Genomic DNA, 115343 nt, shown 5'->3' with positions numbered 1-115343 from the left:
CTGCGCTCGCATCCTTTGACACGCTGGAGGAATTCGAGAACAAGCTGGCCATGCTGGCAGGCGAAGTTTGTAGGCAGGCCAACCATCAGACGGAAACCAGCCAGCCCTCATTGATTGATGATTTGGTTGCCTACGTGGACCAGAACTATGCTGATTATACGCTGAGCCTAGAGCACATTGCCCTGCGTTTTTCCGTATCCACCTCTTATCTTAGCCGCAGCTTCAAAGAAAAAACGGGTATTAATTTTACCCACTATATTTGGCTGCTGCGCATGAACGAAGTGAAAAGGCTGCTTATCGCTACTAACGATCCGCTTCAAATTATTATCGAGCAGGTAGGCTATCTGGATGCCCCCAACTTTATCCGCAAGTTCAAGAAGGACAGCGGGTTAACCCCGGGGCAATTCCGCAAGCAGCATTGCCAGAGCAATACTCCTTCCTATTAACAGCCGAAACAGACCAGGGGCAAGTGAATGGCCAAAGCCGGATCACTTGCCCCTACTTTTCTGTTATTGCGCCGGCTCGTTCAAAATATAGTCTACCAATTCATCCAGCGGCACGGTGGCCAGTGCAATCGCCGTATCGGTCACGCCGTAATAAATGTATAGAAGCCCATCCTTGACGACATTGCCTGTCGGAAATATGACATTAGGAATTTGAAAGCCGAACTTCTCATAATAAGCCTCCGGCTCCATAATGTAATGACGGGTACGCGCGATCACCTTCTCCGGGTTTTCCAGGTCAAGCAAAACTGCGCCAACACGGTACACAATCTCCTCGTCCACGCCATGATACAGCACAAGCCAGCCCTTGTCGGTCTTAATCGGAGGCGTGGAGCCGCCGATTTTGCGAGATTCCCACTCCGGATTTTCCCCTTTGATAAGGAGCTTTGGCTCTTCCCAATGGATCAGATCCTCGGAATAGGTAATCCACATAGCCGCTTTTTCAGTCCCGTACTGCTCGCCTACGTATTCCTCCGGCCGGCGAAGCAGAACGAACTTGCCGTTAATTTTCTCAGGGAACAAAATATTGTCTCGATCGTTGATATCCAGCGGCGTAGTATCGGCAACAAACTCCCAATCCAGCAGGTTTTTCGATTTCAAAATGGAGGAGCGAGTCAGCCAATGCCCCTCCTGCTCCCCCCAGCCATCCGGGTATTCGGGAATGGATCTGGCAGGCACACCAGCGCCTGTCGGATAATAGCTCATCGCACACGGACGCAGCGCATAATTCAGATAGAAGGTACCGTCTATCTTGACCAGACGAGGGTCCTGTACGCTGCCATAAGGAAAACCGAGCATATCCGGCGTTACGATCGGCTCGTCCTTCACATGGGTGAAGTTCACGCCATCCTCGCTTTCCAGCAAGCCCAAAAAGTTTTTGCACGGCGTCAGTGACTCCGCAGTTCTTTCGATCATATAAAATTTATCATTATCAATGATAACCGCCGGGTTAAAAACCGTTACCTTCCGCCAGTCATAGCCTCCCGGCACAACAATCGGGTTGTTTGGATGTCTCGTAATTTGCATGATTGTTCTCCTCCTGCCAAGCGCTCTCCCCTCGGTAGCCCATAAGGACCAACGCTTTTTTGGGGAAGGTCGCCACGTTATAATGTTGTCGTTATTTTAATTGTTTTGATTTCAAAAGGCTTGAAGCTTAAGCAGAGTCTGTCATCGCTCATCGTCAAGTCCGCGAGTCGGTCTTCCAAAATATTGACTTCAGTGACAGCGAACCGTTCACCGGGGACAAGCAGCTTTCCGCTCAAGCCGATAACCGCATCCGAGCGGCCGCCAGCTCCTTCATATAGCCGCAATACGATTCCCGTGCCGTCCTCCGCAGGCTTCACCGTATCCAGAATGATTTGTTCGCTTGCCAAATCAATCCAGGAATGCTCAAAGCCCAGGCTTTCCTTGGCGGTAACGGAAACAGAATCAGCCTTGATCGTCCGCAATGGCTCATTGAGCGCGGCTGCGACACGAACGGTCTGGGCCTGTTGCCAGCTGCCTTCATGCGGATATAGCGCATAAGTGAACACCTGCTCGCCCCGATCGGCGCCCGCATCCGGCCAGCCCGGAGCGCGCAGCAGCGAAAGCCGCAGGACAGCGTCCTTAATGTCATAGCCGTATTTGCAATCATTCAGCAGGCTTACGCCATACCCATGCTCGGACAAATCGGCCCAGCGGTGGCCGCATACCTCGTATTGCGCTTGCTCCCAGCTGGTGTTGCGATGGGTTGTGCGTTCCAATGCGCCAAACGGAATTTCATAAGTCGCTTTGGCGCTTACCAGCCCGAGCGGGAAAGCAGCTTTAAGCAGCTTATGGTTCTCCTGCCAATCGACGTAAGTGCGGAATTCGATGCAGCGATCATGAATAGGGATGATCATCTGCTGCCTGATCCGCGACTGGCTTAGCTGCCAATTCAGCTCGATTACGATTCGTTCGGCACTATGCTCCAATATGCTCCAGCCCGTCAACTGCTGCTCGTCAGCGCGTTTGCTCTCGTAGTCATGCGCAATGTCCCATGCATCCCACAGCAGCGGCGTATCATGGAATAGCTGTAATTCGTTGCCGCGCCGCCCTTGCTGCAGCAACTCGCGATCGCAAGGCTTGTCGTACAAGCGGCTAATAAGCCCTTGCTCGTCCAGTTCAATCGTATAATAATCGGTTTCAAATACGCCGATGCCGGTAGATTTATCAGCTTCCGCAGCTTGTCCCGCAGAGTGTTGCTCTTCCTCACCAGAGCGCATATCCTGAGGAGCGCTATTCACCGGGCGCAGCCAGAACGTTTTGGAGCCGAATGCAGGAATCGTCCCCGTCCGTACAGCCAGTTGCGTGGCTTCTCCCGGCTGCAATGGAGCTTCTATACGACACGGTAGCTCTCCTGCCGTATCATATGCCGCCAGTTGTTCCATGCCTGGCTGAATCGGAAGATAAACCCATCCATCCCTTGCCCATCCAAGGCTATTAAACGCCACGTAGGCAGCTCCCTCGTTCTCTGTCTGCATACGGCCGGCCAGCATCCCCATCGCTTCCTCTAGGGCAGCATTGCCCAGCCTCATTATCTCCTCATACTGCTTAGATGAGGTTTCGTATACCTCCGGTATGGATGTGCCAGGGATGATATCGTGAAACTGATTGAGCAGCAGCAGCTTCCAGCCCTCTTCCAGCCGCTTTCCCGCTTGGCTTTGGCGCTGCGGGTCAAGCAGGCCGGAGAGGCTTAGCCATATTTCGGCAGCGCGATACAACTGCTCGGCCTGACGGTTGCTTCGCTTGTTCTTCGCATGTGTCGTGTAGGTGCCGCGATGCAGCTCCAAATACAAGTCGCCATGCCAATCGGGCAGCTTAACCCCGCTGCTGCTTATGCCGTCAAAAAACTGCCGAGCAGTCGAGTATTTCGCCTGAGGCTGGCCGGAGATACAGGCAGAGCGCTCGATGTACTCCAACATTTCATGCGTGACTCCGCCGCCGCCATCACCATGGCCATACAAAAGCATCAGCTCATCGTGCCGGTCCTTCTCTTTATAAGCTTGCCAATGCTCTTGCACATCCTGCGGACGAGTATGCTCGTTCAAACCGTGATTCTGATAAGCCACAATGCTGGTGCCGTCAATGCCAACCCAGTTAAACAGCGTATGCGGGAATTCATTCGTATCATTCCAGCCAAGCTTGGTCGTCATGAAATAATCGATCCCGGCCTGCTTAAGCAGCTGCGGCAGCGAGGCGCAGTAGCCGAAAGTATCGGGAAGCCACTCAATTCCGGAGCGCCGGCCGAACTCCTCCTCGTAGAACCTTTGGCCAATCAAAATTTGGCGAACAAGCGACTCTCCGCTTGGTAGATTAAGATCCGGCTCCACCCACATGCCGCCTACAAGCTCCCAGCGTCCTTCAGCAATCCGCCTCTTGATGTTTTCATATAGCTCCGGGTAGTTTTGCTTAACGAACGCATACAGAATGGGCTGGCTTTGCGAATAATAAAAATCAGGATAACGATCCATCAGCGCACAGACGGTTGAGAAGGTGCGGCTAGCCTTGCGGACGGTTTCCTTAATCGGCCATAACCAAGCAATATCAATATGGGATTGTCCAACCATATGCATCAGGCCGTTATTGCCGCTTGCTTGCTGAGCAGCCTCCGCTGCCATTCTCAGCCCAGCGTCCGCCTGCTGGCAAGCAGGTAGATCAATGGAAGCATCTCCACTAGGCTCATATAGACTTGTGATTGCTTCCTCCAGCGCCAAGATTAGCTGGGCTTGCTGCAGGTTTCCTTCTGGAAGCAATTCAGCCGATTCCTGCACCACACGTACGGTATGAAGCAGCTGGTAGACCGGCCAATTCACCCGTACCAGCGAGACCGAAACGCCGTTGATCGGCGGCTTTTGTTTGGATTGCCGGTTAAGTGGATCTACCGGCTCAGGGATTGGGTCATACAATTCAATCTCCAGGTCAAGCACGTCTCCCGCTTGATAAGATTGCGGCAACGGCACAAACCAATGATTGTTGTCCAGACCGTGATAGGGCGCTCCGCCCAGTCGCAGCAAACCTTCGCCGCCGCCATGATACAGAAGGGCGGCGTCTCCCGCCTGCCAACTCTCAGGCCATGCCGCCTGATGATGTAGCATATAGGTTGTGCCATGCCCTTCATTAAGCTGGGCAAGATCTGTTAGCTCCCAGCCTTCCGAAATAGGCTCATAAACGCCGGGCTCGATATAGCGCAGCTTATTCAAATGCCAATGGGTTAGCTGAAGCTGCTCCACCCATTGCCGCTGCTCCAGCCAGCGGACAAAACGATGAACGGATTTCAAGATAATCTTCCCTCCAAGCTAACGCGCAGCGGCGCCTCCAGATACTGCAGGCTGCTTGCCCCTACTCTAATGGTGAAATCTCCATCCTCTACGATTCGCTGCAGCTGCTGGCCGACAAACTCCAGCTGTTCTCTTCCAATGACGAAGCGCACCTGCTTGCTCTCTCCCGGCTCCAGCCAGATTTTACGGAAGCCCTTGAGCAATTTTTGCGGACGCGTAACCGTGGCGGCATGATCTGTAACATATAGCTGCACAACCTCATGCCCAGCCATATGGCCGCTATTGCGGACCATTACAACCGCCGCCGCATAACCATCTTCGTCCTCGGCGGCATCCTCGATTTGCAGCTCCGAATATTCAAAGCTTGTATAGCTAAGCCCGTAGCCAAACGGATATTGAGCTTCAAAGTCCATTTCCAGATAACGTTTGCCCCGTGTACGGCGCTTGTAATAGTAGACAGGCAATTGTCCGACATGTCTAGGAATGCTCACGGTTAGTTTGCCGGATGGATTCACGTCACCAAGCAGAATATCGGCGAGCGCATGCCCGCCCTCCTGTCCCGGGTACCAAGCCTCCACAATCGCATCGGCATGCTCCACTATCCACGGCTCGACAATCGGACGTCCATTGATATAAACAACAATAAGCGGCTTATCCAGCTTGCGTAATTCTCGCACCAGCTCCAGCTGTGAGCCGAGCAGGTTTAACGTCATTCTGTCAATGCCTTCCCCGCACTCCATTTCGCTTAGGGCGTTGTCGGTCACTACAGCCGCTCCCGTCACCAGATCGATGGTTCCCTCGCCAAAGTCTCGGGCGCTTGAGCCGCCGATTGCCACGATAATGGCATCAGCCTGACGTGCGCATTCAATCGCAGTCGCTAAGCCTTCCCGCGCTTCTTCCTTAATGCGGCAGCCGGGAGCATACAGAACCCGTTCCCCACCTAACGCAGCTCGCACACCGTCCAGAAGAGTTGTGATTTGACCTTCCTCCTGAGGCGAGGTGTAATCTCCCAATTGATTATATGGAGCATTCGCATTGGGGCCAATCACAGCAACCTTGCCAATATTTTTGTTCAGCGGCAAGGTCTTCCGCTCATTCTTGAGCAGTACAATTCCTTCAGCTGCTATTTGGCGAGCTAGCTGCTTGTGCTCCGGGCTGCCGATGACCTGCGCTGCCTTGGCGGGATCGACCGTGGGACGATCAAACAATCCCAGCTCAAACTTCAAGCTTAGCACTCTCAGAACCGCTTTGTTCAGCGTCTCCTCGCTCAATAGCCCCTGTTCAATCGCGGCCAGCAGATGCTTGCTGAACATCTCCCCCGACATTTCCATATCCGTTCCGGACTCCAGCGCCAGCTTAACCGCTTCCTCGCCGCTTGCTGCGACATTATGCCCGTTCACAAGCATTCCCAGCGCACCACAATCCGTAATGACAAAGCCGTCAAATCCCCACTCCTGCCGCAGCACCTCGTTAAGCAAATAAGGATTGCTCGTGCATGGAATGCCGTCAATTTCATTGTAAGCCGTCATAATGGAACGCGCGCCGGCCTCAACCGCTTTACGGAAAGGCAGAAAATCGACCTCACGCAGCTCGCGCAGCCCCATGTGCGCGGGCTGTGCGTTGCGTCCGCCTTCTGTGCTGCCATAACCTGCAAAATGCTTGAGCGTTGCAAGCAGGCTGTTCTCGTCAGCAAGATCCTCGCCTTGCAATCCTTCAACTGCCGCAACCGCAAACTCAGAGATGAGATAAGGGTCCTCGCCAAAGCATTCCTCTGTTCGGCCCCATCGTGGATCACGGACAACATCAAGCACCGGCGAGTAAGTCACGGCGCCTCCCTGACTGCGTGTTTCAAGGGCAACCGCACGGCACATCTCTTTGTACAGTTTTACGTTCCAGGAGCTTCCAAGCAAAATCGGTACAGGGAATACCGTCGCTCCAATCGCCATATGTCCATGTGAGCATTCCTCGCCGAACAGCACCGGAATCCCGAGGCGGGAATGCTGCATCGCATATTCCTGAATTTCATTGATAGCCTTGGCCCCCTGCTCGGGAGACAGTCCTGTGGCAAGCGTAACTTCTGTCCAGGGGTCTGCCCGCAGTACGCCGTACAGCGACCCAACCGCTCCTTGCCGCAGCTGCTCTTTGAACTCGTCTGTCAGGCGAGTGCTTCCATCCTCCTGCTTCTCATAGCATTTCCAGCCAAAGGGCTGTATCAATTGTCCGATTTTTTCGGGAATCGTCATGAGAGCAAGCAGATCCTGTGCCTTCCTCCCCGCTTCAGCCTGCTTGTTAACTTTGTCCACCCGGAAGCACACCTCTCCTAAATGATCAGATTTCATGCCATATGCCGGCTGCGGATGATGCCGCAGCCGGCGAATGCACTCCATCTGGATCGTCTGTTAATCTGATCGCTTTGGCTTGCTTAGAATAGCGGTTTATGCTCTAATCGTTAGCTTTGCTTCCATCTGTCATAAGCGGCTTGATAGATTTGGCTCATACGGTCTCCGCCCATTTTGGTTACCGTAGTAATATATTTATCCCAGTTGTCGAACGTATCAGCTCCTGTAATAAATTTGGCTTCCATTTGACGTACATACGTTGTCAGATCCGAGGTCAGTGTCGTTACCTCTGCTTGCTCTTCTGCTGTGAGGAACAAAGTCGGGTATGGGATCCGTGAACCGTTATCCAATAGCTTGGTCTTGGATTCATTCATCACCCACTCATCAAATTCGGTAGTCAGTCCCAGTTGAATTTCAGGAATCGAAATCGTCGGTGCTGGAATACCGTAGTTCGGCGTCAGCGTTGCGCGATAATCTTCACGGTCTCCACCGCCTGGAACCGGCAAATATTTCTTGGTCAAGCTATCGCGGTCCGTGTATTCCCACAAAACGCCCTCAGGCCCTTTGTTGAATAACATGGCACCTTCATATCCATAAATGTAGTCCACCCAACGCATCGAAGCTTCGGGATAAGAGTTAGTTTTGGAAATGGCAAAAGCTCCTGTCGTTACGCCCTTGCTTTTGGCGATGACGGCCTTGTCCACCATCTCGCTCTTGACTGGCAGGAACATGGGATCATCCGTGCTCGGCTCGCCGCCCAAGGTCATGTAGGCATTCCAATCGGAGAACAGCGCGACCTGATTGTTTTGGGCTTTGGCTTTTTTCTGCTCAGCCGTTTGCGAAAACGTTTCATGATCCAGCAGATCCTCTGTCCATAGACGGTTCAGAAAGATCAAATACTCTTTATAGCCATCCTCAACTGGCGTGTAATGAACGACATCGCTATCGTCGACATAGATTTCTTCCTCGTAAATACCGTAGGCGCCAAGCAGCCAGGTGCGAATATCACGCAGATTGACGGATGACAACGGCACCTCGTCCGCAGCTCCGTTTTTGTTCGGGTCCTCTTCCTTTACGCGCTTAAGGTACGTATATAGCTCCTCCGTTGTTTCCGGCAGCTTGTCATAGCCAAGCGCCTTCAGAAAATCACCGTTATACCACATCGGATTGCGGTACCATGGCTGATTGAACTCAATAACCGGCAAGGAGTAAATATGACCGTCCGGCGCAGTAATGGACTTGCGCACCTCTGGATTATCCTCTAGTACCTTTTTGACGTTTGGAGCGTAGTTTTCAATCAAATCCTCTAGCGGGATGAGAATTCCCTGCTCGCCATAATTCATTTGCTCTGCTGTGGTCAGACCCGCTGCATAGAATACATCCGGATATTCACCGCTGGAGAAAATAAGGTTTTTCTTCGTATCAAAACTTTCCTTCGGTGCATTGTTAAAAATCATCTTAATGTTCGTCAATTTCTCCATTTCCTTCAGGACATCCATGTCCTTCCAGTTCTGAATGCCGACATCAGGTGCTGTCAGCGTTAACGAAATCTGCTCGTTTACAATGGGTAAGCCTTCCTTGGCTACCACTACCTCAACCTCTGCCTTTTCCTTGTCATTCGACGTTCCGCAGCCCGCCAGCAAGCCTGCCACTAGAGCGGCAGACAACAGCACTGCCGCGCCTTTTTTCTTGTTCTGCATTTTAAATCCTCCCTTTTATCTAATCATAACGCTATAACAAATGATTGCGAAATCATTGGCCTCACCAAGGTGAAACCGGTACCCGCATGCATCTATTACCACTTTGTAGCGGTGATTCTAGCCTTTGACCGAACCGATCATGACCCCTTGCACAAAATACCGCTGCAAAAACGGATATAAAGCGACAACCGGTAGGGTGGATACGATGATAACGGCATATTTGACCAATGAGGCAATCTCAGCTTTGTTGTTCATGGCCTGGGCAATATCGCCGCTGATCGCCGCTCCCGTCGTTTCTGCCGACATCTCCTGCAGCACCAATATTTGGCGCAGCACCATTTGCAGAGGATATTTCATTTCATCATTCAGGTAGATAAGGGCCGGAAAGTAGCTGTTCCAGTGGCTAACGCCATAGAACAAGGCCATAACGGCAATAATCGGAGCGGACAACGGCAGCACGATTTGGAAGAACAGCCTTAAATTCGTACAGCCATCCATATGCGCAGCCTCCTGCAGCTCCTTCGGAATCGTGGAGTGGAAGAAGGTTCTCGCCACTATAATATTCCATACGGATGCCGCAACAGGGAGAATCAATGCTCCCATTGAATTGATCAGCCCCAGATTTTTGACTGTCAGGTAGAGAGGGATCAAGCCGCCATTAAAAAACATCGTGACGAGAAACATCGCCATAAAAAAGTTGCGTCCTACAAAATCGGAGCGGCTGAGGGCATAGGCTGCCGGCAAAGTGACTGCCAGGTTCAGCAAGGTTCCTACTACGGTATAAAGAAGCGTGTTGCCATAGCCGTTCCATATTTTAGGATTCGCAAAAACAAGCTTATAGCCATCCAATGTCAGGCCCTTGGGCAGCAGCCACATTTCCCCTGAATTGACGAACTTTGGCGTACTGATTGAAGCGCTGACGATATAAATAAGCGGATAGAGCACAACAATGAGCGCAAGGGCCAAATAAATATAGTTTACTGCCAGAAACAGCTTGTCCGAGGTGGATTCCCTCATCGACTTCACCATCTTAAACCTCTCCTTTCCTTTACCATAAGCTTGTTGCACTTGTACGTTTGGCAATTTGGTTCACCGTAATCAGCATGAGAGCATTGACAACCGAATTGAATAACCCAACGGCAGTCGAGAAGCTGTATTGCGCGCTTACGAGACCTGATCGGTAAACGAAGGTTGAAATGACATCTGAGCTTTTCAGATTCAACGAATTTTGCAGCAGTAAAATTTTCTCGTAACCAACACCCAAAATATTGCCTGTGTTCAAAATCAACAGGATCGTAATGGTCGGTATAATGGTTGGCAGGTTAATATGAAGCATCCGTTTAAATCGACTTGCACCATCCACAATGGCTGCTTCGTGCAGCTGCGGATCAACCGCTGATAGCGCTGCCAAATAAATGATCGTTCCCCACCCTGTATTTTGCCATACGCCGGAAATGACATAGACCGTCTTAAACCAAGCAGGATCGTTAAGAAACTGTGGCGCATCGATGCCAAGTGCCTCAAGTCCGCGGATCAGCATCCCGCTTGACGGAGAAAGGAATGAAATAATCATCCCGGTCATGACCACAATAGAAATGAAATGCGGTGCGTAAGTAATCGTTTGCACGCTTTTCTTGAAATAGCCGTTGCGGATTTCATTAAATGCCAATGCCAAAATGATTGGCAGCGGGAATCCGAGAGCCAGCTCATAGAAGCTGATACTCAGCGTATTCCAGAGCAAATCCCAAAAATAATGCGAATTAAAAAAACGTTCAAAGTGTTGAAAGCCGACCCATTCACTGCCAAAAATACCTTTGGACGGAATGAAATTTTTGAATGCAATTTGAATTCCATACATCGGTGCATAGTGGAATACCGCAAAATATACAACCGCGGGAAGCATAAATAAGTACAATTCCCAGTTTTGCATCATTCGCTTGGCGATCCCGCTTGACGCTCGCAGCGGAGGCGTTTGCAGTGCCTGCTGTCCTTTACCGTTCATTTTCTGATGCCCCTTTCCTGTTCCTGTACCACTCTGCTCCAAATTATAGGCGTCTATCTGGGAAGGATAAATATGTCGTATTTGAAGCAAACGAAAAAAAAGGCCAAACCCTTGATGTAACTGGGTTTGACCGCTTTACCAAAGCAAATTTGACACGCCTGCAGCAATGCGTTGTAGGCGCTTTTGTGTTGTTTTTGAACCTAGATTCCGCACTGCATATTATACATATTGCCGATCTGACGGCCTTGTGACATCCTGTTGGGTAGATCAAGTTAGGACATGACCAACTTTCAGGAGGCCCATACCATGACATTGCCAAAATCGATTACAACTTATCTAGAGGAAGCCGACAAGCGTCTGGGCCATCGTCCCAAGCTGCAGCAATTATTTCGTAATACGTTTCCTAACACACTAGAAACAACAACCAAATTATTGGATGACGGTACAACGTTTGTATTCACTGGAGACATACCAGCCATGTGGCTGCGTGATTCTACCGAGCAGGTTCGCCATTACATACCGTTTGCCAAAAACGACGAGCAGCTGCAGCGCATCATCGGCGGCCTGATCGCCAGACAAATCTTCTATATTAATATTGACCCGTACACCAATGCTTTTAATGAAACGGCCAATGACCGCCATTATCGCGACACCGACGACTGCCATTTGAATCCTTGGATGTGGGAGCGCAAATACGAGCTGGACTCGCTTTGTTTTCCTGTTCAGCTCCTATACTCCTATTGGAAGGAAGCGGGACAAACGGATATATTCACCCATGAATGTTATCAGGCCCTCACCTCCATCGTTGAAGTCATGATCACGGAGCAACATCATCAAGAGCGTTCCAATTACCATTTTAATAGACAGACCAAACAAGAAACAGAAACGCTGCCAAACGATGGACGCGGTATGCCTGCTAACTACACAGGCATGACATGGTCTGGCTTTCGCCCAAGTGATGATGCCAATGTGTTTGGCTATAACATCCCTTCAAATATGTTCGCTGTCGTTGTGCTAGGCTATATTATTGAAATCGCAACCGAGATTTATAAGGATGAGCGCCTTGCAGAGCGGGCAGAAAAGCTGCGTAGAGAGATTGATTTTGGCATCCGCCATTACGGTATCGTGAATCACCCGACCCATGGTCCAATCTATGCTTATGAAACAGATGGCTTCGGCAATTATTGCCTAATGGATGACGCGGGGACACCAGGGCTTATCTCCATCCCTTATATTGGTTATGTCGGCACGGATGATCCGATTTATCAGAATACGCGTAGCTTTGCCCTTAGCTTCGATAATCCGTTCTACTTTGAGGGCAAGCATGCTAAAGGCATTGGCAGCCCCCATACCCCTGGCGGCTATGTATGGCATATGGCACTCTCGATGCAGGCATTAACCTCGGATAATGACGCGGAGATCAAAGAGCTGATTCAAGTGCTGATCGATACGGACGCCGATACGGGCTTTATGCACGAGGGCTTCCACCCGGATAATCCGGCAGACTTCTCCCGTGAATGGTTCGCCTGGTCCAACAGCTTATTTGCGACCTTGATCGTTAAGGCGATGGACAAAAATATCATTTAATTCTCAAGGACAAGCGCAGCCTCTTGGGTAAGCGACCCGCTGCATTTTATGAAGGACTTATATCACCTCATAAAATGCAGCAAGTCCAAAAATCACAGACTATTCATGCATTGAATCCGCTTGTCGTGGCTTTTGAGTTTTTTCCCATGTGCACAAAAAAGTGCTAAACCTTTCATGAATGAAATTGCGGCAGCAAATCGGCATGAACCAATAACATCCTGTCAAGGGCAATATGGGCTGCCTGCTTGTCAGTAATAGCGGGATCAAGCTCTAACGCCTGATGCGCAAGAGCTGCATCTCCTTTGACAGCCGCTTCAGCGACCAATTCGTGTACGTCGGAAATTTTTCTGCAAAGCTCTACTAGGGCAGGCGGTAATGAGGGCAACGCAATCGTTTTCCATGCGCCTTCCGAAATGGAGACAGACACCTCGACGATTCGTTCATCCAACAGCTCCGGTATTGCGCCGTTGTTTCGAACATTCAAAATATCGACTTTCGCGGTTACACCTCTCGTTAGCGCAAGCGCTACGTCTACCGGATGCTCCCAGCTCCCATGATGGAACAGGTCATTCCAGTCACGCTCACCAGCAGAAATGGCCTGCAGCTCACTCAGCCTTTGTCTCCGTTCAACTTCTGTTCCATGATACGGGGGCGTCACCGTGTAGCTAATATCGTCCTGCACAGGCAAATATTCGGCATGATGATCAACCGCGCCAGCCGCAATGGCTCCGTATTCCTCTAACCAGCGGCGCATAACAGTAAGCTCCCGGCATTTATTCTCATTTTGCGACGACCAGTCTCCTTCCCGGATATAGGTTGAAATAGCCGGCAGCAAGTCTTCTCCCGTATGCTTGTCTTTCATAGCAAGCAGCCAAGCAAAATGGTTAAGCCCACCCGTTACAATCTCTACATCCTCGGGCTCTCGCCCAATTAATCTGGGCAGTACGGCGTAGCCGTCAGGCCCTTGATAGGCAATATTGCAGAAGCCGGCGGCACGGATCGAAGTGTACCTGTCGATTGCCGTTACGACTCGTGGCATCGGGTTGGTCACATCAAGCAAAATCGCATTAGGGCATAAATTCTCCATGTCCCTGCATACCGCCATTAACAGCGTGATGGAACGGAAAGCGTTCATAAGACCGCCTACACCGCCGCACTCCCGGGCTTGATCTGCCATACCTAGCTCCGACAAAATTTCATAATCCATGCTCCAGCGCTGCGCTCCTTGCGGAGAAGCCGATACAATGACATAATTCGCGCCGCTTAGAGCTTCGCTGCGTTCCGTAACAGAGCTAATCCGTACGGAAACCCCAAGCTCTTTAGCTATTCTCCGTCCCGCTCCCGCCATTGCCTCAACGGCTTCAGCGTTCGGATCGACGAGCACCAATTCATCGTCCGACAACCGATGTTTGACAATGATATCTTCCAGAACCGTGGGCGCAAACACAAAGCTGCCTCCACCAATCAATACAAATTTCATTTTTCTCCCTCCACTTCTCTCTGTTATTGGTTAGCCGCTTCTAATTAAAGCCACCAATGATTATCGTTCAAAGACAAGGTTTCAAGTGATTTCCGATTCCAATTGAAAGATCGTTCCGCTCCGTTCAATAACCAACGGCTTGGGCAGGTTGTTTCCATCCAATCGAGCGGCTCGCCTAGTGGCAATTCCCTTGCTGCAAGCTCAAATGCTGCTCGAAGCGCCAGCTCCTGCTCCTTGGTTACGATAGCCGGATCAACGGATACGAACAGCGGCGTCCCGCTGCCGGCGAGCAAGTCAAGCCACTCCTTGTTTAATTCCCAAGGAACATGCTCCGTGATGCCAACGCAGTCGGCGTCATGGCTGTAGAACGTGCCGTGCTGAGCCATACGGAAGGCAAGCGTGTTAACGCCCATATAACGTGTCCGCTCCCACGACTTGCCGCTTGTGTCGTCTCCCGTACGCTGTATTTCAAACAATCCGGCAGCAAGATGGCTAATCGTATTGCATCCTATCACAATGCTGCTTCCGGATGCTTTTGCAATCGTTCTATATAAATCAAGCGTAATTTCAGCCGTCGTTCTGCTGCGGTCACGAAAGGCATGCGGTTGTCCGTTCATATCTGATTTCATTTGGAAGCCCCACTTGCCTAGCAGGTCATACGTCGAGAAATCATGCTTGATTAGCTCATAGCCCCAATTCGACATTTGTTCAATGGATTTCGAAATGTAGGCAAGCGCACCGGGAACGCTGGGGTCGAGCACTTTATCGTTATCGTCCGTTACGAAACGCACCCACTCATCCGGCACGTCACCGGATACCATTAACGGTCGGCACCATATGCCTGGCCGAACGCCGAATTGTTTCATATCACTAGCAAGGCCGGCCATGTCCGGGAATAAGGGACTGCCTGTCCAAGGACCGCCTTTGCAAGCTCCGCCGCCGCTTGCCAATTGCCAACCGTCATCAATAACCATGAAGGGGCGATTTTTCGCGTTCGAGGCAAGGGATGAGATAAATCTTGAATCACTCAAAATTTGCTCATGAGAGCTGTTTCCATAAGCATAATACCAATTATTCCCTCCATACACCGGATCGGAGGGCATGATAGGCTGTGCACACATTTGCTTGCAGAAGCGCCTTGCCTCATTAAAGGACGATTCCCCGCTGCCTCCCTGATACTCGACGATCGTCGCCACATTAAGCCGTCTGCCTTCTAGCCTAACGCCAGCATTGCCATTCCGAACATCAGCCGTTAACGTCACGCTCTCCTTATCCATTTGCCAGTAGCAGAAAGCATTCGAACCTGTGAGAACACCATAACCATTTGTTACGCTGCCATCGTGAGTAAGAAAATACCAAGGCATAATTCTTTCAGGCACGATGCCCCGCCATTCCAAGTCTCCATATGAGCGCTCCCAGTGGTCTCCCAGCACCTGAAGCTGGCCCTCTGAGCGAATATACCAGCTTATCTTAACAGTTTTTACTGCTTCGTTAACCGCCTCCAACGTTATGGGCAGCCCTTGCATGTTCGCAACAGCTTGCACTTCCAAGTTATTGCCGCTCCACCGCCCCTTCTTGTCTCCCTGTAAGCAATGCCAACCCTGCTCGGTCTCAACGAAAACATCGTTGGGTTTCTCTAAAAAATGAATCGCCATTCTCATTCTGCCCCTTTCATTTTTTTTTCGAAGAATGCTCCTTTACACCTGAAAAAGTCATCTCCACCGGTCGAATGGTGCCGTCCTGTTCAAAGTAAAGACGGTCGATACAAGTGACACGATTCTCCGCCGCTGACTCCGTCAAAGGTCTGCGATGATATACGATATACCATTCGTCCGTACTCGGTACTTGAATCATGCCATGATGGCCTGCACCAGTAGCTACGACAGGGTTTTGCTGCAATATCTTCCCGACACGCATGAAAGGCCCAATAGGTGACGAGGATATCGCGTAAGCGACCGAATAGCCCGGGCCTCCCCATCCGCCCTCCGCCCACATGAAATAGGTGAAGGAGCCCAAAGCGCGCGCCTAGCCCAAGAAATGTCCTTCATTTCCAAAATGCGCTCCACCTTCGTCCATTCCACCAAATCCTCGGAGTGAAAAGCATCAAAGTGAGCTTGATCGTCATAGGGCGCGGAAAACGTAGGGTAAACCCAGTATCTCCCTTCAAAAATTCTTGCCTCCGGGTCGGCGTACCAGCCAGGAAATATCGGATTTCCCGAATAAATGCTGCTGTTCCCACTCATCATTACAAGCTCCTTCCTTGTAAGTAGTAAAAGGGAAATCCGCAGCTGCAACCGCGGATTTCTCTTTTGAAGCTATTTTTTTTGGGCTGCTTGAAATTCAGCGAACTGATTCTTGTATTCATCAATCACTTTATCAAGTCCTGCAGCCTTCAAGCTTTCAAGCGCAGCCGGGAAAAATTTATCATACGGCTGAACACCCATCTTGATCGGAATAATCTTCGACTTCACTTCCGACAGCACGTTTGCGTATTCAACCGCGATCGGCTCCGTATTCAGGCGGAAGCCAAGCACCGGCGAGAATTCAACTGGATTCGTCGGCTCAGTCGTTTGCATCTTTAAATAATCCTCCGGCGTTTTCACGTCAAAGAGCATGTAGTTGATGTTGCCGATCATCCATGAATCGAAGTAATACGATTGGTCGTTCGCGTCGCGGATGAAATCTGCCGTACGCTCTCCCACAGCTTTATAATGAGTGCCTTCTTCGCCATAAAGGAACAGGTTGTGATTATCCTTGTTGCTGTACAGCCAGTTCAAAAACTTGATTGCCGCTTCGGGGTGCTCGGCAGTTGCCGGAACGGCGTTTGTATTACCGAAAGCCAAGTATTGCAGAAGTGGTTTTTCTGCAGACAGGTAATCCTCGGCAATTTTAGCGGTCGGGTTGTTCTTCGCAATCGCAATCGATGAGTACAAAGCGCCATTTGTGCTATAAATAAAATCGCCAAGCGTCATCGCTTTGTCGCGTTCTTCTTTTTTATAGGTGAGAATATCCGGGTTAATCAGCTTTTTCTCATACAATTGACGGAAGAAATCCGCATCTTTTTTGAATTCTTCGCTCTCGAGCCATGAGGAAACATTACCTTGTTGATCTACTTTAATGATCTGGTCTCTGTAGTCGACATAGAACGGCCAAGCTTCATAGGTACGGTGCAAGAAGACCGGCGAGCCGTCTGTCTCCGTTTGAATGTAGAGCTTCTTGCCAGCAGCCTGCTGCATTTTTTCAGCTGTTGCAATCATCTCTTCTGCTGTGTTAGGGAAAGGAAGTCCCACCTTCTCTAGCAAATCCTTGCGGTAGCCAAGCGTACCCATCTCACCGCTACCTGATGTTTCATAACGCCATACGGCAGGGACGGAATAGATTTTTCCATTGATTTTTGCTGCTTCCCAGGCGTAGTCTGGAATGATTTTTTTCAGCTCGGGACCGTATTGGTCAATAAGCTCGTCAAGCGGCTGGAGCGCTCCCCGCCCGACATAGGAGCCCGTAGGAACGGAGCCATTCTCCATCACGTGGATCATTTCGAATTCCTCGCCGGTGCTGAGCATGAGATTCGTCTTTTGATCCCAAGCATCCCAAGGGATATATTTTAACTCCAGCTTTACGTTAACGCCGTCAGCCTGCAGCTTTTCGTTTACTTTGCTCACAACTTCATCCGAATGAGGCTTTGCCGTGCCTGGAATGACATAGCGAAGGGGCAGTACAGCTTCAGCATTTCCTTGTTCCCCCGCAGCATTGCCGTTTGAACCCTCTTTGCTGCCGGAATTACTACATGCCATCATAAGAACGACCATCATAACAATAACCAGGCTTGCAGGAATAAAGCGCAATTTCTTCTTGTTCATCATTCTGAACCCCTCTCTCAATCTTGATTTATATAAAGCTTTGCAGCGATATATCTAGCCTTTGACTGCTCCGACGATCAGACCTTTAATAATGAAGCGCTGCAGGAACGGATAGAGCAGCACAATCGGGCCGATCGTAATAATCGCGATTGCCATTTTGAACGATTCCGCCGGAACCGTTATGTTGGAGGAAGCTACCCCCTGCATCTGGTTGACCATATTGATCTCGGATTGCAGCTTGTACAATAAATACTGCAGCGGATACAAACTCTCTTTATCGACTAGCATAATCGCGTTAAACCAGTTGTTCCAATACCCAAGCCCATAAAACAATGCTACCGTGGCAAGCACGGGCAAGGATAGCGGGAAAACGATACGAAATGCGATGTACGCATCGCTCGCCCCATCGATTCTAGCCGATTCCAGCAAGGCCTCAGGCAGCTCCTGCATAAAATTTCGGACAAGAAACAAATTAAATGGGCTGAATATAAGCGTCGGGATGATAAGCGCCATCAAATTGTTTTTGAAGCCAAGCAAATCATTCATCATATACCACGGAACCAATCCAGCATTAAACAGCATCGTAATGAAGAAAAATAAAGCAATTGGATTGCGGTAGCGAACCAGCCTGTTTGCAAGCATATAGCCGGCCATCCCTGTTATAATGACCGCGGCCAGCGTCCCGATTACGGTAACTCCGATGGAAACCGCATAGCTTTGAAACAGCTGTTCATTGCTTGAAAAAACCGATTTATAGGCGCTCAGCGAGAAATTGTCCGGGAAGAAGCTGTATCCTTTTCTTAGTATCGAATTTTCATCAGAGAAGGATACGATCAAAACGAGCAAAATTGGAAGCGTGCAAAACATTGCAAACAAGAAAATAAAAATCGTATTGGCTATTTGAAATTTATCAGCTTTTTTCACTTGAATTCACCTCTCTCTAGAACATCGCGCTATCTTTATTAAATTTTTTCACGATCCAATTCGCCGATAGAACGAGCACGAAACCTACCACGGATTGATAAAGCCCGATTGCCATGGCAATTGCCGGATTCCCCGATGTTCTTAGCGTGCGGAAAGTATAGGTATCAATTACATCTGTTGTCGAATAGAGCATGCCATTGTCTCCGATAATGGCATATATCATGCTGAAGTCAGAATAGAATATTTTACCAATTGCGAGAAGCGTAAGAATGGAAAGCGTAGGCATCAGCATTGGTATCGTAATAGATTTGATCTGCTGCCAGCGGTTGGCTCCATCAATCTTCGCTGCTTCATACAAGGAATCATCAATAGCCGTAATAGCTGCCAAATAAATGACTGCGGACATCCCTGTTTCCTTCCAGACGCTAAGCCCGACTAAAATCCATGTCCACGGCTTCGGATCAGAATACCAGTTGTACGGATCGAAACCAAACGTCTGCAGTAGATTGTTGATCAAGCCGTGCTCGGTGGAAAAGAAGCTGTAAACGATATAGCTGACAATGATCCACGATAGAAAGTGTGGGAATAATAAGGTTGATTGCGATACTCTTTTAAATAAGCGCGAGCGAATCTCATTTAATAAGATTGAGAATAATAGCGCGACAACCGTTCCGAATAGTATAGAAAGAAAGTTTAGTTTAATCGTATTCCAAGTGACCATCGTCGCTGCTGTTGAATGGAAGAAGAACTCGAAGTTTTTCCAGCCTACCCATTCACTATTGAAAATTCCCTTCGTATAATTGAACTTTTGAAAGGCGATAACCATATAAGGCAGCGTCATATATCCGTATACAAATGTGTAAAGCAACGCCGGCAGAACCAGCAAATAAGAAATCGGATTTTTTCGGATGTCGGTAAAAAAGGTATATCGTTTAGCAAATTGCAGCTTTGCCTTGCCCATAGTTGTTTTCCCCTCCGTGCTCATTTCGTGTTCGCTTTCGCTGTTTTCAGTATGCGCGGGGGGCTGCTGGGCTGTGTAGTCAAAATCTTTAAAAAGCGTTTAAAATCAAAGGATTTAGACACTTTAATTATTAGATATACCTTTAATTTTTTCGAAAGAAAGCCACTATCATGGCAAAATAGAGACATCTATTTTAAAGTTTGAACATCGATCATTGTAAGCGATTTAGCAAGCAAGAGAATATGGGGGATAAGCAAGATGAATGGAAATCGATTATTCCGCTACTCCGTTTACCGTAAAATGTTGATAAACTTTGTTCTGCTCGTCGCTTTAGCCGTTTTGACCGTCAGCAGTACACTGTACTTTTTCTTTGCATCCAAAACGGAAGAAACGATCAGCCGCAATGTGATATCCATGCTTATGCAGACAAGCTATACATCGAGCATAGTACATGAGCAGATCGAGACGATCGGCAATCATCTGTTAAACAATAACCGTATCATTTCCGTATTAATGAACAATAAACTAGATTATGTGCAAGAGCGCGACGCCATGGATATCTTGATCGACATTCAATCGACCTATCCTTTCATTAAATACATGGGCATCTATAACGATAATACGAAGCGGTATTTGAATACAGCAGGCTCTCCTTACGAATTAAACGACTTGGAGAAGGAGCGTATAACGGATAGCGTAGATTTGTCGTACATGACTTTTTTTACGCAAAAGCTGCCACCGTCGTTCTCCTCCTCCTCCAAAATGCCGGAGCATGTTCTTACGTTTATCCTGCGCCCAAATTACGCGCTCACCTCGGCTTATAAAGGGGCAATCGTCATACATGTAGACGAGAAGTATATTTTGAACACGATCAAATCGATCAGCAGCGCCAGCGACGACGTATTTGTCATGGACTCAGAGGGACTTATTCTGTCTCATACCGATCCGAAGCAGTTCATGCAAAATTTTGCGGCTATGCCCCATATTCAACGCATTCTGGAAGTGTCTGATCAATCGCATCATTTTAAAGCGAAAGTGGACGGACGCAGCCAGCTTGTAACCTTTGTCAAATCCAGTCAGCTCAACTGGTATTTCGTCAGCATTAAGCCGTATAATACGTTAATTTCCGACATTGCTGCCCTTAGAGGCTTCACTTCGCTCATTGCGCTCGCCATCATCATTCTTGGTGTATGGATGGTTTATTTTGCGACAAACAAGCTTTATAATCCGCTTGGACTCTTGATTAGCAAGGTACATGGAATTACCGGCAGCAAAGCGTCAAGCGAGGAGCAAAACCAGAATGAGTTTGCCCTTCTCTCTGAGGCTTTCTCCAATGTCATTGATCAAGCTACCACCAGTGAGATGGAGAAGCAGCAGTCTATGCCGGTGCTCAAAAAAACCTATCTCCAGTATTTATTAAGAGGTACGCTGCATGATCTGTCTGCGACCCATGTTATTCAACCCGCCATAGATGAGCATTTTAAAAGTCCGTATTATGCGGTTATTGTCGCTCAAATTGATCGTTATGCCGAGTTCGAGCTGCTGCATACGCAAACGAAACAAGGGCTGTTCCGCTTCTCCGTCAGCAACATCAGCAACGAGCTGCTGCAAAAGCATACCAAAAACGAAACGATCGTAGTCGATGAGCAGACGCTAGCTATTTTACTCTTATTGGAGTCACCAGCCATTCCTGCGCATATGCTGCTGACGCTCGCTGAAATTCAAGAGGTCGTTGAAAGCTACTTCCATTTCACCGTCACCTTTAGCATCGGAGACATGGTTAATGAAAGAACGGAAATCCATCATTCCTTTGAATCTGCGCAGGAGTATGTAAACTATCGGTTTTTCTACGGATATCAGTCCATCATTCATGCGGATATGGTACGTGGACAGCAAGACGAAGCAAATGCTTATCCGGTAGCGGCTGAGAAGAAGCTGTGCGAGGCGCTCCGTTTAAACCATGCCGATAAAGTGGAGCAGGCTCTCGACCACTTCGCCAAGGAAATGGGCCAAATGAGTTATTATCAGGCTTTATCGACTGCCAACCAACTGCTTAATGCGCTGCTGCGCGATTTTGACGGTACGCTGCCTATTACGCAAGATTATTCGAAGGAGTATTACGATACCGTTAATCTCCTGCAACAACAGGAAACGTTACCGGAGGTGCAATTGCTTTTGCGCAATTTCTGCCGCCTCATACGCGTACTGACCGATAAGAAACAAACGACCAAGACGGACACTTTAATCGATTCGGTTTGCGCTTATATGCAGGAGCATTACCATGAATCTGATTTGGGCATCGAAAGCATAGCGAATAACGTCCAATTGTCGCCTGGCTACCTCGGCAAGCTGTTCCGCAGCCATACCCAGCAATCGTTTAATGATTATTTGAAAAACATCCGTCTGGAGGAGGCGAAAAAGCTTCTTCTGACGACTAATGAACCCATCGCCGTCATTAGCGAGAAAGTGGGCGTATTGAATACGACCTACTTCTTTACTTTATTCAAAAAAACATACGGCCTCTCGCCAGCCCAATATCGGGAGGAAAACAAATAACCCTCCAATATCCTACTGGAAGGTTATTTGTTTTCAGTGGCCACTGTTTTCATCAGCAGTTTTTTATAATAACTGTTCGTTTCTCTATCATTTTAGGAACAAAAGCCATGTGGTTTTGTTGCGGCATCATCGCAGCAGATTAAAAAATCATCGAGTTTCAAATTGATAAAAATTTCATAAAAGATTCTTGCTGGATAACCACCTTCGGTTTTCTAAAGACGGGAATGTGTTGCCAAATCGTAAGAGCGCTAATTTTTCACAGAGCAGATTTTAAATAGTTCTGTTAAACTCGATATCGTGTACGTGCTTTGAACGGCAGGTGGACTTTTTTGCTGCGTTCTATTAATCCAACAGGTATCAATACTCGACAACTGACCACCTTTGATATCCGTATTTAATGAATCTCCAATGATAAGCGTATCTTGTTTATTAGAATTGGGAATTTGGTTCATAACATAATCGAAAAACTCGATGGAAGGTTTTTGATAACCAATACTTTGTGAGTCAAAGATTTCTTCAAAAAAATCATAAAGGCCGGATTGCTTCAATCTCTTAATCTGTGTGCGGGTAATTCCATTCGTGATTACAAATAGCCGATGAGATTCAGATAATTGTCGACAGACATCTAAAGCGCCTTCGATCAGAATCTGTGCTCCATCACCTAATAGTTTCCTATAAAAATCTTCCCATTCAACGCCGTTTACGACCTTACCAAGCTTCAACATCGTTTCCGAGAATCTCGAATTCAGCACAATATCGAGTGTTATAGATCCGTTCTCATATTGGCCCCATAATTGTTTGTTGACGGAATTATATAAATGGAACAACTCATCCGAAAACGTATAGCCGTACTGCTGAAATAACTTCTTTAACGAATCCGACTCATTTGCTCTAAAATCCAGTAACGTATCATCGAGATCAAATAGAAGTATCTTGTAACTCATTGTTCCTCCTAAGTATGATAATTTGGAACACAGCAAATCCCTGCCCATCATCGATGTACAGGGATTGCGCATCTAATATTACTTACGGACAGCCGGCTGATATCCGCCAGGCACCATTGCTGTGGAAATGGCCATACGGTTCCAACTATTAATCGCATTAATTGCCATAATCAAATTGACATATTGACCCTCGTCAAAATGTTGACGAACTTGCTCATATAACTCCTGTGGTACGCCAGCATCCGAAATTTTCGTTACGGCTTCCGTTAAGGCCAGCGCAGCTCGCTCTGCTTCCGTATAAAAGGGAGCTTCCCGCCATGCGTTAAGCAGGAACAAGCGATGCGTTGTCTCACCCATTGCTAAAGCATCTTTCGTATGCATATCAAGACAGAAGGCACAACCATTAATCTGAGAAGCACGAATTTTAATCAGCTCCAACAAATTATGGTCAAGACCACTCTTTTTCACATATCCTTCTAATTTAAACAGCGTCTGGAAAGACTCCGGTTGTACCTTCATATAATCTAATCTCATTTCCATTGTTCAAACACTCCTTCGATTGTTATTGAATACAATTTACCTTTTGGAAAATACGTGCTCTGATACTATGACCATAAATATTCTGCTTGATTCCAAGATTAAACCAGTCGTTAAACCTTGCGCTTCATAAGCTCAGGAAGGGCAATTGCGAGCATCGTAATACGAAAGTGTACTACCTCTTAGTTAGAATCCACCTTATCATAATCTCCTCCAATTTAATTTATTCTCGATACTTCAAAATGTCGACAACATTAATCGCCGATTAACATTGTCAACAATATAACTTTTATCTTCATGGCTGTCAATCGTAATTCACAGACATTTTTTTGGAAATCCAAATAAAGCCGTCTTTAATTGACAAGGTTTTTAAATAGACCTAAGATGATTATTAATAACTTTTTTAACAGAGAGTAGGTCTTTGCATTGCAATATAGTATTGGCGTTGAATATGGCCTCCATTGCTTGGTATATTTAATTGATATTCCGCCGGATGCTATTATTGGCATTAAAGAGCTTGCTGCATTTCAAGGTATTTCGGAGACTTATCTTTCTAAGGTTTTTGGTAAACTTGCCAAGGCCGGTATCGTAAGTTCTGTACCAGGTGTTAAGGGTGGTTATAAATTGGCCAAGCCTCCTGGAGATATTACATTCTGGGATGTAGTTGAAGCTGTTGAGGGTGTCAGTCCAGTCTTCCAATGTAAAAACATTAAAGATAACACATATTTATGTCGTGATGAAGACTATCGAGCATGCTCTGCCGCATCTCCCTGTGTCATTAATATGACCATGATTGAAGCTGAAGAAAGCATGCGTAGTGTTCTGCGTAACAGGACTCTTACTTGGCTAAACGAAGAGCTTGACCGCGTACTAACTCCACAGTCGCGCAAAGAGACGCGTGAATATTTCGAAAGCATCAACAAATCTTAATGGCCAAAGCAAGTAAATTGCCACCTGTCATTAAATGTTATTTTCAAAAAATAATCTATCTATGTTTGGATTTTGTCGCTCTCATACAATGTACTTCTAGTTCTCAACTAGCTGTTGTCTGAGTTAGTCATTTAAGGGAACTTGAACATATGATAATCAGATCAAACATTAAATCAATTATCTTGTCTTTTTGTTATGAAAACGTCTGCCGGCCACTTTGACCGGCAGACGCACTTTCTTTATTCTCCGGTAGCTTCATTTTCGTTTTTGAAAAAAATATGAAGCTAGGACCAACTTAATGATCGTTATACTAAAAAAGGTTGAATTCGTCCTATAAGATCAGGCGAATTCAACCTTTTTTTACGATTTATCTTCATTAATAAGCTGAGCTTGGGCCTGGCGGATCATTTCCCGAACCATGGAACCGCCAATTTTACCGCCAATATGGCCAGCCGATTCCGTACTTAAATCACCATTATCGCCAGGCTGCAGAGGTATGCCAAGCTCCTTGGCCACTTCATATTTCACGTCATCCGGACGATTCGGGTCAACAGCATAACCTTCACGCCTCATGACATCCGCTTTAAAAGTTCGCATCTCCTGTTCAATCCCCGGCACTGCATACCGTCGTCTTCTTGCCATTATGATACACCCCCTTGATGCTTTTCCTCTAAGATGTGCTAAAGCTTCTTTTTTCATCCGTATCTTTGACGATTCTATTTCTTCCACTCTGTAACAAACGTCGCTATTTCTTTGTTTTCATCATAATCGATAAACAAAAAAGTGCTAACCCGAAGGTTAACACTTTCTTAAGCAAAACAGTTAATTATCAAAAGCCTGTTAATTGATGAAATGAGCATACTGCATTAGTCGTTTCAGCATGACTGCAGCTTGTGCTCTTGTCGCATTCGCTGCAGGGTCAAACGTATCCTTCGTGATCCCTGTTATAATGTTTGCTTTAACAGCTTTCGCAACGGACGCTTGTGACCAACTGCCAATAGATGATTTATCTTGAAAATTAGCTAAGAGCTCATTTTCTGCACCTGAAACATTGATGCTCATACCTGCGGCTGAGGCAGCTCTGGCTGCCATAACCGCCATCTGTTCACGCGTAATGGACTCGTTGGGTCTAAAGGTTCCATCTGTAAAGCCGGCAATCAAGCCTGCTTTAACCGCTGCCCCAATTGCACCGGCATACCAGCTACCTTCTTTAACGTCTGTGAACGGTACTGAAGCCGTCTCTACCGTTAACCCTAGAGCACGTATTAGCATAGCCGCAAATTCTGCTCTTGTAATCGAGCGTTCAGGAGCAAAGCTGCTCTCGTTCACCCCGCCAATAACCATCTTAGAAGCGAGAAGTTCGATATCCGCTTTTGCCCAATGCTTGCTTACATCATTGAATGTTTTTGTTGAAGAAAGAACGGTGTAGATACTGTTGCCGTTCCGCTTGAAGGTAACTTTAGTCGTCCCATCAGCTTGTTCTTCAAATAAGGCTGGCACAAAAGAATATTTCCCCGTTGTCCGATCGTATAGCGCAACTGTCGTATGATCTGCGTCAACTATTGTCGCTAATTGAACACTGCGTTCAACATACGTCGATCCAAAATTGTTTAGCTCAATGGTTTGTCCATTGCCAGTTGCAGTAATCGAGAATTCAATTGCGCTTCCTAGCATCACAACATGATCGCCAAGCTCACTGCTTAATTCCATTTCAACCAGCGATATGTTCACTTGGATGCTAATATTCGTATCCGTTGTGCCCAAGCTTTCGGCAATGGCAGTAAAATCAAGGATACTAAGCGGCAAGGAATAAGTACCATCATTGGATTCGATATCAATAGTTGCATTTCCCGTCTTAGCCGCAGCATCCGCCAGAACCGATAGCGGAAGCTTTACTGTGGTAGCTGTACCAGCAGGGTTATTGACTAATAGGCTAACTTTTGGCACTTCACCGTTATTGGTCGCTTCACTTGCCAATTGCTTAAATGCATCTGCAAGCTTCCCCGCATCTTGTGTCACAACAGTTGTTACATGCCCATCTGCACCTGTAGCTGTTGTTACAGCGTTAGCGCTTGAATCTACATGGACGGCTGCATGCGGCGCAGCAGTTGGCGTAACACCTGGTGTGCTGCTTGGCTTAGGACTTGGTGTTGATACTGGCACTGGCGATGCAGGCGGCGTTGTTGGTGTTGTTACTGGCAATGGCGATGTAGGCGGCGTTGTTGGTGGTGTTGTTACTGGTGTTGGTGGTGGCGTACTTGCCGCTGCCCGTGTTACCGTCACCGTATAACTCCTTGTTGTCTTGTCATCCTGCGCTGTTACAACTACAGTAAACACATTTGAACCAACATTCAGACTTACTGGCTCGCTAGCCGCTAATCCATTGACCAAGACCGTCGCTGTTTCGTCCGCAACAGTCGGCACAATTGTTAAGCTCGTAACGGCATGGCTCACATTTGCTGTATAGCTTGCCGTCTCCGCTGCAAAGGTCTCATTTAGCTCTTCATCGCCGCTTAAGGCCAAGCCGCTCAAACTTGCATTAGATGACTGCGCACGCGTCACCACTACCGTATAGGTCTTTGTGGTCGTTTGGTCTTGCGCCGTTACGACAATCGTAATCTCATTAGAACCAACATTCAAACTGACTGGCTCGCTTGCCGCCGATTCGTTCACCGTGATCGTTGCCGCTTCATCTGCTGAAGTAGGCACTACCGTTAAACTCGTCACTTCGTATCCCACATTGGACGTGTAATGATCAGTCTCCGCATCAAACGCCGAGTTTAAGGCTTGTCCATTGCTTAAATCCAAATCGCTTAAAGCTGCATTTGACGAAACGGGAGTAACCGTAACCGGCTCGCTTTGATCTGATTCCAAGCCGCTTGTATTATTGGCAGTTACCGTAAAGGCAGTGCTGATGCCGTTAGGCAGCTCCAGCGCTGCAAACGAAGTGGTGTTCTTATCCACTACTCCCACTTCAATTCCATCGCGGTATATTTTATACTCGACCAGATCACTTTCCGTATTTGCTGTCCATGAGATCAATGCTTGATGATCCCCAGACATACCCGTTACAGCTGCCGGAGCAGCAGGCGCTTCAGGGTTAAGCGGAGTTTTTAAAATACTCTCACTCTTCTCGGACTCCATATTCGAGCCATTCGCTGCCGATACCTGGAAGCTGTATTCCACTCCATTGATAAGACCAGTCACTAGGTAAAAGGTGTCCGTTATTGTCGCCAAGTTACTCTTAACCCCGTTAACATATACGACATACCCTTGCAGATTCGCATCTGCGTTGGCAGCCCATGTCAATTTCGCTGTTCCGGAAGCAACGCCAACTTCAACGTTTATTCCCTTAACCGTAGAAGGAGCGACTGTATCATAAGGAACGATGCTTATCGTATCCGACTTGGCTGATACAATGCCCGAATCATTTAACGCCTCTACTTGGAAGTCATATGAAATACCATTGGTTAAACTTTCGATGTAGTAGCTTTCTTCTACAAGTGGAACTGCATTAAGCTTTTCACCGTTCTTGTAGACGTTATAGCCTTCAAGGTCATCCTCGTCATTAGCCGTCCACTTCAAAGCGATAGCCCCATCCTCCGAAGTTCCTGTTAAATCTGCAGGAGCAGATGGCGCTACCGCGTTGATTGGTGTCACGGAAACCCTTTCGCTTTTGGTAGACTCGTTGTTCGTCGAATCATAAGCGGTTACTTCGAAATTGTAGCTCACCAAATTCGATAAGCCTTCTACCGTATAGCTCGTCGTAGCGCTGTTCACGCTCGTCAAGTATTGGCCGTCTTTATAAATCCGATAGCCCGATAGGAATCCTTCATTGTCTGTAGATGCCGTCCACTCCAGGTTCACTTTCCGCTTGCCCGGTACAGATGAAACCATCTCAGGTATCGAGGGTGAGATTCGATCAATCTCATAGGCTTCAAAGCTAAAGAGTTTCAGCGCCGTTACAGGAGATAACCCTGAGTTTGGACCAAAGTTTATTCTGGTTACTCCACGAAGATTCACATATTTTGTGAAATCATTGGACCTAATATCCGTGTTCACCATCAAGTCATAATATTGATTATTTTCGTAGAAGATCCGAATGGCTACGCCCCAAAATTTATGATAATCATCAACAAGCACTCTAATTTTACCAATGTCTTTTGCCCCATTAGCAAAAACAAAATTACAGTTGCCGTATAAATCATAAGCTCCCAAAGCGGTTGAATCATCCCCATCTGTTGCATACGTGGGATTGATGGTTGAACAATAAGAAGGTGACATGCCTCTCAGTAAATTCGGCTTTTGATAGACTAGATTTAGCTTAGTCGATTTGGCCGATGCCAATCCAGAAGTGTTTACCGCCTCCACTTCAAATCCATAGGAAGTTCCAACTGTTACGTCGCTAACCGAATAGCTTACATCGACAATCGGCGTCGCATTAACTTTCACTCCGTTGTTGTAGACGTTATAGCCTGCAAGATCGTTTTCCGGGTTAGCTGCCCATCTGAGAAGAATAGCCCCTTCTTCAAACGTGCCCGCAACATTGACAGGAGCGGTCGGCACTACTGTATTGACAGGGGTTAATGAAACCGCTGTGCTCTTGGCTGACTCATTGTTTGAAGCGTCAAAAGCCGATACCTGAAAACTATAGCTTTTCGTATTAGCTAACCCTGTCGCGGTATAACTCGCTGTATTGCTATCCACTTTCGCCAGGAGACTGCCATCTTTATAGATGTTATAGCCCGCCAATTCATTTTCGTTATCCATCGATGCGGACCAGTTTAAGCTGACTTCGCCGTTCCCCGCTTCCGTCGTAGTAAACTCCGGTACGGTTGGCGGAACCAAATTCATTTCATAAACCTCGAACGTAAATAACTTGAATGGATCATCTGAGCTAACCACCTGCACCAATGGAATTTGGATCATCGTTACATTACTGATATTCCAAATATCCGTAGTCGTATTCTGCGTCAGGTAACGGTCCGTGTAGGAGCCGTCCTGGTGCCACATACGGATCATTTTATAGTAGAGCTTGGAATAATCGTTAACGACGATTCGCACTTTCCCGATATTGGTCGGCGAAGGGAACGTTAGCGAATATGAATTATAATAACCTGCTCCCATATTCGTTGAGGTCGTATCGTCACCGTCCGTCGCATAATTGGCATTGGCCAAATAAGGAGCAGACACATTCTGGATATAATTTACTAATAATCCTGACAATAAATCAGGCCTGTAGTACGGAGTAATACGAATCGTGTCCGATTCTGCCGATACGAGTCCCGAAGTATTTACGGCTTCCACATAAAAGTCATAGGGAACTCCGTAGGTTTGGCTTTTAATGGAATAACTTTCGCCAATGATTGGCGTGGTATTAAGCTTCGCTCCATCTTGGTAGACGTTGTAGCCAGCCAAGTCATTCTCGGGATTAGCCTTCCATTTCAACGTGATGAAACCATTCTGGACGGTTCCCCTAAATTCAGTTGGAGCAGTTGGCGCTACCTCATTCGTAGGCGTCAATGATACGGCTGCGCTTTTGGCAGATTCATTATTCACTGAATCATAGGCGGACACCTCGAAATTGTAGCTAACCTTATTGGACAAGCCTGTTACCGTGTAGGTTGTCGTGTTTCTGTCCAGGCTCGTCAAGTATTGACCGTCTTTGTAAATCTTATAGCCTGCCAGGAAGTCTTCATTATCTGTAGATGCAGACCATGTTAAATCGACGTGACCATTGCCCACAGCAGAAGACACAATAGCAGGTACGGAAGGCGGTACATCATCGATAGCGTAAGCTTCAAAGCTAAATAGCTTTAGCGCCGTTTCAGGGGTCAAACCTGAGTTTGGACCAAAATTTATTCTTGTTACTCCACGCAAGTTCACATATTTGGTGAAATCATTAGACCTAATATCCGTGTTCACCATCAAATCATAATATTGATTATTGGCATAGAAAATCCGAATGGCTACCCCCCAGAACTTACGGTAATCATCCACAAGCACTCTGATCTTGCCAATATCTTTTGCACCGTTCGTAAAAACAAAATTACAGTTGCCGTACAGATCATGGGCTCCTAAAGCGGTTGTATCATCTCCATCTGTTGCATAGGTTGGATCTGCGGGCGAACAATAGGAAGGAGAAATGCCTTTAAGCAAATCTTTCTTTTGATATACCATTTTCCAAAGATCAGATTTCGCTGAAACGAGTCCCGAAGTATTAACCGCTTCTACTTGAAACCCGTAGGAAACGCCTGCGATCACGTCACTGAAAGAATAGCTAGAGCCGACCACCAATGACGTATTTACCTTCATACCATCTCTATAGACATTATAGCCCGCAATATCGTTCTCCGGATTAGCTGCCCAATGGAGCAGCAAAGCACCTTCTTCAGGTGTTCCCTTCAGAGCAGTAGGGGTTGACGGCACATCAGCATTGATAGGCATCAACGAAACCTGCGTGCTCTTGGCTGACTCATTGTTCGAGGCGTCAACAGCTGACACTTGAAACGTATGGCTGACATTATTAGCTAAACCTGTTACGGTATAACCCGTCGTATCGCCGTCCACTTTCGCCAGATAGCTGCCATCTTTGTAGATGTTATAGCCTGCCAATTCATTCTCATTGTCCTCAGATGCGGTCCAGTTCAAGCTCACTTGTCCATTGCCCGCTGCCGTCGTCGTAAACTCCGGTACGGTTGGCGGAACCAGATTCATTTCATAAACCTCGAACGTAAATAATTTGAACGGATCATCTGAGCTAACTACCTGCACCAATGGAATTTGGATCATCGTTACATTACTGATATTCCAAATATCCGTATACGTATTCTGCGTCAAATAACGGTCCGTGTAGGAACCGTCCTGGTGCCACATACGGATCATTTTATAGTAAAGCTTGGAATAATCGTTGACGACGATTCGAACTCTCCCGATATTAGTCGGCGAGGGGAACGTTAACGAATACGAATTATAATAACCCGCACCCATATCCGTTGAGGTCGTATCATCTCCGTCCGTCGCGTAATTGGCATTAGCCAAATAAGGAGCAGCCATGTTCTGAATAGAATTGACCGGTATCCCTGACAATAAGTCTGGCTTTCCATTCGCAACGGGCTCTGCCTTCGCTACGTAGGGATAAGGAAATAATGTGAACAGCAATGCAAACAACGTTAATCTGATAATAAAGCTTCGAAACCTTTTCTTTCTTGGTACAAGTACGTAACTACCTGGCATCGCATACACTCCTACATGTATAAATTACTATTTTCGTCATAGCTACGATAACTATATCAACTCTCAATGACAGTAAAATGACAAACTTCGACAAGAACTACACCTAAAGGCTCGGCTTGGAAAGCGATAGACTATTCTTTATTTTAAATCCGAAAAAAATGCCAGGTAAGCATCCTTATGAAAAGGGAAGCTTACCTGGCAGCAATGCATTTGGTATGAATTGAAAATTACATTTACGTTCATAAAAAAAGGAAGACCGCTTGAGTTGTTGAGAAAATTGTGCGTATACCCGTTTTAACGATTCAATAAAATGAATCTCTAACTGCCTTTATCCTAGCAGGATAATCCGTTATAACGCCCGATACCTTTGCTTGAAACAAAGGAATTCCATCCGTTTCACTATTTATCGTATACGGATAAACCCTTACTCCCTGCTGAATCGCATCCTCAATGTCCTCAGCACCCAACCACTCAAAGTGGGGATGCAAAGAATATACCTCCACTCCTGATGATGCAGCCATAAGCGAATGACTTTGGAAGTTTGCAGAGTACAATAGACCGATTCGTATTTTAGGTATCCGCTTCTTGAGCTTAACCAATGTTTTATGCTCGAACGAAGAGACAACTACTTGCTCCAGCCGGCCGTATTGAAGCACAAGCTCCATTAAACGCTCCTCCAGAAGCTGGCTGTATGAACATTTCACTTCAATATTAAGGAACGTCTCCGGCTTCAGAACGGAGAATACTTCTTCTAATAGAGGAAGCTTTTCTGCTTGAAATTTAGAATGGAACCAACTGCCCGCATCCAGCTGTTTCAATTCAGTAACGGTCAGATTTTCAATCCTGCCTGTCCCATTAGTCGTTCGATCCACAGTCGCATCATGGCACACGATGATTTCCCCATCCGCTGATAGGTGAATATCCAGTTCCATCCCTTCGGCACCTTGCTCCTCGGCTAATTGAAAGGCGGCCATCGTGTTTTCCGGCGCTTCTCCAGATGCGCCTCGATGCGCGATAATGATTGTTTTGGGGCTCATGCCTGACCTATTTCATACATACGCGGCGGATAATGAGTCATAATGCCATCGACGCCGAGCTCGATCAGCTTCTGAATGCCTGTTTCTTCATCCGTTTCACCTACGGACCATGCAATGATTTCAATCCCATCACTATGGCAAGCTTGAACCAGCTCTTTGGTAACCGCACTTGAATAAGGATGAATTTGTTTGGCATGGAGCTGATTAAGATACTTAGCCGGTTTATATAGCTGATCTACTGTCGTTACAGCAGCAAACGAAACATCCGGATATTGCTGGCTCAATTCATAAATATAATGATGGCTGAAGCTTGAAATGCTGCATTGACGCTCCAATCCGTGCTCAATGATCAGCTCAGCAATCGCTTCACCCATGCCCGGATATAATGCCGCCGTTCCCTTCATCTCCACGATAATCGTGCATCCCGTTTCTTTCACCAATTCCAGAAGCTCTACCAGCTTAGGAATCGACTGGAAGCCTATTTCTTCCGCCTTTTCTGTCTGTCTTGGCTGGGATACAAACAACTGTACAACAGCAGAAGCTTCAGGATTCATGTACGAATGGGAAGCATTGTATTGGCATAATTCTTCATACGTTAGTTCCCTTATCTTGCCTGTTCCGTCTGTTGTACGGTCGATATATTCATCATGACAGAGGACAATGACATTATCCTTGGTAAGATGGGCATCTACTTCAATTCCGTCTGCACCTGCTTCGAGTGCTTTCCGATAAGCCAGCATTGTGTTTTCTGGATAAATTCCGCTATAGCCCATCGCTGCAATATTTTTAGTTCGAAACATTGTGAGCCTCCCTATCTCTTATTTACCCATGCTTGTATTATAATCTTTTAGTGATTTACCAACCTGAGCTGAGAATTTATCTACCGCTTGTTGTGGTGTCTGAACACCAGCAATGACTGCATCCATATTTTCCTCGAAGCTGAGACGAGCCTCAGGCATTACCCCAAATACAGCACCCTGCGTATAGAAATTGTTTGGATAAGCAGACTCCTGCTCCAATGCAACTTGAATCGCCGGATTGCCTTCCAGATATGCTTTAACTTCCGCCAGCTCGTACGATTTTTTGTTAATAGCGATATCCCCTGTTTTCAACGTCCATTTCGCTTGTACCTCAGGTGAAGCCATGTACTGCATGAAGTCCCATGAAGCTTGTTTCTTAGCCTCATCTTTATGATCGATTAACCAGAATGATGCACCTGCTAGTAAAGAACCGCCTTTTTCGGTTTTCTCAAGCATAGGGAAGTAGCCTACGCCCAGCTCGAAAGCACCGTTAATCGCTTGTTTGGCATAATTGTAATAGCCTGAAACAAAGGGAAGCATTGCAACCTTTCCTGCTGTAAAGGATTGATAGCCTGAAGATAAGTTTTTACCAAAGTCAACGACGCTTTCTTTTTCAGTAAATGATTTCCAGTTTGTGAACACGTTCAGCAATGCCTCATTCGCATCCGCATCAAGTCCCGTTGCTCTACCGGAACGACCATTATCGCTGTCTACATAGAATTTGCCTTGTCCAGCAATAAGCTGTTCCATAAACCAACCATACACCGCAATCGTCGCGCCATAGCGGGTAACCTTGCCGCCGTCCTTAATCATCAGTTTATCTGCATATTCCGCAAACTCTTTGTACGTGCGGGGAGGCGCATTCGGATCAAGACCAGCTTCTTCAAACGCCGTTTTGTTGTAGAACAATAGAGCTTGTCCATAGTTGAACGGCATGGACCATAATTTGTTATCAATCGTATAGTAGGATCTAGCCATATCGTTTAGTTGATTCAGGTCGAAGTTTGTTTCTTTAGCAAAATCCTCAACCGGCAATGCGTAGCCGCTGTCAATCATATAGCGTGTTCCCGCTTCATACATATGCAACACATCGGGACCCGAGCCACTTGCCATAGAAGATTTGAACTTCGTCAGCGTTTCATCATATGTTCCTTGGAACTGGCTTGTCACATGAACTTTATCCTGAGAATTGTTATAGTCAGCAATAATCTCTTCAAGTGACTTGTAAATTTCGCCGGTAAACGAATTCCAAAAAACAATTTCAGTCGGTTTTCCATTACTCTCCGGTGCAGCCGTATTTGTGACTGAATTTGAGCCTCCATTTGACTGGTTCGCTACATTCGCGCTATTACCCGAGCAAGCAGCAATCATCAACAACAAACCTACCGTTATTATTAGTGCAAATCCTTTTTTCATCTCTTTTATGCTCCTGTCTCATGTGGGGGATTATAAATATAAACTAGTAGTTGTCCATTGCCTCATTAACTTCTAATTGTGCGCTTGATTCATGAGTACCGTGCTCAACAATTCGGGATTATGCGTAATAATCCCTTGAACACCATAATCTAATAGCTGCTCATTGTATGCTCGTGTATCCGTTCGCCCCATCGACCACACAAATAGCTCAATGCCATTTGCTCTGCAGGACTTAGCTGTTACGACTGTATCCTCGGCGCTTATAAAACAATTTTGCAGGGCCGATGCTCCAAGCTCCTTCGCATATTTCCCAGCTTCGAACAGCTGTCCTACAAACATAATGGAATAAGAAATGCTAGGCTCTTTAACACTTAGCTCGTGAATATAAGCATGATTGAATGAGGAGATAAAGCATCGTTTCTCTAATCCATGCTGCTTAATGAGATCGCAAATATGCTCGCCGATTCCGGCATTTGCGCCTTCGTGGCTTTTTACTTCGATAATTAAAGAGGCTTTCTCCGTTTGCAGCAGCGCAAGTACATCCACCAGCCTAGGAATCGGTTGAAACGTTATGGTCGTCAGCATTTTCGCATCCACAGTTGGAGTAAAGGATAAATGCTCGAAACCTTTGGAGCGATAGCCAATGGATTGAAACTCGTTGCCGCCCATAAAGCGCGAAGCTGCATTAAAGCGGCTTAGCTGCTCGTATGTGTAATCGCTGATCGCGCCTACGCCGTCAGTCATCCGATCGATTTGATGATCATGGCTTAACACAACTACGCCGTCTTTGGTTAGCTGGACATCTACTTCCAATGTGTCTGCACCTGCTTTGAGCGCTTGTACAACGGCCAGCATCGTATTCTCAGGATATGAGGTGCTGAAGCCCATCGTTGCAATATTTTTAATGGCTGTCATCTGGTCCATCTCCTCTCTCGTCATTCCTTTAATCTATAGAGTAAAGCGGAAATCCCATTAGTCATCACTCTGCCCTCAAGCCTCACCTCCCTTCCTCACCTAAGTAACCGAGATCGCTACCCTTTAACTGCACCCGATGAAAGACCGGATATGAGCTGCTTCTGCCCTAAATAAACCGTAATGACCGTCGGTAGAAATGTTATCGATACTGCTGCCATAATAGGGCCATAGGTTGTGGAGAAAGTGTCACTCATCATCGATATTCCAATTTGAACCGTACGTTTACTAATGTCATTCGTAACTAGTAGCGGCCATAAATAGTCATTCCATGAAAAGATAAAGCCAATAATCGCACAAGAGCTGATCATCGGGCGATTGATAGGCACAACTACCTGACACATAAATCTAAAGTCGGAGCAGCCGTCCATATGAGCAGCCTCTCTCAGCTCAGAAGGCTGGCGCATAAAGCTTTGCCTTAAATTAAATACGGTGAAGGCCGAGGCGGCCGAAGGAATAATTAATGCCGTATACGTATCCATCAGATTCAATTGGCTGATGATCGTGAAGTTAGAAAGCACAATCGATTGTGCAGGAATCATCATCGTAGATAGAACCAAGTAAAACAAAACACTTTTTCCTTTGAAGTCAAAAAAGGTAAATGCGAATGCTGCTAATATCCCGACAGCGAGCTGCAACAGGGTTATCATCAACGATACATACACAGAATTCGAGAAAAACCGGAGCAGCGGCACCATAGAGAAAGCATCAGCATAATTCGCAAGATGAATCGGATTCGCGATTAATTGAATGCCTTCCTCGTACATTTGTGATGGCGACATGAGACTGATTAAAAAGGCATAAATAATCGGGAAGGCTACAATGAGACTGACAGCGATATGAATCAAAATCCACATGGATGAACGAAGTTGTTTTCTCATATCAATACGTTACCTTCTTCTCAAAATAAAATTGAATGCGTGTAATAACCATAATAACGAGGAATAAGAAAACAGATTGCGCGTAAGCGAGCCCGTATTGGCTTTTCCTTAAACCATCCATATAAATGCTGTAGCTTAAAATCGTCGTACTGTTATAAGGCCCGCCAGAAGTTAACACATGAATTTGCGCAAACGCCTGAAAGGAGACGATCGCATTAATGATAATGAGAAAAAACAAGGTCGGAGATATGCTTGGCATCGTCACGATGAGCTGTTTTTTCCAATACCCCGCCCCATCGACGTTCGCTGCTTCATACAGACTGTGATCTACCCCTTTAATCGCGGCTAAAATAATAATGTAGTTCATCGAGGCATTCTGCCATACGGTAATCACGATGACCGCTGTCATAGACCAGCCTGAGGAATTAAGCCAATTAATATCGGTCCCGAGCAGTTGATTCAATACCCCGTTCATCGGATGCAGAATGAAATTGAATACTATAGCAACAGCTGCGGAGGAAACAGCCATCGGCAGTGTATATAAAGTTTTGAAGATCGAGCCGCCTCTGACATCCGATTGAGCAAGCAGGGCAAGCAATAATCCGACAATCAGCGAGACGAACATAACTGCCGCAGAAAACTTAAACGTGACCAGAAGCATCGAGTAGAATGGAGGAGACGTGAAAATAGAATAATAGTTCTCCAATCCCACCCATTTCACAAGCTGACCAGCAGGTGAAGTTAAACTGAAGCTGAGCAAAATGGTTTTGATAAAGGGATAATAAACAAATAGCAGCAGAAGCCCTAAGGTGGGAGCAAGATATAGATAAGGTTTCAAATACCCGCTATAGCGTCCGATTTTTTGTGTGAGCATGGGTTATATACCTCTCATTTCTGGAATGGTCTGTTATTGCCAAAACCTTGCATCTCCGATCGATACATAGTCAGCTCCGCTACCCAGCATCTCCCGGATCTCTTCCTCACTGCGAATTAATCCGCCTACGATTAGAGGTTGCTTGATTCTTGCCTTCACCTCTCTAATTACACGGGGCATTAGCCCCGGCATAATTTCCACTTCATCCGGATGCGACTGTCCCACTATCTTAATAGCAGAATCAACGGCAGCGGTATCAATAGCGAATATGCGCTGAATGGAGCGGATCCCCGCTTTTCTTGCAGCAGCAATCGCATTTGTCTTCGTTGATATAATGCCATCAATCAAGAAGGTATCCGCCAAATATTGAATCGCTGAATTGTCCCTGCCAATGCCATTAACCATTTCGATATGGACGTAGACCTTTTTGCCTGCTTGATGCAAATCACGAACGATTCCAGCTAGCTTGAGGATGTCGCCAGTCATCAAATTTACTCGTTGCACACGGCTTTTCAATACCGCACCAATTTGCTCTGATTTTGTGATGGATGCGATAATTGGAAGTTGATTAATCGTAAGTTGCGCCATGTTGTCTCCTCCTCAATCTTGATGCTTACCACTGTAAACCTCTTTTGTTCGCGATATGTCACGCCCATGTTAAAAATCTGCAAGCATTTCGAAGGGCATAACAAAAAAACCCAACACAGATTCCTGCCAATTGACAGAAATTTGTGTTTGGGTTTTCTCGTGGTCTCTACCCTAAATATGCTGTTTAGATGACTATAACGGTAAAGTGTTTTCGCAATGTTAGTGTAGTATGAAGTATATGTGAAGCTGCCCTGTATAAAAGAAACCGGCAAGACCACTCTTATGGTCTTGCCGGCCTTCTAAATATGCTCCCTATAAAGGATAAATGTGAGCGGTACTATTTGCATTCCTACAATACCTTCGAAAAGCTTCAAAAAGATATTGATGCTTATATCCACTTTTACAATAACGAACGATTACAAGCAAAATTAAAGTCCCAAAAAATTCAAGACAAAGGCCGCGTAATCAGGATAAAGTGAAGATTTCACTTCGCTATCTTTCTTTTAGATTTTTATATATTTAATGATTAAGTTATATCAATAATATAATGAGATGTGCAGGTTAAAGCTCAACTCACTTTCTTTACACAATAAGCAATATTCATTTATAATACATATAACAATAAAGAATTTAATAAAAAAGTAAAAGGAATATGACCATGACAATCGAGCAACCGATTTATCTCCAAAAAATCAAACAGGATAATATGTCTGTGCTCTTGCAGCAAATTTGGGAACATGAAGGTATTTCCAGAGTTGAGTTGGTTACCTTGAGCAAGTTAACCTCTGGAACCGTAACCAATCTTACACAGGTGCTTATTCAATTAGGATTAATACGGGAGTACGCTACTTCTTCTAGTGCAATTGGACGCAAACGCGTCATGCTAAAGTATAATACCGACAACTTCATGATTATCGGCATCGATATCAGTAGAACTTCATACGAGCTTATTCTCACAGACTTGGCTGGACAAGTAATTAAATCTGTAGAAGGTAATACGGTAGGCATCCATCAACCTGCGAAAATTCTAGACTTAATTGTTCCACTTATCCAAAATATGATTAATCACGCCTCCACAAAGGGAATGACGGTAATCGGGTTAGGCGTCAGCATTCCTGGGCCAATCGATCGTAAAGTAGGCAAGCTGCGCACCCCTCCCAATTTTCCAGGCTGGGAGAACTTCCCGATTATTTCCACTCTAGAGAAGAAATTCGGCCTGCGCGTCTTTGTCGAGGACGATGCCCGAGCATCCGCCTTGGCCGAACGGTGGTACGGTCTTGGACGTAATGTGCAGAATTCGCTATTTATTACTATGGGCATGGGCATCGGAGGCGGCGTCATCACGAAAGGCGAGCTGGTTGAAGGGGCGAACGGACTATATGGACAGGTTGGCCATATTTCGCTCATCCCCAATGGCCTATTGTGCGATTGCGGCAATAGAGGCTGTTGGGAGACGGTCGGATCCATTCCCGGCATCTTGCGACGCTGGTCGGTCGGGGATTCCATTGATGATTTCTTCCATGCCGTTCACCAAGAAGACCCACATGCAGTGCAATGTCTTAAGGATACAATTAGCGACCTCGAATCCGCATTAACGACTTTGTTTAATGTATATGACCCTGAGATCATCGTTCTGGGCGGAAGGCTATATCCCTATCTCGCTATGTATATGGATGAGATAAGAGTCCGCGTCAGGGAGCGTATTTATCCTTTTGTTAGGAATCAACTGAGAATTGAACACGCAACATTCGGCTCTTCCCAGAATGCCAAAGGGGCCGTTGCACTCGTATTCGAACAACTTCTAACTTCACCCTTACAGATGTTATCTTTGGAAAATGTTAAAGAGGAATAAGCTTACTCCCTCTTTGCGAAAGTTCCCGATTCATTGTTAGGTTCTTCCATTGCGCCCAGCCGTTCTGCCGAGCGGCGAGAGTCTCTATTCATTCGACGGATTGGGAGAGCGCGGCGGCAATGGATACAAATCTTGATAACCTCTTTTTGCTGCTTCATACACCCTTTTCAATGGGATAGCATGCGCTTTCGCCGCTGCTTCGCAATCTGCATATTCGGGAGCAAATTGTACGGTTTTCCCACCCATGACGCCAACCTTGACACTGATTTCACCCCAAGCCGTCTCTACCTCTACCGTATGACGTTCGAGGCGTTTGCATTCTGTCCAAACGTACCGCATGCCGAGTGTAGTCGTTTCTTCAAAGATGATCGTCTCCATTACATCCAGATATTTAGTATGCGTTAGTACATTCAGCAAGAAGCCCGGACGTCCTTTCTTCATTAGAATGGGAATCCAGAATACATCATGAGCGCCTGCCGAGAGCAGCCGCTCGCTCACATAGGGACAGAACTCAGGGTTCATGTCGTCAATATTCGTCTGCAGCATAACCATTCCGGATTCTTTATGCTCCAGCTTATGCTCTTCAAACATAACCTTCCCCCTCAGATATTTCTACTTCCGCCAATCCCTTTTGATCGTCGAAAAATTCCTGTTCAACCATCATACACAAGGTGTGATAGATGGGAAGATGACGCTCTTGAATGTCAGGAGTCCTATCCCAAGGCACTCGGATGATAACCGTGCACAGATCGGCCAAGCGCCCTCCGCCGTTTCCTGTCAGTCCAATGGTCGGTACCCCAAGCGCATGGGCAACCTGAACGGCGCGAATGACATTGCCGGAATTCCCCGACGTACTGATAGCCATTAGAACGTCATCCGGCTTCGCAAGTCCATAAACCTGTTGGGCAAACACCATGTCTGCCGCGACATCATTGGAATAAGCCGTCATGAGAGCGGAATGGCTGACGAGTGAGATTGCAGGCAGCCCTCCCTGCAGATGATCAGCAAGATAGGAACCATCTTCCTGGAATACAGATTCAAGCAAGCCTCGCCGATCCGCAGATAACGGTCTTCTTGACATAAAGCCCTTCATTAATTCCCCTACAATATGATCGCTGTCAGCTGCGCTCCCACCGTTCCCGCAAACCAACAGTTTACCCTCAGTGCGAAAGGCCCTCGAAAGACAATGGTAAGCTGCTACGATATCGTCCTTGCAACTCGACAAATCGGGGTACTTGGTTGTTAACTCTAGCATCCAACGATCAATCCATAGATTAGAGAGCATCTCTAACTCCCCTCTCTTTAGCAAGTTGGGTTATACGGCTAGACATTGCCTCCCTAATTTCTTCTGGAGAGGCCGTACCTGTCGTTCCAATCTTACGAATAACGACGGAGGATGCATAATTTGCCAGAGTAGCCGCCTCACTTCCTGACCCACCGGCACCAAGTGTACTTAGTGTCGCCGCTGCGAACGCATCTCCAGCTCCAACAATATCAAGTGGAGGCTCAACCTTACGTGTAGGAACGTATACGCACTTCTCCCCCTCCACCCAGATCGCTCCTTCGGAGCCAAGCGTCATACAGCATGCGCCTTGCACTTCTCCAGACAAACGCTGAGCCATAGCGGCCCATTCTCCAGGAGTCTTGGACATCGGGTCTTCGTTAAACCAATAGCTTGCTTCGACTTCATTCGGCTTCACAATAACTCCGCGATACTTTCCTATTCGTTCACGGCTATCCACCATAATAATTTTGCCTTTCGAAGCCCAGTAGGTCAGCTTGCTGCGAATTCCATCTCCAATAACACCAAACGGCAGCTGGTCGGTGACGGCTATAATATCGCACTGTGCGGCCAGTAGGTCCAGTTTTTCGCCAAGCTTCTCTGCAAGCGCTTCAGGCAGCGGCATGAAATTCTGAAAATCCAGCCTGGCGTCCTCTTGCTGCACATCCTGCAAGCCTGTTCGAATTGTTTTACAGAAAGCGGTTGTATTCCAGTTCAAATCTGACAGCAAATAAGAGGTATCGATGCCTTGAGTCTGCAACAGCTCCCCCAACAATCCACCTCGCCAGTCATTTCCAATAACCGAGCAGATCATCACTTTGCCACAGCCCAAAGCAACTAAGTTCGCCGCTACGTTGCCACCTGCGCCAAGCGAGTACCGTTCTTCAACAATCGGCAATGTATAATGAGGTGTTTCACGCGACAATGTGCTGCGAGTGAGGTCCGCCACCCAATAAGCGTCAAGACCGACATCACCAATTACACCAGCGCGCAGTGAGCCAAATCCACTTAGTAACTGCTCAAGTCGCGCTTCGGTCATTTCTTCAGCACGATGCATAAATATTTGCTCTGAATGTTTATATGGTTTATTCACGAATTCCATGTTCTGATCTCCCTCTGTCCTCACCATTTTCCAAAGCATATCGAATAGCCGGAATGGTCTGCTCATGCAAACCTTCGAAATGAAACCCCTCTCCGCCAAGACTAGTTGGACGATGAATAATATTTTTACGGGGGCGATAGTAATAATCCCAATCCTCATAACCCACCTTCCGGTGATAGTCGCCCAGTTTAACAATATCGAAGTTAGCCGTTGTGATTCGGCTTACCGTGTGTCCTAAGTTGCGAGCAATAGACAAAGCTTTGAGAAGCACCTCAGGTCCTGTGACCGTTGAACCGAAGTTGGCGTATACGCCTCCTTCTAATTGGGTAACCGTGCTCGCGTATATTTGAAAGTCTCGGCCGCTTGCGCCGCCTTGTATGGAGAAATTGACATCCGGATGCTGATGAATGTTATCCGTACCCAGTGTAATGTGAACGGTACAAGGAATCCCTTTCCGACCACAGGCATTCAGCAAGCTAAATGTGGAGAATGGATACAGCTCAGGATGGCGGTTCATATGATCGATCAAGCTTTCCCCATAGCCCAGCCCTTTGTGATATCCTTCTTCCAACGCCAGGTGAAGAAGCTCTCCAGGTTCTTTCCACATACCGAGCCTGCCGTTTGCCAAAGCTCCAGAATCAAGCTCCTCTGTCTGACCGAAAGCTGCCAATTCCAAATCTTGAAAAGCCCCAGCTCCATTAAGTGCCAAATGAGTAATGAACCCTTGCTCGATCAATGCGATTAGATCAGGTGACACGCCGCTTCCAATTACGTTACCGCCCAGCGATAGGATGACGTGGCCTCCGCTATTGCGGGCTGCCTGGATACGAGAGATGAGCCTATCAAATTCCCCCTCCCGGCTGCCGAGCCAGTTGAACTCCCTGTACGGTAATTGTTTCTTCAACATTTCAACAGTTAGGGCACCAAGCCGCTCCGCTATCGGATACAGTGTCCGGTTGCCGTGCGACAAACGTTCCATACGCTTGTAAGGAGGAAATACGGCACCCAGCTCCCGCTTGCGCTCAAGAATCCGATGGAATAATTGAGGAATCGTTACTTGATGTAAGCCATGGAACAAATAGCCCTTGCCACCAATTTGACCGAGACGATCGATGAAATTACGACGCGGACGGTAATAATATTCGGAGACGGTTGTCTCCGGCACATGATCCGCGTAGACCGGAACGATATCGAAGTTGGCTGCTACGATCGATGACATGGGTAGCCCTTCATTCCGGCAGATACTGGCTGCCTTAAGGAAAATCTCCGGACCTGATATGGCTGAACCAAAGTTCAAGAAGACACCTCCATTTGCCATCTCCGCTACCGATTGGCACATCGTGTCAAAGTCCTTACCACTGGTCTGACCTAGCGCTTTGAAATCGACGATTGGATGCTGATGAATAATATCCGTGCCGATGGAGATATGGCAGGTGTACGGAACGCCAAAACGTTGGCATTGCGCAAATACACAATCCTCATAGTGAGGAAATCGCTCCGGATTGCGATTCAAGTAATGGTACAAACTTTCCCCATACCCTAAATTCTCAATTACCCCTTGTTGGATTGCTTCATTCATATAACGCCCGGTCTCTTCCCACATCCCAAACGAACCATCTTCAATAGCAGTAGCGACGTCTTCAGACGTCTCGCCCAAAAAAGCCAATTCAAAGTCGTGAATACTCGTTGCTCCGTTACCCGAAACATGAGTGATAATGCCGTGTCGCACCATTTCGATTACATAGCGAGACATGCCGTTTTTAATCACATGTGCGCCCATGGACCATATGACGGGTTTGCCCGCCAATCTCGCCTCGATAATGTTATCTATTAATTGACCAAATGCCTCTTGTTCTGTTGGCATTTGCGGCCATGCCTCTGGAGTGTCCGCATGAGGCTGCGCCATATTGCGGATCGTAACCAAATTCCGTCGCCCAAACACAGAACTCGTTTTTATCCCATCGAAAGACAGCTGTCCATGACGTTTCATTATCCTACACCTTCCATCATTTCAAATGACTTCAATCGTTAGCCAAGCAGATAAGCTTCCGTAGGGATCAAGCCTCAAGGCCGCTCCTCGGGCGGCCGCTTCAGCCAAAGTCCACTTCTGGGGTACATTGAACGGTTCCAGCCCAATATTATACTCGCATCCGAAGAAAGGAGCGTCGGAGTCGGCCGCAAAGTTCTGCCAATACCAGGTGTATGGCCATATCGCCGCATCCCAGCTAACGGATAGCGCTAATCCCTCCGAGCTACCGTTCAGGCGATAGTTTCCCGTTGTGCATTCAACCGCAAGCAGCGGTCTTGAGGTTCCAGGTGCTGCCAAGAAAGAGAGATCAATGTTGCCATAATGCCCGGGCATTCTCGGCCACTCGCTTCTCTCACCCGTCTCCATATTGACTACCGTTGAACCGTGCTCGAACTCAACCGTCGAATGCTCATTGAGGAAAGGTGCGCCAAAAGCCAGATGATGCCCCCAATTGAATTCCAACGGTTTCGGCGACTCGTTAATCACCGTTTCTTCCAAACGTACGATTGTTTCACCACGCCTCAGAATGAATGTTTTTTCCACCTTAAGGGGTAAAGAACGGAGACGATTGCTCAGACGTACCCGAATTTCCTCCTCATCCTCCCGAATCAACTCGTAATCCCACGGTGTAATGGCAGATTCCCCCCTGTGTACCATTGCACCTCGATAGACATGTGTCTGGCTCACTTCCGGAAGCATCTCCTGCCAACCACCCATGTAAGTCATTTGATAGTCGGGATAAAGGGCGTGCTGTGGAAGCAGTCCCATTCTTGTGTGCCAGATAAAATCAGTATCCGTTGGCTTATGAAGCCAACGGACGGGTTCTCCACCTCTATCCAACAACAATATAATTTGTATCAAGTCATTTTCCAATAGAATGCTGCGATACCCCTTGTATTGCAGATCATCCATCACACGGCAGCCATGATTGCGATAACGTTTGTAATAGGAAGACATGGTCATAGTCCCAATTGCGCAAGCCATTCGTCCCGATTAGTGAAATCTCCTGAGATCCAATCGGCTCCAGCCGCTTCTAGCCGCTTCTGTTTCACCGTGTTCAGCCCCTCTCTTCTTTCCTCGTCACTCGCCAGTCCTAGTGAGATGCCTCCCGCTTCTTTTCCAAGGGTAATCTCTACCTTGCCGTCACCGATTACCGCCAATTCCTGACCCGAGAATCCTTTTTCCCGAATAAGCTCCTGCAGTACCTTCTCCTTAGAGCACTCTGCCTTTCCTACTGGAGCGCCGACTATCTCGGTTATATAAGGAGCGATGCCAAGCACCTTAGCTTCACGAACGACATCGGGATGATCCGTTCCGCTCGCCACATACATTTTAATATCACGAGTGTGCAGCTCCTGAATAAAAGCGACAGCCCCTTTGATCAGATAGTTTTCCGCATTTAAATTCCCTTCGCTTAGATGTTTAATCCGATGTTCAACTCGCTCCAGCAATCGTTCGTTATAGATCGCTTTATATTCCCACTCGTCCAAGCTACGGTTATTCCACCCCTTTTCCTTAACCGTAGCTGTAAGCCAGCGCATCTGATAAACCGTTTGAATGCCTGTCGACTGATCAATATACTCATCGATCTCCCGAACCAATGCCTCTACTTGTTCTTCACTCAGCTTGCTATCACCAACAATGGACTCAAACATGAAAGGTCGCATGATCTCTTCCCAACCCGCACGAAGAGTGGATACAGTTCCATCGAAATCGAATACTACTGCTTTAATTTCCGCCATGTAAATTCCACCTTTTCTTAATGAATAAGATTTATAATTAATATGATGCTTTCATACGCATATACTAACAGCATAGAAGGAAGAATAAAAGACTTTTCTTATTTAATAAGTTATTTACATATAACAAGGTATAACTTATACTCTGAGTAAGTCGGATGATGTACTGCCTAAGCGATTCATCATTAATTCATAAATTTATTCATTAGTTTATTCATTAAAATTTCACTTACACATTCGTGTTATGACTGGGAGGATTGTTATGACTAACCACATTGCAACGTTATCTTTAGCGGAAAAAGACGCCGCACTCGGCTCATTGCTTCGTTCTCTTGGCAGTGCTTTGATCGCCTTCTCTGGGGGCGTTGATAGCACTTTTTTATTAAGACGGGCTCAGCAAGAGCTAGGCGTCCACGCGACCGCCGTTACAGCTGCTTCCGAAACTTTCCCGAGCCGTGAATTCGACGCTGCCGTGAAATTAGCTTCCGATATGAACGTTCCCCATCTGTTGACTGAAATCTCCGAACTCGATAACGAACAGTTTGTGGCCAACGCACCCGACCGCTGCTACCATTGTAAAAAAGGCTTATACGCACACCTGAGGCGACTTGCTGCGGAGCATGCTCTGCCTTATATTCTTGACGGTACCAACATAGACGATCTCGGTGACTACCGACCGGGCTTAGCGGCCAAATCAGAAGAAGGGGTCCGCAGCCTGCTTGTAGAAGCCGGCATGACAAAAAACGACATTCGCACCTTGTCCAAAGAGTTGGATTTACCTACATGGAACAAGCCCTCCTTCGCCTGTCTATCATCACGAATTCCATACGGTACTCCAATCGAACTCGAAATGATTAACCAGTTAGACAAGTCGGAGCAATACTTGCTCGATCTCGGCTTCTACCAAGTAAGGGTCAGGCATCACGGGGAGATTGCCCGCCTTGAATTGATGCCACAGGACATGATAAAAGCCATAGACCATCATGATTCAATCACCGCTGCTTTGCGCAGTTATGGATTCAAGTACGTAACCTTAGACCTGCAAGGCTATCGGACTGGGAGCATGAATGAAACCCTCCCCCTCTCCTTGAGGAAAACATGATGGCTGACAAAAGTCTCGAAGACGTTCTGGTTGCGAAGTATGCCAACTTAGATATCGATAGAGAACGGCGCCTAGGATTTCCTGAAGTTATTTACGGAGAGAACAAATCTGCCGAACAACTAATTGGAATTGCCGAAATGATGAGGGAACATACCTCAAGACTGCTAATTACTCGGGTAGACTCTGAGAAAGCAGAGCTTGTGACCTCCCGCGTGCCGGGACTTATTCACCATGTGGAGGCTCATGTGCTAAGTGGGTTTGGCGATGTACCACCTGCGGGTCGCGACGGTTATATTGCAGTCGTCTGCGCAGGCACCTCAGATCTGCGCGTAGCCGAAGAAGCAGCTATTACACTTGAAATGATGGGCAGCCGCGTGGAGAGAATCACCGATGTTGGTGTCGCAGGCATACACCGCCTCTTCGCCCGACTACATGTGATTCAGGATGCCGATGTCGTTATCGCCATTGCCGGCATGGAAGGTGCGCTGCCAAGTGTCCTGGGCGGATTGGTGGCAAAGCCATTGATCGCTGTCCCTACAAGCGTGGGCTACGGCACCGGCCTGAACGGGTTGATTGCGATGGGAGCAATGTTGAATGGCTGCGCCCCTGGCGTCACAGTCGTCAATATCGATAACGGATTTGGCGCAGCTTACGCCGCCGCATCCATTCACAAGCAGATACGAAGGGAGAACTAACCTCATGAAAATCATTTATTTAGACTGCATATCTGGGATTAGCGGTGATATGACGCTAGGAGCTCTTGTCGACGCGGGCGCCGATTCCAATTACATTGAGACTGAACTTGCAAAGCTTTCCGTCTCACCTTTCTCGCTATCATGGAATCGCGTCAACAAAAAGGGAATCTCCTCCATCAAAGCCGATGTCCAGGTTGATCCCGATTCTCCACCTGCACATCATACGCATTACAGCGACATCATACAGATGATTCGTGATGCCAGCCTTCCTGAACGTGTCACAGCCAGAAGTCTGGCCATATTTGAACGAATCGCAATTGCAGAAGGGAAAATTCACGGCCTTCCCTTAGAAAAGGTCCATTTCCACGAAGTAGGCGCCGTCGATTCCATTGTAGATACAGTTGGTGTCGCATTAGCACTGGAGTCGCTCCAGATAGACTCTATTTGGTGCTCCCCCATACCTCTTGGCTATGGGACTGTTGTCTGCGCACATGGCATTTATCCCATTCCCGCCCCTGCGACACTAGAGATATTGAAGGGCATACCACTGGCATCCTTACCGATTCAGAAGGAGCTCACGACACCAACGGGAGCTGGCATCGTCAGTGCACTCGTGGATGAGTTCCATGTATCGCTTCCTAGCATGACGGTTACGTCCATTGGTTATGGCGCAGGTACTAGAGACTTGTCAGAACGGCCTAATGTTCTGCGTGTCATTGTCGGGATCTGGGAACCCTCTTTCGCAGCCACTCCTCATTCACATCAACATTCTCATGAAAACCATAATCATCATGAACACAGCCATTCTCATTCTCATTCTGAGTCTCATTCCCACCCCCAGGATCATCACCATGATTCCGAATTCAAGTAAATTACGCACTTCAATCCTAAAGCAAACATTAATGAAACAAACAAATAGGGAGTCTTCAGACGGATTAACTCGTCTAAAGACTCCCTATTTGCCTTTGGAAAAGGATTAACCTCTTCACCGGCTTCTTCATTAGCTTCCCGGTCAGCTCTTCAAAATAATCATAAACCTAGTTTGAAAGGCCCCTTTTTCATTTGGTTGTCCTTTTTGCCAATAATAATAATGTTAAGTTAAAATTCTTGTTTTGCACCAAATTACCATACTCTTAATATGGCTTTACCAGAACTTACGATCAGCCAAATCCTGTTCACCGGTAGGGATGAGCTTCATATGGAAGCTATACCTGTCGGTCATAAGCAAGAATGTCCCTGCTTCAAGTCGGATCAAGCGGTCATTCGCAAAGGATACAATGACATGCGTAAGATCCGGCATCTTGCTGTATTTGATAAGAAAGCCTACTTGTGCGTACCGAGCATCCGCATGTACTGCGTAAATTGTAAACTCGGCTTTGGTTGGGCGTATGATTTTGTTGGCCCTAAACAGCGTTACAGCCATTTGTTTCGTTCACGCGTCGTGGCACAGGCGCTCGGCTTGCTTTAAAATATCGTTCTCCATCTTCAATCGCTGGTTTTCCTTACGTAAAGCTAGGAGTTCTTTATCTTCTGACTTTCTCGAAAAATGAGCCTGACTGCTCGCTTTGTTGAATCCAGCAGTCAAGAGCAGATGCTGTTAAGTCGTATTCCCGAACTACGTCGCCTCGTGCTTTACCGCCCTCGTAAAGTTGAACCATCTGACTCTTAGATTCAGCTGTAAACGTACGCCTTCCTTACGACATTGTAGTTTCACTCCTTGTCTGTTTTACTCATTCTACTGCCCTCAATTTATCTGTCCAACTTACTGTAGCCGATTCAGTTTATTAATTTCGACTAATCCATGCCACGCGATGATATCGTTCTCTTCTCCCCAAAAAAAGTACAAAAGGGCAACCCTCGCATATGCGATTGGGCAGCCCCTTTATAAGACCTGTCAAAACTCTAATGTTGTTTTGAATAATGACTATTTGCAACTTACCCTTATGCTGCTAAACGATGAGACTTTTTTTATTCTCAAGTTCCTGATTAGGAAGATTATCCTGATGCTTTGCTTCTAACAGCTTTGATATAGACTCACCTTCTATATCAATATTTGGAAGAATTCGATCTAGCCATTTGGGTAAATACCATGCAGATTTCCCCATAAGCGTCATAATTGCTGGAACAATGGCCAAGCGTACGATAAAAGCATCGAAGAGCACACCGAATGTCAAAGCCAATCCCATAGATTTAATAATGGGATCGTGGGCAAAAATGAAGCCTGCGAATACAGCAACCATAATCAATCCAGCGGCGGTTACGACTGAACCACTATGTCCCATTCCTGCCAAAACCGATTGACGAGCATCTCCCGTATGCGAGAATTCCTCGCGCATGCGGCTCACTAAGAACACTTCGTAATCCATCGCTAAACCAAATAGTATCCCAACGACGATGACGGGCAAGAAATTCAATACAGGACCTGCTTCTGGAATTCCAAATAATCCAAGTAAATGACCATCTTGCAGAACGAATACGACAAAACCAAGTGTAGCTGCTAACGATAGTAAAAAACCTGCAACAGCTTTAATCGGAATCAACAAAGAGCGGAATACGATGGTCAATAATACAATAGCGAGTCCTACGATAACAAGCGCAAACTTGGGCAAAGCTTTATTCAACATTTGAGATATGTCAATATTAACGGCGGTCGCTCCAGTTACCATTAAGGTGACGCCCATTTGATCTTGAATCGTCTCTGCTTGTGTTCTAATCTGATTGACTAGTTCCTTTGTCTCCGTATCATTAGGTCCGGTCTTGGGTGTAATTGTAATCATTGCCGCTTGTCCGCCAGGACTTGGGTACGCTGGTGACATGCTTTCAATTTGAGGCAAATCCTTAATAGATTCAACTGCTTTGTTGATAGATTCTTGTGGGTCTGCTTCACCTTGTGCTTGCGCTACAATTACAAGCGGCGCATGATAGCCAGGACCGTACGCCTCTTTTAACAGATCATACGCTTGACGTTCAATCGTTTCTTGTGATTTTGATCCGTTATCAGGAAGCCCAAGTTCCATATGAAAGAATGGGATGGAAATTACAGCTAACAATGCAATTCCTGCAAGTGCAATTGGAACCGGACGTTTAACTACGAGTTTACCCCAACGATTTTTGGCTTTAAACTTAGTCTTAGAAACTTTTTGTTTTGATGGTGCTATCCGATGTCCGACAAAGCCCAGAACGGCTGGTACTATGATGACGGCTACAACAATAGCGATGATGACGCAAAGTGCCGAGGCAATACCCATCATTGTCAAGAAAGGTACTTTTGCTATCGCAAGTCCGACAAGCGCTATAACAACGGTTAAGCCAGCAAATACGACTGCACTTCCTGCAGTTGCTGTAGCGATTGCAATGGCTTCAGGAACAGTACGTCCTTTCCCAACTTCCTGCCTAAAGCGGGTCATAATAAATAGGGCATAATCTATTCCTACAGCTAAGGAAAGCATTGCAGCGAGTGATAGTGAAACAGAAGGAATATCAAGGAAGTTTGTTCCTACCATAATGGTTAGGAGACCCAAACCTAGTCCCGCAACTGCTGTCAAGATCGGCATTCCTGCTGCTAAAAAAGAAGCAAATGTAACCACAAGCACAAGATAGGCTACCACTACTCCGATTGCTTCGCCAATACCTCCAATCTCCATTTCAGAAAATGCGATTGTACCAGATAATTCAGTTTGAACACCAGACTCGGTCAGTTGTTCAGCTACCTTAATGATTTTCTCCTTATCCTTGTCGTTGACCTCACCAGCTGGTGTACGATAGGTAACTGTAGCATAACCGTATTGTTTATTCTCTGTAAGGGAACCATTATTATTTGGGCTTACGACAGATGCTACCTCAGGATAAGCCGAAACTTCATTTAATTTTTGATCTACTATTGTTTTTATTCCTTTCGATTCCAGTGTCAATCCTTCCGGCGCTTTTAAAATAAGCAATACCTCTCCGCCCGGTTTAACAGAATCAGAAGATGGAAACTCCTCTTTCAATACTGAAGCAGCCATTTCAGAACGTGTTCCTGGTATGGACATATCGCTGCTAAACTTTACCCCCATGGTTAATACAAGTATTGCAGTTATAACTATTAGGGCTAATCCACCAAACAGTACCATTCCTTTCTTCCTAACAGCCCAACCTCCGAGTCGATATAATATCTTTGCCATTACATTCTTCCTTTCTAAATCTAATGATTGTGCATGACATGATGTTGAAAAATGAAATACTAGTAGTATTAGCTGCTTTGTAATCATTCCTTCTTCATACATTTATCTTAAAAGATATAAGAATCAAAAAAAACGTACAAAAGGGCAATGTCCTCATGTACGTTCGGGCAATACAGTCCTTGATCGTTCATCTAATCTCTTGTCTAAAACGCAAATGAAAGCTATTAATCACTTCTTAAAAGTGATTACAGCTTTCACGTTTTCATTGTATCTTATATACAGAAATTTGTTGCTGGAGGAGAGCAGCCTCTTTATTCATTTCAGTTGTAAATTACATATGATCTACCGTTCGTTGCTTCTGTTCTTCTGCTTCATGCAGATCGACACCTTCAACCTTCACGTTTACTGCTGAAACCATCAATCCTGTCATGTTCTCAACAGCCTTTTGTACATTTTGCTGAAGCATGCGGCAAACTTCTTGAATCTTACATCCATATTTAACAATGACCTTAAGATCAATGCCAACCTCCATTTGATCTACTTGAACGGATACTCCTCGGGCGATATATTTTCCACTCAGACGCTTCACTATACCCTCTGAAATCCCCCCAGACATTGCTGTAATTTGGGGTGTAGACATCGCTGCTTTACCAGCAATTTTCGAGATAACATCATTTGATATGCGAATAAATCCTGTATGCAATTGATCAATCATAGGTTTGGCTCCTTCCATCAAATCTTAGATTCTAAGAAAACCGCGCTCAGAGGCTATGGCAACTGCTTGTGATCTGGAATCCACACCTAGCTTGTTATAAATATTTGTCAGATATGCCTTTACAGTCCTCTCTCCAATACCTAGATGACTAGCGATTTCTTTACTCCGGAATCCGCGCGCAACATATTGCAATACAGCCTGTTCTTTATCAGAAAGAAGATTCTGCTCGTTACGCATAACAGGGAGGGTATCTCTTGCAGCAAATACCCGTGCCGATATCTCCGGTTGTAATACAGTCTCTCCTCTCAACGCAGAATCAATTGTTCTAAAGAGATTATTTCCGCTAGTATCTTTTAATAAATATCCTTTTGCCCCTAAGCTTAACCCGCGTATCATCATCTCATCTTCATTGTACGTCGTAAGAATGATTACAGGCGTCTCATCTTGTTTTACTTTCATCGCTTTCATAGTCTCTAATCCACTCATGATAGGCATGTTCAGATCCATTAGTATAACATCAGGTTTAAGCTCCTCAATGAGACGCAGAGCTACCTCTCCGTTTTCCGCTTCCCCAATAACTTGATAGACATCATTCGTTTCCAAAATGAGTTTCAATCCTTCTCTAACAACCCAGTGGTCATCAACAATTAATATCTTACAAATCATAATTATTCTCCTTTTAATAAAGGAACTTCTATTTCAATCAATGTTCCTTCAGCTAGTATGCTTCTGATCTTAATCTCGCCTCTAATTAAACGAACACGTTCCAATATGCCGATTAAGCCGTAATGGCCTGACTGCTTACCAATGAGATCAGTATGAAAACCTATACCGTTATCCTTGACTTCAATATAAACCTTATTCGGTTTATCATATATCGTTACCCAAACATTTTGTGCATGGGCATGTCTAGCTACATTAGTAAGACATTCGCTAACGATATGCAAACTGTGTTCAACCAGCATTTTGGGCATATCTTCTTTAATAACCATGAGCAAAGAAACATGAATTCCGGTAGCAGCAGTGAATCTTGTCGTTTCCTCTTTTACGGATTCTGTGAAATTTATTTCTGAAATGGAAGTTGAACGAAGATCATCAATTGCTCCACGAGCATCTGCAAGTGTTTTACGAGCTTGCTGCATAGAATGTGTTACGATCTCTTTCACTCTATTTACATTATCCTTACTCAAATGAATATTGATTGCCTCAAGTTGCATGATAAGACCTGCAAGCCCTTGTGCCAGCGTATCATGCAGATCACGGGCCATACGTTGACGTTCATTCGCTAAAGTAAGCTCTTCGACTTTCTTATGGGCAAGCTCTAAATCACGAAGAAAGGTTTGTGTACGTATTCTTGCGCGCACTTGTTGAAAGAAAAGCATCGCATATGCAATGACTACGATCATCATAAGGAGCAGGAGGGGAATATATAAGGCTAAATTCTCAAGCTTACTTACACTTATAATAGCTAAACAGAATAAAGTATAAAGTAGCAATGATACAAAGAAGATCTTAGTCTTTTGATAATAAATACCTACACTTTGACCAATCAAAACAGGGATTAATCCAAGAAGGGCTGCTGGAAACCCGCTCGGCATCAGAAATGCGCTAAAAAAGATTAAAATACCTTGAACTAAAAAGTATAGCCATGGACGAAAACTTACAATCGAATGAGTATACCAATGCAGTGTCGCGTGCAACGATATCAGTCCTGTAAAAATAAGACTCTGAATTAATAATGGTTCAGATATCGTTTGTAAGATGATAGTAGCTGCATAAACCAATGTCACCCAGAGTATGATTGGAATTCTTGCATCAGATAACTCATTAGTTTGACTGTAATGATTTAAGTGTTTTTTGATAAGATTCTTCTCAGTCAAGATATCACCTCTTTGTACATACATTATAATAGGAGTTTTAGCTAATTGTTTGTACTTTAGTACAATTCATAATTGCCCTTTCGTACGTGGCCTTATATACATAAGGAGCATGGCGTACATGAATAAGTTATCTGTACGTCATTTCTTGGAGGCCTTCAAAGATCGAATTTGGTTTTCTACGCAAAAAACAGCAGATCGGCATCATCGCTCTGCTGTTTACTTTGGAAATATTCTTTATTCCAATATATTGAATCCCTGATGAGTCAACTCTAGCGGCAAGAGCTCTGGCTTTTTACAGACGCTGTTCAGCTGATAATGTTGCCCGCTATCTGAAGCGATGTAAAAACCATGCATAACTTCTAATACATGATATCCAAGTTCGCCGCTGGCACGCTGTTCCCTACCCTCTCTGATGGCAAAAGCCATATCCATTAAACCTATACCCCTATTATTGGTTGTGAAGCCATGCGTCAGCGGCATTTCGACGAAATCGGTATAATCTTGCCGCTTGACTAGCACTTTCCCTCCGAACTCATTTGGATCGCTGAGGATCATTGAACCAGTGGTCCCATGAATTTCAATAAAAGGAAGTCTTGTCCCCCAAACATCAAAACTCATGACCATCGTCGCAATTGCACCGTTCTGAAAATCAAGCACACCAGCTACATGAGTAGGCGTTTCAACTGGAAACTTCCGTCCGTAATTAATCTCACTCGTGACCATCCGTTCCTTGGCAAAAGACGCTGCCGAGCCTGTAACTCGCTTGACCGGTCCCATAAGATGAATGAGCGCCGTCAAATAATACGGTCCCATGTCAAAGAGCGGACCAGCTCCCTTCTGGTAAAGAAAGTCCGGATTAGGGTGGAAACTCTCCGGCCCATGACACATGAGGAAAGCATTGGCAGCGATAGGTTTGCCGATCCAACCATCCTCTATCAGCTTACGTCCCGTCTGTAGCACGCCACCTAGGAAAGTATCTGGAGCTGTTCCGACGAGCAGCCCTTTCTCCGCGGCCAAATCCAGTATCTGTTTCGATTCTTTCAGCTCGATAGCAAGCGGTTTCTCACCATAGGTATGTTTTCCTGCGTCTAAAGCCTTTAAATGAATTTCAGCATGGCTTGAAGGGATAGTCAAATTTAAAACTAATTCGATATCCGGTTTTGCTAAAAGCTCTTCCACGCTACAGGCATGCGGAATTCCGTATTTTTCTGCCTGCGCCCGTGCTCGCTCAATATCCAAATCGGCACATGCAACGATATCCAGTATGGGAAACTTTGATCCTGCCTCGAAGTAGATGGAACTTATATTTCCACAACCAATAATGCCTATACGAACTGCTTTCATTATTTGTCTTTCTCCTCTCGATGTTCCATAGATTTTAAGCATAATGAGATGTCTATTCCTTCAGTTTATAGCTTACAAAAGCCAGCTTTTTGCTATCTGAAGAACAGGAATTGACGTTAATGGTACCTGCCCCCCGAACAGCTTGACTGTGACCCCTAGAAATACGCTATGTCCACAGCTCAAAAACTTCTTAGTCAAGCAGGAGCCTAACCATCTCGATACTCCTGAAATTAAAATGTTCATTGTCTTCAATCTGTTAACTTTCAATTCATAAATTAAATTATTTACTTCGTATCATTCGAAAGCTTTATTATTATCATGACGGATAAACAGCGCAAATTTAACCAGACAGAATTGTACTTTAGCCAAATATATTGTACAGCCAATATCTAAATTCTGTCCTCCTATGCACGGTTAAGGGAATAAAAACCGATCAAGCTAAGCTTGACCGGTTTCATTCATAGTTCCTCTTTCGTCTACTCATCAAGTTATTGCTTGACTACTTCAAATTGAGCCTATCCATACATGTATCCTGAAGCCTTCGTTAAGAACTCCGTTTACTTCAATTTCAACAGGAAGTTAACAGCAGGAATTGTACCGTCCAGTCCGAAGATTACACCATCATTAACGGGTGTTCCTTCGATGTGGCTGATAGGCGTGCCTACCGTATCCAAAGCAGTAAGCGTTGCGGATTTACTTCGTACGAAAAGGGAGCCTTCAGGGGTATCCGCATACAACTTACCCTGATGATCGACTGTCGTAATAAAGCCATCCGTAGTAAAGATCGTTTCGTCCATGCCAGTAGGGCCAATCAATGTAAGCGTGTAAGATTCGGAAACCCCATTCAAAGGGAGCAAAGCCGCAGAGATACGCTCGTTGCTGAGATTCAAGGTGATATCCTTCGTTAATGTGATACCGCCATCTGGATTACCGCTGAAGTAGGAACATTCTTCGGTGTTGATACGGAAGGTTCCCGCGATTGGATCAAAGGACAATTCGCCGGTATCAGAGACAAGGGCATTACCGACAAGACCACGGTCGTTAGGCAGTAGACCCCATCGCTTGAATGCAGCATCCATGGTGGTCGCAAAAGCGGTATAATCACCATGTCCTGCCAAAGATGCGATGTCATTAAACACTAGGAGCTTGTCTCCTAACTTCGCATCCGACAATTCTTCATCAGTCTGCTCGGCAAGTCTCTCCAATCGTCCTTCTCCGCTTGCATGCCTCATCGCATCCCGGTAAGGTGACCAAGCAAAGTAAACGGCGTGTTTTGCCTGAGATAGATCACCATTATTCACAAAGCCCGCGGTAACAGCGACGTCCGCATCGCCAGTATAGGTATCCCCTTGCTCCAGGAATACGTTGCGCATACTGGTGATGTAAGGCAGGAAAGTGTTCGGCATGCTAAACGAAGATGGCAGCGTCTTAAGATCGTTCTTCGTGAAGACCAGATCCACCTGATGCTCAGCGGGGCGTACCAGACTACCAAGAAATAATGCAGCCATAAAACCGAACTGACATATAAGAGATGGATCATTATACGCGTCAAATATATCAGTAATAACATCGTCGGGCTGGTCGTTCCAGCTTTCTGACGTATGGTAGCAATAAAGCATAAGACCGTCCCAATCGTTTAGGCAAGCATAAGCCGCCATAGATATAAACGCTGTAGAGTGGAAAGGATTAACACCATATTCATTCCATTCGCTCAGGATGAATGGTTTACCCGCAACCACTGCCGTAGTGGCCATTTGCAACATCTCGGTGCGAAGGAATATACCATCCTTGTGCACAGTCAATGGGTTAGACGTGACATATTCCCGCATCCCCGGCACAACTAGCGTTTCCTGATGGAAAGGTGGCATCGGGTGGTTGAAATACGTATTGTTCATCATAATATCGCCGTCCGTATGGGAATATACGTCTGCAGCACCATTTAAGAGATTGCTGGTATTAATAGGTACTTTCGCCCCTAAGGAACGAACATGGTCGATCATTGTACCGTAGTATCTACGATTTACACTAATACCGAAATCCATGAAGTCAGCATAGCGAGCGGGGCTTACACCGCCCATCCATTCCCCCATCGGATTATTGTTAACCTGGTAGAAACTGCCTTCTGGAAAATGAACGGTTCCCGCCTCTGGATCCTCCTCTTCACCAAGAGCACAGACACCGTTGAACGTCCAAGCTCCAGCCAAATGCTTTCTGGTATCGTACTTGGCAAGCAGGAATCGGTTGAAGCGGCGTTGCAACTCCTGCCGATACGGCTCCACGCCCTTCTCATTTTTAATGTCTTCTGTACCGCGAAAAACAGAATCCTCGTTATTAATCTGAATGGTCATGACCGCCGGATCGTCAATTAATGCCAGTCCAGTATAGGGATTCACGCGGCAGAGAAGCTTAGTTGCGAATTCCTGCTGAAGTTGAATCAATCTTTCATTAAAGTGGGAAAACGTTTTATAGAAGCCTGTCGGCGCATCGGGATATTCCAGATCATCCCCGTCTTGGAAGACACGAGCCACCAGTAGATCTATTTGTAGATAAATGCCTTTCTCCTTCAGTTTCGCAACCAAATAGTCAAAGCGATCAAGACCCTTCTCATTGAAGAATCGACTCGAACCGCTGTCATAATCGATTAATGGGTTTTCGAGGCTTGAACTCCACCCAGAAGCACCGAGGGGGGCATCAGCAGCATGAAGACGGATGACGTTGACACCTAGAGACGCAAAGCGCTCAGCCAATAGCTCCGCGGTATGGTGGTCAGGTGTATTGGACCGAGTGGGTAAGTTGAAGCCGATGAACTTCGCGCGGGTGCCATCCGCAAAGTACAAATGACCGTCTCTAACCTCTGTGAAACCATGCTTGCCCGCAGGGGCATCCAACAGATAGGAAAAGTCCAGTACTCCTTTATTCGGAGCAGTCTTATCGATTTTAATTCTCTGTTTCATATAAATTCCTCCTTGTTTATCAAGAAATTAAAACTTATGGATATCGTTACCTCGTTCTTCTAGCTTCAGTTAACTGCCTCTTACAAGGTCAAGCCGCCGTCTACAGTGATGATCGAACCTGTAACGTAGCTGGATTTCTCTGTCGCCAAGAACACGACCATTTCTGCGATCTCTGTAGGTTCAGCAAAACGCCCAATCCTCATGTTTGGAAACTCTTCTGGTGTATAACCAGACTCTTGCATCATCATAGGAACTGCCTGAGTAAGCGCCGTATCGACTCCACCTGGACAAATCGCATTCACTCGGATCCCCTTACGTACGTATTCAATCGCCGCCGCCTTCGTTAGGCCTATGACGGCATGCTTACTTGCTGTATAAGCAGCCATACTATGCTCGGCGCGAAGCCCTGCGGTGGACGCCGTATTAATGATTGAGCCGTACCCTTGGGCGTTCATTACTTTAAGCACTTTTTTTAAGCCTAGGAACACGCCGCGAACGTTTACATTCATAATACGATCGAATTCTGATGCATCGAGGTCCTCAAGCAAAGAGAACTTTTGCAAAATACCGGCGTTATTGAAAAAGACATCGATTCGGCCGTAAGTATCAATGGCAGATTTCGTGAACCGTTCAACGTCTTCTTCCTTGGATACATCGGCTTGAATAAACAGTCCTTTCCCACCTTGTGCGCGGATCATATTAACAGTCTCTTCTCCCGTCACCGTATTGAAATCAACAGCGACGATTTTGAATCCAGCCTGTGATAGCTTAAGCGAGGAAGCACGACCGATACCACCACCTGCTCCAGTCACGATCGCCACCGAATCATTTATCGTGAGAGGCTCTTGCGGGCTCTCGTTTTGGATGTTCTGTTGCGGACTCGTTGGATCACCATCAGCTGTTGTGATGTTTAATAAATCTGATACGATCGCGGAGAGGATCTCTGCAGAAATATTCGCCTGAGGGATAGCGCTCAGTTGCTTCAACGTGAAGCTCTTCCCCATGCTTGCCATCGGATTCGTCGAGATGCCCGGCAGATGTTTCTCCATAATCTTTACGGTCGTTTCGTTTGAGAGCAGTTCACCTAAAGTTGAGTTTTCTGTAAATGTCATTTTCATTACCTCCATATCAAATATGTTATTAATTTTAATACTCATAATTCATCTTTTATGGTACGATTATTATTAAAACAGTATGTTTTTATGAAATAATAGGGTGTGAATTTTTATGAGAGCAGACGACCTTAACGAATTTCTCCATTCATCATGCAAACTACTTCTAGAAAGCTTACAGCTACCCGTGTTTTACACGTTGATGAACGGTGATGACGGAATCCATTCTTTTTCTATGAATGAGATACAGAGCAATCCATTATTTGATAACCAATCGGAGCTTGTTCAGTTTTTGAAGCCACAAGTTCTGCATTCGAATGTACCAAATATTCATACCACCAATTTCGGAGAGTCCTTCATTATCGTTCCTCTACTTCAAGAAGGAGCTGAGATGGCGATTGTTGTTATAGGTCCTGCCGTAACACTACGAATGACCGACGAAATCATCCAAGACATGCTAAGAGATTTTAATATCACCGAGACACTGGAATGGACTTCCTATCTTCTGCAATTACCACTCTTATCGTCAAAAAGACTTTATCATATTGGTATTTTGTCATATCACTTATTGAACGGAGTCATGCTCGATGTAACAGACATCACCGAAACAAAATTCCAATTTGAGCAACCGACCAATTTAAAAAAGCATGCTGAAATCGTTATTTCCGACCGACGGGAATCATTAGAATTCCGAGATCTCTTTGAGATTGAAAAACAACTGCTCAGATCTATTCGGAATGGGGACAAAACCGCCTTTTACAATATGACGTTATCTACTAATTTTGATGGCCCTGGCATCCTTTCGAACTACAGCCAGTTGCGAAACATCAAAAATCTCGGCATATATGTGATTGCGCTTGCAACCCGAGCGGGGATTGAAGGCGGTTTATACCCTGAGATCGGATATACCCTCAGTGATCTCCATATTCAATATATTGAAGAACTTCGTGACTATCGCGCAGTGGTAAATGCCATCGGTGATGCCTTGATAGACTTTGTGGATCGAGTCTCTGAGTGTAAAAGAAAACATCTTTCCAAATCTATTGCGACATGCCAAGAATACATATTCAATCATTTGTATGAAAACATTCCCTTGTCCCATTTAGCGGACAAAGTCGGTTTACAGGAAAATTATTTATCGCAGCTATTTAAAAAAGAAACCGGTGTTACCATTACGCAATTTATTCAACAAGAAAAAGTAGAAGAGGCAAAGAAATTGTTAGAATTAACTTCAGATCCTATTGCTACTATTGCTGCAAAGTTGAATTTTTATGATCAGAACCATTTCATTAAGATCTTTAAGCGGTATATCGGCTTAACACCGAAGAGATACAGGAACAAGAACAAATTTGATATTTAGGTCAACCTTTAACCGCGCCAATTGCCAACCCTTTTACGAAATATTTTTGAAGAAATGGATAAGCAATCATGATCGGAGCGATGCTGATCACGGCAATCGCCATGCGGAAGGCTTCGCTCGGCAACTCTTGCATTGAACCGCTTGCCAATGAGCCTACGGTGCTATTGTTGGCCAAAAACTGAATATTGCTCATTAGTTGGTTCATCACGGTTTGTAAGCTGTAGAGTTTAGGATTCGTAAGGTAAATCAATCCATTGAACCAATCATTCCAATACATAAGTCCCTGTAACAAGCCGACCACCGCCAAAATCGGCAAAGAGAGTGGCATTACGATTTTACGGTAAATCGTAAACTCGGAGGCACCGTCTATACTCGCCGATTCCAGAACAGAGGGCGGTACGGTCGTCATAAAAAAGCCTCTCATCATCAAAACGCTAAACCCATTCATTAATAGTCCGGGTATAATAAGAGCCGCCAGTGTATTTTTAAGCTCAAACAGCTGGGTATAGATAATATAAGTCGGAGCCAGTCCGCCGTTGAACAACAAAGCAAAGAATAGAAGAAAAGCAAAGAACTTTCCACCAGGCAAATCTTGGCGCGATAGCGGATAAGCCAGCATTGAGGTTATGATCAAGCTGCTTGCTGTTCCGAATACGGTGACAATAATAGTGATTCCGTAGGCATTAAATATTAATGATGATTGCTCCCAGATATATTTATAAGCTGCCAAGCTTAGCTCTTTCGGAAAAAAGGAGTAGCCGTTTTGAATGATGGATTGTTCATCAGTTAAAGATGCTGTGAAAAGAAGCAAAAATGGAGCTATACAGGCAAGAGATAACAGCAGCAACATGATATGAGAACCCCATTGCCATACACGATTTTCCCGAAACATAATAATTCCCTCCTAGAATAAAGCATTATCCTTGCTAAACTTTCGAACGGCATAATTCGAAAGGATGACAAGAATAAAACCAACTACGGATTGATACAAACCTGCCGCAGCCGACATCCCTATATCCCCGAGCTGCATGAGTGCCCGGAACACGTACGTATCAATGACATTAGTTGTACTAAATAGTGCTCCCGAGTTCATAGGCACCTGATAGAATAATCCAAAGTCCGAGTAAAAGATGCGCCCTATACTAAGCATCATCATCATGATGACGATGGGAGTTATCAACGGTATCGTAATCTTTCGTATTTGCTGCCACTTGCTCGCCCCGTCCAGCATAGCCGCTTCATAATACTCCTTATTAATACCAATAATGGCTGCCAGAAAAACCACACAGGAGAAGCCAATTCCTTTCCACAAATTAACAAAAACTAGAATGAATGGCCAATACTTAGGCTCATTGTACCAGGAGATGGGGTCTATCCCGAGTGCTGGCAGTATCGTCTTATTCATAAAGCCAACATTAACGCTTAATAACGAATACACCAAATAGCTAACCAGTACCATTGAAATCAAATACGGAAGCAGTAAAGCACTTTGATAGAACTTGACTGCCAGTTTATTCTTTATTTCATTCAAGAGAATAGCAGTTCCAACACCAACGGTCATACCTATCACAATAAAAGCTGCATTATATAGAATCGTGTTACGAGTAATGAGATAGGCATCAGATGATGAAAATAAGAACTTGAAGTTTTGCATACCGTTCCAGTCGCTTCCCCATATACCCTTTGCAAAATTAATATCTTTAAACGCAATTGTGATACCATACATAGGCAGATAGTTGTTTATGAGCAAATATGCAAGCCCCGGCAGCATCATAAAATAGAGGGGACTAAATTTCCATATCTTCTTTCTCACATTTTCCAGCCTGACACTCATCGTTTTAAATGCACTCCCTTCGATCTCAACCGTTTAAACTAACGTTTAAAGCACAGGCAGGAAGTAGAAACGGTCATGTAGTCCCATGACCGTTTCTACCATTAAGAAAACCTAGTTATTGCTTTGCTTTTGTCCATTCATCAAGTTGCTTTTGCTTTTCAGCGATGACCTTGTCTATACCTGCTGCTTTCAAGTTTTCTATAAACTTCGGCAGGACTTTATCTGGATCAACGCTCCCCGTTTCAAGAGGGAGGCGATATTGGGTGATCACATTTCCGATGGCAGCAGCCTCTGTCTTAACCGGTGTCGGGTCGAACGTGAAACCCAATGCTTTCGATTTAGTAGCCGACGCATTAAACGCTTTCACTTTCTCCCACAAATCGGGGTCTGTCCCATTCCAGACGTAGGAAAGGAATTGATTACCGAATAGCCATCCAGCATTTAAGTAATAACCCGAATTCGATGCATCCACACCTTCGGGAAAATCAATGACATTCCCGGATTGGACTACATAATGTTTCCCCTCAATTCCCCAAATCAACACGTTTGCAATATCTTTATCTGAGTACATCAGATTAAGAAATTCCATCGCTTTTTCCGGAGCTTTAGAGTTTACAGTAATCCCCCACATCGTATTTGTTATTTGAGACGTCGTGGATACGGCTGGTTGCGAGAATGCTACGGTTTTCATAGGTACACCGCCAGCGGCACCTTCACTAAGTGCTGCAGGATGTGCACTTAGCAAGAATGCAAAACCCCTATTTGATTTCACCAGATCGAGCGGGTTGGTTTGGTTGGTCGAAGCATCCTGAAGAATCAAACCTTCTTCGTACCACTTTCTCATCAGTTTAAGCTGCTCTGCATATTCTTCTGTCTCAAAATGATTGACCACTTTTAGATCATTATCAAAACTAGGAAGAACACCTAGAAAATTACTGAGTTCGTCAAATGTTTTATAGTCATTTAGTATAGATGCGCCTATAGTCGACGGTAGTAAAGGAGCCATATTGGGTTCGCCCGCTTTAACTGTTTTTAATACATCCTCCAGATCTTCAATTGTTTGAAGTTTACTAGTATCTATTTGATACTTTTCAACAATCTCCTTTTTCATCGTAATGCCATTAACAGATGCCATTTCGTGCAAGGTTGGAACGCCATATATAGTGCCTTTCACTCTTGCTGCATCTAGAAAAGCAGGATCTAATGCTGAGGTAATTCCTTGTCCATGTTTTTCTAGAAGTTCGTCTAGAGGAATCAATTGACCTTGTACAACGGCTTGATTGTAATTAGAAATAGTAGGCATTAGATCAAGTTTTTCACCGCTAGAGAACATCAAATTCGTTTGCTGCATCCAATTCGAAAAGCTGATTGGCATCAATTTAACCTTAACATTAATTTTCTCAATAGTGATTTTGTTAAGGGCATCTTCAATCAAAGTCATATCTTTCGGTTGTGCAGAAAAAATTGGAAACGCGACCGTTAATTCAGTCGGTTTTCCCGCAGGTTCCGAGGATTCACTCGAATCTGACGTCGCTCCTGCATCACTGCTGTTGTTGTTACTGCTGCATGCAGATAAAAGCAACATGGAACCGATAAGCAGCATACTTAACATCTTGATTTTTGTCTTCATAGTTCTCCCCCGTTAATAATAGATTTTCTATTCATGTATCCATTAGAACTACTTAGTGGATAGTTATAGTTTACGATAAACCATACTTTGGCTCTGCTATTCAAACGACTTTTCATTGTTGAACTGACGACTTCCATTGAAGTACATAAAAAGATCGCCCTCCACCTGGCCGAAAAGAGCAGTAAGAGGGCAATTTTATTTTTTATGCTTGTATACAATGCTTTTGTCGATACCATCCGAGGAACGTTGATACAACTGCCGATATTCATTGGGGTTCAGATTTGTATGCTTTTTAAATGTTCTTGAAAAATAGGAAAAATTTGCGTATCCAATATGAGATGCTATAGCACCTATTTGCATATCCGTTTTCGCGAGAAGTTCTTTCGCAATCTTTAACCTCTCATGAAACAAATAATCTGATATAGCCATTCCAGTTTCTCTTTTGAAAATCCGAGTCAAATAATCAGGATTAAGATAAACATGATTAGCGATTTCTTCTCGTGAAAGATCCTCTGAAATATGAAGGTTGATGAATTGTATGACTCGCTGTACCACGCTCTGGGTCAGATCGAGTGAAATGACATACTCCTTAGCTTTAATTACGATATGTTTTACCCATTCTTGCAAATCAGTAACGGAACGGTTTGCGTTTGTACCTATTTCCTGAGAGTAGGGATCGCTAAAAAGTTGGTGCGCTTGGATTCCTTTTGTCTGGAGGACATAATGCATCATCTGTTGAAAATCCTGATAAAATCGGTTCAGAAGATCCGCATTCCATACTTCCTTCTCCAGTCCGTTAATGTAATGTATTGCTTCAATTAATACCTCATCAAATGCTCCCTCCTTTAACATTACACTCCATAAACTGATATCAGCTAGCTTATACTGAGAGGAATGAACATGAGGAGTTGAAAGCAAGAAAACTTTATTGCTATATGCAACATTGTTTCTTTCCATTTCATTGAGTTTAGTCACGAGTCCTAACATTTCATGACCATAGACTTTTTCACCAATATAACAAGATATATCACAATATAAATAACGACTGCATGCCTCAATATATCGTTGACCTGCCTCTTCCAATTCGGATAAATATTGTTGATGACCATCGACTGAGAATATGGCCAGCATCTTTGTACTGCTCAATGAAAAAAATAATCGATCTTGCCGGGAACTAAGAAGGATTTCCTCTGCTGAGTTTTTAAGTCCATATTCCAGCAGTTTTTCATCCCTTAGACTTAAAGGCTTGTGCCATCTCTGAATGCTTACGAGAATTGGTATAAATTTCATATCCTCAACATAAGGAATATTTCGGTCTGCCGCGGCGCGACTAATGGATTTCGGATTTGAAGGAACCGTTTGGTTTAGTATATCCTGCCAGAAACGCTCAATTAGCATCGGTTGATGCTGGTACCAGAATTGACCGAACTTGCTGTTTTGATTCATTTCTGACTCCTTATTTAATTTCTCCTTGGCTCTTTCAATGACTTGTTCGAGCTCCCCAAAAGGCACCGGCTTTAAAATATAATCAAAACTTCCAAGCTGAAGAGCTTGCTTAGCATATTTAAAATCTGCATGACAAGTTAAAATAATCGTTTCGGTTTTCGGATAACGCTCCCTAACCCATTCGGTTAATTCCAATCCCGATGCCTGCGGCATTTCTATATCGCAAAGCATAATGTCGATACGCTCTTGCTCGAATACATCCTTGGCTTGTTTTACCGTATAAGCCTTAAATACGGCTGTAATCCTTAGCTTGTCCCAATCAACGCCAGAGCATATACCTTCTACAGCGTGGATTTCATCATCAACAATTAATATCTGATACATGTGGCATCCCACCTCTCTATTCTTTTTCCTGATAAGGAAGTTTGATTTCCACTACAGCACCCTGCGGGAAGCCGTTATAGCAAGATAACGTTGCTTCCTCACCGTATAGAAACGATAATCTTTTCTTTATATTCCAGATCCCAATATGTTCCCCTTCATCGTCAACTATTCGATTCCCTAAACGAATATTTGCTAAAACATCATCTGAAAATCCCTTACCTGTATCTCTGATTTGAATATCGATATATGGAGCTAAACCCGTTTCTTTTAAATCAAGACCTACGGATATATGCAATGGCTCCTCCAATGTAACACTATGCTTAATCGAATTTTCTAGAAATGTTTGAATAAGCAATGGGGGAACTTGAATGGTTTCTAGAAAATCCGGATATTCGATTGTACATGTCAAATGATTAGGAAATCGTAATTCTTGAATTCGGATGTAGTTGCGCACATGCTGGACTTCCTCCTTTAAGGAAACAAAGGATAAATTACTACGAAACATAAAACGGAAATAACGAACTAAACATAAAGTCATCTCCTGAATAAGCTCAAAATTTTTTACTTGCGCCAAATTAAATAAGATATTTAAAGAATTCATGAAAAAGTGTGGATTAATCTGAAGTTGAAGATGCTGTAACTCCGCTTTTTGCTTACTCAACTGCTCTTCATAGACGTTTATTTTTAGTTCCTCTATTTGCGACATCATCCTATTAAAGGTTTGGTTCACAAGCAGAAGTTCATCAGAGGCATTGTCGTTTTCTGCTCGGACATTAACAAACCCTTTATTGATTTTATTCATGACTATGATTAGACGTTTAAGCGGAACCAACAATATACGATGCATAAATAATAGACTCAGTGGTAATAAAACAATGGCTGCAGATGATAACCACCTTATTAATTGCGTTATTTTTGGCAAGTTCTGAAGGATTTGCTCGTTGGGTATGACTGCGGTCAGACTAAAGTCGCCTTTTTGCGATTTCTCACCGACAACCAGCATATTTTCATTGCTTCCGGTTAAATAATACTGCTGGAAATCCCGTGTGAGATCAATATGCTCATCTTGTAAAAAATTTGTGTTATTCATTGCCTTCCCTTTAGATGTAATGAGCAATGCGCTGCCTTTAGTACCTAAATCAATCAAGTTCAAAGGACTTAGAAGCGTCTGGGCTTTAACCCAAGAACCGATGTAAAGGTTACCGAATTTGATTATCCTAAGAATGTAGTGGGTGCTTTCTATTTCTTTGACATACCAATTAGAAGCTGTCGGCTCTGACGAATTCGCAAGTTCGTTAAGATGGTGAACAAGAAAATTCTCAACAACTACTCTTTCCGAATAGGTAACGGTAGATTGGAAAACTTCAAGCATATCTTGACGTCCACTATGAAAGATAAAGAAGGCATCAATTGATTTATAAAAAAGAATATTTTTGGATAGGTTCAGCGATAAATTGTATTTTGCAAGCTGATAGTCGTCTTCAGATATAGGTGTATCCATGGACTGAATATCATAATTCGTTGTGGTCAAGCCTAGTATATTTTTTTCCGCAGCTTCCAGTTGAGTATCGATCTGGCCCATATATAAAGAGATCAAGTTTTTATTAGATATTGCTACTTGGTTATGCACGACGTTAATACTGTAATAATTGCTATAAATGAGCAAAGTTAGAAGTGGTACTGTAACGAGGAATAATCCTAAAACCAGCTTTAGCCGAATGGAATTCCAAGAAATATGCGGGAAACGTCTACTCATAAAAGATCCTCCTGTTTTATGAAAACCTGCCGTGAATATGACCGTCAATATATTCTAAAGTTAAAGCTCATTTGCTTTGCTCAGCTTGATTCAATTCAATTCCCTACCATACTATTGGACCATGCTTTATTGAACCGTTCCACCGTAATTACGACTTTTCATTGTGAATCTGACGACCTGCAAAACAAGCTGACGCCTTCTGAAAGCACATCTCGACAATATTGCAGCGAATGACTAAAGAAAGGCTCGGAAACGTGTGATAACGTCTCGAGCCTTTCTTGCTAGAGGCTATTCAGCTTTCATGTCGATGCCATGCAATTCTCTATGCAAGAATTTGCCGTTGTTGCGTTCTTATCATTTGTGTTGATCTATTTCAAATGAATCAAATCTTACGACATTTTTTACATTTCTGAAATCTTTACCTTTGACGAAAATGTCTTCCGCTCAACAATAATTTTTTCACCTATTATCTCAAAGACTCCTTTTAATCGAATATCTTGTGATGAAGCACCTATAAATACTTCCATTTTCCCTGGTTCCACAACTTGATTCATGTTCAAGTCATGAAAGGCCATTTGCTTCATATTCACTTTGAAAGCAATTTTCTTTGTTTCATTAACATCCAAGGCAACTCTTACAAATCCGACCAATTGTTTCACAGGTCTTGCAACACTGCTTACTTTATCCCGGATATATAGCTGAACCACTTCTTCCCCGGCAATCTGTCCCACATTTCTCAGCTTCAATTCTACATTCAATTCTCCGTCTGTCCGAACCGTTCCGTCGTATTCCAAGTCACAGTATTCAAATTGTGTATAGCTTAATCCATGTCCAAATGGATATAACGGCGCATTCTGGTTGGTTTTAATATATTCAGCCCACTCATTAATATCAACATAGAGCGGCAATCTGCTATTATACATTGGAATCTGTCCTGTTTCTTTTACAATCGTAACCGGCAGTTTTCCACTAGGATTCTTCCTGCCTGTAAGGATATTCACAATGGCTTCAGCTCCAGACTGTGCCGGAAGCCATGAATACAAAACCGCTTTACTGTGCTCACTAATAAAAGGTGTAGATAACGGCCGACCATCAATAATAATTGAAATAACCGGTTTATTCAGCTTAAATACTTCTTCCATCATTTCAAGTTGAGGCTTTTCAAGACCAATGTTGATGTTATCTTTGTTTTCACCACAAGTAGCTTCAGGATCAATCATGCTTTCTTTTCCACCTAATACAGCAATGACAATATCCGCCTGTTGTACCGCAGATTTTACTGATTCAATTCCCCCATCTATGGCCTTGAACATACTGCAGCCATTCGCGTGAAGCACTTGGTCCTTACCAAACTCTCCTTCCAAAACTTCTTTTACAGATGTGCAATCCGGATAAAATATTTGTACAAATTCTTCATTCGTTTTATAAACTTTATTTGAGGATTCATCAGAATTTAAATTCTGCCTGAGCATATTCATGATCATTTCTTTTTGCTAAGGGGTTGGCTGATCCTCAAATTCAATTCCCATAGATTTTAATGACTCTTTATTGTCGGTAATCGTCCCTGTATAAATCATTCTCAAGAAGCTATCCTCTTCGGATTTATCAAAATCACTGCTTTTTGTACTAGCCGATCCTACGGATGAATATCCCCCAAAGAAGTTGGTTTTAGTATCTGAGTTGGGGCCTATTAACGCTACTTTTAGTTTCTTTTTAAGCGGTAAAATCGAGTCCTCATTCTTCACTAAAACAATCGATTTCTCAGCAATTTCTTGTGATAATTGTGCGTGCTCCGGTTTTTTAATTTCAGAAAAGTAATCGCCATCTTCATAAGGATTCTCGAATAGTCCTAATGTAAATTTGGTCGCAAGAACCCGCCTTAACGAAATATCTAGAAGTGTCTCTTCTACTTCACCCGATTCAATAGCTTCTACCAAGTGCTGGTAACACTGGTTGCCAGGTTGTTCTACATCCATTCCAGCTTTGAATGCTAGAATTCCAGCCTCCTTAGCATCTTCTGCCACTCTATAACGCAAATATGCATGTGTTACACTGCCATAATCAGCTACGACTAGCCCTTCAAAGCCCAGCTTGTTTCTTAGAATGTCTGTTAGAAGCCATTTGGACGTAGACACTGCCTGCTCATTTAACATCCCATAACTATTCATTACAGCTTTTACGTTTGCTTCATGTATAGCTGCTTCAAAGGGAAAGCAGTAACTATCCAATAGTTTTCTATCGGAAATTTGCTGTTCTCCGCCACCTCTTCCTCCTTCAGCATTTCCATAACCGACAAAATGCTTGGCGGTAGCCATTACTTCATTATCACCTTGTATTCCTTTGACAAATGACACGCCTGTTTGCGCAACTAAATAGGGGTCTTCCCCATAGGTTTCACCAATTCTTCCGAATCTCGGGTCTCTCCCCAAGTCAAATAGAGGGGAATGTACGGCCTTGAATCCAAAAGCCGCTAATTGCTTCTTGACTACCTCGCCCATTTTTTGAGCTAGGCTGGGATCCCAGGTAGAAGCAAGATTAAGAGACTGTGGAAAAGTTGTGGCACCCGGTATTTGCGCACCAGCTATTCCTTCACTATGAATCAGCGCCGGAATACCTAATCTCGTTTCCTCCACAAGGAACTTTTGTATATGCTTTATAGTCTCCTTATCCTTTTTAATGTCACCTGTAAAGGAGTCATTCAAATAGCTAATGGTCCCAATTCCATTCTTTAATTTTTCCGTTCTGGTATCATAAACGGATTCTCCACCATATGAATTTGCGCAAAATAGCTGAGATACTTTCTCCTTCAATGTCATTCTTCCAATTAAATCTTCGACTCTCTCGTGAATAGACTTACTTGCATCTTTGTAGATCATTTTTTACCTCCCAGTAAATTTGTTGCCGTTTCTATATACGACTTTATTTTCCCCACTAATTATTCACACTTCGTTTTGTGTCCTCTGATTTTATGCTCAAACGAGAAATTCTCGACTTCTTCGATAAAGAGGTCTCTTTTGTTTATGATATGAGCTCGAATGATGACTCTTTCACATCACGAGAATTGGACCCGATGTACACTTTGAATTCTCCAGGCTCAGCTCCATATTGCCTATCAGCGTTCCAATAAGCTAAAACCGCTTCGGTAATGGTGAATCTGATCTCTTGTTTTTCTCCTGCTGCTAATGTTACCTTTTTAAATCCCTTAAGCTCTTTCACCGGACGGACCACGCTGCCGTAGAGGTCTTGAATATAGAACTGAACGGTTTCCTCTCCCTGCTCGCCTCCTGTATTAGTCACCGTTACCATAACATCAATCATCTCCGAAGATTTCATCTTAGTTTGAGACAATCGAATATTTGAATACGCAAAACTCGTGTAACTTAATCCGTAGCCGAAAGGATATAAAGGGTCATTCGAACCATCAATATACCTTGAGAAGAATTTCAAATGCTTATTACTTTCTGTTACAGGTCTTCCGGTGTTAAAGTGGTTGTAGTATACGGGTACTTGTCCGATATGGGCAGGAAAACTCATCGTCAGTTTGCCGGTTGGATTATAATGGCCAAAGAGCACATCAGCAATGGCATATCCAGCTTGGGACCCCAGGAACCATGTCTCAACGATGGCATCGACATGGCGTTCGAACCAATCTAGCACAAGAGGTCGGCCATTCGTCAGAACCAGTACAACCGGCTTGCCCACACGAACTATGGCCTCCGCCAGCTCCTGCTGGACCTTCGGCAGTGCAATATCCATGCGGGATGCTGCCTCACCAGACATTTCACTGTTCTCACCCAGGGCAAGGATGACGATGTCCGCTTGTTCCGCCGCAGAAACCGCCCGCTCCAGTCCTCCAACAATCGTCTCTTCAACCTTGCATCCTTCTTCGAACAATAGATGTGCCAACGGCACTCCCTGCTCTTCAATTCCTTGCCGGAGCGTAACCGTTTCATTCGAATATCGGGTCCATTGCCAAGGTCCCAGCATATCTTTGCTATCGCCGAAGGGACCAATTATAGCTACCTTCCGCTCTTTGCTAGCAATCGGAAGCACACCGTTATTTTTTAACAATACAATAGATTTCTGTGCAAGACTCCGGCTTGCTGCTAAATGATTGGGATGGAAGTGATATGCTTTTTCTTCCTCAGGCCGTACATAGCGGAATGGGTCGTCCATAATGCCAATCTTATATTTAAATGTCAGGATTCGCCGGACGGCTTCATCAAGTTGCTCTTCCGAAACGAGACCTTGCTTGATTAATTCATGCAAATGATCATATGAACGGGTCACCATTTCAATATCCATCGTTGCATCAAGCGCTTTTTTTGCCGCTTCTTTGCTGTCTTTTGCATTCCCGTGCGCAATGATTTCATCAATGGCTCCATAATCGGAAATTAATATTCCTTCAAAACCCAGCTCTTTTCTTAACAAATCGTTTAACAGATAACGGTTTCCAGCTACTGCAACCCCTTGGTAAGTATTAAAGGAGTTCATCACTGACCCGGCTCCCGCTTCAATTCCTGCTTGGAACGGCGGCAAGTAAAGATTCCGCAAGGTGCCTTCTGAAATATCTACCGTATTGTAGTCTCGTCCTGCCTCAGATGCACCATATGCGATGAAATGCTTTAAACAAGCAATGAGAGTCTCTGGATCATGTAAACTGTTACCTTGGAAGCCTTCGACTTGGGCTCTCGCAATCAAGCTTCCCAAATATGGGTCTTCACCTGCTCCTTCCACGACTCTGCCCCATCGCGGATCTCGCGTGATATCAACCATTGGGCCGTGGTTATACGTAATACCACTTGCAGTAGCTTCCCTTGCAGCAATTGAGCACGCTTCTTGAATGGCTTCCAAATCCCAACTGCATGACCACGCGAGCGGTACGGGAAAAATCGTCTGAAACCCGTGTATAACGTCAAAGTTAAATAGTAAAGGAATACCGTGCGTGGATTTTTCAACTGCGACTTTCTGTAGTTCAAACACACGGTAGCTACTTACAGCCGCAAGTACCGAACCCACACGACCCTCTTCAATCAATTTCTCCGGAGTCTCCGATTCAATATCTGTTCCAAGGGAGATGTTTGTAGACATACACTGACTCATTTGACCGATTTTATCGGTTATAGACATCTTGTTGAGGAGCGATTCTACGGCTAGGTTAATCTCTTCGCGATCCCTTTGTTTCACATCATGCTTCCGATAAGGAGCAATTTCTGAAATAAGCATATCTTCGAGTGTAGGGCCAGGTCCTTTCGCACCTTTCACCTCAAACTCATCCTGATAGGGTAGTTTGATCTTGCCTTGAAATTCCTGCTCTTCAAAGGTCAATTCAATTCCAAATTGCTCATCCGGGACAAAAGATGATGTACCTTGAGCCCAAAGAACATTTCCTTCAACCGTCAATGTGTTAATGCTGATTGGGAACGGATATGGCTCCAGTACAACGGATAAAACATAGAATTCTTTTCTCTCAATGATAAACTTCATTTTAATACTGGATTGTGCTGTTTTATGCAGAAAATGCCAAGTACCGATCATACGTATCAACTCACCCTTCAAATTATTTTGATCAACGCTTAACCGCGCCGATAGTCAATCCTTTAAAATCCTTTAAGAAGTGCTTCTGAAAGAATGGGTAAGCTCATCATTGATTCATCACGTTTTTTCTAGCTATAGAGTTTGGAATTCTTCGACCTTCTCCAGAATAGACTTATACGCGTATTTATCTCTGCCTTTCAACAGACATTTCGTTGTTCATTTCCCGACTTTTATTAAACAATCCGGTCAAGCTTTATCATGACAGAGACCCGCAGCGTTTAACCGCCGCGGGTCTCTTTATCCCTTACGCTTCTTTCAGGCTAGATAACTAGGCAATATATCCTTTACTTAAGAGTTGTTAGCCTTGTATTCATCGAGCTGCGCCTGCAGGTCTTGTAGCACTTTATCCAAACCGGCTTTCTTGGCAGCCGATTCAAATTTCGCATATGCCGTTTCGTAATCGATTAGACCGACACTGGCCGGACTCATATATTGTTGGGCGAGATTGTGAATCGCCGCATTCTCGTTCTTTACATTGGCATCACTATAAACAAAATTCCCGCCATATGGATATTTGTTTACATCCTTTCTAAAACTCTGAAGTTGTTCAACGATCTCGTCGGGCGATTCGACGCTCCATCTTTCGTTCGGTCCGCGCCACCCCCAAGGATCATTCGATCCCGGTGGATAATTAGCAGAATCTGCAAGTGCTTTGAAACGATCGTCACCGACAGGCTCCCAATGCTTGCCCTCAATTCCATACCAAGTCAAATCCGAGTAAGCCCTATTCCACTTCAATAAGTCAAGGAACATGAGCGCACGCTCGGGATTTTTTGATCGTGCGTTAATGGCGACACCATTTTGCATATAATTGGAAGGCGGTTCTATTCTCTCTGGGATAAATATTTCCGTCTTCCATTCTGGGTGGGCTTTATTAACGGCCACTGCTATGTTTGAAATCTGATCCAGTGACGAAATCGCTACTGCAGATTTTCCTGTCTCATACAGTTCAAATGATTTCTCCTTTTGCGACAACGCGTTTTTCGAGAGAATACCGGCTTGCTGCCAGCGGTACATAGTCTGTGTAAAATTTTTATATTCATCACCCGTGAAGTGATTGATAGCATTCATTCCTTCTTTGCTGAACATGTTCCAAGCCAGTGCCATATTGGATGCTGCAACTCCGGATTCATAGGCCTGTGGATTTGGATCAAACAAAGTTTGGATGTATGATTCTGTTGCATGATGATAAGCGAATGGAGTAATCCCTTTATCGTTCTTGGCAATTGCCGTTAAATAGGCGTCCAGCCCTGCCATATCTTTAACCGACTGCACATTATTTTGTTCCCTTAAATCTCCGCGCAGCATAAATCCGATCGCCCCGCTCTCTTGCACTGACTGCGGCACAGCAAAGACCTTGTCGTTAACTTTGACTTGCTCCCAAGCAACTGCCGGTGTCTTCTCCCACGTAATCGGTGCGTTTTTGGACAGTAGGTCCTCTGTCAGCTCCAGGAATCCGTTCTTTCCGGCATAACCTTGATAATCAGTCCAAGTTGAAGCGTAGATCAGGTCGAAGTCCTCTCCCGCGGAGAAAAGGAGCGGGTACTTCTGCGACCACTCGCCCCATGTTAAATTCGTAACTTCGATATTGGCATTGATATCTGTCTTCGCCATTTTGCTTAATTCCTGATAAACGAGATCAGCATCAGCTGGCTTGTCCCCAAGCAGAATCATCTTAAGCGTGACTTCTTTCAGGGCGGTGTTCTCCCCTTCGCCCGGCTCGGACGAACTGTTTGTCTCGGAATTCCCATTGTTACTGCCGCATGCCGACAAAACAAATGTACAGACCATAACAACTGCCAGAGCGATAAACCACTTGTTCCGTTTGTAATTCATATTGACCCTCCTATGATTAATATATGTTAAATCGGTAGTACCGAAATTAACCTTTCACAGCACCCAAAGTCAGCCCTTTCACAAAAAATCGCTGTATGAACGGATAAAGAAAGAGAATTGGTCCTATTGCAATCATGGTGACTGCCATTTTAAGCGAGTTTTGTGGCATGCTGCTCAAGTCGATCGATGCTCCACCGCCCGATAAAGCAGAGATTCTTCGCAGCTCATCGGAGTTCGTGACCATATTGTAGAGAAGCAGTTGAAGCGGTCTCAAGTTCTCATCCGAAATAAACAGCATGGATAAATACCAATCGTTCCAATATTGTAGGGCAATGAAGAGCGTAACCGTCGCAAGCACCGGCTTGCTTACAGGCAGAATAATGGAATTGAAAATGCGAAATTCACTCGCTCCATCCATGAATGCGGATTCGCTCAGTGCTTCCGGCACCCCTCGCATGAACGCTTTCAGAACAATGATGTAGAAGACATTGAACAAAGCAGGCAATATAAGAACTAACAAATTGTCTTTCAAATTCAAATATTTTATGATCAGGATATACCAGGGCACCAGACCGGCATTAAACAGCGTAGTGAAGAAAAAATAAAAAGCTAAGCCATTCGCGATGCGGAATGTACGCTTATGGATGACATACGCCGTCATCGCCATCAGGTATACGCTGGCAATGGTACCGATTACGGTCACTAGCATCGTAACACCGTAAGCTCTCAGAATAATCTCGGGATTCTTAAAGGCGACCTTATATGCTTCGAACGTAAAGGAAGACGGAATTAAAGTATAGCCGTTCTGTACAATATCCTGCTCACTGGTCAAGGACGATGACAGGACCATTAGAAATGGCACGACGCACAGGATTGCAAAGACTCCAAGCAATAGATAAGAGACGATATTGAAGATCACGATATCCGGAGTTGTTTTTTTCAAGCTGATGCCTCCTTTCTAGAACAATGAGTAATCTTTGTTATATTTCTTGACCATATAATTCGCAATAAGGATCGTAACGAAGCACAGTACCGATTGGTAAAACCCGGCGGCTGCCGCCATGCCTTCCTCCCTAGTAGTTAGCAGGGAACGGAAGACGAATGTGTCGATAACATCGGTCTTGTCGTATAGTACGCCATTGTTCTGAACAAGCTGGTAGAACAAGCCGAAATCACCTCGGAAAATATTCCCGATCGCAAGGAGCACCAAAATGACGATGGTTGGGATAAGAAACGGCAAGGTCAGATGCCAAATTCGGCGAAAAATGTTTGCACCATCAATCTGAGCAGCTTCATAAATTTCGGGATCCACACTCATAATTGCAGCTAGGTAATAGATCATACCGTAACCCACCGACTTCCACGCACTGATAAGGATAATCAGGAACGGCCAGTATCCCGGAGAATTATAAATGTCGATTGGCTCGGAGCCGCTCGACCGCATGAAGCCGTTAATGATGCCCGAGTCAAAATCAGCAAATCCGTAAAGCAGTAGCCCAACAGTTACCCAAGAAACGAAATAAGGCAAAAACAGCATCGACTGCGTAATCTTGCGAAACCACTTGCCCGTAATTTCCACAAGAGCGATTGCAAGCACAATCTCCAGAATATTATTGACGATGATAAAAGCAAAGTTGTACAAAAAAGTGTTAGTTGTCACAAGCAAAGCCTTGCCTGAAATGAAGAAAAATCGAAAATTGTCAAATCCCGCCCACGGGCTCCCGAAAATTCCGTCTTGGTAGTTGTATTGCTTGAAAGCAATAACCAATCCGGCAATGGGCAAATAGCTGAAGATGAAGAAGAAGATGACTGCCGGCAGAGACATCATCACCAACAGCCTGTTCTTAATCAGGTGCCGGAACAACGATTCGCTTTTCAATGTTGAAACCTCCTATTCTATAAGTGTTTTATCACGAAAACGTTATCTTTAGTATGACGGACCACCAATACATCTTAAACCCGACAGAATTGTAATTTAGCCAAATATATTGTACCATCGGTGGTAATACGTATTACGAAAGAAGGACTCTGCGTGCTGAAGATTATAATCGCTGATGATGACCCTTTTACGCTGGAGGGGATTATTGCGGCAATTCCCTGGAATGAACTCGGAATCGGGAAGGTGTTCAAGGCTAGCAATGGGAGTAAGGCATTAGATATCGCACGACGGGAGCGCCCACAGTTGTTGTTAACCGACGTACGAATGCCCAAAATGGACGGTATAGAGCTCGCCACCGCTTATCGGGAACTAGATCCGAACTGTCAAATTATTTTCATTAGCGGCTTTTCTGACAAGCAATACCTGAAATCTGCCATTAAGCTTAGAGCCGTATCCTATGTCGAGAAACCCATTGAAATAAGCGAACTGCAGGACGCTCTTCGGCTCGCGGTTTCGCAGACGCGATTGACCAAACTGAATGCCAAGACCGAGCCGATTTCAATCTCTGCTGCTATGCCTCTCATCTCAAGCGAGTTGGCCCTAGCGATTACAAAACCGCAATCCGGTAAAGAGCGGATCAATGAGCTGACGGCACTGGCTGGATATACGTTTCCTACACGGATGCGTCTGCAAACGTTGCTTATCAAAGTTAGGAAAAAGAATATGTTGAAACCAGAACAAATGGAAATTACAGCGAGTTATATTTATGGTTTGGTAATTGGTTTGCTTACGGAATCCAATACGACTGGTATTGCCGCTGTAAAGGACGAGTCTCATATCGTCATCCACTTATATGTCACATCCGGCAGTTTGGACAACCTCCGTGATACTGCCGATCGATTTGCCTCAAACTTATTTGATATCCTACCGGACAAGGACATTGTATTCCTCGCGTTAGGCAAGCCGGCCATAGGTTTGACTGGTGCTGAACAATCCTATCACACAGCCGTTATTGCCTTACAGCATATGTTTTATAACGGCTATTCCGTATACGGTTACAACGAAAACCAGGCACCTGCGTATTCCTTCGACTCCCAATTAGTGACCATGTTCGGGGAGCTCTTATCCAAGAACGAAATCGGGCAAGCACTCCGACTTATCTCCAGCCTGACGTTCGATATTAAGCAATATAAGAATACTATGGTGAATCGTGTGAAAGAAATATATTTCCAACTTCTGATTACACTTATTCAGGCGTCAGGAGATCGGGATATCCGCTTGTTCGACAATGCCGATAGTTCTGGATTTTTATGGAACATGATGAACGAATTCGATACCTTAAACGAACTGAAGGGTTTCCTCGTGATGAAGGTGGAACGCTATGCAACGCTGATTACGGAACAATCCCCTTATAGCGGCATTGTTAATGCCATCTTACAATTCGTGCATGATCATTACGCGAAAGCAGATCTATCCATCGGTCAAATCAGCGCACACACGATGCTTACAACTTCGTATCTGTGCAACCGCTTCAAGCAGGAAACAGGTCAAACGATCAATCATTATATGACGAATTACCGGATTGAAAAGGCCAAAGAGCTTCTTCGAGATCCTTCGCGCAAAGTGGCCGAAGTATCGATAAGCGTTGGATATAACAATGGAGACTACTTCGCGAAGTGTTTCCGTAAGATTACAGGAAGCAATCCATCTGAATACAGGGAGGGACTCGGAGGATGAAATGTAAGGCTGTTCGGTTTTCCCAACTTTTCTCTGATCTGAAACTTAGACATAAACTAATCCTTTCCTTCTTCGTGTTAATCGTACTTCCGCTCGGCGGCTATTTCTATCTGTCTTCGGAGCAACTTTACAAGCAATTTTTGAATAGAACCTCATTCTCGCTCGCGCGAAATTTCGACCAGTCATTCTCCTTTCTTTCCTATAAATTTCAAAAAATTCGTACAGCGAGCGATATTCTTTTGTCGGAGAAGATGCTTACCGATGTATTGACCTCTGAAGTGAGTACCGATGATTTCTTCATGCAGTACAAAGATTTTCTTGATTTGCGGCCGTTCTTATCTTCCTTCGAGGACAAGCGCGATATTAAAAGCGTCAAATTGTTCGTAAATGAGGAATTATTTTATTCGGAAGATAATGTAAATCTATTCAGTTTGCAAAAAGCACGTCAGACCTATTGGTTCAAGCGGTTGATGGACAGCGGCGAAGGGATTTTATGGGCTCCCAGCTCATACTTCACGGAATCCGATGGAACCGGCAATGATTTTTTAGCAGTTCTCCGCCCATATCGTAACCCCAATGATTATTCTGAATTTCTTGGCGTCATTAGGTTGGACATTCCGGTAAATACCGTCATTGATATATTAATGAACACCGCGCCAATCCGGAACAGCCTGACCTATATTGAGAATTCCAGTGGAAATAACGTCGCCAGCTCGAATCTCATCCTGCAACAGGAATATAAAATCAGTAAGGATGAGGTGATTCGCTCCGCTAAGAGTGGTTCTCATTTTGTGAAACTAGCGAATTCATCTCGTCAAGTATATCTCCAAAGCAGGATGATACCAGGGACTGATTGGTATATGGTTACGGTAATTCCGTTAGAGGAGATTGCTTCTGAGAGCAGAGCCATGCTACAGAATTCACTCATCCTGCTCATCGTTATTGCTTTAATCGCTTTTGTCCTATCCATTCTGATTTCCAATTATATGACTTCACGCTTAACCCAGATCATGCGTAAAATGCGTAACGTGCAAGAAGGCAATGTCGTAGCACTCTCTTTACCTCCATCAAAAGACGAGTTCGGGGAGTTGATCGAGAATTACAATTATATGGTCGGCAAAATCGGAGTATTGCTTGAGGATCAATTCCGGTCCGGACAAGAAATCAAGAGTGCGGAGCTAAAAGCGCTGCAGGCGCAAATTAATCCACATTTCCTTTACAACACACTTGATTTGATGAAATGGATGGCTCGGAATGGAATGACTGACGAAATAGGACAGGTTGTAACCTCTCTCTCTAAGTTCTACAAACTTAGCTTAAGCAGTGGAAATTCGTTCATTTCCATCCGTGACGAGCTTCTTCACGTCAGCAGCTATATGCATATACAAAGTACCCGTTACGCGAATAGAATCCAGCTGGACATTCAGGTGAATGAAGAGATTATGGATTATGGATTATGGAATTTTAAAAATAACGCTGCAGCCTATCGTAGAGAACGCGATCATACACGGCATTCTGTGCACGGAAGAAGAATCAGGAACGATTCGGATTACAGGGGAATTGGATAAAGGAGACATCGTGATTATCGTTTCTGATGATGGCGAAGGTATGTCTCCTGATATCATTTCGAAACTACTCACGAAGGATCTTAACAATCGAACAAGAGGGAGTGGATATGGCCTGCGAAACATTAATGAGCGGATCCATTTGTTCAATGGTCCGGGTTACGGGCTTACTTTTGATAGTAAACCGGGAATAGGGACGGCTGTTTCCATACGTTTACCCGCTCTTAAAATTTAAGAACATGTAGAGGTTGTATAATTCAAGTTGGCCTCCTGGATGACATGAGTTTCGGATGGGAAGTATGTGGTTTGGTGAGAACAAGTCGGCGAAGTTCTGGCTCAGCGTGCTAAATGAACTGAAGAACCGTGGTATACAAGACATCCTTGGAAAACCTAACCGGCTTTTCGCAAGCCACTACCGCCTGTTATCAACAGACCGAAATTCAGAAGTGCATCATCCATAATTAATATTGCTATATATTTGCTTGAATCCGTTTTTCGCTATGTGATGATTGCGAAAATCACACCTATTCGTGGTATTATATATGTTGAAAATATAGTCAGATAACAATTCAATGTTACAAACTATTATTATCATTTATTTCGGTTCAATTTAAACTCAACGTATTTTATTAGTTCCTTTTGATCTTCTTCATTCAATTTCAAAATTAATTTAAACAGTTGTTTTTCTTGAACCGAAAAATCTGACGCAATTTTTTGTCCTGCATTAGTATTATTCTGTTCTCCTTTTAGCAGCCAATCCAAGTCGATTTCAAATCGACTATGTATAGAAAGAGCCGTATCAACTGATGGATTACAATTACCTTGTTCGATATCACTCAATGTCCCTTGTGAAATCCCGATCTGTTTAGCAAATTCAATTTGAGTTAAACCTTCCATCTTTCTTAACTTCCGAATATTCTCTCCAATAATAAACATTGGCCATCCCCATTCACTTTTTATGGAAAGTGACAATTTATGATCATGCATGAATCGTTCGAACATGATAATTTGGCATTTTCCTTCGTAAATCAATTCATAATCTAAAACCGAAAAACCCCCGTAAATACAGGCTTTCTGTATATTCACGGGGGTTATTTCAGTGGCAAATCATCTTATTTCTGGTGTGTTAAATCTTATAAGCCTTCATCGCTTTGCGAAGCTCTTTAAAAGTAGGACGCTTGCCATACATCAACACGCCTGTGCGGTAGATTTTTGCTGAGATCCATACCGATGCGTAAATGGTTACGAGCAGAAGTCCGATCGATCCAAGCACCTGCCACATTGGCGGATCGGTCAGTCCAAGTCTTAGCAGCATAACGTATGGCGAGAAGAATGGAATAAAGGAAGAAATCTTCACCAGCATACTGTCCGGGCTTGAGATACTGAAGATCGAGATATAGAAACCAGCCAGCGAGAGCATAGTGATTGGCAATACAGCTTGGCCCAAATCCTCGGTACGGCTGACAATGGACCCAACCGCAGCGAATAAAGTTGCAAACAAGAAGTAACCCGTCAAGTAGAATAACACCGAATAAATCAGAAGCATCGGATCAATTTGGGATAAATCGATATTGAATTTTTCAAGCGTTTCGTTATTATGCGGTAATTTCACGTTAATAATAATGACCAGGACATAGATCGTGATTTGGATAAGGCCCACCAAAAACATCCCTACGATTTTACCGAACATTTGTTTCAGCGGAGATACGCTTGTAATGAGCAGCTCCATGACACGCGAGCTTTTTTCTGCTGTTATTTCAGATGCGATCATTTGACCTGTAATCATAATGGCCATGAACAGAAGAATGACGATGAAGTACACAAGGCCCATATTAACCGCCTGCTCTTCCGGTGTTTTCCCTTCGCCGATACTGCCTGCGCCTTCCGTAGCCGAAATCTGTACGGATTGTATTTCAATCGGTGCATTCAGCAGGGCCAGCTGCTCAGAGCTCAAGCCGGCATCCTTTAGAACGGTTCCCTGGCGGATCACTTGCAATCCGTTTTGGATAGAGGTAGTTAGCTGAAATGCGAGCAGCTTTTCGGATTTATAAGTCATTTCCGGGAAGCCGCTGTCTGTCATTTTTCCAAAAGCCAGGTAGCCTTTAATATCTTTATCGGTAATCGCTTGTTTCAGCTGCTTTTCATTATCAGCCTCTGAGCCTTTGTCTTCATATGGAACCAGCTTTACGCCCGGCTTCTCTTGCGCTTCGAAATAGGCTTTAAGCTGGTCGCCTGTCGCTGAGCCTTCCGATTGCGCGGATTGAATATATCCGATGCTTGTCACCTTGTCACCACTATTGAATTGAGAGAAAATATAAGGAAGATTAATGCCGATCGTCATAATCAATGCGATAATGAGCGTTGTAATCAAAAATGCTTTGCCTCTGAATTTATTTTTTAACGTAAAGCCAACAACAGTCCAAAATTTATTCATGGCTATCACCACCTACTGTTTTAATGAAAATTTCGTTTAAGGTCGGTTCCTTAATTTCAAATCTTGTGATATCTGTCTGTGTTAACGCATGACGCAAAATGTCCGCGCCTGCCGCTTCGTTTGCAATGCCGATCTCATAGCCATACTCATGTCGAATCACATTTGTAACACCGTTTATTCGCTCTAGTCCCGTTACTTCCTTAGGCGTATTAAGGAGGACCCGCTCTTTCGGAAATTGCTTTTTGATATCCTTCAAGTTACCTTTGAGAACCACATTCGAGCGATGCAAAATGGTAATGTTCCGGCACAGCTCCTCGACATGCTCCATCCGGTGAGTGGAGAACAAAATGCTGCTTCCTGCATCACGCAGCTCTTTAACCGTTGATTTCAACAGCTCTACGTTGACCGGATCGAGACCGCTGAACGCTTCATCCAAAATAACAATTTTCGGTGAGTGGATGACGCTCGCGATAAATCCAATCTTCTGCTGGTTCCCTTTAGAAAGCTCCTCAATCTTCTTATTGTAATACTCCGGCACCTCAAAACGGTCCAGCCATTTCTTCAAGCTCTGCTCCGCATCCTTCTTCGACATGCCGCGCAGCTGCCCCAAATAGATCAACTGATCGCTGATACGCACCTTTGGATACAAGCCTCTTTCTTCTGGCAAATACCCAAGATTGCTGAGCTGATCATTACTATAACCTTTCCCGTTGTACAAAATTGTGCCTTCGTCCGGGTAGATCAGGCCAAGCACCATCCGCATCGTTGTCGTTTTCCCTGCCCCATTGGCGCCGAGCAAGCCGTAAATTTCTCCCTCGCTTACCTCAAAGCTAATCCCGTTGACGGCTGTTTTATCCCCATACTGCTTGACTACATTTTCTACTTTTAATGGATTCATGTTTATGCTCCCCTCAGTTAGTTCGCTCTTGTACTTAATCGGTCTTGCATAAGTAATGCGCTCATAATCTCATCCAGCTCAAGCGCTTGCCTGCTGACAATTTGATAACCTTGTGCTGTGCACCAATCCTCAGACTCGCTGGTCTTGTTTGTCGTAATTCGGTAGGTGGTTCCACCCGCATGTTCGATTCCACATTGTCCCGGCATCGCAGCCGCTATCTTCGGATTCAGTCCTGCCCCGCTTACGAATAAGGTGAACCAGCTGCTGAACAGCTCGTCTTTCTCATATACACCAAGCACTCTTCCATGGGCCATGAAGATGATAAAATCCGCTAGACGCTTAACCTCTTCAATAATATGGGAGGTCATCAATATCGTCCGGTCTCCCCGATCCATGTAGCGATGCAAAATTTCGATCATCGTCTTCCATGCAAGCGGATCAAGTCCGGAGGACGGCTCATCCAGCAGAAGAAGCTCCGGGTTATGAGCGAGAGACAACGCAAACTCAAATTTTCGGCGCATTCCTTTAGACATTTTGCCAAGCACCTGATTATCGTCTACCTCAAGATTATGCAGCAGCTCTCTGTATCTATTTACATCCCAGCGGTCGTACCAGAACCTATGAAATGCGGCTTTCTCCGTCCCCTTCATGCTATCCTCATGTGGGGAGGACTGATCCTGCAAATAACCGATTCGTTTCTTCAGCTCTGTATCCAGCCCCTGCGCTACCTGTTGTCCAAGCAGCTGAATCGTACCCTCATCCTGCTTATCGAGTCCAAGCATCATGCGGAAGGTTGAGCTCTTGCCACAGCCATTCGGACCAACAATCGCTGTAATATAGCCAAGTGGGATATCCATATGGAGCGGCCCAAGCTTGAAATTCAAACGATTCTGTACAATGCCATCTAGTCGAATCGCAGATTCATTCATCATGCTTCCCATCCTTTAATCAAAATGTCTCTTTACCGCTTCCTTGAGCATACTCTCCAGCTCTTCTTCCGTGCATTGTACGCGTTTTGCCGCAATTACCGCCTGCTCCAACGCATCCATCACCGCTCCGAGCCTATACCGGTCTCGCTCCTTTTCACAAACCTGAGCGACATAGGTTCCGGTTCCTTGCCGCGTTCGCAAGAGGCCCTCTGCTTCCAAATCGTTATATACCCGCTTTACCGTAATAACGCTGCATTTGACGGTTTGGGCAAGCTCGCGAATCGAGGGAAGCAGTGTTCCCTCGGTGAGTTGTCCACTAACGATTAAGGCACGAAGCTGAACCTCGATTTGATGATAGAGCGGCTCAGCGCTTTGCTCGCTAATTTGTATCGGCAGCCGCATGGGCCACACCTTCTTCCATTCCCTATTGACTAAGCACTATATGTTCGATTCTCGAGTCGGCTCTCAATTCGATTAACCCCTATCCAAAACGCTGCAGCGCTTATCGAGAGAGTGAGGAGTGGGAACCACCAGCTTCCGCCTTCAATCGCTTGCAGCGAGTTCATCACAATATTGCCCATCTTCATTAGAGAAATTCCAAGTGCGATCAGCAGCATAGCGCAAAGATAGATGATATTAAAGAAGAAATAAGTTCTGCCGGAATGGCCGACCTCCCAGTAGACGTAACCAATGGCCATTGTCAAGGAATAACCGAACCAGGTTAAAGCGTAGAGTGCAAAGCTTCCAGCCGAGATTTCCGAGCCCAAATTCCGAGCCATAATATATTGAAGTAGGAAAAAGACAAGCTGAGCAGCAAATAGTACGATCGTCAGTTGAATGATCCGCCCTAATGCGATTTGTCTAGAAGAAATGGGCAATGTACGCCATTGTGCCATCTTCTTCGTGTAGGAGTTATCTTTCCAGTATCGCATCATCGTTTGATTCATAACGAATCCGAACACAGGCAGTATCGTCAAATAGATAAAATCTGTTGCGAAGCTAGACAATCCCTCGCTTTCTCCATTAATGACATCTCTGAATAATGGGAGCGTAAAAAGCAAGACATAACCAATCATCAATAAGGTAAAAAGACTTTTCCAACGATCTTTAGCCAGCTCGTGCTTTGCTAAAAACCAGGCACCTTTCCATACGCCCACGATAGTTACTCCTCTCAAAGCCTCAGTCGTTATAGTGTGTATATCATTATACACAGTATATTCACTGTATACACTATTGTCAACCCTTTCCATCAAAAAAAGCTATGTTAGTGAAAGAGTGTTCTCTTTCACTAGCATAGCTTCCTATATAGGCGACTCAATGTTAACCGAAAATGGCATCAATGACCGGCTTCGTATGACCGCCTGGATACATGAGATATAGCAGCACATAAACCATCGTTCCTGTAATTGCCGTAACAAACCAGATCATCGAAGTGACCTTACCCCATTTGCGATGCTTCGCGAATTTCTTCTTGTAACCAAGTGTAAGTGTCGTAATTCCGAATACGGCTGCTACTGTAGCAAGCACGATATGGAATAATAAGAATACGAGATAATAGGGCTTCAAGCCATCGGGCCCGCCCCATGACGTATTACCAACGAATATCGTCCGTGAAACATACACGATGAAGAAGATCGTTGCGGCTACCGCAGCATAGAACATGACCTTCTGATGCTCTTCCAGTCTGCGTTTGATCGCCAGCCTCCAGCCTACGGCTACCAGTACTGCGCTTAGCACGATAAAAAAGGTGCTGATTGTCGGCATAATATTATAACTGTTCAATGTTACCCCACCTATTGTTAACAAAATGATTAGTACGTACTAAGCCGTACCAGTATTAGGATTTGAATTCGAATTTGGCAATTCGTCTTCCGTGTGCTCACGTTTGAACCACTGCTTGAAAATATAGACAAGGATGATGCCGTACATAATTTCTTGCACGAACTTCATCACAATCCCGCCAAGCTGTTGGTCTTCCACGACATCCATCAAGTTAAAAAATTGCGGTCCGCTGAAGCTTTCCAGCAGTCTTGCCGGATCTCCTGACACGCAATAGCCCATGGCAGTCACCCAAACGTTCGGATCGCTATAGATGGCGTACATGGATGATTTCGCGAAAATAATGAGCGCGCATGCTGGCGTAAGCAGCATACCATTTGCAAAAACGTAGGCCATCCGCTTCAAATCGGTCAGTCTAGCCCACTCCGGAACCGGAACGGTAATCTGCCACCACATCATAAAGGAGGTGATGAGGAGAATCAAATAATAAAGACGATGCACCGCAAAGTGCGTCATCACATAGTCATGGACAATAGGGACATGATAAACAGAGAACAACACATTAAATAACACAAGACACATAATAGGGTGCATCATAAAACTTAACTTTCTCCAAAACGGAGCGGAAAACATTTTGATCCATAGAAAGCTTGGAATGCCTAGTAAAACAAGCGGAGGAACAACCAAATAGGAAACAGACATATTAATCATATGAAACGTAAACATGAGATGGCCTAATAGATTAAAAGGACCACCGTGTACCAAATATAACATTACGGCAGCGGAAACAAACATCGTCTTCTGTAATCGTGTCGCAGGCAGCGCCTGCGGATCATGCTTCTCTCGCCATGGACCAATGAGGTAGAAATATAGAATGACTATAGCCGCCATTCCGAACAGAAACATCGGGGTCCACAATTCCTCGAAGCGAAAATATTGTAAGCCAAGCATCGTGGAAGCTCCTTTCAATAACACTAGCCTTTTTCTACAAAAGAGGAGGGACCCAACCCTTGGGACCCTCCTCTCCTCCAACAAATTTGTGAATTACCACCAAGCCCAGTATTCAGCCATAATGACGCAGGTGAATACGATAAATACGCCAGTCAAGATTCCGATAATCGCGAATGTATGACCACGATCTTTCATATGCATCCAAAATGCCATTTGAACGAATACTTGCAATACCGCAAGGCCGATCAAAATGATGTAAATAAAGTCTTTGTTAATCTCTCCGCTAATTACAGTCGCAAATGCGATGAACGTAAGCAGGACGGAGAAAATAAATGCGATAATATGCTTCTTCGGTCCTTCGACCTTATGACGCTTGGGGCTTTCCTCTGTGGCTGTTTGATTGCTTGCCATGGATTAAACCACCTTTCCCATCAAGTAAACGACGGTGAAAATGAATACCCATACAACGTCGATAAAGTGCCAGTACATACCGGCAACATATACCTTAGGTGCCGTAACGACAGTCAAGCCTTTTTTGGCTAACTGAATAATGATGAGCGTAATCCACATAATACCGAATGCTACGTGAGCACCGTGGAAGCCGACAAGCGTATAGAACGAGGAGCTGAATGCACTCGTTGTAAAACCGTGGCCTTCATGTACGTAATGAACAAACTCATAAATCTCTAGACCCAAGAAAGCAGCGCCTAGAAGAACCGTTACAATTAACCAATTAATTAAAGCTTTGACACGGTTCGTGTGCAAGGCATGAACAGCGAAAACGCTGGTCAAGCTGGATGTAAGCAGCAGCGCCGTTGCAAGAGCAACGAGCGGCAGCTGGAACAACTCATGCGCTGGCGGACCGTCAAGCACTTGATTACGAAGTGCCAGGAACGCGGAGAACAACGTCCCGAACAATACGGTCTCGCCACCAAGGAAAAGCCAGAAGCCTAATACTTTATTGCGTCCCTCGAGGGTCGCCTTTTCGGGCTCATGAGGCAATTGCCCCTCTACATGCGAATGCGCGCTCATGCTTTCCCCCCCAAATCTTTAAGGATTTCTTCTTCTTCAATATGGAAGCCATGATCATCGATCACAGAGCGTAAGAACATGCAACCGAACAAGATCAGCAAACCGAAAATTCCGACGGCATAGCCTGTTTTGATCAAGCCGAACAGTTCGCCCCAATCATGGGAATACATAAATCCTAGGCCAGCAATGAACAATCCAGCTCCCATGAAGAATGGAAGGATCGATGGAGACGGCATATGAATCGGGCCGATCGGCTCCGCAGGCGTCATGCCTTTGTGGCCATCCATTTTTTCTTTCCAATAAGCATCGTATCCGCGTACAAGCGGAGTTTGAGCAAAGTTGTACTCTGGTGCAGGTGATGGAATTGTCCACTCAAGCGTACGGCCATCTTCCCAAGGATCTGCCGGAGCATCCGCTGGTTTGAAAGCTGTAATAACAACGTTGAGCAGGAAGAAGATTGTACCAAAGCCCATCAAGAATGCGCCAACTGTACTAATCATATTCATTTCATTAAAGCCTAGACCGTCCAGATAAGTCCAAATACGACGCGGCATACCAAGCAAACCAAGGAAATGCTGGATAAAGAACGTCAAGTGGAATCCGATAAAGAAAGTCCAGAAGGTAAGTTTACCAAGTGTTTCGTTCAAAACGCGTCCGAACATTTTCGGCCACCAGTAGTGTAGACCAGAGAAGATACCGAGAATCAATCCGCCAACGATAACGTAGTGGAAATGCGCTACGACAAAGTAGGAGTCATGGTACTGGAAGTCAGCTGGCGCTGCGGCTAGCATAACGCCGGTAACGCCGCCCATTACGAAGGTTGGGATAAATCCGACAGCGAACAAGTTCGCTGAGGTGAATTTGATAGAGCCGCCCCACATCGTAAATAGCCAGTTGAAAATCTTAATCCCTGTCGGAACAGCGATCAGCATCGTTGCAATCGAGAACAATGCGTTAGCAACAGGTCCAAGGCCAACGGTGAACATGTGATGCGCCCAAACCATGAAGCCCAAGAAGCCGATCAGGATGGTCGCGAATACCATCGAACTGTAACCGAACAACCGCTTGCGAGAAAATGTACTTATTACCTCGGAAATAACGCCGAAGGCCGGCAGGATGAGGATATAAACCTCAGGATGCCCGAATATCCAGAAAATATGCTCCCATAGTACAGCGTTACCGCCGCCCGAAGGATCAAAGAAGTTTGCGTCGAACAATCGGTCGAACATTAGCGCTGCAAGGCCAACGGCGAGTGCCGGGAATGCAAACAGGATAAGCGCCGATGTAATGAATGCTGCCCATGTAAACATTGGCATACGCATGAAAGTCATGCCAGGAGCACGCATATTGATGATCGTAACGAGGAAGTTAATTCCCCCGATAAGTGTACCGATACCTGCGATTTGCAGACCCAGTACATAATAATCCACGCCATGATCGCCGCTGTATGTGGTTCCAGCCAGCGGTGCGTAAGACGTCCATCCTGCATCAGGAGCTCCGCCAGTAAACCAGCTGACATTCAGCAAGATACCGCCGAACAGGAACGTCCAGAAGCCCAGCGAGTTAACGAAAGGGAAAGCAACGTCGCGCGCGCCAATCTGCAGCGGTATGACCGCATTCATAAGCGCGAACAACAGCGGCATAGCCGCAAGGAAAATCATGGTCGTACCGTGCATCGTCAGTAGCTCGTTGTATGTATCCGCACTAACAAAGTTATTAAGCGGCTTCCATAATTGAACCCGGATTAGGATTGCTTCCAAACCGCCGACAAGGAAGAAAAATCCGCCTGCGATCATATACAATATTCCAATTTTCTTATGGTCAACCGTTGTAAGCCAGTCCATCAGACCGCTGTAACGTTTGACCGGATGCGTATGCGCATGAGCCAAAGTAGGTACCTCCTTCAATCACCGATAAATTATTATTCGTAGTTAAGTTTCAATTCAGATAGATATTTAGCAATACCTTCAAGTTCTTGCTCAGTCAGATCGATTTTGCCCATTTGGTTGCCCGGCTTAACTTCGTCCGGATTTTTGATCCAACGGTGCAGGTTATCGTAAACTGAACCTTCATTTGAATATTGCGGATCATCGGTGTTAACAAGTATACCTCCGACAGTCTCACGGCTACCGATACCAGTCAGGTTAGGATAAGCCGGTCCGCCAAGATCGCCAACGGCGTGGCATGACAGACATTTGCTTTCGAAAGCTTTAGCAATTGCCGGATCGCTTGGAAGTGCAACAGGCTCTTGAAGCGCTGCTACCCAACGATCAAATGAAGACTCGTCCACTGATTTGACCTTAAAGTCCATCAATCCGTGCGAAGGTCCGCAAAGCTCGGCGCATTTACCTAAGTAAACGCCTTCTTTTGGAGCCGAGAAGTACATTTTATTTACGTTAGCTCCAGGGTTTGTATCGATTTTACCTGCAAGCGAAGGAATCCAGAACGAGTGAAGCACGTCTGCAGATTTCGCTGTAACCGATATCGTTTTGCCTTTTGGAATGATAAGTTCCTGCGCTGTCTTAACTCCATAATCCGGATACTCGAATTCCCACCAGTATTGGTGCGAAGTAACGATAACTTGAACAGCCTCCGGGTCTTTACTGTAATCTTTAGCTAAGTTAAATACGGATTGTACGGTCGGAACACCCAAAATAATAAGCATGATGATCGGAATAACCGTCCAAATGATCTCCAGCTTATGATTCCCTTCCACTTGCTTAGGAATCGTTTTGTCGCCCTTACGTCTGCGAAAACGAACAATTACATACAAAGAAATCGCGAATACTGCAACAATCACGATTAACATGATACCAATTGCCAGCTTCATCAGACCGAATTGCTCTTCCGCTACAGGCCCTTGAGGATTCAGCGTCGACAAATCGCTCCGCCCGCAAGCCGCCAGCACCAATACCATCATGGCCATAAGCGGCGCAAGCCGTTTTACAAATCGCCACCGTTTCATCATTAATCAACCCCACTTTTGACGTTTTCGCAGCTGCCTGATTTTCACGTGGCATGCGGCTGGCTGCGTGTTTTCACAGATGTTTTTACAACTCCTGCAACTTAAATCACTTTATTAAATATAAAGTTGAAGCCCCTATTTGTCAATGTTCCACAGAGAGTTCACAAATTGTTCTCAAAGCTGTCAAAAACGCATTAATTCAACGTTTTTAAGCATGTGAAGCCGCATTGTCCGGCTATGTAGAAACAGCATTCCCTCTACCCTACATTGTGCACCAAACCCATGGTCAATTATGTATGCTTCCCAAAACGTATATTTATGGAGCTAAAACAAAAACTAAAGCCATTATCGTAGGAATGGGGGTCCCATCTTAATGCTGAAACGAATGGCCGCTCTGCTGCTTTCCGCTTTTGTCCTCTCTGCGACAGCTGGCTGTAATTATGAGCAGCTGGCTCAGAACAGCGATACCGATTATGGCAGCCGCCAGGCTAATGATCCGAAGATGCTTGGCGGCAAGTCGTATGGGCCAATGTCGAATAATCCGCACCAGCATGATAATGCCTTTTTTGAATACAGCTCCATGATTTCTCGCAAGGTTACTGATCTAAATGGCATAGCATCTGCTATTGTCATGCTGACGGACAAGAATGCATATGTTGGTTTGATGACGGATTGGACAGCCGTGGGCACACGCAATTCTGGCGGCAAAAGCGAGCAGGATAATACCGGTACGAGCGAGGGCGTTTACAATCATGATACAGGCAGTCCTTACGGCAACAGCCGGACGCTCGTCTCGCCTTATAACTCTTATTTCTCCGTCAATGACATCAATAATCTGTCGGATGAGCTTAAGCAAACTGTCGCTCTCAGGGTACGCGAGCTTGCCCCGACCGTTCAGGAGGTTCATATTTCCGCTAATATGGAGTTCGTTAATTATTTCAATGAATTTGCCAAGGAGGCTTGGGGCGGGCGCCCGCTTATGCCTTGGATTGACCAATTCAATACGGTCGTCAAATATCATTTTGCCGGTGGGAAAGAGATGCCGAAACCGATTACCCAGCCAGGAACCTATAGTCCATCAGAGGCCCAAATGGATCAATAAAAAAATCGCTTCCTATTATATATAGCAAAAAAAAGGCTCTTCCAGCGAAGAGCCTTTTTTGCTGAATATATTTCAACTGCGATTAACGCATTGGTGCAAAATGTTTAACCTCTGCTAAAATAGCCTCCGTTTGAGCTAGCAGCTCATCCGTCAATTCGATGTCGATGGCTTTCACATTCTCCTCCACTTGACCGGGACGGCTCGAGCCAATAATCGCTGAGCTTACATTCGGCTGTCGAAGCACCCAAGCTAATGCGAATTGCGATAAGGATGCGCCGATGCTTGAAGCAAGCTGTTCAAGCTTCGCTGCTACTTGAAGTACATCCTCGCGTAAATAGCTGTTAATCACGCCATTTGTTTTGTCATTTGCAGCGCGGCTGTCAGACGGAATCGCTTGGCCTGGCTTATATTTTCCTGTCAGCACGCCTTGGGCAAGTGGGGAAAACACAACCTGTCCCAGCCCTTCCTGTTCACATGCTTGTATAACATCTTGCTCAATATAGCGCTCAAACATATTGTAGATCGGCTGGTTTGAAATCAATGGACGCAAACCAAGCCGATTCCCCGTTGCTGCTGCATCCTTGATCTGTACGGCTGTCCATTCACTGATTCCGGTGTAAAGCACTTTACCCTGCGCTGTTAAATCATCGAGCGCCCGCAGCGTTTCCTCAACTGGCGTATCGGAATCAAAGCGATGGCATTGATAAAGATCAATATAATCGGTGCCCAACCGTTTCAAGCTTGCTTCGCATTGCTCCATAATATGTTTTCTGGACAAGCCGCGGTCATTCGGGCCTTTGCCCATCGGGAAAAATACTTTAGTAGCGAGCACGTAGCTGTTTCTCGTATACGCTTTCAAGGCATCGCCCATAACCTTCTCGGCTTCACCATTATTATAAGCATTAGCTGAATCAAAAAAATTAATGCCGAGTTCATAAGCTTTATGTATGCATTCTTGGGCTGTTTGCGCCTCCGTCGCCGTTCCATACGTTAACCAGCTGCCAAGTCCGATCTCACTAACTTTTAACCCGCTATTGCCAAGCTTCCTATATTTCATTTATAATCGCTCCTTCGACTCATATCACGCTGCTTTCTTATAGTAGTGTATAGCAGTTCGTTCATTATTTAAAGTAGTGAATCTTTTTTCATTTTATTATCTTTAGTATATATACTATACTTGATGATAGTAGTAGTTAGAGAGGAGAATGATCAGATGAGTGCTCATAATTATATCCCTAAAGAGCCCACGCATATCGATTGCAACATTGAGAGGACCTTAGATGTCATAGGAGGAAAATGGGCGTTTCTTGTGCTGAGAGAGCTATTTTGCGGCACCAAAAGATTCGGGGAAATTCAGCGGCTCATTCCAGCCGTAAGCCCACGCGCGTTGACAAGCACGCTCCGTCATTTGGAAGACAAGGGCGTGCTTGAACGCAAAGTATTTCCTACTGTTCCGGTAACCGTTGAGTATACGCTAACGCCAAAAGGCGAGGATTTGCATCATATTTTAAAAGAAATGAAACTATGGTCAGCGCGTTGGACCTAGGCCCTGCTGAGTCAAAGGCTTCGCTTACGGCTTAATGGCTTGGTCTGGCAATGATTTCGTACTCGCTTGAAAGCGGTCGATAGCTGTCTGGTAAACGCGACGATCGCTTTCATTACGAGATAACCGTTCAAGGCGAAGCAGCTCGGCTTCAAATTGTTCGATAAGCATGGTTACCCGCTCTTTCGGTTTTGTTTGGCTGCTTTGCGGCTGTTTCGACTCTTCCCCAGTTTGAAGCAGAAGTTCTCCGTTGCTGTCAATTTGTGCGAAAAACACTTCTTCCTGCTCCAAATTTCTTTTCTCGAGCTGATGCTCCAGCCATTTAAGGTCATGCCCTGACTCTTCTAGCACTTCCATTTGAATTTCACCATCCATCATGACCGTAAGTGCCTCTCGTTCATTGGCTACCTGCCAGCCAAGAACATCCGGAGTGATCGGCTGATATTCCTTCTTCAGCATGACATTGACCTCACCGCTAGACTCCATCACCGCAAATTCTACGTCGGCAACTCGGTAAACATCCTTTTTGCGCAATTGCTCAAGCATTTCATCTAGAGTCAGCCGTTCCTTGTGTAAGTTTTTCTTAAGAAGCTGGCCATCTTTAATAAGCACTGTACCCTTGCCGTCAATGATGTCACGTGCTTTCTTGCTTTTCATCGTCAAAAATTCCATAGCTACCGAGACGCTGACCCATACTCCTAATGACACCATTCCCAGAAACCATAAGTTATCAAGATCAAGCGAAATGTAGGCGGCAATATTACCTATCGAAATACCCGTTATATATTCGAATAGGGACAGTTGGGAAATTTGTCGCTTGCCTAATACCTTCGTAAGCGCAAATAAAATAACGATTGCTGCTAATGTTCTCAGAACAATTTCAAACCAGCTTGGCATGTTGAATATCCCCCCTTCCAAATTTAGAATATCCAGAAAAACATTTCTCATTCGGTTGTACGACATGTCATTGCACATGAGATTCATCATATGGGTCAGCTATGACATATTTTGAAAAAAGCTTGCTATTTGGTTTGTGCTATAGTAAGATAATAAGAACGTATTATATTTAACCTCATCCAATCCCCAGTAAGATTCAACTTTTTCCCACGGATTTTGATTTCTTTGCTGTTAATTCTCAAGCCTGTTACGTGATGTATTTCTGATTCACACTGGCGCGGTCATCGGAGCCGCGAGGACGGAAGAGAGGTAGGGCTTTCGTTGTTTTAGGATGCGAGTTTTTTTCAACTTGGTACACATGCTGTTTGCTGTTAACAAGGGGATTCCCAACGGCCTTTCATTTATGAAGAGGTCCGGTTAAATATAAGTTACACAAAAAAGGGCTGTCCGCTAACACATTATGGTGTTAGAAGGGCAGCCCTGTCCAATTTTATGGCCCTTATTCGTTAGGACAGCCACTCGCAGCCAAATGGCCCGACCGGTTTATTTTGGTATCTAAATATCGCTCATTGTACGCGGATCGGTCTCCCCAAAGCGGAATCCGATTTATAACGTCGAGCCCTGCCATCTTCATGGCATCAAGTTTTTTGGGATTATTCGTGATAAGCGAAACAGGCTTCTCCCGCAGCGTGTTAAGCACGCGAATCGCATCACTGTAATTACGGGCATCATCCGCGAAGCCTAGCTCAACGTTAGCCTCAACTGTATCATATCCTTGTTCTTGGAGCAGATAAGCCATCGCTTTACTGAACAAGCCAATGCCTCTTCCTTCATGATTCGCCAAATAAAATAAAGCGCCAGCACCCTTCTCTACGATCATCCGCATCGATTCATGCAGCTGATAGCCGCAGTCACAGCGCTTGCTTCCAAAAATATCGCCCGTGTGGCAAATGCTGTGCATTCGAATCCAAGCTTCCTCCGCCTGTGCAAAATCGCCGTAAACCAGTACGCTCGACTGCTGCATTTCAGCCAAGTTGCTCGCAGACAGCTTCTTAATCATTTGCTCCGCATCATCCAGCTTTTCTTTACAGAGCAGCCAGCAATACCACTGAAAGATGGCCTCGCCATCCTCTAGCTTAACAGGAAGCGAGATCGGTCCAACTAAATAAATAATGCCTTTTTCACTTTCAATGACTTGTATTTTGTGATCAACAATCGATACCGCTTCTGTATACATGGGGTAGCTCCTAACCTGTTCATAATAGCTGTTTGAACTATTATGTTCGGTTAGCATAGCCGCTATGCTAAGCTCGTTTCTGTAATTGACCTTTCGATGCCCCATCAGCCCGTTACACGCCACTTGATCCAACATGAACCATTTGACCATTTTATCTAGATGTTTTTCCAGTTCGTGCAGCCCAAATGACATTAAGCATGCTTAGCATTAGAATTCTTTCTACTCCTCGTAAATCATCTTTCTCGTCATGCCGCCATCAAGCGTAATATGGGTCCCGGTCACAAAATTATTAAGCGGGTCAGTCAAGTAAAGACAGGCACGTGCAACATCCTCCGGTTTACCAACCCGCTGGGAAGGATGCTGCGTATGATCCGCTTCACGCAGCAGGTCATATTTGCCCGTTTCGATCCAGCCCGGACAGATCGCGTTGACTGTAATTCGGTCAGGACCAAGTGAAACGGCCATCGCATGAGTCAGCGACAGAATGCCTCCCTTAGAGGCGGCATACGCTTCTGAATTAGGCTCCGACATCATCGCCCGTGTCGATGAGATATTGACAATTGCTCCACCGCCGGTTGACCGCATTAGCTTCGCTGCCTCTCTGGAGCAGATAAATGTCCCTCTTAAATTCGTATTAACGACACTGTCCCACTCGTCCAGCGCTAAGTCATACGGCGATTTCCAAATGCCAAACCCGGCATTGTTAATGACGATGTCCAGTCTTCCCGCGAGCGTCTCCACGTCCCTAAGCATCTGAACTACTTCCTCTGGTTTGCTCATATCCGTTACGAAGGATAACGAATCATAGCCTGCTTCCTGCAGCAGCGCTGCCGTTTGCTCCAAACCAGCTTCATTTTTATCGGCTAAAATAGACAGGGCCCCCTGCTCCGCATAAGCAAGCGCCAATGCTCTCCCTATTCCGGCCCCTGCACCTGTAATCAGCACTCTTTTCTCCGTGTAAGCTGCTTTCATTTAATTTCCTCCTTCGTCTAATACTTATCCTAAAAGTGTAATTCATCCGCTGCAAAAAAGAAAATAGGGGCTAACTGCCCCCCTAGAGAGCAATTGTGGCTAACCCGTGTCAAATAAACTGAAAATTTAATTAACATTGAACATTTTTCATGAATAGCCCTTGTCAACCTTACTTGAAAAGCATATGATAAAAGCAAGAAAAGGTTGTGAATGTTTTCACATAATACTCTAGTTTGTGAAATAATTCACGTTGTAAAGATCGCTGCTCACAAACAAAGCGCACTTTACACATACAATAGGAGGCGTTCGATGATGACGATGAACATTGCTGTTATTGGTTGCACACATGCAGGTACGGCTGCAATTACTCAAATGGCCAAACTTTACCCTGAAGCTAGGATTACGGTATATGAACGAAATGACAACATCTCGTTTCTATCGTGCGGAATCGCGCTGCATGTCGGCGGCGTTGTAAAAAATGCCGACGATCTGTTCTACGCTTCGCCCGAGCAGCTCGCCGCGCTTGGCGTACACACGCATATGCGCCATGATGTACTCGCTATAGACACGGATGCCAAAACGATACAAGTCCGCAACCTTGTTACTGGTGAGGATTTTACCGATACATTCGACAAGCTTGTCGTAACGACCGGCTCGTGGCCGATCATCCCTCAGATGGATGGCATTGACCTGGAAAATATCGTGCTTTGCAAAAACTATAACCATTCGAAAACGATTATCGAAAAAGCTAAAAAAGCGAATCGTATCGCTGTTATCGGAGCAGGCTATATCGGAATTGAGCTGGTTGAAGCATTTGAACAGCTTGGCAAAGAGGTCACGCTGATCGATAATATGGAGCGCATATTGTTTAAATACCTGGATAAAGAATTTACGGACGTAACTGAGCAAGCGCTGCTCGAGAAAGGCATTACCATCGCTACCGGACAGACGGTCACTTCGTTCAAGGGTACAGAGGGTAGTGTTACGACTGTAGTAACGACCGCTGGTGAATACGAGGCTGATCTCGTCGTGCTTTGCATAGGCTTCCGCCCTAATACTGAGCTTCTTAAAGGGCAGGTCGATATGCTTCCTAACGGCGCAATTCTAATCGATGAATATATGAGAACCAGCAAGCCGGATATTTTTGCCGCTGGCGACAGCTGTGCCGTCCATTATAATCCAACCGGACAAAATGCTTATATCCCGCTGGCAACGAACGCCGTCCGCATGGGAACATTGGTTGCGAAAAACCTGATGAAGCCTACAGTCAAATATATGGGCACGCAGGGCACATCGGGAATTAAAATCTACGATTACAATATTGCGTCGACAGGCTTAACTGAGGCCGCTGCGCTTGCTGCCGGAATGAATGTGAAAAATGTCACAATCATCGACAACTACCGTCCCGAGTTTATGCCGACCTATGAGCAATTCACACTCAAAGTTGTCTATGAAGCTGACAATGGCCGAATCGTCGGTGCGCAGGTGCTCTCGAAGGTCGACCTGACCCAATCGATTAACACTCTTTCGGTTTGTATCCAAAACGGCATGACGATGGACGAACTCAGCTACGTCGATTTCTTCTTCCAGCCGCATTACAACAAACCGTGGAATCTGCTTAACCAAGCTGGCCTACAGGCGGTGTAAAGCCAGCTTTACTAGTGACACCACCTGTACCTGTCCTGCTTTATCCCACAATCCTTCTTTCATAGCAACGAGCAGCAGAGCTACTAGGCCTCCTCCTAGTGGCTCTGCTGCTTCTTTTTATTTGCTCATGCTGACTTTCCCCTTCTTTCCTCACACCCGTACAATGCAAGTCCGTTAGCTCAAGCTTCTTTCTATTAAAAATAAAATCTAAATATTCCTTGACGGGAATATTCTATATGAGGTATATTCATTTCAGAAGGAAGATACATTCCGAAGAAGCGAGGTGGCTTTCGTTGACTGGGACTGAAAGAGTAGGCTGCAACTTAAGAAAAGTAAACATACCTTTCATTGATAGAAATTCTGAATGATGGATATAACAACCTTTAGCGCACTTGCCGAGCCTAACCGATTGCGCATAGTAGAGCTGCTTCGCAGTGGACCTTTGACCGTAGGTGAAATTGCCGAGCAGCTTCAGCTTCGGCAGCCGCAAGCTTCCAAGCATTTAAAGGTGCTGCATGAAGCAGGACTTGTTGTAGTAGAAGCTGTCGCCAACCGCCGGAATTATAAACTGCACAGGCAGCCGTTTCAAGACATGGACGAATGGCTGAATACCTACCGCCGCATATGGGAAGAAAGATTTGATAGCCTGGATAATTATCTTCAGCAGCTGCAATCCGGCAGCGATAACCCAAATAACGAAAATTAAAGGAGGCATTTTTTTATGACAAACCAAATGATATCCAAAGTTGAGGGCCAAGAACTCATTCTGGAGCGTGTTTTCAATGCGCCGCGCCAACTCGTATTCAAAGCTTTTTCGGAAGCAGAACATCTTAAACATTGGTGGGGTCCGCGCGGCTGGACGCTTTCCGCCTGTACCGTTGATTTCCGGGCTGGGGGCGCGTGGCATTACTGTATGAAATGCTTGGATAAGAATCAGGGAGATTTTTATGGAATGGAGTCATGGGGCAAAGCGATATATAAGGAGATCGTAGATGGCGAAAAAATCGTCTATGTCGATTTTTTCTCTGACGCGGAAGGCAATGAACTGGATACGATGCCATCTGCTCATGTTACGACCACCTTTTTGGAGCAGGATGGACAGACGAAGCTGATCAGCCGGTCACGCTACGCATCTGTCGACGAGCTCAAGAAAGTCATGGAGATGGGAATGGAGCAAGGGATTACCGAAACTTGGGATCGTCTTTCCGAGCATTTGCAGGCTGTACAATCCTAATCGAACGCAGAAGAGCTGCCCTTTGCATAAGGGCAGCTCTTCTTTTATACCGTGTCCGCAGGCGGTTTTCCGAAATTCGGCGTCCCGTCGACATTCCAAGTGAACACCTTTGCACGCGCATGCCGATTGGGATCAAATAACGGATCGCCTACAATTTCCTTATAGCTGCGAGCATGGTAGATCAAGACATCTTGCTCGCCATTCTCTGTCACCGTAAAACTGTTATGTCCCGGACCAAACTGACTTGTCTCCGGGCAACTTTCAAATACGGGGATCTGCGACTTTACCCAAGATGAAGGATCAAGCAGGTCGCTCGATAGATCCGCTGACAGCAGTCCCATAGCATAATTATGATTCGTGGCGCTGCCTGAATACGTCAGAAAAATCCTGCCGTTCCGCTTAAGTACCGCCGCTCCTTCATTTACCATAAAGCCGACTACTTCCCAATCAAGCTCAGGCTTGGTAATTAGAACTTGTTTGCTTTTCAGCGTCCAAGGGTTGCTCATCGTAGCGATATACAAATTCGTATTCCCTGGAATAGCCGGGTCCTGCTGCGCCCATACGAGATATTGCTCGCCACCCTGCTCAAAGCTAGTCGCATCAAGAGAGAACGAGTCCCAACCGGTGACGATCTGCCCCTTCTCCGTCCAGCTACCTTCAAGCGGATTAGGCGATTCACTCTCAAGCACATACATCCGATGTCGGAACGGCTCGTCCTGTTTGGCAGCTGCGAAATAGATATACCATTTTCCATTGATAAAATGAAGCTCAGGCGCCCAGATATGCTTGCTCATCACGCCTTCCTCATACTTCTTCCATACAATTACCTCTACAGCCTCAGTTAAACCTTCAAGCGATGCCGCTCTTCTCAGCACAATACGATCGTATTCCGGAACGGAGCCTGTAAAATAATAAAATCCATCCGTGTGCTTATACACCCATGGATCCGCACGCTGCTCTACTAAGGGATTACGCAGCTGCCTGCTCAACTGTTCCGATGTTTGAATACTCATAAATTTATCAGTCCTCCAGTGTAAATTGTTCTAGTTTATTTGGTTTTAACTATATACATAGCTTCATTTCTATCTATATAAGCGAGAAATCGGAGAAAACGCTAATTTATTGAGGGAGTTAAACTAAAGTTTCACATTTTGGTCGCTGCGCGAGTAGATCATTCTTTAGGGTCGCGGTTGTAACCAGATTCTTTGATTGACTTAGACATGTAAAGAGTTAAGAATCTGGCTACAAAGGCGAACACTTCGTTTCTCCAGAACGCTCTTCTCGCTTCGCTTACACTTCATTTCTTTCGTTCAACTTATCTATGTCTCCAAAACCCAGCCATACGCTGCCCATTTGAAGCCGCTGGGCTAGATTAGATCTATTTTTTAGACCTATTTCATCCATTTCAGCTATTTGAGCCAGATTAGATCTAAAAAATAGATCTATGTCTCCAAAATTCAGCCATACGCTGCCCATTTGAAGCAGCTGGGCTAGATTAGATCTATTTTTTAGACCTATTTCATCCATTTCAGCTATTTGAGCCAGATTAGATCTAAAAAATAGATCTATGTCTCCAAAACCCAGCCATACGCCGCCCATTTGAAGCCGCTGGGCTAGATTAGATCTATTTTTTAGACCTATTTCATCCATTTCAGCTATTTGAGCCAGATTAGATCTAAAAAATAGATCTATGTCTCCAAAATTCAGCCATAAGCTGCCCCTTTGAAGCCACTGAAGTAGATTTGTTTGATGTCGGGGGTATCATCCACGATTATTTATGGAGGAATTGCCCAATTATAAATGGACTATCATTGACCGACTGTGCGTCCGTATGGAATCCTGCTTTCAGAAAGTCATTAAGTTTAAAATCATTAGTTGAACTTATATAGATCCATTCAACAATTATTTAGCGAACTTATGAAATACTCAATAGGCTAAAAATATCGCTTGAAATCTCATCAGAGGTCTCACAATGAAATAACAAATACATTAATCAATTAGCAAATAAGTTATACAATATGTTTAGTTTAACACGTATTTTTAGCTTTTCAACCCCTTGAATGGGTTTCTAGCCGCTTTTCTCGTAGGCGGTTTTCAGAGCCTGAGCTTCCAAAAGCATTTTCGGGGGCGCATTTCAGAGCATCGGCTTCCAGAAGCACAATCGTAGGCGTATTTCAGGATCTGAGCTTCCAGAAGCTCACTCGGGAACCCATCCGCCCCATTCCTCTTTACCCTTATTCCCATTACGCGTTGTAGTCAAAATTCCGACTTCAAGCCACCTTAATCCCACCCGATTTGAATGAAAAACAGCCTTTCCTGCAAAAAAAAATCACCCCATAAAGGGTGATTTTTACAGATATACCACTTCACTTATTTAGCTTCAACCGTAAACGGAATGATAAACGTCTCTCCGCTGCGCTGAAATTGTCCCCATATTTTATAGAGTCCGGGTGCTGGGAATTCCGTCGAAAACTCTGCAGTCGGCCCGCTTCCGTTGTCATTCTTCGGGTGAACATGCAAATAGTGTTTCAAATCCTCGCTAATGATCACAACATGTCCAATGGCTCCCAAATAGGGCTCCAGATCCGTAATCGGCTCCTTCGTTTTCTCATCAGACAAGGTAAAGGTTAAGTCTGCTTCTTTCCCCGGCTGATAGGAGGATACCGCAAGCGAAGCCACAACGCCATCTACTATTCTTGTTAGCTGGGCATCCTTCTGAAACGGCTCGGCGGCCTGCTCCTTACCTGCGACGGTAACGTTCGAGGCAATTGTCATCTGCGATTGGCCTGAAGGAATAAAATCGGCAAACAGCTTGTACTCCCCGCTCTTGGCAAAGGTAGTCTTGATCTCAAACTTCCCTGCTCCCTTATACTCGGGATGAATATGGCTGAATTCTGCCAGATCCTCGCTGACAACAATCAGATGCATCAACTTCTCATGATTTAGCTCAAATTCATCTATGCTTTTGCCAGCTGAATCACGGAGCGACAACTCGATTCGGGTCTCTTCTCCGACCTTAGGCTGTTCCGGCGAATAAGTCCATTCCAGCTTCGCATCATCCGCAGCAGACGTTTCGGCATCATGCCCACCGCTATGTTCACTATGATTAGAAGCAGCTTCTGTCCCAGCCGGCGCTGCCTCTCCCTCCACAGCGCCATGGCCGCTATGCCCATTAGCTGCTGATTCTGCTCCGTTTTGCGAAGCATGCTGCGCATGCTCGTCCTTTGCGCCGCTGCCGCAGCCGGCGGCCAGCAGACTAAGCACGATTACAGCTGCAGCTGTCGTTCGTTTATGATATTTCATAATATTCACAGGCTCCTTAACCATTTAAAATCATCTCATCCTTTGCAGCCTAAGCGCATTTAATACAACGGATACCGAGCTTAAAGCCATCGCCGCTCCCGCGAGCCATGGAGCAAGGAAGCCAGCTGCCGCGATCGGTATGCCAATCACATTGTAGGCAAGCGCCCAGAACAGATTTTGTTTGATATTTGCCATCGTTACACGGCTCATCCGAATCGCATCTGCAATGCTGTTCAAGTCACCGCGCATCAATGTAATATCCGCTGCTTCAATGGCTACATCAGTCCCCCCGCCGATAGCCATCCCGATATCCGCTGCGACTAGCGCTGGAGCATCGTTCATGCCGTCACCAACCATGGCAACTTTCCTGCCTTCTGCCTGCAGATCCTGTACCGCCTTTGCCTTCTGCTCGGGCAGCACCTCAGCAAGAACGCGCTCAATGCCAACTTGGGCCGCAATCGCTTTGGCCGTACGTTCATTATCTCCGGTCAGCATAATGACATTAAGTCCCAGCTTCTTCAAGCTGGCAACTGCTGCGGCGGAGGTTTCCTTAACGGTATCAGCTACGGCAACAAGTCCTGCGATTGCCCCGTTAACAGCAATAAGCATGACCGTCTTACCCTCCGATTCTAGCGCCTGCTGCTCTTCCAGCACGGTTTGTATGCCTACGCTATGTTTTTCCATGAGCTTGCGTGTCCCTATCAACAATTGTTGACCATCTACCTCTGCTTCAATCCCATAGCCTGGTACTGCCTCAAATTTCTGAGCATCAGGCATAGGAATAGATCGAGCAGCAATCCCGGCAACCAACGCCTCTGCTACCGGATGCTCGGAGTTTCTCTCGGCTGCTCCCACCCAGCTGAGCAGCATTTCTTCCTCGAAGCCTGCCGCTGCACGAACATCGGTCAGCTCCGGCTTGCCTTTTGTTACGGTACCCGTCTTATCTAGTACGATCGTATCGACATGATGCGTGCTCTCCAAATGCTCTCCGCCCTTGAATAATACGCCGAGCTCTGCCGCGCGCCCCGAGCCCGCCATAATTGAGGTAGGAGTAGCCAAACCGAGTGCGCATGGACATGCGATAACGAGCACCGCTATCGCCTTCTCAAGCGCATTGCCTACATCGCCAGGCTCGACAACAAAATACCAAACTACAAAAGCTACCGCGGCAAGCGCCGTAACAATCGGGACAAAAATGCCTGATATCCGATCAGCGACCCGCTGGATTGGCGCCTTCGAGCCCTGCGCTTCTTCCACGACCCTAATAATTTGCGCAAGCGCCGTTTGCTTGCCAACCTTCTCAGCCTGCATGCGAAGCACGCCGTTTTTGTTGATTGTTGCGCCGATCACTTTGTCTCCCATGCTTTTCTCTACAGGCATGCTCTCGCCTGTCAGCATTGATTCATCGACCGTAGAAGCTCCTTCGAGCACAAACCCGTCGACCGGTATTTTCTCGCCCGGTTTTACTAGCAGCACATCGCCGGCGATCACATCCATGATATCAACTCGCTGTTCCGTGCCTTCACGAATAACGATTGCCGTTTGGGCTTGCAGCCCCATCAGCGTCTTAATTGCTTCAGAAGATCTGCCCTTAGCCAAAGCCTCAAGCAGCTTCCCGAGAACGATTAAAGTAATAAGCACTGCGCTCGTCTCATAATAAAGCTCTACATCATGAACGCCATGGCCAGAAGCACCAAGCGTTCGCAGCGTACCATAGAGACTATAGAAAAAAGCAGCCGACGTACCGAGTGCGACAAGAACGTCCATATTCGCGCTGCCGCTTCTCAGTGCTTTATATGCGCCAACATAGAATGGCCACCCAATAATGAACTGCACAGGTGCCGCCAGTGCCAGTTGAAACCAAGCATTCATGAACAGCTGCGGAACAGGCAGAAAACTCGTAAAGGAGAAATGGCCCGCCATCGCCCACAGCAAAGGCAAGGCAAGGATAACAGAAACGGCAAGCCGCAGCTTCTGCCGCTTAATCTCCTGTTTCTTGTAGTCGCCAGCCTCTTCGTTCGAGCCTTCTGTCAGCTTGATCGTTCCATAGCCTAAATCGATAATCTTCTGCTCTAGCTTGCTATCATCCATGACCTGAGGATCATAGCTAACGGAAGCCCGTTCCAGCGCCAAATTCACATTGGCCTCCACGCCTTCCATCCGATTGAGTCCCTTCTCAATCCGATTCGCACACGCTGCACAGGTCATTCCTGTAATTTGAATCGTCGTTTGTGCTTTTTCCATGTCTGCCCACCTACTGTCTACATACCCTCATGGGGTATGTTTTATTGTAAAAAAAGAGAGGCTATTCCTAGCCTCTGCCTTGTCTAACCTGCGAAAAATCAAACAACGTCGTAGCCTTGATCCTCAATAGCCGCTTTGACAGCATCAAGCGAAACTTTGGATTCATCATATTCCACCGCTACCTTCTTTGCTGCCAGATCAACTTTGCCTACTGCTCCTGCATTGCCTACTGCTTTCTCCACCGCGCTCACGCAATGTCCGCAGGTCATGCCCTCAACCTTCAATACTGTGTTTGCCATTTCAAAAAATCCCCTCTCTTATTTCATTAATTTGTTAACGGTAACAAGCAATTCATCAATAACTTCGCTCTCTCCCGCTTGAATTCGTTCCACAACGCAGCTCTTCATATGACCTTCCAGCAGCAGCTTCCCAACGCTATTCAAAGCGGATTGGGCAGCAGCAATCTGATTAAGCACATCATCGCAGTACGTATCCTTTTCAATCATCGCCTTCACGCCTCTAATTTGTCCTTCTATGCGGTTGAGGCGCTTTGTCAAATTATCCTTCGTCTGCGCGGAGTGATGACTCTTTCGCGGAGCAGACGAATCGCAGCAGTCAGCAGCATGTCCATGGGCCTCGGAGCTGCCCGTTATCACTTCATTATTCATTCAACATACCTCCAGGGGGTATCTGCTTCTGATCGGAGTATAGCATACCCCCTAAGGGTATGTAAATATCATTTTCGAAAATGGTTAATTATTCCCATATAAGCGCTTCTATTCTGTATGGCAATATGCTACGATCCTCATAAACCACTCTCTCAGCTGCCAAAGACTCTCCTGATAACCGCATGAGCTGCGCCAGTAAGAACCGCTTTCAGTCATTTGCAAGTCTATATGAACCGCGTGGCACAGAGTGGTATTTATTTCGTTATTTTGCACTTAATTCTGCAAAAATACTACTCCTGTATGACTGCTTAAACGCTACTCAATCAAGAGAGGATGAATCGATTTGCAAACCGTGATTAATTTTGCCCACCGCGGAGCAAGCGGCTGCTGCCCTGAAAACACGCTCGCAGCCTTCAAAACAGCGCTGAAGCTAGGAGCAACAGGCATTGAAACCGACGTTCAGCTGACGAAGGACGGCCGGATCGTCATCATTCATGACGAATCGCTCGCTCGCACAGCCGGACTAAACCAGTTTGTAAAAGATACCGATTATGCTGAGCTTTCAACTCTTGACGCGGGCAGTTGGTACGCTCCGGAATTCCATGCGGAACGCATTCCATCACTGGAGCAGTTGCTCGAGCTTTTGCGAGATACCGATACGATCCTTAATATCGAGCTCAAAAACGGAATTTTCCAATACCCGGACATCGAACGTAAAGTAATCGAAATGGTTCGAGACTTTCGGATGACGGACCGCGTCATCCTCTCCAGCTTCAATCATTATTCACTTGCCTTGTGCAAGCAATTGGCTCCAGAGATTCGGACTGGCATTTTATATATGGAAGGTTTATACCATCCCTCAGATTATGCTGCGACGCTGCAGGCCGATGCGCTTCACGCCTTTAAGCTTGCCGTAACGCCAGAACTGATAGCTGAAGCAGCTGCGAAAGGAATCGCTTACCACCCGTTTACAATCAATGATTCTGCAGAAATGGAGAAGCTTATCCTTGCTGGAGTGGCTGGCATGATTACGGATTACCCGGATGTCCTTGCGGAGTTGCTGAAGAGGAGAGGAGCACGCTAAGCATGAGAAAAACATGGCTGCTAGGATTCGGTTTTTTTAGCATCAGCATAACATGGGCGCTCTACAACGCATTCGTCCCTTTTTTTCTCGAGAAATTTTTGACGAGCACCGCGCTTATCGGGTTTATGATGACAATCGATAACTATTTTGCTTTATTCCTACAGCCATGGATCGGCAGCCGCAGTGACCGCACGAATAGCCGCCTTGGCAAAAGAATGCCTTATCTCCTGCTCGGCATGCCGCTCGCCGCCTTGTTCGGAGCGCTTATTCCTTGGCATACCAGCCTGCTTACGCTCGTCTTGTTCATGGTGCTGATGAATTTATCCATGAGCCTTTACCGTTCGCCAACCGTCGCGTTGATGCCTGACATCACCAAGGAAGGCAAGCGGACGCAAGCGAACGGAATCATTAACTTTATGGGCGGAATCGGCTCCATTCTCGCTTTCGCGGGTGGCTCGTACCTGTACGACAAGCACGCCTCGCTGCCGTTTCTATCGGCATCCGTTTTGACGCTGGTCTGCCTCATGATTCTTTTGTTCACCATCAAGGAAAAACGGGACACGATCGCCTATATACCCGCAGAAGAAAAGAAGAAAGTCTCATTCAAAGGACAATGGAACCGTCCTACTCTTTTCCTGCTGGGAGCGATCTTTTTCTGGTTTCTCTCTTATCAAGGAGTCGAAGCCTTCTTCACCTTATACGGTAAAAACCATTTGCAACTTACGGAAAGCCAAGCTTCCTTCTCGCTTGCATTCTTTTCCCTTGCATTTGTTCTTGCCGCCATCCCAAGCGGGCTGCTTGGCAACCGCTACGGCAAGAAGCTGATTATCACCATAGGAGTGATTGGATTAATCATTATTTTTGCCGCCATTTCATTTGTTGACGCCCTGCTTCCCCTGCGCGCCTTACTCATCTTCGGCGGTGTATTCTGGGCCATGATCAATATTAACTCCTATCCGTTCATCATTTCGCTCGGTGATGAACAGAGCATAGGCGCACGTACCGGCATTTATTACTTATTCTCATCGCTTGCTGCCATTACTTCACCGCCTCTCATGGGAGGCTTGATTGATTGGCTCGATTATTCGGCCTTATTTTATTTTTCTTCCGGAGGCATGGTCATTGCTTTGCTTTTACTACTTTGTGTTAAGGATAAAGGAGAATCTATCCGATGCTAATGTTACATCACTATTACGATCAATCGACGGGACCCTTTCGTAACTTGTCGGATCTGTCTTCGGAGGATGCAGCGCTTGTCCTTGAACAAATTCGCAAGCAGCAGACGGGATTTGCCAGCAAACGATCGCCAGATTACCTTGAGATCAGGCGCAGCCTTGAATTAAAGGCAAGGGAGATGTTCATTCGCAAAGGAGGCACGCCGGTAAGGCATCGGCCCCATTATATGACCGTAGGAAGCTGCCCTTGGCTGCTGGATTGGTATCCAAGCGGCAAGGATCTTCAAATTGCAATCGACGCTTTCGATCCAGGAACGCTAAGCTTTACTTATGGAGATTTGTTCCCTACCATGCGTTATGCGGACGGCAAGCCTTATCGTGGAGAGGTTTATACAGCGAATGAAATTGTAGGGATCATCCGTGAGTTCGGGCTGCCGCAAGAGTGGAACGGGAGCGGCCAACATGGTCCCGAGCGTTACATCGAAGTGCAGGTATGGGATGACAAGCCTCTGAAGCAGTACCTCACAGAAGCGATTCCGACACTGGGGCATTCTGCTCCTCCTCTTGGATAACTCCTTAGCTCGAAACAAAAAAATCCGGCTGTGCGTCACATGACGCCACAGCCGGATTTTCATTTGATTAGTGAATGCTGCCTTTGCTAAAGCCGCCGCCCATGACGTCGGACACATGCTCAATCGCGATAAAGGCATTCTCATCGATGGATTGTACGATAGACTTAAGCTTAGCGAGCTCCAAACGGGATACTACGCAATAAATCATTTGCGTATTCTCTTTGGAATAGCCGCCACGCGCATGAATAAAGGTTGTCGTTCTGCCTAAACGGTCGATAATGGCTTGGGAGATTTCCTCGAACTCGGCGGATATGATCGTTACCGATTTGGATTCATCCAGACCCTCTACGACGATATCAATCAGCTTAATGGCGATATAATATGTAAACATCGAATACATCGCAGAATCCCATCCAAACACGAACCCTGCAAATATAAATATAACGACGTTAAAGATCATTATAATTTGCCCGACAGGCATACGAAGCTTCTTCGAGATCAGAATCGATACAATCTCAACCCCGTCAAGCGAACCGCCGAACCGAATGGTCAAACCAACGCCCGCACCCAGGATTAATCCACCGAACAGAACCGCGAGCAGCTTTTCTTCCGTAAAAGCCTCAACGTGATGGAGCAGGGAAGTCGTAATGGACATAACGATAATGCCGTACAAAGTCGAGATCGCGAACGTTTTCCCGATTTGCTTATACCCCAAAATAAGAAAAGGCACGTTTACAATGAATAGATAAACACCTAGCGGAAGCGGAGTTAAGCTAGCCAGCATGATCGATACACCTGCAATGCCTCCGTCAATGACTTGATTCGGCACAAGGAACAGCTCCAAGCCGACACCCATTAGGACAGAGCCGATCGTGATAAAAATAAACCGTTTAAAAATTTCGAAAAATGATAACCCTTTGTGTGCCTTTGCCAACAGCCTTACCTCCGTTTTTTCTGAATCACTCTACTGACTTTAGCACAAAAATGGCATTTTTTCAAAAATGAATGTTCTCAAGTTAGAAAATATGCCATAGACTTCGGCTCCAATCCCTTGACAGAACGGCTTTGGATAACTTTTATTACAAATAAAGACTCAAGCCGCAATCGCCCCGGCATGAGTCTTATCCTTTTCCAATATTAATCTACGAAGCCTGCAAGCCCTTTATCCATCAAATAATCCATCTCCGCGTCCAAAATCGACTCGACGACCAACTCATTTGATTTCACATCCGAACGGCTCAGCACATAGTCTACCAGCTCGTCGCCGTCAATGTCGACCTCACCGTTTTTGTCTTCCTTAGCATTGTTGATAAAAACCTGCTCATGCTTCAATACGAGCTTGATCAGCTTTTCATCCGCATTCGTCTCGTTTGCAATATATTGCAAAAGCTCTTGCTCGTTCAATTGTTCCGTCATCGTTTGTCATCTCCTAATTCTAATGCTTGTTTCATTGTACCACATTCATTTCATCCTGATGAGAATGAGAAGCTAAGCGTTTTGTAAACTTAAGAATGATGATTTTGTACAAATTGGTTGCCATGCAGCTGATAGTACAGCCCTTTCTGGGCAAGCAGCTCTTCATGGCTGCCTCTTTCCGCAATTTCACCGTCTTTGATGAACAGAATCGTATCGGCATGGCGAATGGTGCTTAAGCGATGAGCGATGACAAAGCTGGTTCTGCCGCTAAGCAGCGTCTTCATCGCCTCCTGGATTTGAAGCTCGGCAAGGGTATCGACGCTGCTCGTTGCTTCGTCGAGAATGAGAAGCGCCGGTTCGCCCAAGATCGCGCGCGCAATCGTGAGAAGTTGGCGCTGACCGTGGCTGATGTTGCCGCCCTCCGCGGTCAGCTCGGTGTCGTACCCCTGCGGAAGCTTGGCAATAAAAGCATGCGAATTCGCCTGGCGTGCCGCGGTCTCTACCTCGGCATCCGTTGCCTCAAGCCTGCCATAGCGGATATTTTCACGAATGGTGCCTGAGAATAAATGGGCATCCTGCAGCACGATGCCCAGCTGGCTTCTCAGGTTATTTTTGTCCATCATGCGGATATCCTCATCGTCAATCAAGATTTGGCCGGTGCTGATCTCGAAGAAACGCCCGATCAGATTAATGATCGTGGTCTTCCCTGCGCCGGTTGGTCCAACCAATGCGATCGTCTCTCCTGGCCTAGCCGTGAAGCTGATGTCCTTCAGTGCCGCGGTTCCGTCATTGTAGGCAAAACCTACGTCTTTAAACTCTACCCTGCCGGCAACTGAACCATGCTTGGCCACCTTCGATTCATCCTCGTATTCCGAAGGAACATCCATCATTTCAAACACCCGCTCCGCCCCTGCGACGCCCGATTGAATGTTATTGTATTGATTGGCAACTTCATTAAGCGGACCGCTAAACTGCCTGGAGTAACCAAGAAAGCTTATAATGACCCCGACGGAGGCATGGCCATGCACCGCCAGCCAGCCGCCGGCCCCCGCTATGATCAGATAGCTGATATGGCCGAACATATTCATGAATGGTCCCATAGTGCCGGAATAAATTTGCGCCTTGATCCCTACCTTTTTCAGCCTCGCGTTGGCGGTGCCGAACTGCTCCGCCATTCGCTCCTCCTGGTGAAAGAGAGCAACTACCTTTTGTCCGGATACCGTTTCTTCAATAAAGCTGTTCAGCCCGCCCAGCTCCTGCTGCTGTCCTTTGAACTGCCGTTTTGTTATTTTCGCGATTCGTTTGGTCACGAATACGATAAGCGGAATGACAACAAGCGCAACCAGCGTCAGCCATACGTTCAGGATTAGCATCATCGTAAATGAGCCTATGAGCATAATGACGCTTGAAATGATTTGAATCAGGCTTTGATTCAACGTATTCGTCACGTTATCGATATCGTTAGTCGTGCGGCTCATCAGCTCGCCATGATTTTTGCTGGCGAAGAACGGCACGGGAAGCTTTTGCAAATGAGTGAATAAATCCTTGCGAATGCTCCAGACGGTCCGCTGCGATACCTCAGCCAGGAAAAAAGCCTGCAGCCACCCTACCAAGCTGCCAGCCGCATAAATCGCAAGCATAAGTAAGCAAATTTGCAGCAGCCCGTCGTAGTTTTTAGCTATAATGTAGTCATCTAATGCAAGGCCCAGCAAATAAGGACCCGCCAGCGTCAGCCCTGCCGAAACTACCGTTAACACCATGACCGTAACCAACCGGCCCCGCTGATGGAGCAAGTAAGCGCCTATTTTCTTTAGAGTAGCAAGCATAGAATTCATTGGTTAAGCTCCTTGCTGAGATAAGGCAATTTGCCGATAGAGACCGCTTTGCTGCAGCAGCTCCCCGTGTGTGCCAATCGCTGTAATTTGACCCTCTTCAAGAACGATAATCCGATCCGCCTGCTGAACCGATGCAATGCGCTGCCCAATGATAATACAAGTGCTATCCGCCATGAGCGTTTGAAGCGATTTACGAATGAGGAGATCCGTGTTCAAATCGACCGCGCTCGTGCAATCATCAAGAATGACGATCTTCGGCTGCAGCAGCAGCGTCCGTGCAATGGATAACCGCTGCTTCTGGCCGCCGGAGAGATTAACCCCTCGTTGACCCAGCACGGTATCGTAACCTTTTTCCAGCTTCATAATAAAATGATGCGCTTCTGCTGCTTTCGCAGCCGCCTCTACCTCCTGCTGGCTTGCATCCGGCATGCCGTAACGGATATTATCCCGTATCGTCCCACTGAACAAATGGGCCTGCTGGAGCACCATCCCGATTTGACGATGAAGCTCCTTCGGATCAATCTCGTTGATCGGTCGTGAATCGATGCGTACCATCCCTTTTGTCGCTTCATAGAACCGCGGGATGAGGCTGACGAGCGTCGATTTTCCCGCGCCGTTGATGCCAACGATCCCTATCGTTTCGCCCGCTTCAACCGTAAAATGAATATCCCGCAGCACAGCCTTCTCCAAATCACCGTCATAACTGAAGCTGACATGTTCGAAGGAGAGGCTGCCCTCGCGAATGACGCTTTTCCCCGTACCCGCTTCGTTCCCATTGTTACGGCTGTCGGCAGGCACATCCAGCACTTCATTAATCCGATCTGCGGAAGCCTTAGCACGTGAAATAGCCATCAACTGATTGCCAAGGCCAAGCGTAGAGAACAAGAGCTGCGTAATATAAGTCAAAAATGCCGCAAGGCTGCCGACCGACAATGCTCCTTGCTCCGATAGCACGCCTCCGTACCAAAGTGCGGCTACGATGCTAAAGTTAAGAATCAATGACATGAGCGGCGTATTCAGCGCAACGATTTTGGCAGCTTTCAAGCTCGCTTGCAGCAAATTCGAATTCGTTTCATTAAAACGTTTCTCCTCATAATCGGCGCGCACGAAAGCTTTGACCACGCGAATTCCAGACAAATTCTCCTGCATAACCGTGTTCACTTGATCCAGCCGCTGCTGCATGCGCGAGAATAGCGGTACGGTGATCCGAGTCGTAATGACCAGAAAAGCAACCAGCAGCGGCAGCATGGCCAACAAAATAAGCGATAAACGAGGACTGATCGAGAAGGCCATAATCAGGCTTCCCGCAATAATAAACGTATCGCGCGCAAATATACGAAGGATAATGAGCACTAAGCTTTGAATTTGCGTAACATCGCCTGTTAGGCGGGTTACGATGGAGCCGGAGCCGAAGCGGTCCAACGACTGTAGGGACAAGCTTTGAATTTTTTGAAACAGCGCCTGCCTCAAATCCGCCCCGAAGCTTTGCGACGCTATCGTCGAGAATACGGTGCAGCCTACGCCTGCAAGTAATCCAATGAGCGCAGCAAGCAGCATTTTAGGCGCAGTCCCGGCAATCGCCCCCAAATTACCGTCCATAATTCCATCATTCACGATACTCGCCATAAACTTGGGCTGGAGCAGGTCCATCCATACCTCCAGCAGCATAAACAGTGGCGCAATGATGGCAGGCAGCCAATATTTCTTCAAAAATCTAGTAAGCTTTAACAAATAAACACCTCAATCTACTACCAATTTCGAAAACAACAAAGAAAGAGGGCTGCGCAGCTAGCGCCCTCTCGTTAGAGTTATTATAGCACCCCATAGCCCGTTTCTTCACTCCAAAAAACGAAAAATAATTCGCGGCTATAATCGGGACCGCTGTCAATCGTCTGTGAAAATGTCACCTTAACTGTGCTATGAAAATGTCACTCTTTAGTTTGGAGGCCGCCCTTACCAGGAGGCCTCTGAATAATGGTTATGTTGTGAATACATGACGTCTTGGAA

At 45.5% G+C, this 115343-nt stretch carries 95 protein-coding genes and 3 pseudogenes (1 of these 98 running past the window's edge); 22 read left to right on the top strand and 76 right to left on the bottom strand.

What is annotated here, in order from left to right:
- Positions 1-446, top strand: the 3' portion of a protein-coding gene (locus tag E0496_RS02275) for a helix-turn-helix domain-containing protein (RefSeq protein WP_241674518.1). Its footprint begins 1885 nt before the window's first position; the window shows 446 of its 2331 coding nt (coding positions 1886-2331); the start codon falls outside the window, past its left edge; the stop codon is at positions 444-446.
- Positions 447-509: 63 nt separating this feature from the next.
- On the opposite strand, the gene E0496_RS02270 is transcribed toward E0496_RS02275, so the two are convergent.
- The 6 genes from E0496_RS02270 to E0496_RS02245 all read right to left on the bottom strand — a co-directional run bounded on the left by E0496_RS02270 (position 510) and on the right by E0496_RS02245 (position 10842).
- Positions 510-1529, bottom strand: coding sequence for a glycoside hydrolase family 130 protein (locus E0496_RS02270; protein ID WP_141500003.1), 1020 nt, complete (start codon positions 1527-1529; stop codon positions 510-512).
- A gap of 77 nt (positions 1530-1606) precedes the next feature.
- The gene (locus tag E0496_RS02265) at positions 1607-4801 is read right to left on the bottom strand and encodes an alpha-mannosidase (RefSeq protein ID WP_141500002.1); all 3195 of its coding nucleotides are present in this window, start codon (positions 4799-4801) and stop codon (positions 1607-1609) included.
- Positions 4798-7044, bottom strand: a complete 2247-nt coding sequence (locus E0496_RS02260; protein ID WP_241674529.1) for a glycoside hydrolase family 3 N-terminal domain-containing protein — start codon at positions 7042-7044, stop codon at positions 4798-4800. The genes E0496_RS02265 and E0496_RS02260 overlap by 4 nt, the downstream gene beginning before the upstream one ends.
- A 206-nt stretch (positions 7045-7250) precedes the next feature.
- A complete protein-coding gene (locus tag E0496_RS02255; protein WP_141500001.1) occupies positions 7251-8840 on the bottom strand; it encodes a type 2 periplasmic-binding domain-containing protein in 1590 nt (529 codons plus the stop codon).
- 117 nt (positions 8841-8957) lie between these two features.
- Positions 8958-9869: a carbohydrate ABC transporter permease gene (locus E0496_RS02250; RefSeq protein WP_139994853.1), complete on the bottom strand. Its 912-nt coding sequence runs from the start codon at positions 9867-9869 to the stop codon at positions 8958-8960.
- Positions 9870-9888: 19 nt separating this feature from the next.
- Positions 9889-10842 carry an ABC transporter permease gene (locus E0496_RS02245; protein WP_141500000.1) on the bottom strand — a complete coding sequence of 318 codons (954 nt, stop codon included), beginning with the start codon at positions 10840-10842 and terminating at the stop codon, positions 9889-9891.
- 306 nt (positions 10843-11148) lie between these two features.
- Here E0496_RS02245 and E0496_RS02240 point away from each other — a divergent pair, with 306 nt between their 5' ends.
- The gene (locus E0496_RS02240; RefSeq protein ID WP_141499999.1) at positions 11149-12429 is read left to right on the top strand and encodes a glycoside hydrolase family 125 protein; all 1281 of its coding nucleotides are present in this window, start codon (positions 11149-11151) and stop codon (positions 12427-12429) included.
- A 172-nt stretch (positions 12430-12601) separates the two neighbouring features.
- Here E0496_RS02240 and E0496_RS02235 read toward each other — a convergent pair whose 3' ends face one another.
- From E0496_RS02235 to E0496_RS02210, 7 genes and pseudogenes are all read right to left on the bottom strand, one after another.
- Positions 12602-13909 (bottom strand): family 4 glycosyl hydrolase, encoded by a 1308-nt coding sequence (locus E0496_RS02235; RefSeq protein WP_141499998.1) that lies wholly within the window; start codon positions 13907-13909, stop codon positions 12602-12604.
- 44 nt (positions 13910-13953) lie between these two features.
- Positions 13954-15564: an alpha-amylase family protein gene (locus E0496_RS02230; RefSeq protein WP_141499997.1), complete on the bottom strand. Its 1611-nt coding sequence runs from the start codon at positions 15562-15564 to the stop codon at positions 13954-13956.
- Between the two features lie 16 nt (positions 15565-15580).
- The gene (locus tag E0496_RS36410) at positions 15581-15925 is read right to left on the bottom strand and encodes a family 43 glycosylhydrolase (protein WP_241674517.1); all 345 of its coding nucleotides are present in this window, start codon (positions 15923-15925) and stop codon (positions 15581-15583) included.
- 48 nt (positions 15926-15973) lie between these two features.
- A pseudogene (locus E0496_RS36405) lies at positions 15974-16152 on the bottom strand (arabinan endo-1,5-alpha-L-arabinosidase); the annotation flags it as partial.
- Between the two features lie 72 nt (positions 16153-16224).
- Positions 16225-17769 (bottom strand): extracellular solute-binding protein, encoded by a 1545-nt coding sequence (locus E0496_RS02220; protein ID WP_161601287.1) that lies wholly within the window; start codon positions 17767-17769, stop codon positions 16225-16227.
- A gap of 54 nt (positions 17770-17823) precedes the next feature.
- Positions 17824-18693, bottom strand: a complete 870-nt coding sequence (locus E0496_RS02215) for a carbohydrate ABC transporter permease (RefSeq protein ID WP_241674516.1) — start codon at positions 18691-18693, stop codon at positions 17824-17826.
- A gap of 16 nt (positions 18694-18709) precedes the next feature.
- Entirely contained in the window at positions 18710-19654 is a 945-nt protein-coding gene (locus E0496_RS02210) for an ABC transporter permease (protein ID WP_141499995.1), read from the bottom strand.
- A gap of 258 nt (positions 19655-19912) precedes the next feature.
- On the opposite strand from E0496_RS02210, the gene E0496_RS02205 reads away from it, so the two are divergent.
- Complete coding sequence (locus tag E0496_RS02205; protein WP_141499994.1) at positions 19913-22210, top strand: helix-turn-helix domain-containing protein; 2298 nt, start codon at positions 19913-19915, stop codon at positions 22208-22210.
- Positions 22211-22458: 248 nt separating this feature from the next.
- Here the strand turns inward: E0496_RS02205 and E0496_RS02200 are convergent, their stop codons facing one another.
- Positions 22459-23154, bottom strand: a complete 696-nt coding sequence (locus E0496_RS02200) for a YjjG family noncanonical pyrimidine nucleotidase (RefSeq protein WP_141499993.1) — start codon at positions 23152-23154, stop codon at positions 22459-22461.
- Between the two features lie 78 nt (positions 23155-23232).
- A complete protein-coding gene (locus tag E0496_RS02195) occupies positions 23233-23694 on the bottom strand; it encodes a carboxymuconolactone decarboxylase family protein (RefSeq protein WP_141499992.1) in 462 nt (153 codons plus the stop codon).
- A 423-nt stretch (positions 23695-24117) separates the two neighbouring features.
- On the opposite strand from E0496_RS02195, the gene E0496_RS02190 reads away from it, so the two are divergent.
- Complete coding sequence (locus E0496_RS02190) at positions 24118-24621, top strand: Rrf2 family transcriptional regulator (RefSeq protein WP_141499991.1); 504 nt, start codon at positions 24118-24120, stop codon at positions 24619-24621.
- A 360-nt stretch (positions 24622-24981) separates the two neighbouring features.
- Here the strand turns inward: E0496_RS02190 and E0496_RS02185 are convergent, their stop codons facing one another.
- The 9 genes from E0496_RS02185 to E0496_RS02145 all read right to left on the bottom strand — a co-directional run bounded on the left by E0496_RS02185 (position 24982) and on the right by E0496_RS02145 (position 38425).
- Positions 24982-25263: an alpha/beta-type small acid-soluble spore protein gene (locus E0496_RS02185; protein WP_141499990.1), complete on the bottom strand. Its 282-nt coding sequence runs from the start codon at positions 25261-25263 to the stop codon at positions 24982-24984.
- Positions 25264-25461: 198 nt separating this feature from the next.
- On the bottom strand, positions 25462-31857 hold the full coding sequence (locus tag E0496_RS02180) for a fibronectin type III domain-containing protein (RefSeq protein WP_141499989.1): 6396 nt from the start codon (positions 31855-31857) through the stop codon (positions 25462-25464).
- Between the two features lie 302 nt (positions 31858-32159).
- Complete coding sequence (locus tag E0496_RS02175; RefSeq protein ID WP_141499988.1) at positions 32160-32894, bottom strand: glycerophosphodiester phosphodiesterase; 735 nt, start codon at positions 32892-32894, stop codon at positions 32160-32162.
- The gene (locus E0496_RS02170; protein WP_141499987.1) at positions 32891-33694 is read right to left on the bottom strand and encodes a glycerophosphodiester phosphodiesterase; all 804 of its coding nucleotides are present in this window, start codon (positions 33692-33694) and stop codon (positions 32891-32893) included. Before E0496_RS02170 ends, E0496_RS02175 begins: the two co-directional genes overlap by 4 nt.
- 18 nt (positions 33695-33712) lie before the next feature.
- Positions 33713-35110, bottom strand: coding sequence for an ABC transporter substrate-binding protein (locus E0496_RS02165; protein WP_141499986.1), 1398 nt, complete (start codon positions 35108-35110; stop codon positions 33713-33715).
- A 72-nt stretch (positions 35111-35182) separates the two neighbouring features.
- Positions 35183-36025: a glycerophosphodiester phosphodiesterase gene (locus E0496_RS02160; RefSeq protein WP_161601286.1), complete on the bottom strand. Its 843-nt coding sequence runs from the start codon at positions 36023-36025 to the stop codon at positions 35183-35185.
- Between the two features lie 116 nt (positions 36026-36141).
- Entirely contained in the window at positions 36142-36963 is an 822-nt protein-coding gene (locus E0496_RS02155; protein WP_141499984.1) for a carbohydrate ABC transporter permease, read from the bottom strand.
- A gap of 1 nt (position 36964) precedes the next feature.
- Positions 36965-37837: a carbohydrate ABC transporter permease gene (locus E0496_RS02150; RefSeq protein WP_141499983.1), complete on the bottom strand. Its 873-nt coding sequence runs from the start codon at positions 37835-37837 to the stop codon at positions 36965-36967.
- A 33-nt stretch (positions 37838-37870) separates the two neighbouring features.
- Entirely contained in the window at positions 37871-38425 is a 555-nt protein-coding gene (locus E0496_RS02145; RefSeq protein WP_141499982.1) for a glycerol-3-phosphate responsive antiterminator, read from the bottom strand.
- Positions 38426-38730: 305 nt separating this feature from the next.
- Here E0496_RS02145 and E0496_RS37115 point away from each other — a divergent pair, with 305 nt between their 5' ends.
- Together E0496_RS37115 and E0496_RS02135 are read left to right on the top strand one after the other, a co-directional pair.
- Positions 38731-38904, top strand: coding sequence for an IS3 family transposase (locus E0496_RS37115; RefSeq protein WP_141499981.1), 174 nt, complete (start codon positions 38731-38733; stop codon positions 38902-38904).
- Between the two features lie 179 nt (positions 38905-39083).
- Positions 39084-40277, top strand: a complete 1194-nt coding sequence (locus E0496_RS02135; RefSeq protein ID WP_161601284.1) for an ROK family transcriptional regulator — start codon at positions 39084-39086, stop codon at positions 40275-40277.
- 84 nt (positions 40278-40361) lie between these two features.
- Here E0496_RS02135 and larC2 read toward each other — a convergent pair whose 3' ends face one another.
- From larC2 to E0496_RS02105, 6 genes are all read right to left on the bottom strand, one after another.
- Positions 40362-40868 carry a nickel pincer cofactor biosynthesis protein LarC2 gene (gene larC2, locus E0496_RS02130; protein ID WP_141499979.1) on the bottom strand — a complete coding sequence of 169 codons (507 nt, stop codon included), beginning with the start codon at positions 40866-40868 and terminating at the stop codon, positions 40362-40364.
- Positions 40861-41358, bottom strand: a complete 498-nt coding sequence (locus E0496_RS02125) for a D-sedoheptulose-7-phosphate isomerase (protein ID WP_338325811.1) — start codon at positions 41356-41358, stop codon at positions 40861-40863. The genes larC2 and E0496_RS02125 overlap by 8 nt, the downstream gene beginning before the upstream one ends.
- Positions 41359-41551: 193 nt before the next feature.
- Positions 41552-42661 carry a bifunctional heptose 7-phosphate kinase/heptose 1-phosphate adenyltransferase gene (locus E0496_RS02120; protein WP_161601283.1) on the bottom strand — a complete coding sequence of 370 codons (1110 nt, stop codon included), beginning with the start codon at positions 42659-42661 and terminating at the stop codon, positions 41552-41554.
- Positions 42645-44651 (bottom strand): GSU2086 family protein, encoded by a 2007-nt coding sequence (locus E0496_RS35835; RefSeq protein WP_175597995.1) that lies wholly within the window; start codon positions 44649-44651, stop codon positions 42645-42647. Before E0496_RS35835 ends, E0496_RS02120 begins: the two co-directional genes overlap by 17 nt.
- A 21-nt stretch (positions 44652-44672) precedes the next feature.
- On the bottom strand, positions 44673-45653 hold the full coding sequence (locus E0496_RS02110) for a DUF4432 family protein (protein WP_206669696.1): 981 nt from the start codon (positions 45651-45653) through the stop codon (positions 44673-44675).
- Positions 45650-46432, bottom strand: coding sequence for an HAD family hydrolase (locus E0496_RS02105; RefSeq protein WP_141499976.1), 783 nt, complete (start codon positions 46430-46432; stop codon positions 45650-45652). Before E0496_RS02105 ends, E0496_RS02110 begins: the two co-directional genes overlap by 4 nt.
- Positions 46433-46691: 259 nt before the next feature.
- Here E0496_RS02105 and larE point away from each other — a divergent pair, with 259 nt between their 5' ends.
- From larE to larC, 3 genes are read left to right on the top strand one after another with little or no spacing between them, the layout of a single operon-like run.
- Positions 46692-47531 carry an ATP-dependent sacrificial sulfur transferase LarE gene (larE, locus tag E0496_RS02100; RefSeq protein ID WP_175597994.1) on the top strand — a complete coding sequence of 280 codons (840 nt, stop codon included), beginning with the start codon at positions 46692-46694 and terminating at the stop codon, positions 47529-47531.
- A complete protein-coding gene (gene larB / locus E0496_RS02095) occupies positions 47531-48226 on the top strand; it encodes a nickel pincer cofactor biosynthesis protein LarB (RefSeq protein ID WP_206669695.1) in 696 nt (231 codons plus the stop codon). The genes larE and larB overlap by 1 nt, the downstream gene beginning before the upstream one ends.
- On the top strand, positions 48126-49097 hold the full coding sequence (larC, locus tag E0496_RS02090) for a nickel pincer cofactor biosynthesis protein LarC (RefSeq protein WP_241674515.1): 972 nt from the start codon (positions 48126-48128) through the stop codon (positions 49095-49097). Before larB ends, larC begins: the two co-directional genes overlap by 101 nt.
- A gap of 273 nt (positions 49098-49370) precedes the next feature.
- Here the strand turns inward: larC and E0496_RS02085 are convergent, their stop codons facing one another.
- The 9 genes and pseudogenes from E0496_RS02085 to E0496_RS02045 all read right to left on the bottom strand — a co-directional run bounded on the left by E0496_RS02085 (position 49371) and on the right by E0496_RS02045 (position 60115).
- Positions 49371-49649: a hypothetical protein gene (locus tag E0496_RS02085; RefSeq protein WP_141499973.1), complete on the bottom strand. Its 279-nt coding sequence runs from the start codon at positions 49647-49649 to the stop codon at positions 49371-49373.
- Positions 49650-49749: 100 nt separating this feature from the next.
- Positions 49750-49905, bottom strand: a pseudogene (locus E0496_RS02080) (transposase); the annotation flags it as partial.
- 270 nt (positions 49906-50175) lie between these two features.
- Complete coding sequence (locus E0496_RS02075) at positions 50176-52491, bottom strand: MMPL family transporter (protein WP_241674514.1); 2316 nt, start codon at positions 52489-52491, stop codon at positions 50176-50178.
- Between the two features lie 229 nt (positions 52492-52720).
- Positions 52721-53104, bottom strand: coding sequence for an Asp23/Gls24 family envelope stress response protein (locus E0496_RS02070; protein ID WP_141499971.1), 384 nt, complete (start codon positions 53102-53104; stop codon positions 52721-52723).
- 24 nt (positions 53105-53128) lie between these two features.
- Positions 53129-53770 carry a response regulator gene (locus E0496_RS02065; RefSeq protein WP_141499970.1) on the bottom strand — a complete coding sequence of 214 codons (642 nt, stop codon included), beginning with the start codon at positions 53768-53770 and terminating at the stop codon, positions 53129-53131.
- Positions 53771-53772: 2 nt separating this feature from the next.
- Positions 53773-54984 (bottom strand): sensor histidine kinase, encoded by a 1212-nt coding sequence (locus tag E0496_RS02060; RefSeq protein ID WP_241674512.1) that lies wholly within the window; start codon positions 54982-54984, stop codon positions 53773-53775.
- A 234-nt stretch (positions 54985-55218) separates the two neighbouring features.
- Positions 55219-56328 carry a Gfo/Idh/MocA family protein gene (locus tag E0496_RS02055; RefSeq protein ID WP_175597993.1) on the bottom strand — a complete coding sequence of 370 codons (1110 nt, stop codon included), beginning with the start codon at positions 56326-56328 and terminating at the stop codon, positions 55219-55221.
- Between the two features lie 557 nt (positions 56329-56885).
- Positions 56886-59282, bottom strand: coding sequence for a hypothetical protein (locus E0496_RS02050; protein WP_141499968.1), 2397 nt, complete (start codon positions 59280-59282; stop codon positions 56886-56888).
- An 80-nt stretch (positions 59283-59362) separates the two neighbouring features.
- Positions 59363-60115: an SDR family NAD(P)-dependent oxidoreductase gene (locus E0496_RS02045; RefSeq protein ID WP_421923075.1), complete on the bottom strand. Its 753-nt coding sequence runs from the start codon at positions 60113-60115 to the stop codon at positions 59363-59365.
- A 394-nt stretch (positions 60116-60509) separates the two neighbouring features.
- Here E0496_RS02045 and E0496_RS02040 point away from each other — a divergent pair, with 394 nt between their 5' ends.
- The gene (locus E0496_RS02040) at positions 60510-61754 is read left to right on the top strand and encodes a helix-turn-helix domain-containing protein (RefSeq protein WP_141499967.1); all 1245 of its coding nucleotides are present in this window, start codon (positions 60510-60512) and stop codon (positions 61752-61754) included.
- A 1-nt stretch (position 61755) separates the two neighbouring features.
- On the opposite strand, the gene E0496_RS02035 is transcribed toward E0496_RS02040, so the two are convergent.
- The 11 genes from E0496_RS02035 to E0496_RS01985 form a co-directional block, all read right to left on the bottom strand.
- Positions 61756-62646, bottom strand: coding sequence for a carbohydrate ABC transporter permease (locus E0496_RS02035; protein WP_141499966.1), 891 nt, complete (start codon positions 62644-62646; stop codon positions 61756-61758).
- A 12-nt stretch (positions 62647-62658) separates the two neighbouring features.
- Positions 62659-63588, bottom strand: a complete 930-nt coding sequence (locus tag E0496_RS02030) for an ABC transporter permease (protein ID WP_241674511.1) — start codon at positions 63586-63588, stop codon at positions 62659-62661.
- 115 nt (positions 63589-63703) lie between these two features.
- A complete protein-coding gene (locus E0496_RS02025; protein WP_141499965.1) occupies positions 63704-65218 on the bottom strand; it encodes an ABC transporter substrate-binding protein in 1515 nt (504 codons plus the stop codon).
- A gap of 195 nt (positions 65219-65413) precedes the next feature.
- Entirely contained in the window at positions 65414-67048 is a 1635-nt protein-coding gene (locus E0496_RS02020; protein WP_141499964.1) for a response regulator, read from the bottom strand.
- Between the two features lie 16 nt (positions 67049-67064).
- A complete protein-coding gene (locus E0496_RS02015) occupies positions 67065-68804 on the bottom strand; it encodes a sensor histidine kinase (protein ID WP_141499963.1) in 1740 nt (579 codons plus the stop codon).
- 401 nt (positions 68805-69205) lie between these two features.
- On the bottom strand, positions 69206-70288 hold the full coding sequence (locus E0496_RS02010; RefSeq protein WP_141499962.1) for a glycoside hydrolase family 3 C-terminal domain-containing protein: 1083 nt from the start codon (positions 70286-70288) through the stop codon (positions 69206-69208).
- A 9-nt stretch (positions 70289-70297) separates the two neighbouring features.
- Positions 70298-71680: a glycoside hydrolase family 3 protein gene (locus tag E0496_RS02005; protein ID WP_141499961.1), complete on the bottom strand. Its 1383-nt coding sequence runs from the start codon at positions 71678-71680 to the stop codon at positions 70298-70300.
- A 142-nt stretch (positions 71681-71822) separates the two neighbouring features.
- Complete coding sequence (bglX, locus tag E0496_RS02000) at positions 71823-74291, bottom strand: beta-glucosidase BglX (RefSeq protein WP_241674509.1); 2469 nt, start codon at positions 74289-74291, stop codon at positions 71823-71825.
- 399 nt (positions 74292-74690) lie between these two features.
- Positions 74691-76238, bottom strand: a complete 1548-nt coding sequence (locus E0496_RS01995; protein WP_141499959.1) for an ABC transporter substrate-binding protein — start codon at positions 76236-76238, stop codon at positions 74691-74693.
- A gap of 46 nt (positions 76239-76284) precedes the next feature.
- Positions 76285-77181, bottom strand: coding sequence for a carbohydrate ABC transporter permease (locus E0496_RS01990; protein WP_241674507.1), 897 nt, complete (start codon positions 77179-77181; stop codon positions 76285-76287).
- A gap of 15 nt (positions 77182-77196) precedes the next feature.
- Complete coding sequence (locus E0496_RS01985) at positions 77197-78117, bottom strand: ABC transporter permease (protein ID WP_241674505.1); 921 nt, start codon at positions 78115-78117, stop codon at positions 77197-77199.
- 153 nt (positions 78118-78270) lie between these two features.
- Here E0496_RS01985 and E0496_RS36805 point away from each other — a divergent pair, with 153 nt between their 5' ends.
- The 4 genes and pseudogenes from E0496_RS36805 to E0496_RS37110 all read left to right on the top strand — a co-directional run.
- Positions 78271-79854 carry a response regulator gene (locus tag E0496_RS36805; protein ID WP_141499957.1) on the top strand — a complete coding sequence of 528 codons (1584 nt, stop codon included), beginning with the start codon at positions 78271-78273 and terminating at the stop codon, positions 79852-79854.
- The gene (locus E0496_RS01975) at positions 79851-81422 is read left to right on the top strand and encodes a sensor histidine kinase (protein ID WP_141499956.1); all 1572 of its coding nucleotides are present in this window, start codon (positions 79851-79853) and stop codon (positions 81420-81422) included. Before E0496_RS36805 ends, E0496_RS01975 begins: the two co-directional genes overlap by 4 nt.
- Positions 81304-81654 (top strand): sensor histidine kinase, encoded by a 351-nt coding sequence (locus E0496_RS01970; RefSeq protein WP_161601280.1) that lies wholly within the window; start codon positions 81304-81306, stop codon positions 81652-81654. The genes E0496_RS01975 and E0496_RS01970 overlap by 119 nt, the downstream gene beginning before the upstream one ends.
- A 64-nt stretch (positions 81655-81718) precedes the next feature.
- A pseudogene (locus E0496_RS37110) lies at positions 81719-81878 on the top strand (transposase); the annotation flags it as partial.
- Between the two features lie 132 nt (positions 81879-82010).
- Here the strand turns inward: E0496_RS37110 and E0496_RS01960 are convergent.
- From E0496_RS01960 to coxB, 12 genes are all read right to left on the bottom strand, one after another.
- A complete protein-coding gene (locus tag E0496_RS01960) occupies positions 82011-82505 on the bottom strand; it encodes a helix-turn-helix domain-containing protein (RefSeq protein ID WP_141499954.1) in 495 nt (164 codons plus the stop codon).
- A gap of 40 nt (positions 82506-82545) precedes the next feature.
- The gene (locus E0496_RS01955; RefSeq protein WP_141499953.1) at positions 82546-83853 is read right to left on the bottom strand and encodes an ABC transporter permease; all 1308 of its coding nucleotides are present in this window, start codon (positions 83851-83853) and stop codon (positions 82546-82548) included.
- The gene (locus E0496_RS01950) at positions 83846-84751 is read right to left on the bottom strand and encodes an ABC transporter ATP-binding protein (protein ID WP_141499952.1); all 906 of its coding nucleotides are present in this window, start codon (positions 84749-84751) and stop codon (positions 83846-83848) included. Before E0496_RS01950 ends, E0496_RS01955 begins: the two co-directional genes overlap by 8 nt.
- A 17-nt stretch (positions 84752-84768) precedes the next feature.
- A complete protein-coding gene (locus tag E0496_RS01945; protein WP_241674504.1) occupies positions 84769-85683 on the bottom strand; it encodes an ABC transporter ATP-binding protein in 915 nt (304 codons plus the stop codon).
- A 12-nt stretch (positions 85684-85695) separates the two neighbouring features.
- The gene (locus tag E0496_RS01940; protein WP_141499951.1) at positions 85696-86082 is read right to left on the bottom strand and encodes a GntR family transcriptional regulator; all 387 of its coding nucleotides are present in this window, start codon (positions 86080-86082) and stop codon (positions 85696-85698) included.
- 29 nt (positions 86083-86111) lie between these two features.
- Positions 86112-86837 carry a hypothetical protein gene (locus E0496_RS01935; protein ID WP_141499950.1) on the bottom strand — a complete coding sequence of 242 codons (726 nt, stop codon included), beginning with the start codon at positions 86835-86837 and terminating at the stop codon, positions 86112-86114.
- 163 nt (positions 86838-87000) lie between these two features.
- On the bottom strand, positions 87001-87444 hold the full coding sequence (locus E0496_RS01930) for a DUF420 domain-containing protein (protein ID WP_421923073.1): 444 nt from the start codon (positions 87442-87444) through the stop codon (positions 87001-87003).
- 57 nt (positions 87445-87501) lie between these two features.
- Positions 87502-88410 carry a cytochrome c oxidase assembly factor CtaG gene (gene ctaG / locus E0496_RS01925; protein ID WP_141499948.1) on the bottom strand — a complete coding sequence of 303 codons (909 nt, stop codon included), beginning with the start codon at positions 88408-88410 and terminating at the stop codon, positions 87502-87504.
- Between the two features lie 93 nt (positions 88411-88503).
- The gene (locus E0496_RS01920) at positions 88504-88821 is read right to left on the bottom strand and encodes a cytochrome C oxidase subunit IV family protein (protein WP_141499947.1); all 318 of its coding nucleotides are present in this window, start codon (positions 88819-88821) and stop codon (positions 88504-88506) included.
- A 3-nt stretch (positions 88822-88824) separates the two neighbouring features.
- A complete protein-coding gene (locus E0496_RS01915; protein ID WP_139994793.1) occupies positions 88825-89442 on the bottom strand; it encodes a cytochrome (ubi)quinol oxidase subunit III in 618 nt (205 codons plus the stop codon).
- A complete protein-coding gene (gene ctaD / locus E0496_RS01910; protein WP_141500064.1) occupies positions 89439-91286 on the bottom strand; it encodes a cytochrome c oxidase subunit I in 1848 nt (615 codons plus the stop codon). The genes E0496_RS01915 and ctaD overlap by 4 nt, the downstream gene beginning before the upstream one ends.
- A gap of 77 nt (positions 91287-91363) precedes the next feature.
- Positions 91364-92410, bottom strand: coding sequence for a cytochrome c oxidase subunit II (coxB, locus tag E0496_RS01905; protein WP_141499946.1), 1047 nt, complete (start codon positions 92408-92410; stop codon positions 91364-91366).
- Between the two features lie 370 nt (positions 92411-92780).
- Here coxB and E0496_RS01900 point away from each other — a divergent pair, with 370 nt between their 5' ends.
- Entirely contained in the window at positions 92781-93509 is a 729-nt protein-coding gene (locus tag E0496_RS01900) for a YhcN/YlaJ family sporulation lipoprotein (RefSeq protein WP_141499945.1), read from the top strand.
- 82 nt (positions 93510-93591) lie between these two features.
- On the opposite strand, the gene E0496_RS01895 is transcribed toward E0496_RS01900, so the two are convergent.
- Positions 93592-94566: an aldo/keto reductase family protein gene (locus tag E0496_RS01895; protein ID WP_141499944.1), complete on the bottom strand. Its 975-nt coding sequence runs from the start codon at positions 94564-94566 to the stop codon at positions 93592-93594.
- Between the two features lie 156 nt (positions 94567-94722).
- Between E0496_RS01895 and E0496_RS01890 the strand changes: the two genes are divergently transcribed.
- Positions 94723-95055 (top strand): winged helix-turn-helix transcriptional regulator, encoded by a 333-nt coding sequence (locus tag E0496_RS01890; protein WP_141499943.1) that lies wholly within the window; start codon positions 94723-94725, stop codon positions 95053-95055.
- 24 nt (positions 95056-95079) lie between these two features.
- On the opposite strand, the gene E0496_RS01885 is transcribed toward E0496_RS01890, so the two are convergent.
- The 3 genes from E0496_RS01885 to E0496_RS01875 all read right to left on the bottom strand — a co-directional run bounded on the left by E0496_RS01885 (position 95080) and on the right by E0496_RS01875 (position 98158).
- A complete protein-coding gene (locus tag E0496_RS01885) occupies positions 95080-95949 on the bottom strand; it encodes a DUF421 domain-containing protein (RefSeq protein ID WP_141499942.1) in 870 nt (289 codons plus the stop codon).
- Between the two features lie 499 nt (positions 95950-96448).
- A complete protein-coding gene (locus tag E0496_RS01880) occupies positions 96449-97186 on the bottom strand; it encodes a GTP cyclohydrolase II (RefSeq protein ID WP_141499941.1) in 738 nt (245 codons plus the stop codon).
- Between the two features lie 219 nt (positions 97187-97405).
- On the bottom strand, positions 97406-98158 hold the full coding sequence (locus E0496_RS01875) for an SDR family NAD(P)-dependent oxidoreductase (protein ID WP_141499940.1): 753 nt from the start codon (positions 98156-98158) through the stop codon (positions 97406-97408).
- A gap of 318 nt (positions 98159-98476) precedes the next feature.
- Here E0496_RS01875 and E0496_RS01870 point away from each other — a divergent pair, with 318 nt between their 5' ends.
- From E0496_RS01870 to E0496_RS01860, 3 genes are all read left to right on the top strand, one after another.
- Positions 98477-99805, top strand: a complete 1329-nt coding sequence (locus E0496_RS01870; RefSeq protein ID WP_141500063.1) for an FAD-dependent oxidoreductase — start codon at positions 98477-98479, stop codon at positions 99803-99805.
- 367 nt (positions 99806-100172) lie between these two features.
- Entirely contained in the window at positions 100173-100511 is a 339-nt protein-coding gene (locus tag E0496_RS01865; protein WP_141500062.1) for an ArsR/SmtB family transcription factor, read from the top strand.
- Between the two features lie 15 nt (positions 100512-100526).
- On the top strand, positions 100527-101039 hold the full coding sequence (locus E0496_RS01860; RefSeq protein WP_141499939.1) for an SRPBCC domain-containing protein: 513 nt from the start codon (positions 100527-100529) through the stop codon (positions 101037-101039).
- A gap of 44 nt (positions 101040-101083) precedes the next feature.
- On the opposite strand, the gene E0496_RS01855 is transcribed toward E0496_RS01860, so the two are convergent.
- The 6 genes from E0496_RS01855 to E0496_RS01830 all read right to left on the bottom strand — a co-directional run bounded on the left by E0496_RS01855 (position 101084) and on the right by E0496_RS01830 (position 107254).
- On the bottom strand, positions 101084-102052 hold the full coding sequence (locus E0496_RS01855) for a glycoside hydrolase family 43 protein (RefSeq protein WP_141499938.1): 969 nt from the start codon (positions 102050-102052) through the stop codon (positions 101084-101086).
- Positions 102053-102329: 277 nt separating this feature from the next.
- Positions 102330-102689 (bottom strand): hypothetical protein, encoded by a 360-nt coding sequence (locus E0496_RS01850; protein ID WP_206669694.1) that lies wholly within the window; start codon positions 102687-102689, stop codon positions 102330-102332.
- Between the two features lie 720 nt (positions 102690-103409).
- The gene (locus E0496_RS01845) at positions 103410-104342 is read right to left on the bottom strand and encodes a hypothetical protein (RefSeq protein ID WP_141499936.1); all 933 of its coding nucleotides are present in this window, start codon (positions 104340-104342) and stop codon (positions 103410-103412) included.
- 30 nt (positions 104343-104372) lie between these two features.
- The gene (locus tag E0496_RS01840; RefSeq protein WP_141499935.1) at positions 104373-106586 is read right to left on the bottom strand and encodes a heavy metal translocating P-type ATPase; all 2214 of its coding nucleotides are present in this window, start codon (positions 106584-106586) and stop codon (positions 104373-104375) included.
- Positions 106587-106684: 98 nt separating this feature from the next.
- The gene (locus E0496_RS01835; protein WP_141499934.1) at positions 106685-106885 is read right to left on the bottom strand and encodes a copper ion binding protein; all 201 of its coding nucleotides are present in this window, start codon (positions 106883-106885) and stop codon (positions 106685-106687) included.
- An 18-nt stretch (positions 106886-106903) separates the two neighbouring features.
- Complete coding sequence (locus E0496_RS01830; RefSeq protein WP_141499933.1) at positions 106904-107254, bottom strand: metal-sensitive transcriptional regulator; 351 nt, start codon at positions 107252-107254, stop codon at positions 106904-106906.
- Positions 107255-107597: 343 nt separating this feature from the next.
- Between E0496_RS01830 and E0496_RS01825 the strand changes: the two genes are divergently transcribed.
- From E0496_RS01825 to E0496_RS01815, 3 genes are read left to right on the top strand one after another with little or no spacing between them, the layout of a single operon-like run.
- On the top strand, positions 107598-108338 hold the full coding sequence (locus tag E0496_RS01825; RefSeq protein WP_141499932.1) for a glycerophosphodiester phosphodiesterase: 741 nt from the start codon (positions 107598-107600) through the stop codon (positions 108336-108338).
- A 2-nt stretch (positions 108339-108340) separates the two neighbouring features.
- Positions 108341-109516 (top strand): SLC45 family MFS transporter, encoded by a 1176-nt coding sequence (locus tag E0496_RS01820; RefSeq protein ID WP_141499931.1) that lies wholly within the window; start codon positions 108341-108343, stop codon positions 109514-109516.
- Entirely contained in the window at positions 109510-110085 is a 576-nt protein-coding gene (locus E0496_RS01815) for a hypothetical protein (protein ID WP_141499930.1), read from the top strand. Before E0496_RS01820 ends, E0496_RS01815 begins: the two co-directional genes overlap by 7 nt.
- A gap of 67 nt (positions 110086-110152) precedes the next feature.
- Here the strand turns inward: E0496_RS01815 and E0496_RS01810 are convergent, their stop codons facing one another.
- The 4 genes from E0496_RS01810 to E0496_RS01795 all read right to left on the bottom strand — a co-directional run bounded on the left by E0496_RS01810 (position 110153) and on the right by E0496_RS01795 (position 115067).
- Positions 110153-111019: a YitT family protein gene (locus tag E0496_RS01810; RefSeq protein WP_141499929.1), complete on the bottom strand. Its 867-nt coding sequence runs from the start codon at positions 111017-111019 to the stop codon at positions 110153-110155.
- 203 nt (positions 111020-111222) lie between these two features.
- Positions 111223-111501: a hypothetical protein gene (locus E0496_RS01805; RefSeq protein ID WP_139991122.1), complete on the bottom strand. Its 279-nt coding sequence runs from the start codon at positions 111499-111501 to the stop codon at positions 111223-111225.
- An 89-nt stretch (positions 111502-111590) separates the two neighbouring features.
- Positions 111591-113336 carry an ABC transporter ATP-binding protein gene (locus E0496_RS01800; RefSeq protein ID WP_141499928.1) on the bottom strand — a complete coding sequence of 582 codons (1746 nt, stop codon included), beginning with the start codon at positions 113334-113336 and terminating at the stop codon, positions 111591-111593.
- 3 nt (positions 113337-113339) lie between these two features.
- The gene (locus tag E0496_RS01795; protein WP_141499927.1) at positions 113340-115067 is read right to left on the bottom strand and encodes an ABC transporter ATP-binding protein; all 1728 of its coding nucleotides are present in this window, start codon (positions 115065-115067) and stop codon (positions 113340-113342) included.
- Positions 115068-115343 lie beyond the last annotated feature (276 nt).

The organism is Paenibacillus luteus (genome assembly GCF_006542765.1).
Classification (GTDB): Bacteria; Bacillota; Bacilli; order Paenibacillales; family Paenibacillaceae; genus Pristimantibacillus; species Pristimantibacillus luteus.
The sequence above is the reverse complement of the archived record's forward strand: the minus strand, read 5'-3'. Positions and strand labels throughout refer to the sequence as shown.

Coding starts and splice junctions, on each gene's coding strand:
- E0496_RS01840 (WP_141499935.1), bottom strand. CDS start 106,586: ATGGAAAAAGCACAAACGACGATTCAAATTACAGGAATGACCTGTGCA.
- E0496_RS01800 (WP_141499928.1), bottom strand. CDS start 113,336: ATGAATTCTATGCTTGCTACTCTAAAGAAAATAGGCGCTTACTTGCTC.
- E0496_RS02180 (WP_141499989.1), bottom strand. CDS start 31,857: ATGCCAGGTAGTTACGTACTTGTACCAAGAAAGAAAAGGTTTCGAAGC.
- ctaG (WP_141499948.1), bottom strand. CDS start 88,410: ATGCTTGGCTTACAATATTTTCGCTTCGAGGAATTGTGGACCCCGATG.
- E0496_RS02260 (WP_241674529.1), bottom strand. CDS start 7,044: ATGACGATTCCCGAAAAAATCGGACAATTGATACAGCCCTTTGGCTGG.
- E0496_RS01880 (WP_141499941.1), bottom strand. CDS start 97,186: ATGTATACAGAAGCGGTATCGATTGTTGATCACAAAATACAAGTCATT.
- E0496_RS02250 (WP_139994853.1), bottom strand. CDS start 9,869: ATGGTGAAGTCGATGAGGGAATCCACCTCGGACAAGCTGTTTCTGGCA.
- E0496_RS01820 (WP_141499931.1), top strand. CDS start 108,341: ATGAGAAAAACATGGCTGCTAGGATTCGGTTTTTTTAGCATCAGCATA.
- E0496_RS01900 (WP_141499945.1), top strand. CDS start 92,781: ATGCTGAAACGAATGGCCGCTCTGCTGCTTTCCGCTTTTGTCCTCTCT.
- E0496_RS35835 (WP_175597995.1), bottom strand. CDS start 44,651: ATGAAACGTCATGGACAGCTGTCTTTCGATGGGATAAAAACGAGTTCT.
- E0496_RS02170 (WP_141499987.1), bottom strand. CDS start 33,694: ATGTTTCGAACTAAAAATATTGCAGCGATGGGCTATAGCGGAATTTAT.
- E0496_RS02110 (WP_206669696.1), bottom strand. CDS start 45,653: ATGACCATGTCTTCCTATTACAAACGTTATCGCAATCATGGCTGCCGT.
- E0496_RS01945 (WP_241674504.1), bottom strand. CDS start 85,683: ATGATGAATGAATCTGCGATTCGACTAGATGGCATTGTACAGAATCGT.
- E0496_RS01850 (WP_206669694.1), bottom strand. CDS start 102,689: ATGGATGAAATAGGTCTAAAAAATAGATCTAATCTAGCCCAGCGGCTT.
- E0496_RS02050 (WP_141499968.1), bottom strand. CDS start 59,282: ATGAAACAGAGAATTAAAATCGATAAGACTGCTCCGAATAAAGGAGTA.
- E0496_RS01815 (WP_141499930.1), top strand. CDS start 109,510: ATGCTAATGTTACATCACTATTACGATCAATCGACGGGACCCTTTCGT.
- E0496_RS02175 (WP_141499988.1), bottom strand. CDS start 32,894: ATGAGCCCCAAAACAATCATTATCGCGCATCGAGGCGCATCTGGAGAA.
- E0496_RS37115 (WP_141499981.1), top strand. CDS start 38,731: ATGCTCCCTATAAAGGATAAATGTGAGCGGTACTATTTGCATTCCTAC.
- E0496_RS02035 (WP_141499966.1), bottom strand. CDS start 62,646: ATGTTTCGGGAAAATCGTGTATGGCAATGGGGTTCTCATATCATGTTG.
- E0496_RS02120 (WP_161601283.1), bottom strand. CDS start 42,661: ATGGAATTCGTGAATAAACCATATAAACATTCAGAGCAAATATTTATG.
- larB (WP_206669695.1), top strand. CDS start 47,531: ATGGCTGACAAAAGTCTCGAAGACGTTCTGGTTGCGAAGTATGCCAAC.
- E0496_RS02240 (WP_141499999.1), top strand. CDS start 11,149: ATGACATTGCCAAAATCGATTACAACTTATCTAGAGGAAGCCGACAAG.
- larE (WP_175597994.1), top strand. CDS start 46,692: ATGACTAACCACATTGCAACGTTATCTTTAGCGGAAAAAGACGCCGCA.
- larC2 (WP_141499979.1), bottom strand. CDS start 40,868: ATGTTTGAAGAGCATAAGCTGGAGCATAAAGAATCCGGAATGGTTATG.
- E0496_RS02030 (WP_241674511.1), bottom strand. CDS start 63,588: ATGAGTGTCAGGCTGGAAAATGTGAGAAAGAAGATATGGAAATTTAGT.
- E0496_RS02015 (WP_141499963.1), bottom strand. CDS start 68,804: ATGAGTAGACGTTTCCCGCATATTTCTTGGAATTCCATTCGGCTAAAG.
- E0496_RS02075 (WP_241674514.1), bottom strand. CDS start 52,491: ATGTATGAAGAAGGAATGATTACAAAGCAGCTAATACTACTAGTATTT.
- E0496_RS02020 (WP_141499964.1), bottom strand. CDS start 67,048: ATGTATCAGATATTAATTGTTGATGATGAAATCCACGCTGTAGAAGGT.
- E0496_RS02150 (WP_141499983.1), bottom strand. CDS start 37,837: ATGCTCACACAAAAAATCGGACGCTATAGCGGGTATTTGAAACCTTAT.
- E0496_RS02145 (WP_141499982.1), bottom strand. CDS start 38,425: ATGGCGCAACTTACGATTAATCAACTTCCAATTATCGCATCCATCACA.
- E0496_RS01890 (WP_141499943.1), top strand. CDS start 94,723: ATGAGTGCTCATAATTATATCCCTAAAGAGCCCACGCATATCGATTGC.
- E0496_RS01915 (WP_139994793.1), bottom strand. CDS start 89,442: ATGAGCGCGCATTCGCATGTAGAGGGGCAATTGCCTCATGAGCCCGAA.
- E0496_RS01930 (WP_421923073.1), bottom strand. CDS start 87,444: ATGCCGACAATCAGCACCTTTTTTATCGTGCTAAGCGCAGTACTGGTA.
- E0496_RS01875 (WP_141499940.1), bottom strand. CDS start 98,158: ATGAAAGCAGCTTACACGGAGAAAAGAGTGCTGATTACAGGTGCAGGG.
- E0496_RS01855 (WP_141499938.1), bottom strand. CDS start 102,052: ATGAGTATTCAAACATCGGAACAGTTGAGCAGGCAGCTGCGTAATCCC.
- E0496_RS01830 (WP_141499933.1), bottom strand. CDS start 107,254: ATGAATAATGAAGTGATAACGGGCAGCTCCGAGGCCCATGGACATGCT.
- E0496_RS02270 (WP_141500003.1), bottom strand. CDS start 1,529: ATGCAAATTACGAGACATCCAAACAACCCGATTGTTGTGCCGGGAGGC.
- E0496_RS01940 (WP_141499951.1), bottom strand. CDS start 86,082: ATGCGGCTGCCGATACAAATTAGCGAGCAAAGCGCTGAGCCGCTCTAT.
- E0496_RS02255 (WP_141500001.1), bottom strand. CDS start 8,840: ATGCAGAACAAGAAAAAAGGCGCGGCAGTGCTGTTGTCTGCCGCTCTA.
- E0496_RS02125 (WP_338325811.1), bottom strand. CDS start 41,358: ATGTCAAGAAGACCGTTATCTGCGGATCGGCGAGGCTTGCTTGAATCT.
- E0496_RS01805 (WP_139991122.1), bottom strand. CDS start 111,501: ATGACGGAACAATTGAACGAGCAAGAGCTTTTGCAATATATTGCAAAC.
- E0496_RS01955 (WP_141499953.1), bottom strand. CDS start 83,853: ATGAATAAATTTTGGACTGTTGTTGGCTTTACGTTAAAAAATAAATTC.
- E0496_RS01975 (WP_141499956.1), top strand. CDS start 79,851: ATGAAATGTAAGGCTGTTCGGTTTTCCCAACTTTTCTCTGATCTGAAA.
- E0496_RS02105 (WP_141499976.1), bottom strand. CDS start 46,432: ATGGCGGAAATTAAAGCAGTAGTATTCGATTTCGATGGAACTGTATCC.
- E0496_RS01860 (WP_141499939.1), top strand. CDS start 100,527: ATGACAAACCAAATGATATCCAAAGTTGAGGGCCAAGAACTCATTCTG.
- E0496_RS02245 (WP_141500000.1), bottom strand. CDS start 10,842: ATGAACGGTAAAGGACAGCAGGCACTGCAAACGCCTCCGCTGCGAGCG.
- E0496_RS02070 (WP_141499971.1), bottom strand. CDS start 53,104: ATGATTGATCAATTGCATACAGGATTTATTCGCATATCAAATGATGTT.
- larC (WP_241674515.1), top strand. CDS start 48,126: ATGGCTGCGCCCCTGGCGTCACAGTCGTCAATATCGATAACGGATTTG.
- E0496_RS02200 (WP_141499993.1), bottom strand. CDS start 23,154: ATGAGTTACAAGATACTTCTATTTGATCTCGATGATACGTTACTGGAT.
- E0496_RS02025 (WP_141499965.1), bottom strand. CDS start 65,218: ATGAAGACAAAAATCAAGATGTTAAGTATGCTGCTTATCGGTTCCATG.
- E0496_RS02205 (WP_141499994.1), top strand. CDS start 19,913: ATGAATGGAAATCGATTATTCCGCTACTCCGTTTACCGTAAAATGTTG.
- E0496_RS01995 (WP_141499959.1), bottom strand. CDS start 76,238: ATGAATTACAAACGGAACAAGTGGTTTATCGCTCTGGCAGTTGTTATG.
- E0496_RS01845 (WP_141499936.1), bottom strand. CDS start 104,342: ATGAAATATCATAAACGAACGACAGCTGCAGCTGTAATCGTGCTTAGT.
- E0496_RS02210 (WP_141499995.1), bottom strand. CDS start 19,654: ATGGGCAAGGCAAAGCTGCAATTTGCTAAACGATATACCTTTTTTACC.
- E0496_RS01885 (WP_141499942.1), bottom strand. CDS start 95,949: ATGCCAAGCTGGTTTGAAATTGTTCTGAGAACATTAGCAGCAATCGTT.
- E0496_RS02055 (WP_175597993.1), bottom strand. CDS start 56,328: ATGAAAGCAGTTCGTATAGGCATTATTGGTTGTGGAAATATAAGTTCC.
- E0496_RS02160 (WP_161601286.1), bottom strand. CDS start 36,025: ATGACAGCCATTAAAAATATTGCAACGATGGGCTTCAGCACCTCATAT.
- bglX (WP_241674509.1), bottom strand. CDS start 74,291: ATGAAGTTTATCATTGAGAGAAAAGAATTCTATGTTTTATCCGTTGTA.
- coxB (WP_141499946.1), bottom strand. CDS start 92,410: ATGATGAAACGGTGGCGATTTGTAAAACGGCTTGCGCCGCTTATGGCC.
- E0496_RS01950 (WP_141499952.1), bottom strand. CDS start 84,751: ATGAATCCATTAAAAGTAGAAAATGTAGTCAAGCAGTATGGGGATAAA.
- E0496_RS02085 (WP_141499973.1), bottom strand. CDS start 49,649: ATGGCTGTAACGCTGTTTAGGGCCAACAAAATCATACGCCCAACCAAA.
- E0496_RS02195 (WP_141499992.1), bottom strand. CDS start 23,694: ATGGAAATGAGATTAGATTATATGAAGGTACAACCGGAGTCTTTCCAG.
- E0496_RS01920 (WP_141499947.1), bottom strand. CDS start 88,821: ATGGCAAGCAATCAAACAGCCACAGAGGAAAGCCCCAAGCGTCATAAG.
- E0496_RS02235 (WP_141499998.1), bottom strand. CDS start 13,909: ATGAAATTTGTATTGATTGGTGGAGGCAGCTTTGTGTTTGCGCCCACG.
- E0496_RS02135 (WP_161601284.1), top strand. CDS start 39,084: ATGACAATCGAGCAACCGATTTATCTCCAAAAAATCAAACAGGATAAT.
- E0496_RS01870 (WP_141500063.1), top strand. CDS start 98,477: ATGAACATTGCTGTTATTGGTTGCACACATGCAGGTACGGCTGCAATT.
- E0496_RS02185 (WP_141499990.1), bottom strand. CDS start 25,263: ATGGCAAGAAGACGACGGTATGCAGTGCCGGGGATTGAACAGGAGATG.
- E0496_RS01865 (WP_141500062.1), top strand. CDS start 100,173: ATGGATATAACAACCTTTAGCGCACTTGCCGAGCCTAACCGATTGCGC.
- E0496_RS02155 (WP_141499984.1), bottom strand. CDS start 36,963: ATGAGAAAACAACTTCGTTCATCCATGTGGATTTTGATTCATATCGCT.
- E0496_RS02010 (WP_141499962.1), bottom strand. CDS start 70,288: ATGATCATGAATATGCTCAGGCAGAATTTAAATTCTGATGAATCCTCA.
- ctaD (WP_141500064.1), bottom strand. CDS start 91,286: ATGGACTGGCTTACAACGGTTGACCATAAGAAAATTGGAATATTGTAT.
- E0496_RS02165 (WP_141499986.1), bottom strand. CDS start 35,110: ATGAAAAAAGGATTTGCACTAATAATAACGGTAGGTTTGTTGTTGATG.
- E0496_RS02040 (WP_141499967.1), top strand. CDS start 60,510: ATGAGAGCAGACGACCTTAACGAATTTCTCCATTCATCATGCAAACTA.
- E0496_RS01895 (WP_141499944.1), bottom strand. CDS start 94,566: ATGAAATATAGGAAGCTTGGCAATAGCGGGTTAAAAGTTAGTGAGATC.
- E0496_RS01835 (WP_141499934.1), bottom strand. CDS start 106,885: ATGGCAAACACAGTATTGAAGGTTGAGGGCATGACCTGCGGACATTGC.
- E0496_RS02065 (WP_141499970.1), bottom strand. CDS start 53,770: ATGATTTGTAAGATATTAATTGTTGATGACCACTGGGTTGTTAGAGAA.
- E0496_RS02220 (WP_161601287.1), bottom strand. CDS start 17,769: ATGAACAAGAAGAAATTGCGCTTTATTCCTGCAAGCCTGGTTATTGTT.
- E0496_RS02230 (WP_141499997.1), bottom strand. CDS start 15,564: ATGGCGATTCATTTTTTAGAGAAACCCAACGATGTTTTCGTTGAGACC.
- E0496_RS02005 (WP_141499961.1), bottom strand. CDS start 71,680: ATGATCTACAAAGATGCAAGTAAGTCTATTCACGAGAGAGTCGAAGAT.
- E0496_RS01970 (WP_161601280.1), top strand. CDS start 81,304: ATGGATTATGGAATTTTAAAAATAACGCTGCAGCCTATCGTAGAGAAC.